Genomic DNA, 115,343 nt, shown 5'->3' on the forward strand with positions numbered 1-115,343 from the left:
ACCGTGAAACGACTCCACGCCGATGATAGTGCGGATTGCCCGTGTGAAAGTAGGTAATCGTCAGGCTCCCATGCAGAAAACAGAAACCCCACCCAGAAAGGTGGGGTTTCTGTCGTTTACGGCCATGAATTCGCGAGCAGAAGGCAGTCGCATATACCGCCTACCGCTCCAAAACCGCCCCGATCGACGCTGCTACTCCCTGCCAATCCGCAGCGCATCCGCATAACCCGTCAGTTCCAGATAGGCTCGTCCCACATCCGCGCCATCGCGGCTCACGTGCACCGCGCCTTCCCAGTACACCGCGCCCGTCGATTGACGGGAATCCAGTTCCTGGTCGTCCATGAGCGGATCGAGCCGCCATGTCAGCGGTCCCGTTTTAACCGACATCGAGACAGGATACGACGTGTTCGTCCGCGGCGAACGCCACGCGCGAATCGGTGTGAATTCGACTTCATCGGCGCTGAATTGCGTGACCTGACCATCGGATTTGCGCAGCGCCGCGTGCGCCCACATGGCCTGTCCATCGCGACTACGCACCTTGAACGCCATCAAAGCCGAGCCGTCGGCGAGATTCGCACCCAGCCAATCCCATCCGACGGCATTTGCGTCGAGCAAGGTACTCGACCATTCGTGATCGAGCCACGCCATGCCTGTCACCGCAATGTCGCCGCGCGACGAACCGCCGGCGGCGACCGGCCGCACGACACTACCGCTCACGCGTAATTGAGGCTCGCTGTAGTAATAACTCGCCTGCTCGGGCCGCGGACCTTTGCGCGAATAGCCGCGCTCGCCCTGAACCAACGGCGCTTGAGAGGGCGTCAGCACGAGATGCAATGAGAAGCCGTTCGCGTCGGCAGTGACGTTGTAGCGACCGTTATCGGCGCGGACGATTTTCCAGGTGTCGAGTTTGACGTCCGTATTAGCCGGCTTCGCATAGGCGAGCCCGAAACCTTCGCGCGCGATGCGCTGATCGTGCGCAAGATGGCCAAGAGCCGGATCGCTCAATGCAGCATGCGCGATGATCAACTGCGACGGCGCAAAGGCACTCGGATCGTCGCTGTCGTGTCCGGTCGCCGAGCGGAAAAAGGTGATCTGAAACCCGAGCGGATGATTATCGGGCGTGGTCAGCCAACCCGTCGCGTACCACCACTCGGTGCGAAACGCCGGGTGCGCGCCGCTGTCCTGCGGCAACGCGATCGCATGGTCCGGCGTGACCGCGGCAAACTCGGGCGCGGCAGCGAAAGCGTTCGATGCAGTCAGCGCAACGACGCACAACAGCCCGAGCATTCGCTGTCGATTCATCCCCTGCGCGCACGCGCCCGATCCATCGCAAGAGCGCGAGAGAGCGCGTGGCATGGCGCGCATCGCGTGGCGTATCCGCCTCAGCGGCAAAACCACCATCACCAATCCTCCTTCACCGCACGCACCGCATTCACCGACACCGCGCCGCGTCCCGCGATCACCGCCGTCGAACACGAGGACACCAGCATGACCAGCGCGACGGTCGCCAGCACCGTCCACGGCACATGCAGCGACATGGTCCAATGAAACGACTGCGGATTGACCACGAACACCAGAATCAGACTGATCGCAAAACCCAGTGTGAAACCCATGGCGATACCGCAAGCGGTGAGCATGCCGCCTTCGAGCGCGAGAATGCCCAGTACCTGCGACCGGGTCACGCCGACGTGCCGCAGCATGCCGAACTCACGCGCCCGCGCGAGCGTCTGCGCGGAGAAGGTCGCTGCCACGCCGAACAGGCCGATCACGATCGCGACCGCCTCGAGAAGATACGTGACCGCGAAACTTCGATCGAAGATGACGAGCGTACGCGCGCGGATTTCTCCCGGTTGCGCAAGCTCCAGTGACGCGCCGAAGGGCAGAGCGCGCAGCCCTGCAATCACGTGCTCAACCGCCTCCCTGGGTTGCACGGCGACCGCGACGTCGGTCGCGCTCGTGTCGCCGGTCAGGCGGCGATAGTCCGCGAGCCGTATCTGAATCGCGCCGGTTTGCCGTACGTAGTCGCGCCATACGCCTGCCACCACGAACACCTGTGCCGTTTTGCCAAGCGGCAATCGCACCCGTTGTCCCAGCTTGTAGCCATACAGGTCGACCATGGCTTCGGATACCCAGATCGGCGTTTCATCCGCGTGCCAATCCGCGGGATGCAGCACCGCGCCCTTCATCTGCAGATTCGCGCCGGGATCGGCCGCGTCGATTTCGCGGGCAAGCATCACGACGTCCGGCCGTGCCGGGTCGAGCGTGAGATGCGCGGTACGGGAAAACGCGGCGGTCCGGATGCCGGGCACGGCGGCCACCAGCGCCTGCTCATCCGGCCGCAACCCGCCCGTGTCGCCGTTCGGCGCGACCCGCACGTACAGATCCGCGGATAGCAGATGGATCAGCCAGTCTTCGACGGAAATGCGGAAGCTCGCCACCATGATCGCCATCGCGACGATCAACGCAAAGCTCGACAACACGCCGCCCATGGCAATCGACGCATGGCCAGGCGCATTCGCGAGACGCGCCAGCGCCAGCGTACCGGCGGCCCCCGCGCGACCTCGTTTGCCGAACGCACGGCTAACGGCGCCGAACACCAGCGCGGTGACGCGTGGCATCAATGCAATGCCGCCGACCAGCAACAACGCGACCGCCAGATAGCCGCCGACCGGCGTATCGAACCACGGCGGCATCTGCGTGAGCACGGCGGCGGCCAACAGACACAGCAACGCGGGCCACGGCGTGGCGAGTCTCGCCAACGCGCCTTCTTCGGCGCCGGCCTTGAGCGCTGCGGCGGGTCGCGCGCGGGCCGCCTCCAATGCCGGCGCGAGGCTACCCAAGACCGACACGGCCATGCCGAGCGCCAGAAACACGGCGGTCGCCAACGGTTCGAAACCGACTTGAGGCTGCACGCCGGGAAAATAGCCGCCGCCCAGATCGCTGCCGAAAAACCGCAGCGCGCCGCTCGCCAATGCATAGCCGAGCGCGAGTCCGGACAGCGCGCCGAGCAGGCCGAGCAGTGCGCCCTCAATCAGGATCTGACGCAGCAGTTGAGCGCGCGTCAGACCCAGCACACGCAACATGGCGAACTGCGCGCGCCGTCGCACGACGCTCAATGCCTGGGTCGAAAACACCAGAAACGCGCCGGTGAACAACGCGACCAGCGCAAGCACATTCATATTGATCCGGTAAGCGCGCGACAGACGATCCGTGCGGCTTTCGGCATCGCGTGTTTCCGCGATCACCCAACGGCGGCCGAGCTGCGTCTGCAGCTCCTCTTTGAAGCGTTCGCGATTCACGCCACGCTCGAGTTGCACGTCGACGCGCGACAGCTTGCCGAGCTTGCCGAATTTCCACTGCGCCGCGGCGATGTCCATCACGGCGAGCCGCTGGCCCGGCCGTGTCCTGACCAGGCCACCCGCGACGCGAAAACGCACGATCGCCGTGCCGCTTTGCAGCGCGAGCAGATCGCCGGTTTTCACGTTGAGCCATTGTTGTGCGGCCGCGGAGAGGAATACTGTATCGGATGCGAGCGTATCGAACGGATGCGCGGTCGACGGCACGCCGATCAGATCCGGCGCGATCCGGCCGGCCTTGAAGACGTCGATGCCGAGTAGCGGCAGGGCGGCGTTCTGGCCCGGCACGGTGACGTCGAGCGCCAGCACGGGACTGGCGAGCGCCACGCCGGGTTGGTCGGCGAGTTGCGGATAGATGGACTCGTCGAACCAGGCTTGCGCGCCGCGCACCTGCAAATCGGCCTCGCCGGAAAGGCTGCGGGCCGCCGCGGAGAATTCGTTGAACGCCGCGCTGTTGATCAACTGCACCGCGTAACCCAGCGCCACGCCGAGCGCGATCGTTGCAATTGCAACCAGCGCGCGGCCACGACGACTGCGCCATTCCGCGCCTAACAACCAGCGCGCGAGCACGCGATGTCCTTGCATTCGCAACGATTGGTTCGAGTTAGCGGACATGGCTCAGGAGCGCGCCGGGACGCGAGCCTGGCCCGAGCTGCCACGCGCCGGCGCATCGCCCAACGCATGCAAGCCACCCTCGCTGAGAATCAGAATACGATCGGCCACCGCCGCCGCGGCCTCCGAGTGCGTGACCATGATGGTGGCCGCGCCGGTCGCCTTGCTTTGCGCGCGAAACAGACCGAGCACGTCGTGCGCGGTATCGGGGTCGAGGTTGCCGGTGGGTTCGTCGGCGAGAATCAGTTTCGGCCGATGCACGAGCGCGCGCGCAATAGCCACGCGCTGCAGTTCGCCGCCGGAGAGTTGCCTCGGAAAATCGTCGCCACGTCCGTCCAATCCGACTGCCGCGAGCATGTCGAGCGCGCCATCCGCGGGTAATTCGTTGAGTAACAACGGCAGCGCGACGTTCTGCGCCAGCGTCAGGTGCGGCAGCACGTGAAATGCCTGAAACACGAAGCCGAGTTTTTGCCGGCGCAGGCGGGTCGCCGCGTTGTCGTCGAGATGCGCAATAGGGCTGCCGTCGATGATCACGTCGCCGCTATCCGCGCTGTCGAGGCCGGCAATCAGATTGAGCAGCGTCGATTTGCCGACGCCCGAGTCGCCCATGATCGCGACGAATTCACCGCGCCTCAGGATGAAGTCGAGTCGCGCCAGTACGACTCGACCGGCGCCATAGGTTTTGCTGAGGCCGCGGCATTCGAGTGCGGGCACGACGTCTTCATCAGGCATGCGGTTTCCGAAAGTGAGGCCGACGATCGATCAGGCGCGCGCATGACGCGCACCGATGGCGGATGTGGCTGAACGCCGCCGCCGAACCGCCGAAGTATATTCGGCTTCTGTAAGCCGCGCAGTCCGCCGCCGCGATTGTCGAGGCTACGCCGAAGAAGCAAGGGTCAGCAGCGAGTGACGCCGTTTTCGAGCGCGTATCGACGTTTCTCTAGAGTGCGGGATCAAAAAATATTTCGACTTCAACCCGCGCGAAATTTTTGCCAGCCATCCGAAAATGACCTCGGGAAGACCCTGGGACACGGTGGCGGTTATTCCGGCGCATGCACCAAGCCGAGGCAGCCCCGCAAGAGTCTTCAACTAACGTTTAATTGCAGTCATTTGCCGGCAAAAATTGCGACCCGCACAACGCCAAACCGCCATTGTGCGTCTGCACATTTCTATCCATTTCGCAAGGCCATACGTGGCAATGGCGCATTGACTATGGCGTTACTGCATTGTTGCGCTGCAAAAGTATTCTTATCTTGGTAATCTCCCACCCTTGATCATTCGGCTGCGGGTAAACGTGAGGCGGGCACCCCCGTTTCCACGTCGATTTCAGCGAAATTCAGCCTACATATCCATTTCAATGCTTTCGTTCGTGAAGGCATTGACGCGGCGTTTTGTTTTCAAGTTTTCGACAGAGTTTTCGACAGAGCACATGCCATTGCCTCTTCTTAGCCTACTCATCTGGATCCCTATTGTCGCTGGCCTGGTGGTCTTGCGCGCGGGATCCGACGCGGCACGTAGCCGCACCCGCTGGATCGCGCTGGTTGGCGCGGTGGCGGGTTTCCTGCCGGTGATTCCGCTGGTCGCGAATTTCCGCAATGACGTGACGTCGATGCAGTTCGTCGAGAACGTTCAGTGGTCGCCGACCTTCGACATCGCGTGGCATGTGGGTGTCGACGGCATTTCGCTGTGGCTCGTCGCGCTGACGGCACTGACGACCATCATTATCGTGGTCGCTTCGTGGGAGTCGATCACCGAGCGCACCGCGCAGTACTTCGGCGCGTTCCTGATGCTGTCGGGTTTCATGCAGGGCGTGTTCACGTCGCTCGACGGCATGCTGTTCTTCATCTCGTTCGAAGCGACGCTGATTCCGCTGTACCTGCTGATCGGCACGTGGGGCCAGGCGAACCGCCGCTACGCCGCGATCAAGTTCTTCTTCGTGTCGTTCCTCGGCTCGCTGCTGATGCTGATGTCGATGCTCTATCTATATAGCCAGACGCACAGCTTCGACCTCGCCCTGTGGCGCGAGACGCATCTCGGCACGTGGCCGCAGGTGCTGATTTTCCTCGGCTTCCTCGCGGCATTCGGCGTGAAGGTGCCGATGTGGCCGCTGCATACGTGGCTGCCGGACGTTCACCTGGATGGCCCAACCGGCGCCGCCGTGATGATCGGCATGCTGAAGCTGGGCGGCTACGGTCTGCTGCGTTTCGCGCTGCCGATCGCACCGCAGGCCAGCCACTTCTTCGCGCCGATGATGATCACGCTCTCGCTGATCGCGGTGATCTATTCGAGCCTGCTGGCGCTCGTGCAAACCGACATGCGCCGCCTGCTCGCGTATTCGACCATCTCGCACATGGGCCTCGTGACGCTCGGCCTGTTCGTCTTCAACCGTATCGGCCAGGCCGGCGCGATCGTGCAGATGCTGTCGTACGGCGTGGTGTCCGGCGCGATGCTGCTGTGTACGGGCATGTTGTACGACCGCACCAGGACCGCCTCGATCGCCGAATACGGCGGTGTCGCGAACACCATGCCGCGCTTCGCCGCGTTCGTGATGCTGTTCTCGATGGCCAACATCGGTCTGCCGGGCACGTCGGGTTTCGTCGGCGAGTTCATGGTACTGATGGGCGCGATCCGCTTCAATTTCTGGATCGGCGCGATGGCCGCTTCCACGCTGGTCCTGAGCGCGGCGTACACGCTGTGGATGTACAAGCGCGTGATCTTCGGCGCGATCGCCAATGCGCGCGTCGCCAAACTCAAGGATCTGGGCAACCGCGAATTCATGTTGCTCGGCGCGATGGCGCTGCTGGTGCTGGTGATCGGCCTCAATCCGAAGCCCTTCACCGACGCGATCGATCCGTCGGTCGGCACGCTGCTGGCTCAATCGGAACGTTCGGTGCATCCGTCGGACTCCGCGCCTGATGGTGGCGAGCATCTGCAGGCAGCGGCGCCCGCGCCGGCTGCCGCAACGACCCGCACGCCGGGTTGAGGGGAATGAAGCATTTCGCTGCTGCAGCATCCGGAGCATGGGGCTGCAGTGTCGATCTGCTTTTTTCAGTCTGGCACAAGTCTCTTCGCATGCCTCTGACGCAGCGCAACCCTTCGGGTCGCCCTGCGTTTTATTGCTTGTTTGAAGGGACTTTCGTGCTGTGACGGTTGTTTGAAGCTCGGCAAGAGAGCACGGCAAGTACTGATCCTCGCGCAGGCCTGCGGCAACGTGTCGCACAGTGCTGCGACGCAATAGATCGTTGCTAAATCGAGGCTTTATTAGCGCTTGACGTGCCCCTACTATGCGAGCGCTTACTAATGGAGAGCGGTCGAATGACGTTCGTTGAAGTCGTAAAAAAGAGGCAATGGATATGAAAGGAAAGACTCTGCGGGGGTCGATCGGTTTCCTGTCCACGAGCCTCGTGTTGTTGCTCTCGGGTTGCAGCAACCTCGATATTTTGAATCCGAAGGGGAGTGTGGGTCTGGCGGAACGCGAGCTGATCGCAACCTCCACCTGGGCCATGCTGATCGTCGTCATTCCGGTGATTGCGCTGACGTTGCTGTTCGCTTGGCGTTATCGCGCGTCGAACAGGAGCGCGGACTATCAACCGGGCTGGACCCATTCGACCGGTATTGAAATCGCCATCTGGACGATTCCCACGCTGATCATTCTGTTCCTCGCCGTCCTGACGTGGAAGACCACGCACGAACTCGATCCGTACAAGCCGCTCGAGTCGCAGGTCAAGCCGATCAACGTCGAAGTCGTCGCACTCGACTGGAAGTGGCTGTTCATCTATCCGGACCTCGGCATCGCGTCCGTGAACCAGTTGGCGATTCCGGTCGGCACGCCGGTGAACTTCGTGATCACGTCCGACACGGTGATGAACTCGTTCTTCATTCCGCAACTCGGCGGCCAGATCTACGCCATGGCCGGCATGCAAACGCGTCTGCATCTGATTGCGGACGAAGCCGGCAATTTCGCGGGCCAGTCGGCCAACTTCAGCGGCAAGGGCTTCTCGGACATGAAGTTCCGTACGCTCGCTTCGTCGCCGGAAGAGTTCAACGCGTGGGTCGCGAAGGTACGCGCTTCGTCGGACAACCTCAGCATGGACCGCTACCACACGGTATCGGCGCCGAGCGAGAAGGACCCGGTGCGCTACTTCTCGTCGGTCGATCCGAAGCTCTTTCACAACATCATTGCCCGATACAACAACGGTAACGTCATCGACAACATGAATGACGCTAACTGTGCGCCAAAGGGTAAGGGGTAACGCATGTTCGGCAAACTCTCACTAGACTCGATTCCGTACCACGAGCCCATCATCATGGTCACGGCCGTGATGATCGCGCTTGGCGGTGCGACGGTGCTGGGTCTGATCACCTATTTCGGCAAGTGGCGCTACCTGTGGACCGAGTGGCTTACGTCGGTCGACCACAAGAAGCTCGGCGTGATGTACATCGTCGTTGCGCTGATCATGCTGTTCCGCGGCTTCGCGGACGCGATCATGATGCGTCTGCAGCAAGCCCTCGCTTATGCGAACCCGGGCTACCTGCCGCCGCATCACTACGACCAGGTGTTCACGGCGCACGGCGTCATCATGATTTTCTTCATGGCGATGGCGTTCATGATCGGCCTGATGAACATCATCGTGCCGCTGCAGATCGGCGCGCGCGACGTGGCGTTCCCGTTCATCAACTCGCTGAGCTTCTGGATGACGGCAGTCAGCGCGATCCTGATCAACATCTCGCTGGTGATCGGTGAATTCGCGCAAACGGGCTGGCTGGCTTATCCGCCGCTCTCCGAGTTGCAGTTCAGTCCGGGTGTCGGGGTCGACTATTACCTGTGGAGCTTGCAGCTCTCCGGTATCGGTACCTTGCTGACCGGCGTGAACTTCTTCGCCACGATCGTGAAGATGCGCGCCCCGGGCATGACCTTCATGAAGATGCCGGTGTTCACGTGGACCGCGCTCTGCACCAACGTGCTGATCATGGCGTCGTTCCCGATCCTGACCGTGACGCTCGCGCTACTAGGTCTGGACCGCTACCTCGGCATGCACTTCTTCACGAACGACGGCGGCGGCAACGCCATGATGTACCTGAACCTGATCTGGGCATGGGGTCACCCCGAGGTGTACATCCTGATCCTGCCGGCGTTCGGTATTTTCTCGGAAGTCGTGGCGACCTTCGCCAAGAAGCCGCTGTTCGGCTACAAAACGATGGTGTGGGCGACCTGCGCGATCATGGTGCTGTCGTTCCTCGTGTGGCTGCATCACTTCTTCACGATGGGTTCGGGCGCCGACGTCAACGCGTTCTTCGGTATTGCCACGATGGTCATTGCAATCCCGACCGGCGTGAAGGTGTTCAACTGGCTGTTCACGATCTACAAGGGCCGTCTGGAATTCACGCCGCCGATCCTGTGGACCATCGGCTTCATGATCACGTTCACCATCGGCGGCATGACCGGCGTGATGATGGCGATCCCGGGCGCGGACTTCGTGCTGCACAACAGCCTGTTCCTGATTGCTCACTTCCACAACGTGATTATCGGTGGCGTGTTGTTCGGCTATCTGGCCGGCTTCAACTACTGGTTCCCGAAGGCCTTCGGCTTCAAGCTGAATGCAAAGCTGGGCAAGGCTTCGTTCTGGTTCTGGCAGATCGGTTTCTGGGTGGCGTTCACGCCGCTGTACGTGCTCGGCTTCATGGGCATGACGCGTCGTATCAATCACTACGACAACCCGCTGTGGCACCCGTGGCTGATCCTGGCCGCGGCTGGTGCTGCCTTGATCGCTGTCGGTATCGCTTTGCAGGTGCTGCAGATCGTCGTCAGTATTCGCGACCGCAATCTGCCGCAGAACCGCGACCTCACGGGCGATCCGTGGGACGGCCATACGCTGGAATGGGCCATGAGCTCGCCGCCGCCGTCGTATAACTTCGCCATCATTCCGACCGTGCGCAAGCTGGACGCGTTCGCCGACATGAAAGCGGACAAGAGTGCGCAAGCCAAGCCGGTGTACCGCGACATTCACATGCCGTCGAACACGTCGGCGGGTCTGATCGCGGCCATGTTCTCGCTGGTGCTCGGCTTTGCCGGTGTCTGGCACATCTGGTGGCTGGCTATCATCGGTCTGGTCGGCTCGATCGGCACCGTGATCGTCTATAGCTTCCAGAAGAACGAAGGCTATTACATCCCGGCGGCGGAAGTCGCGGCGATCGAAGAGAAGCAGCGCTCGGGCGCAGGCGCCCGGCTGGCGATGGAGGTGGATTAATGTCGAGCAATACACTTAACGCGGGCGCAGCCGCGGGCGCGCAGCACCACGACGCGGATCACGTGCCGTCGCATTCGGTGTTCGGTTTCTGGCTGTACCTGATGACCGACTGCATCATCTTCGCGGCGCTGTTCGCCGTGTTCGCGGTGATGGGCCATCAGTTCGCCGGCGGCCCGACGGCCAAGGACCTGTTCGAGATTCCGGGCGTCGCGCTCGAAACCACCATGCTGCTGCTGAGCAGTATCACGTATGGTTTCGCGATGCTGGGCGCGTACAAGAACCGCAAGGGCGTATTGCTCTTCTGGCTCGGCGTGACGTTCCTGCTCGGCCTGTCGTTCCTGGTGCTGGAATTGCGCGAGTTCTCGCACCTCATCGCCGAAGGCGCGGGTCCGAGCCGTAGCGCGTTCCTGTCGTCGTTCTTCACGCTGGTCGGCACGCACGGTCTGCACGTCACGTTCGGCCTGATCTGGATGGTGGTGCTCGCCATTCAGGTGATGCGTCACCGCGACCTGACCGAACGCGACATGATTCGCCTGACGTGCCTGAGCCTTTTCTGGCACTTTCTGGACGTCGTGTGGATCGGCGTCTTCACCTTTGTCTACCTTGCGAGCGTGATCTAAATGGACCATAGCCATAACGCACACTCGGGTGAAGGTCACGGCAGCCTCGGCAGCTATACGATCGGTTTCATTCTCTCCGTCGTTCTGACTGTCGCGGCCTTCGGCCTCGTCATGACGGGCACGTTGAGCGGTGAGAATGCACTGCTCGCGATCGCGGGTCTCGCGTTCGTGCAGATCGTCGTTCACCTGGTGTTCTTCCTGCATTTGAATTCGTCGTCGGCGCAGCGTTGGAACGTGATGGCGTTCGCCTTCACGGTGCTGACCGCGGTGATCGTGATCGGCGGCACGTTGTGGGTCATGCATAACGTCAGCATGCACATGATGTCCCGCTAAACGGAAAACGCAGCTTGTTGTTGAAAAGCCCCGCAAGGCGAAAGTCTTGCGGGGCTTTTTTTGCTGCGATGCGTAGCGCGGCTACTTCCAGTTCTATTGCGTGCGATGCCAGAGACACTGCCGGACGCGCCATGCCGCATGACGTATTCCGTTGCGCGTCCAACGAATCGCCTTGAGCAGCGGCCGCATGCGGTTGCCGCGCACTTTGTCGAGCGGGCGGGCCGCTTGCGGCGCGAGTTGGTCCACCACGGCCTCCGGCGTGGTGAAGAGGCGCGTGCGCCAGTCCCAGTAGAGTGGATAGCGCAGCAGCGCGCCCGCGCACAGCATGTCGAGCGTCAACGTGCGGTGCCGCCACGGCAGCGGTGCAAGGGCGTCGTGAGTCAGGCCCCAGCCAGCGTAGAACGGTAGCCCGTAGGTGAAGACCGCTTTGCCGCGTAATAGCGCGTCGAAGCCGGCCAGCGACGATAGCGTATGAACCTCATGCGCCGCGTCGACGAGCGACAGCAGGTCGCTTTCCGTGTCGACGACATCCGCGAGTTGCTGCGCGTCGACGAGTCCCTGGCGATTGCCCGACAGCACGTCGGGGTGCGGTTTGTAGACCACGAAAGCATCGGGGCGCAGTCTGCGCACTTCGCGCAGCAACGCATCGGCCGTGCCGATTGCGCGCGTGCCGAGACGGATCGACGCGTCGTCCGCCACCTGGCCGGGGACCAGCACGATCTGTTTGCCCGCCGGCGCGGTCCAGGCGGGCCGCCGACGACCGAGGTTGTACTTGGTGACACCGAGTTTCACGACCTTGTCGCGCAAGGCCGCCGCACGCGCCAATTCGGCTTCGGTGAAGGCGGTTTCGTTCAGCAGTACGCTCAGATCGCTGGGCTGGCTCGCGTCGAAATAGAGGCCACGACGATCGATCACCTGGCTGCGCGGCGCGATCATGTCCGAGCCGAGGCCGGTGGAATGAAAAAACCCGTCTTCGATGCGAACCCGCTGAACCTCGGGCGCGAGGCCTGCCGCGCTGCGAGCGCCCCAGAGTACCGCGCATTCGCCGGTTCGCACCGTTTGCGGCGTTCGGGTCCAGCGCAATGCGCTGCCACTGGCGCTAATGTACGGCGTTGCGAACGGGCGCTTCCACCATTGGAAGCGGATGCCCACCACGTTCCGCAAATCGGCGAAGCGCCGTTGCACCGCATACTGCAATTCGATGCTGTCGAGCAGATCGTCGAGCGTGCCGGGCGTATGGGTGGCCGGATTCAGGTAGCGGGTGAAGCGCAGGAAGACGACTTCGAACAGGGCGGCGAGCGTGGGCCGGGCGGTGCGCAGTGGAAAGGGCAGATCGTCGGTGGTTAGCCCCCAGCCTGCGTAATAAGGCGCGCCGAACGTGTGAACCTGAACGCCCGCGAGCAGCGCCTGCATGCCTTCCGATGCGCCGATCGTATAGACGTGATCGACATGAGCCAGCGCGGCGCACAACGACTCATGTCCGGCCACACGTTGAATGCCTGGTGGCAACCTGTCCGTCGATGCCGACAGCCAGCGCCCACTGCCCTGGTCGTCCGATTGCGCGATCCAGAAATCGGCGTGCGGATGATTCGCGCGCGCGGCCTGTAGCATGCGCGCGAATGCATCCGATGAGTTGGGTGTTGCGATTGCGCCGAGACCGCGGGAGTGCGCACGCTCGTCGATGAGCATTACGCGGGTGGTGCGCCTGGCTTCAAACAGAGCGGCAGGGCAGTTGTTCTGCAAGCGCCGCGCGGTCGACGCGTGACTGCGCGCGAAACGTTGCATCAGAGGTTCGACGGCTTCCGCGGTGTTCTGCTCGTCGTCTTCAACGCCGCGGCTTAGCGCCGAATTCAATGCCGCGGCAAACGCTTCGGCGCGACCATCGCGCAGCGGTGCGACGAACCACGAAAGTAAGGGTGTGCCCGAGGGCCCGCGCGACCAGACGGGGCCGGGCCAGGTTGCGTCGATGCGTTGCTTCATCTAGCGCAGCGTCTCGAGAAAGCCGTCGACGTGTTCGAAATGCTCTGCCCACGTTGGCTCGCGAAAGTTCTCGATACGCTTCAACTGCGCATCTCGTTCGGGACTATCCGCGTGAGCATAGGACTGAATGCGGGCGAGCCAGCCGGGACCATCCAGCGGGTCGAGGTACTCGGGAATGTGGTCAGCGATTTCGTGGAATACGTCCAGATCGCTCGCAAGTACCGGTACTTTGAGTGCGAGTGCTTCGGCGAGCGGCATGCCATAGCCTTCGACAAACGACGGAAACAACAGCGCCTGAGCGTGCTGCAAATAAGCGTGCAACTGCTCGTCGGAACAATGCGCTTCTTCTATCACGACGCCTTTCAGGCTATCGCAGCGCTCCAGCATATCGACGACGTTCTCGCATTCCCAGCCACGCCGGCCGATCACGACGAGTTTCGGCGCGGCCGCGCCGAGTTGTTCGACGAGACGCCGCCATACGTGCAGGATGAACCAGTGGTTCTTGCGCGGCTCGATAGTGCCGAGCATCACGAAATAAGGCGTGGGCAGTGGACGCGCTGCAGCAGGGCGTTGCATGACGCCGGAGGCGAGGCGTGCGACCACGCAGGGCGGCTGATTGAGGCCCGCGCGTTGCGCCTCCGCCGTGAGCGAATCCAGCGTGGCTTGCGAATTCAAGATCAGCCCGTCTGCACGTTTTAATGCCGTATGCATGCGACGCCGATGAACCGCATCGACGCCAGGGCGGCAATATTCTGCGTGCGTCAACGGAATTAAATCGTGAACCATGAATACGGGGCGAATCCGACGCCGCGCCATTGCGTCGTAATAACGGTCGAATTCCATGCCGTTGTGACTGGTGTGCAGCAGAATTCCGTTAAGCCGCGTTTCTCTCAGGCGATTTAGGCAGGCGCGCGCGATAAGCGCGCGAATTGCATTTCGATTTCGCGTAGACGAGAGAAGCCATGCAAACGTTTGCTGCGAATCCCGTTCGCTCAACACTGCGGAAAAGCCGCGTTCGCTGAGAACGGCACGCGCTTTTGCGCCGTATTGTTCTATGTAAGCGAGACCGACGCGATCTACGCCCGTGGGCAAAAGCCCGTCGAATAAGCGTGTTAGAAGACGCGTGACGTCGAGAAAGAGGGTTGACACAAGAGCGTATTGCGGTTTTGTTAGCTGGCGCGCAGAATTTTTTTAGTGTTTCTGCTAAGGATTTTTCTCGACAATGCGCCATTCTACCCGAGTGCATGAGACAATCCGCGCCGAAGTTTTACTTACTAACTCTTGCCAACTGTTGCAATAAATGTCGCGTCTGTCTCGCCGTATGGTTTTTGCTGCAGTCGCCTTTGGGGCGATCTCGCTGAGTGGTTGCTCGAGTATTCCGACTTCCGGGCCCAGTACTTCACAAATCAACAATGCCGGTGTTGCCGCCAATCCGGCGGGAATCCAGATTGTCGATGTGACGGATGACGTCGCACGCAAGCTTTTTGCGGAGCGCAGTATTGGCGATTTCTCCGCTACGTTGGGTAATAGCACGACGTTTCAGCAGCAGCTTGGCGTGGGCGACACGATCGAAGTATCGATCTGGGAGGCGCCGCCCGCCACACTGTTCGGCGCGGCGCAAATCGATTCGAAGGGCGGCACGACCAATGCGCGTGTAACGGTTCTGCCCGACCAGACTATCGATGGCGACGGCAAGATCAATGTGCCTTTCGCCGGCGAATTGAAAGCGGTGGGCCGCACGCCGGCGCAATTGCAACGCGATATCACGGCGCGCTTGAAGAACATCGCGCACGATCCGCAGGTATTGGTGAAGCTCTCGCGCAATGCTACTTCGTACGTCACGGTGGTGGGCGACGTGGCGAGCAGCAACCGGATGCCGCTGAGCGCGCGTGGCGAGCGACTGCTCGACGCCTTGGCGGCCGCTGGTGGCGTCAAGCAGCCGGTCGACAAGATCACGCTTCAGGTCACGCGTGGCGATACCGTGGCGTCATTGCCGCTTGAAACGGTAATTCGCGATCCGCGCCAGAATGTGCCGCTGCATGCGGGCGACGTGGTGACGGCGTTATTTCAGCCGTTCAGTTTTACGTCGCTGGGCGCGACAGGCAAGAATCAGGAAATCAATTTCGAGGCGCAAGGCATTACGCTGGCGCAGGCCTTGGCTCGCGCGGGCGGTCTGGAAGATTCGCGCTCGGACGCGCAAGGCGTGTTTATTTTCCGGCTCGAAGACGCGAAAGCCTTACCGTGGCCGAATACGCCGGTGCGTACCACCGCGGACGGCAAAGTGCCGGTGGTTTATCGCGTGAATCTGCGTGACCCGAATTCGTTCTTCGTCGCGCAGAGCTTCATGATGGATAACAAGGATCTGCTGTATGTGTCGAATGCGCCGATCGCCGAGGTGCAGAAGTTCTTGAATGTGGTGTTCTCGGTGGCGTATCCGGTGATTACGGGGGTTCAGACGTTTAAGTAAGGCCCTTCGCAGCGGCATGCCATTGATGTTGGTCGATCTGCTCTCTTGCTTGGCGATTGATCGAGAGTCGGCAGCCGCTGGTAATTCAAGAGCAAGAGACTTGTAAATCTAAGACCATGAGAGAAATCGCAGTTGTAACGGGTATTACTGGCCAGGACGGGGCGTATCTCGCGCAGTTGTTGCTTGAAAAGGGCTACACCGTTTACGGAACATATCGCCGTACCAGTTCGGTCAATTTTTGGCGCCTTGCCGAAGTGGGTGTGGAGAAGCACCCAAACCTTCACCTCGTCGAATACGACCTTACTGATCTGGCATCCAGTATTCGCCTGTTGCAAACGACAAAAGCTGCCGAAGTGTATAACCTCGCGGCGCAAAGCTTTGTTGGGGTTTCGTTCGATCAGCCGATCACGACCGCGGAAATCACGGGTGTCGGCGCGCTTAATCTGCTCGAGGCCATCCGGATCGTGAATCCAGAAATCCGCTTCTATCAGGCAAGTACTTCGGAAATGTTCGGGAAAGTGCAGGCAATTCCGCAAGTGGAAAGCACGCCGTTCTATCCGCGCAGCCCCTACGGCGTCGCGAAACTGTACGCCCACTGGATGACGATCAATTACCGTGAGAGCTACAACATCTTCGGTAGTAGCGGTATTCTGTTCAACCATGAATCGCCTCTGCGTGGGCGGGAATTCGTCACGCGAAAAATCACGGATAGCATGGCCAAGCTTCGCCGGGGCAACCTGGATGTTCTCGAGCTTGGCAATCTTGACGCGAAACGCGACTGGGGATTCGCCAAAGAGTACGTGGAGGGAATGTGGCGAATGCTGCAGGCATCCAAGCCTGACACCTATGTGCTCGCCACGAACCGTACCGAAACCGTTCGCGATTTCGTTTCAATGGCAGCTCGGGCAGCGGGTTTCCAGTTGGCCTGGGAAGGCCGCGATGTGAACGAAGTCGGCATCGACATGGCAACCAACAAGACCATCGTTAAGATCAACCCGAAATTCCATCGGCCGGCAGAGGTTGAACTGCTTATCGGCGACGCTTCGAAGGCTCAGAAGGAGCTCGGCTGGCAGCCGAAAACGACGCTTGAGGAGTTGTGTCAGATGATGGTGGAGGCTGATATTCGCCGGAATGAGGTGGGGTTTTCGTTTTAGTCAACACATCATCCGGAATAGACTGAGCTCGGGCAACCGAACGGGTGAGGGTGGACTTGGCCGACATCGTCTATAGTTATCGAAGTCTGCTCTAGAAAAACTTTCGTGTCTTCGTAACGGGCAGTTGCATTTGCGCCTGCCTTTCGAAGACCGCTCACTCGAATTGCCTAGTCATGAAGTCAGAAATCCGCCGCATCGCCTTCACTTGCGACTTTTTTCGCGCTGATTTTGAACGTGGCCGTTTCGACAATTACCAGTACAGAAATCTTGACTGGCTCTACGCGATTCTTGGCGCAGACGAATGGGCTGAAGACTGGGGTGTCGAAATCGGCCTTGTTGTGCCGGATCTCGACGCAGCCGGGTTTCGCACGGTTGTTGGAAACGATGGGCTTTTCCATGACTATACGCGGCCGAACGGAAAAGCGTGGCCATCTGTATACGACGTCGAAGGCTCTTCCCCCTGTTTTTCCACGACGTTCGATCGATTGAGTGAATACGATCTGATCGTGGGCTTTGAACTCTCGCCTACGATCAAGCGCAACCTTGATCTGCGGGGTACTCGATATATAAGTTTGCATATTCATCCCGTACGCTTTCTTAGGGATATCTGTTTTTTTGCCGTGACCAACTGGCCACACGCCCGATCCCTGTTCGACAAGGTCGCTAATCCCTCGTCGGAAATAGGCGTGCAGGTAAGGCGTTGGCGTGCGCTTTTCGCGAGGAGGCGCGACCTGGCGTTGAACGTGCCGAGGCCGGTCCCGATTGTTGTCGGGCAGACGCACAAAGACGCCGCAGTAATCAGCAACGGGGCTTTTGCAACTTTGGCTTCGTACGGTGAACGGCTCGCAATGCTGCTGGAGCCATACTCGGAGGTGCTGTTTCTCGGGCATCCGTTCGAATCGAGAAATGCCACGGCAATCGAGTATTTACGAGTCGTTCAAGGCAAGTCGGTGATTTCGATAAAAGCCAATGGATACGGTGTAATTTTCTCGCCCGAACCAATACCTTTGGTGGTGACGTTGTCGTCATCTTTGGGCGTCGAAGCGGCGTTGGCTGGACGCGAAACGAGTTTTCTACTGGCGTCGCCGATCGAGCACTTTGTGACAGACGGTGTGGACATACGGGGCGGTGTGATGATCGGTCATGCGTTGCTTACCGATTTTTTCGCAGAAACGCTTTTCTGCGGAGAGTCGAAGGATGGCGTGTCGCTTCTCTCCAGTCAAAAGAGCGGTGATCCCTTCTTTCTTGGCGACGATTATTTACGAAAAAGCCTCGAATCATGGTCGTTTGACGGCTTGCAGCGCGTGTCCGAACTGGAGCGTGTCCGGAGAAAAATTTTTCCGGCTGCATCATTGACCTTGGAGGAGATCGATACTCTGTTCGAGGAGCACGGAGGAAAATCCCGATCGGGCCGGCTGACGAGTGTCGGAGTGACAGAACCTGGTGATGCTGTCGTCGAAGTGTTACCTCGGCCCTGCGCGGTGGGTTCAGATTTCAGTTTAAAGTTTTCGGCACCCAATGTACGACATTACTTGACCTACGGGTTTCATGATGCGGAACAGTGGGGTGTCTGGAGCAACGGACGAGAAGGTCATGTGCAGATTCCGGTCGATGTCCCCAAATCTGGAGTGTGGACCATCGAACTCGAAATGTCCGTGCTTGTCGTGGAGGAGCTATTGCAACTGGCTCCCGTGTTGCAACTTGAGGTCTACGGTGTTGAAGTCGCCATGGTTCTATTCCGTTCGTCTATCAGTCACCGGCAGCAAATACGCGTCACGGTTGATGCCATTTCTCCGCTTTGTGAAATTCGCCTGGCACTGACACATACTACCGACGACCTGGTAGGGGCTGTCGGGCATGAGCGAACCTTGGGTTTTGCTCTTTCCGAGTTGCGGTGCGCAATTACCAGTGCGACCGGGGATCGGCGTCGGAACCCTAATGACGCAGACGGCATTGCAATCTTTGGTGCCGCTGCGGGCGGCCCGATCTTCGTGCCCAAAACTTTGACGGCTTGAGGCTTTGCAAGATGACTGATTTATCAAACTGTTTGCAAGCGTTGAACTTTGCCTTCTCGGAGGTCGAGCAAGATCTCTTACGCGAAACATCAAGCCTGAAAGCGGAACTGTGGGACTTAAGGCGGGAAGTTTCTATTCTTCAATCGACGAATAGCGAGCTGGTTGAGCAGTCCCGGGTGCTGGATCAGGAGAATGCGAGACTGACGACGACTTCGAATGAACTGCGCGAGCAGGAAAGTCTATTGCGGTTTGACTTGCATCTTGCGCAGCAAAGTCATGAAGAAGCGGACCGCGTCATGCAACTGCAAATTCAAAAACTTGCGGAGATCGACCGAGCCAACGTTGACCGGATGAGGTCGATTCACGCTGATGTGGAAAAGAGGGAGCAGTTCTATCAGAGCCAGATCGACGTGGCCGCTGTGGAAAATCGCGAGTTGCATCAGAAAATTGATCGGTTGGTCGAGCAGCACGTAAGTGAGCGTGCGGGGTTCGAAAGGGAGATTCGGCGGTGGGAAGAAGACATCGCTGAGTTGGAGAGGCTGAGTAAAGAATGGAAAGCCAACGCGCAGGTGCAAGAGCAGCGTTCTAGGTCTCTAGCCCAAAAGCTGCGGGAGGAACGACGTTCACTTCTGGAACTTATCCCTGCGGTAGAAGCCGGACTTATAAAGATTTGCCGCACCCCAGACGACCAGCTCCAGGCCATTGATATCTTGCGAAGGATATTCTCGGAAGTTCTTGACCAATCGTCTTCAGGTAAGGCGACCGGCTCAGATCCAGACGATGACGTTTTATAGTGGCAGAGGCGACACGATTCTTCGCGACATGTTTTGGGTTTATTCTTGGCCGCACGATCACATGCTCCAGAAAAATAGACTTAAAATCAATGGCTTGAAAATAACAAAACCGTGGGCGATTCCGCAGCGTTCAACGGCTATAACGAGCCACGTTGACGGGGAATCGAATACCGAAATGTCTGTTCATGCGTTCTTTTCCCGTACACCGAAATTTTTCGATTGGCTCGAACGGAAAAACGTCTGGAGCGATATTTAAGACCAACTATGGGACCAACTTTGACACCTGATCCGATCCGATTAATGAGTGAGATTCGAACTGAGATTTCGGGGCGAAATGGCGGGCGATCAAATCGACGGAGGCCGACTAAGGGTGATGCGGCGTCGCCGGTAATTGTGAAAGGCTCAACGCAGGTGTCCGCGGACCCAGCAACGGAGCGCGTTCCCGCTCCAATCCGGTTGCGGTATGCCCCGAGAAAGTCATTGTTTTCTGATGCGGGGAACAATGGATTTCGCAGGACTCAAAACACCGTTCACGTACGTCAGTTGATGAACGGCAGCGACGATGAATTTATCGAACGTGCGTATCGAACCATTCTTGGGCGTCTGCCGGATCGTGACGGGTTTTCCCACTACGGCCGTCTGTTGAAAGACGGGAGGCCACGGATTGCTGTTCTCGCAGCGCTTGCGGCGTCTGCTGAAGGGAGGCAGTTCGGTTCCCGCATAAGAGGTCTTTGGCTGCGGGGTGCTTTGCATCGGCTCGGTCGCTTACGCGTTTTGCGTGGCGTAGTGCAACCGCTGACAAAACGATTCATCGAACCCGAACACGCGTACGGCATGGATGAGTTTCAGGCACTTAGCGGTGAAGCACTCGTCGACCACGCTTATCGCACCTTTCTTGGGCGACCAACGGATGACGTTGGCCGCGCGCACTATCTCGGCCAGTTGGCCTTAGGCGCGTCACGCGAAAAAATCGTTGCGGATGTTGCCCGTTCCGCTGAAGCGCGGAGTCGAAGCGTGCGGCTCATGCCCGACCGAACTGGAATCTTCAAAGGCTTGTCCCGCTTGCCTATCCTCGGTGCACTCTCCCGCCTTCTAGCGTTGCCGCGCGAGCTTGCTGATCTTAGATCGCAGCTTTTTGTGGTGCAGAGAGATGCGGACGTTCTGGTCGACCAGTTGACCTCGGATTGTCGTGCTCGAGATGAGGCTTTGACGGCTTGTTTCTCCGAACTTGAGAAACGCCACAATGAGCTCATTCAGTTTGCTTCGTCGAGGATTAGTCAGAGCACGTTTGCGACTTCATTGGCAACGCTGGAATCATCGGTTGTCGGTAAGCTTTCTGATCGAAGCGAAGAAAGTGTGCGAAGCGAGTTTGAGCTCGTCAGAAAACACGTCGAAGTTCTGTCGAACGATGTTCAGGGCGTACAGAAAGAGTATTTGGGATACCAGTCCACGCAGCGTTCTATGCTGGGCGAACTCAGTTTGCGTGTGGATGATCAGGAGAGCGACACCGTTCTTTTAAAGCAGACGGTCAAGCTGCTCACAAAGGCTCAAGACGAGATGCTGGACGGCCTGACTACCCGCAGGGAACTGCTGGAAGCAGAAATGAGAGGGAAGGTGGGCCGTGATGAATTGGCAGCGTTTGGGCAACAGTATGTCAGTTTGATACGCGACAGCGCGAGCCGGGTCGAGCTTAATATGGCGTTACGATCCATTAGCGAACTGGCAGATGAGTTGGCGTCGATCTCGAACCTCAAGACAGCGGTATCGGAGTCGGATCAGACCGTTGAGCAGTTGCGGCGGAGGCTTGATTTCCTTGGAAAATCTAACGAAGCAACCGATGGCCTGAGTCGTTCGTGGCGATCGACACGCATGTAAGCAAGATCTTACGTGGTCATAGAAATCGGTTGAATAATGGAGACCTCCTTGGGAGCCTGTTCTTCGATGGCCACGCGTTATTAATTGCTTCGAGAGCGTTGTCGTCGGATCCGACGGCGCGTCGGGCATTAGCCGACGTAGTGCATTGCCTTCAACCCATCTGCTGTCGTTTTTTTTAGCTTGCAGCACGGACTGCCACAAGACATGAAATTTCGCATATTGGTCTGCAACTTCTATCCCGCCAATTTTCCGCCGTCGAGTGGTGGCGAACAACGAATCTTCTATCTCTACAGCCATCTGTCGAACTGGTTTGACGTTACGCTTCTAACGCTGACCTATCCGGATCGCGAAACCGAGGTTATCGAGCATAGCGAGACCTTCAGAGAAATTAGAGTGCCGAAGCCGGCTGTCTCAAATCCGCTTCATTGGGAATTCGACAAAGCAGGCTTGGGTGCGGAATGCTCCGGTCTTGTGGTTGCTCTGGCCGGCGCGAATGACAGTCTCTATCGCACTGAACTTGAAAGGCTCATAAACAATGTGGACGTGGTCGTCCATGAATCGCCGTTTACCGTACCGTACGATCGAAATTGGGGACTTGACGGAAAGCCACGGATTTACGCTTCCCAGAATATTGAGTGGCGGTTGGCGCGGCAGGTATTCTCCGGCGATATGGCGGATGACGCCATTTCGTTTGTCCAGTTTCTCGAGGCGAAATTGCTCGATCGCGCCGATCTCGTTTTTGCTACGAGTGAAGAGGAGCGCGAGAGGTTTGCCACAGACTATTTCGACATCGACTCAAGAAAGATATACCTTGCGCCCAACGGGTTTGAACGGCCGTCCGCACCGCAAGTCGATACCAAGCCTACGGCGAAAGCCGGGCGACGTGCGTGCGTATTTTTGGGCAGTGGTCATCCACCTAACGTGGAGGCCGCGCATTTCATTATCAGCACGCTCGCCCCCGAGTTTCCCGAACTGGACTTCCTGATCCTTGGTTCCGTATCGAAGCGGATTACACTGGATTTGCCTTCGAACTGCAAGAGCTTGGGCTTCGTGGAAGAGTTCGAAAAAAACCGCCTGCTCGCAGAGTGCGTTGTTGCTCTAAATCCGCTTTTTTCAGGTGCGGGCACGAACTTGAAAATGCTCGACTACATGGCGGAGGGAGCAGCAATTCTCACGACACCGGTCGGAGCGCGTGGAATCGATCTGGCGGATGGACAAAACGCGATCGTGGCGTCGCCTGAAGAATTCGTCAATTCGCTCAGAGAATTATCAGCAGACAACAAACTCCGCGAAAAACTGGGTGCTGCCGCGCGTGATAAGGCGTACGCCTGTTATTCGTGGCGTACCATCGCTGGCAACGTCCGCGATGTGATCGAAAGAAAGCTTGGCAATCAGCTTGGCCGCGACAGGAGCGCCGCCGATACGAGGCTTCGGGTGCTGGTGGTCAATGACTTCGCTGTTGGAAATGCGACCGGAGGTGGGCAAGTTCGCATATCAAACCTACTGAATGCGCTCGGTGCGTGCAACGAGGTTACGTTTCTCTCGTTTGGCGATGCTGTCGAAAGCAGTCGGAGACCACATCGGAAGTTTGGCGAGATCGTGGTTGCAAAGACCGCAGAGCACACGTTGGCAGAGGCGCAATCGAGCGAGGGTGAATACATCTCAGTGGCCGATCTGGTAGCTGCTGAGCAATGTTTGTCGAACAAATCGTTGATCGAAACGTTTTCTCGTCTGGTGCGAGAAGCGGATGTCGTGGTGTTTGAGCATTGCTACATGGCGCCGTTAGCCGAGCTTGTACCTGCGGCCAAGCGCGTCGTGTATTCGTCGCATAACGTTGAAGCCGTCATTAAAACTTCAATCCTGAGTCATCGGCGAGACGGATCCTTCCGGGCAGCACAGGCCAAATGCTTTGAGGATTCGTTGCTCGCGCGCGCGGATCTCGTCGTTTGCGTATCGTCCAGCGACGCAGACTATTATCGTGAGCGGGTTGCCGGAAAGCGTTGCATCGTCGTTGAGAACGGAGTCGCGAACTGTCCGAAGACTGTCCGGATTCCTCGAACGGAAGGCGCATCGGCGATATTCGTCGGCAGTAGCCACATGCCGAATGTGGACGCTGCGAAATTCATTGTAGAAAAGCTTGCGCCAAAGCTTCCCGACGTTCGGTTCGTTATCGTTGGCTCGGTCTGCGACGCCATCGCCTACATGAACATGCCCGACAATGTTCACGCGGCCGGTGTTGTCGACGAGGCGACGAAGAGTCAACTTTTCGAAGAAGCGTCTATTGCGATCAACCCGATGTTCTCGGGTGGTGGATCGAGTCTGAAGGTTCCAGACTTCCTCGGCGCGCAACTGCCACTAATTAGCACCGAGTTCGGCGTTCGCGGGTATGCACTTGTCGACGGAACCCACTATGTCAAGTCGGACGCCGAGACGTTCGCGTCCGTCCTAGGGAATCTCCTTCGTGACGCCTCTCGTCAGCTGACGATCGGGCGAAATGGGCGTGAATACGTTAGCAATTCCCTCACGTGGGGGGCACTGGGGCGTCGATATCAAGAGGCATTGGGCGAGTTGTTTCCCGGCAGCGTAAGAAAACGTCTGCTCGTTGTTACATATCGATTCATGGAGCCAGCACCCGGCGGCGCCGAGTCGTTTCTGAATCGCGTTCTCGATGGGCTTTGGAAAAACGGCAACTATGAGATTGACGTGGCGGCGCCGGAGATCGACACCATAAGAAACCGCTGGCACTTCGCGGGCGACTATGAAGCTAATCTTCCATCGCTTCTGGACCCTCAGTACACCAGGGCTGTCCACAGATTTGCATTAGACATCGAAGAGAGAGAGGCGACGCTCGATCGTTGCCGGTCTCTGTTCTCGATGTGGGCGGAGGAGACGGTTGCGCACGCAAGGTCGTTGACCAGTGCGTTGGACGCACCGTGCCTGCTTGGAGGCTGGAACTTTGCCGAAACGGGTCCCGGTGGCCTGCAACGCTGGACGACTTCCAGATCAGAGATCCTGGTCGGCACGAACATTTCCGAAGTCGTGATCGACGGATATAGCCCTACTCCCAGAAGAGTGACTGTGTTCCACGACGGCGAGCAGATCCATTCGCAATCGGTGAAAGACGATTTCAGTTTCACGGTGCGACTGGTCGAACGCAACAAAGATTCCGTCGTCACATTGGTCTGCGATAGCTGGTTTGGGGCTGAGGATCCTCGGTTGCTGGGGGTTCTGATCAAGAACATTTTCTTGCGCAGAAATGGAGTTCAGGCCTTGATTCCTTTGACTGAAGATTTCGAAGTTGCGATGCGACGTTCGGACTCCGAGGCCTGGGTCAAAAGTCTGGTTCGCTTGACGGATCAACGCCCGCGCAGTAGCGATGAGATTTTCTTTAGCGCGCGTGGACCTCATTCGGCGACGATGGAGACGTGGCTTCATGCCCATATGGCTGAATACGATGCGGTGCTCATTCAGGGCGTGCCGTTTTCCACATCGGTGATGGCCGCTCGCGTAGCACAGGAATTGGGTGTGAAATACACGGTCCTGCCTCACTTTCACATGGAGGATCGGTACTATCACTGGCGGGACTTTTACGACATTTTCAGGGCAAGCCATACGACTGTTGCAGCTCCTCGGTGCAGCAAGGAATATTTTTTTGACGCGATAAATGCGCCAGCTACAGTCATTCCAGGCGGGGGTGTCGATCTCGCCGAATTCGAGAGCGAACATCTTGCCGATGCGTTGACTTCTTTCCGTACAATGCACGCGGGTTCGGCTCCTTTCATCCTTGTGTTGGGTAGAAAGGCGGCGGGCAAGAACTATCAGCTCGTTATGCAGGCGGTCAAGCAGCTTCGAAGCTCGGGGGTGAATCTGGAATTGCTGATGATAGGACCGGACGACGACAAATTGGCGGTGGAACCCGACGGCGTCATTTACTACGGCCCTCAGCCGCGATCGGTTGTGCTCGGTGCACTGCAGGATGCCGTTTGCGTGGTCAACATGAGCGACAGCGAAAGTTTCGGCATTGTCGTTCTGGAAGCGTGGCTGGCCCGTCGCCCCGTTGTTGTACAGCGAAACTGTCTGGCGTTCGGGGAACTGATTGACGACGGCGTCGACGGTTTTCTCGTGGAGTCCGTCGGGGATATTTGCACTGCTGTAAAAAAATATCTGCAGAGCCCCGAACTGGCGCTTCAGCACGGCGAGCTGGGACGTGCGAAGGCGTTAGACTATAGCTGGGAGTCGATCGCTGGCATGTTCGATAAAACGCTCTTTCCGTCGTCGGTATCTCTAGGCTCGTTTTAAGGCCTGCGAGTGGATGATCGGCTCCCGGTTGCACAACCTCTTTAGCTGTCTGGGGAGCTGCGCAAGGCCGCTCTCGCCGGCGGTGTGGACATGAAACACAAACGGAATAGATGAACATGGAAGTGAGCGCAGAGCATGTTGCCGATGCCCAGGTAACGCCAGACCTTGTAGTGGATCGGGTTGTAAGTTTAGGTTCAAATTGCGAGCTCACCGCGAACCTTCGGCGCTACTTTAAAGCGGATCGTACATACCCTTTTGACTGGTGGATCACGCCGCTCGACTCAATCACTCAGTTGCTCGAAACAGAGTTCGATGGGCTCTTCAATCCGGAAAATTTGCAAGTCTCCACCGACGGACAAACCGTGATCTGCAGGAAATTCAATTTGCTACATCACCATGATTTTTCGCGCGATGAGCAAGGAAAGGTCATTCCGGCGCTCGCTGAGCAACTACCGGGGTTACGGGAGAAATTCCTCAGCCTGAAAAACCGTTTCATGTCGGATTGTGCAACCGGGCGCGTTCTGTTCGTGCGTAATCGAAGTGTTTTTGACAGTAATCTGGTTGCGCAGGAGCCCGATAGCGACGAGTCTTTCCGTTCACTATTCAAGCTTCTTTGCAAGCTGTTTCCTCAAGCCGACATAACCCTGCTGGTGACCAATGTGGGGAAGAAAGGGGCGTTGGACGACGGCCGGATTCTGTTTGACGAGATGACAAACTATGGCGACGCCGACGACTACACTGTATCGCCCAAGGGCTGGGACGAGCTATTTGCCCGGCAGCGAATTCGAATTTTCGAGCCCGCTAGTCTGGGGTAGTGAGATGTCGTTCTTCCCTACAGCAGACTTCGTTTCATGCAGAAAAGGAAACGTAATCTGTTTGTTGTGGGCGCACGTTACATTTTGAAGAGAGCAGATTGAAACTGATTTTGGGTGTGGATTCGATCGTACCGCCATTGACCGGAATAGGTCGATACACGTGGGAATTGGCAGGGCACTACGAAACGCTTCGCGGCGATCTGGATTCGCTGCGATTTTTCTTTGCGGGCCGATGGATAGAACGGCGGGAAGATCTTGTTGGAGACAGAACGAGCTCCGCTTTTAAAAAACGTAGAGCGTCGCGTCTTCGAATGCCAACGCGTTGGCGAAATTGGAGTCTGACACGTGACCTACGCGGCCATCTGTTCCATTCACCCAACTATTTTTTGCCTGAACAGGTGGAGGCGGGGATCTCGACCGTCCACGATCTTTCCGTATTCAAGTACCCGGAGACACACCCTGTTGCCCGCGTGCGACACTTCGAGGAGAAATTCGCTGCGACGTTGAAGCGGAGCGTTCATCTGATCACCGACTCGGAGGCCACGCGTAAAGAGGTCATCGATTATTTCAACTGGCATCCCGACCGCATTACTGCTATTCCGTTGGGGGCACCGCCTGAATTTTATCCAAGATCTTCGGGCGAAGAATCAACTGAGCTCGCCATCCGTGGGCTGGCTTATGGCGAGTATGCGCTTTGTGTCTCTACGCTAGAGCCGCGTAAGCGTATCGACCTTCTTATTGCCGCATATCAGGCTCTACCGGCGCCACTGCGCGCCCGCTACCCCCTGATTCTGGCGGGCAGTTCAGGCTGGTTGAGCGACGCAATTCAGGAGCAGATTCGACGAGGCGAACAGGAGGGCTGGCTTAAATATCTTGGATTTGTATCCGACACGTTTTTGCCGATTCTTTATGCCGGGGCGCGCGCGTTTATATTTCCGTCCACGTACGAAGGATTCGGACTTCCGGTCCTTGAAGCCATGGCCAGTGGCGTGCCGACGCTCGTTGCAAACTGTTCTTCGCTCCCAGAAGTGGCGGCTGGAGCGGCGTGGCTTGCGGAGCCTGGGAGTCTCGATTCGCTAAGGGAGGGCATTCTTCACGTGTTGGGTGATGAAGAATGGCGCATGTCGGCCATTAAGCGGGGCCTTGACGTGGCAAGCAGGGCAACATGGGCTAAATGTGCCGAATCGACTTTGCAACTGTGCCGCCGGTTTGCATAAGTCAGTTTTGTAAATCGAGTTTGGCAAGCAGAGCTTTGAGTTGCTCGGAGCTGGTGGCCCAGGTCAACGTGTGCATCTGGCGGGTCGTTTGTGCCGTTTTATCGGCCAATTGATTCAGCCATGTCAAAAGCTGCGAAGCCAATTGCAGGCCGTTCTGCGCGATAAAGTAGGTCGCATGCTCTCCTGCGACCTCGCGAAACACGGGTAGGTCGCGGAGGAAAAGCGGCATGCCGTGTTGAGCAGCCTCGATGAGAGGCAACCCAAACCCCTCGGCTTCCGACGCAACGAGTAGTCCATCGAGGTGATGGTACAAACCTGCTATGTCGGCATCTTTGGCGCCGGCAAGCCAAAACAGACGTTTTCCGAATTCGGCGTGATTCTTTATGCGTTCGACGAGCGCGTCGACCTTCCAGCCTTGTCTTCCGGCAATAACGAGCGTCGCCCTCTCTCCCTGGTTCCATAAGGATTCAAACGCGTCAAGAGTCTGGGCATGTCCCTTGCGGGGCTCCAGCGTGCCGACCATCAGCACCGTTGGCCTTGCAGGGCCGCCAATTATCTCGCGCAGCGCGAAACTCTCGGGCAAAGGAGCCGATGTGTCAGGGGGAGTACTCGCGCCGAGATGAAACCAGTCTATTTTTGGTGACGAGTCGTTGAGAGCGAAGCGGCCCCTCATGTAGTTAGCGGTTTCTTCCGACACCGATCTGGAGATACAGAACAGAGCGTCTGCGTGAATTGCCAAGGTGGACAACCAGTGGCTAAATGACCGTCGGGCTCGAGGGGTGAACCACTCAGGGTGAGTGGCGGGAAGAAGATCGTAGACGACAAAAGCGAAACGAACACCCTTGGTACGCCACCCGAGTAAGTCCAATTGGCGACGAGGCATCGTCCGACTACAAAGATCGAGGCCTAGAAAGATATCGCCGTGTGAGACGCGGACGTAATCGTCAATCGTGGGTGCGGAGGTCGATGTCAGCGAGGATAGATATGCGTTCGCGTAGCGATACGACTGTTTCCGTGTGGCATGTACCAGACGAACTTGCAGGTTCCGTGGCGGTGCTTCGAGGAGTTGCAAAACCAGCGATCTGACTACGCGTTGTATGCCTGTCCCGGCATCGTGTGACGCAATGATCGATACGTCGATCAGTAGTTGTCGCTGCGAGTGGGTCCCGACACGGTGCCGCGAGCTAAGCTCCACTACCGCCTGTCGAGCCACCTTGCAATAGCGTGGCAGATGCCACACGGTTATATGCTGCAGGCACACAGCCTTGATCAGGTCGAATGCTCTGATTCGCCGCGCCACCTCGCTCAATTCGAATTCCCTTGGTAAAACTCGTAGGCATCCTGCACCTCGTCAAAGGTGTGCAGTTTGCCTTCAACCAGCACTGCGGCCCGGTCGCAATGTGCCTTTATGTAAGCGGCATCGTGGCTGACGATAATCAGCGAACGGTCTTTTCTTCGCTCGAAAAGTTCATGATGGCATTTCGCATGGAAGCGACTGTCGCCGACCGCAACAATTTCATCGATCAGGAAACAATCGAATTCAATCGCCATCGATATGGCGAATGCCAGTCGCGCACGCATACCGGCCGAATAGCTTTTCACCGGTTCGCGCAGATAGTATCCGAGCTCCGAAAACTCCTGAACGAAAGGCTCGGCGGCTTGTGCATCCGCACCATATACCCGGCAAATGAAACGAAGGTTGTCCATGCCGGTCAGGCTGCCCTGAAACGCACCACCAAACGCAAGTGGCCAGGATACGCTCATTCGGCGTTGAATCTTGCCTGCGGTAGGTGGCTCAGCGCCGCTGATCATGCGGATCATTGTTGATTTTCCCGCGCCATTGCGGCCAAGAATGCCGATTTTCTCACCTCGGGCAACGCGCAGGTTAACGCCGTTCAGCACCCGCCGCCGACCCTGGCGTGTGTTGTAATCCTTACAGACGTTCTGTAATTCGATCATTCCGGCTCCACTCTCATGCCCGCGTCTCGAACGAGAAATAGTCCGATGAACAGAAGGATAAGGTCACATGTCGCCATATACCCGAGGTCATAGTGTGGCTTCACGAGGGAGCCAAAATAACCGCTGCGCAACAGTTCAGTGCCATGCACCATTGGGAGAAGCAGGACAAGTTTCTGAAATGCCGGCGGAATCCAGTCCACCATGAACACGGCGCCCGAAAGCGGAAAGAGTAGGTAGGCGATGGTGTGCCATACACGTTCGATCGTTTCGCTTCTTTCGCTCAACGCCCCAACGATGAATCCGAGAGATGCGCCGAACGCGGCAAGATGAAGCCATCCGAGCATGACTTGCAAAAGATCTTGCGGGGGAGCCATCAGGCCAATAGTCACAAAAAAGATTGTCAGGAACGTGAACGACATAGTCGCCCCGGCAATTTCGAGCAATATTCTTGCAACAAACAGATCGATCACGCGCACGTTGCGGTGATAAAGCAAAGAATGGTTCGGCAGAATGGCGAGCGCGCAGCGATTGGCGCAGTTACGCCACATCAGCACCGACGAGTAGCCGGTTATGGCGAATGCAGTGACTGGCAGCGTGGATCCGTGGGTCGCCTTCATGGCAGTCCACAACGCCAGAATGCCAAGCGTAAACATCATCGGTTCAAAGAAAATCCACAGAAAGCCGACGTTATGCCGGCCATACCGCGTGAGAATCTCCCGCATCAGCAGTGCGCCCACAACGCGCATCTGAATCTGCAGCGACCGGAAGAAAGGAGTGTCGTGGTGCACCGTCTGCTACTCCGTCAATCGTGGTGTTCGCGCACACCGGCAAGCAATAGACTGAGCACCCCCCAGGCGATCATGCCCAGAGCAAAGACTTCGAATATAGCTTTCAGCCGTTTCGGCTCGATTGCCACATCCGGCGTATTCGGTTGCACGAGCCGTTCCAGATAAAGCTGCTTTCGTTGCGCGTCGGCGCGTGCGTTTTCCAGCGCCGCCATGGTCGACGCCAGCTGCTTGTCGGCAAACTGGGAGTCAAGCTGCAGGCGCGCATAAGCCGCTGCTTTATTGGACAGGGAGTTCTTGCCGCCCGTCACGCCGCCCGTTGCAGTCTCGATCTGCTTTTTAAGCGTATCGATGCTGGTCTTCAAGACCGGAATCTGCGGATTCTGCGGGGCGATCGATTGCAATTGCAGCAATTGCGTTTGCGCAGAAAACATTTGTGTCTGGAGCGTGGTGACCTGTTGCAACTGTAGTGCGGACTGCTTTTCCGGATCGAACACGGTATAGGAGTCGCGATACGTTGCCAGCGCCGCTGCGGCGTCTTTTGCCTTGCTCGCTGCCGCGTCGACCTGGTGCTGTGCAAACTCGACAGTATCGGTCGCCGCGCGTTCGTTCATCCGATTGACAAGTCGCTCACTCATTTCAAGCAGCGTCTCGTTGATCTTCGCAGCGTCTGTAGCCGTATAGCTACGAATCTGAAGCGTAGTAATCGCCGACGTCGAATCGAAATCCACCGAAACGATGTGCTTGCCGTAGTACTTCCACAACGCTTCGAAGCTGTCGTCCAGCTTGCGCGAAAAATGGCTCAGAACGTCGCCATGATTCCCGTATGCGTTGGCAATATAGTCACCGTGGTTGAGTTCTTTAAGCGCATCTCGCGATTGGATATAGTCAATCACGGGGTAGGTATCGTCTTGCGCACGCGAGAACCCGGTACCTTGCAGCAGCGCCCCCACCACGCTCGTCTGACCCTGCCGTTGCGCGCTGCGCACCACGAACCGCGACTCCGAGACGTAAATATCCGAAGCAATCAGCCCGAAATACACAATGGCAATTGCGGTCGGCGCGACGACGGTGAGCGCAAAAATGCGATTGACGCCCTTGATGCGTTCGACGAGCCCTTTCTTTTTCCCCGCAGGCTGCAGCGCCTCGTTGTTGCTAGATACTGTTTCCAACGTCTTATCCAAACTGAATTGTTCTTCCAATCCCCTTGCTACGCGAAAGCGTCGCAAAGAGAAGGGTGGGGGGGCACTCGAAAAAGATCTGCAACTCCATGCGAGCGCAAACGTTTCACGTGAGCCAGTGCAAATTCTTACGCAATGTATTTCCGCAATGGCAAACGCGCGACATGCGCGCAAAGCATTACACGAAACATCGCTGACCTATGCCTTCCCGACAGAGCAAGGGCCGCCGATTATAGCCACGCGCTATGCCCTTACGCCATCCCACCTTCTTATCCTTCCAACAAATTTCCTATTTTTTCTTACCCTTACTTATGTTTTATGCCGTAATGATGTATTCTCCGAAGCTTGCTTAAGACCGGCAAGCCACTATTCAAACGATTCCGATGTTTTTAGGGAGGCGCACGTCGGTACGGCGTTCTTTTCCTTTCGTGCTCGGGCCGCTTTTCGACGTACTTACATGCACCGCTCCTTTCTCGCCCTGCAAGGCACGGCTTCTCCATTCTTTAGCCGACTTGCGATTGCATTGCGCGAGCGCGGCCATGCGGTCCGAAGAGTTAATTTTTGCGGTGGCGATCTGGTGTACGCCGGCAATGGCGATGCTCAAAATTTCAGCGGTCAGGCGAGCGAGTTAAGCGACTGGTATTCCAATCAAGTGAAAGGCAACAGCTTTACCGACGTTTTAATGTTCGGTGACTGCCGCGACATTCACCGTCAAATGCATCCCATTGCCCAGGCCAATGGGTTGCGCGTCCACGTTTTCGAAGAAGGCTATGTCCGCCCGCATTGGCTGACACTGGAAAAGCACGGCGTCAATGGCCGTTCGCAATTGCCGCGTGACCCCGACTGGTATCTCGATCAGCGCCGCATTACGCCGCCGGGTCCGGCCGGGCAGCCAACCGGCTATAACCTCTACGAACGCGCTTTCCACGATATCCGTTATCGCGGCGCTAATGCGCTATTCGCCACGCGCTTTCCGCATTACCGCAGCCATCGTCCGAGAAACGGTTTCTTCGAGTACGCCGGGCTGGCCGCTCGCGCATTGCGTCAACGTCAGCATCATCGCGATTCCGACCGGGTCACGCGCGAATTGCTGGAAGCCGGCCGCGCGTACTACATCTTCCCGCTGCAATTGAATTCAGACGCGCAGATCGTCGTCCACTCACCGTTCGACAGCGTGCGCGAAGCCATCGCCAAAGTACTCACTTCGTTTGCGCGCCATGCGCCGGCGGACAGTTGGCTCGTGATCAAGAACCATCCGCTCGACACCGGTCTGATCGACTATCGCCGTCACGCCGAGCAACTCGCGCGTGAACTGGGCATGGCCGAGCGTCTGCGTTTCATCGACGCTGGCCATCTGCCGACGCTGCTCGATCACGCGCGCGGCGCGGTCGTGGTGAACAGTACGGTCGGTTTGTCGGCGCTACACCACCGCCGTCCTTTGATCGCATTAGGCACCGCTATCTATGGCATGCCGGGTCTCACCTGGCAGGGCTCGCTGGACGACTTCTGGCTGCACGCCGAAGCGCCTGACATGAACCTGTATCAGGCCTTTCTGGACTACGTCGTGCACCACACGCAGATCAACGGCGACTTCTACACGCGCGGCGGAATCGCGATGGCGACGGCCGGCGCAGTGCGGCGTCTCGAGGCGGCCACGCATGCGTAACGCCGCGCCACGCCATATCGTCATTACCGGCGCGAGCGCGGGGCTCGGCCGCGCGCTCGCGCACGCGTATGCGGCGCCCGGCGTGGTGCTAGGTCTGATCGGTCGCGATGCCGGACGTCTCGACGCAGTAGCGGAGGCTTGCCGCGCGCAAGGCGCGCAGGTCGACACCGGCCGCATCGACGTGCGTGAAGGCGCGGCGATGCAGGCATGGCTCGACCAGTTCGACGACTGTCATCCGATCGAGCTGCTGATCGCCAATGCCGGCGCGGCGAGCACGCTCGCGTCCGCGCAGGATTGGGAAGGGCTGGCGCGCACGGCGGCGATCGTCGACACCAATTTCTACGGCGCGATCCACGCGGCGCTGCCGGTCATTGCCCGCATGCGGCCGCGCAAAAGCGGCCAGGTCGCGCTCATCAGTTCGATCGCCGCGTTGCGCGGCATGGCGATTTCGCCCGCCTATTGCGCCAGTAAATCGGCAATCAAGGCGTATGGCGACTCGGTGCGCCCGATCCTCGCGCGCGACGGCGTGCGCATGTCGATCGTCTTGCCCGGTTTCGTGAAGACAGCCATGAGCGATGTCTTCCCCGGCGACAAGCCGTTCCTCTGGTCGGCGGAAAAAGCCGCGAAGCACATTCAGCGTAAATTGCAGAACGGTCGCGCGGAAATAGCGTTCCCGGGCCTGCTGGCGTTCGGCATGCGTCTTCTGCCACTGCTGCCCGCGGTGGTGGCAGACGCGATTCTCGGCGGCCTGTCGTACCTGCCACGCGAGGAGCGCTGATTGCAAGCGACGCTCGCGCTCAACCTCATCGCCGCCGCCGGTCTCTCGCTTCTGTCCGAAGCGATTGCCTTGCCGCGCGCGTCGTTGCGCCGTTCGCCGGTGTCGTTCGCGTTGCATCTCGCTGCTATTGCGTTGATTTATTCGTTGGTGCTGTTGGCCACGGGCCGCGTGCGCTTCTCGGCGTTCGCCGCGATTGCGCTGGTCGCGTTGCTGGCCGGTGTGAGCAATGCAAAATACGCGTCGCTGCAGGAGCCGTTCGTATTCACGGATCTGAGTCTGTTCAGCCAGTTGTTCTCGCATCCAAGGCTCTATCTGCCGTTTCTCAGCGTCGCCACGGTGGCGGCGATCGCGATCGGCGTGGCGGTGGTGATCGTTGGCTTTCTCGCGGAGACGCCGCTTGCACAACGGCCGGTCGGTGCGCTCGCGTTGCTGGGCTGCGCCGGCCTCGCCGTGGCCTATCTGTGCGCCGCGCGCTTGCCGCTCACGCTGAATCCCGCCGACGACCAGAAGCGCCATGGCTTCTTCTCGGTGTTCGTCGCGTATCTGCTGAACGGCATGCAGCCGTCCACGGCGCGTCGATTGCAGGCGGCGTTGGCCGCGGGTCCGTTCGCGAGCGGCACGCCGCAATCGGCGCCCGACGTGATCCTGATCCAGAGCGAGTCGTTCTTCGACGCGCGCCGCCTGGCACCGTCGATCGATCGCGCGATCCTGAAGCACTTCGACAGCGCGCGTCGCGAGTCGGTCCAGCATGGTGAACTGACGGTGCCCGCGTGGGGCGCCAATACCATGCGCACGGAGTTCGCGGTGTTGACCGGCGTCGATCAGCAGCAACTCGGCTACGCGCGTTTCTATCCGTACGCATTCGTGTGCCGCGCCTGCGCGTCGCTGGCTTCGTGGTTCAAGCGCGGCGGCTACAAAACACTGGTGATTCACCCGTACTACGCGGATTTCTTCGGCCGCGAGCGGGCCTTCAAACATCTGCAGATCGACCGTTTTATCGACATCGAAGCGTTCGCCGATGCGCCGCGCGCCGGTCCGTACGTGTCGGACACGGCGGTCGCCGCATCGATCGTCGCCGCGCTCGACGAGCCGCGCAACCAACCCGCCTTCATCTTTTCGATGACGATGGAAAACCACGGCCCGCTGCATCTGGAACGGGTCGAAGCCGGCGAGGGCGCAGCCTTCCACGCCTTGGGCGACGACCCGCGCTGGCGCGACCTGACCGCTTATCTGCGCCATCTCGCCAACGCCGACGCGATGCTCGGCCACCTGATCGCCGCATTACGCGCGCGGCGGCGCGAAACGGTGCTGTGTTTTTACGGCGATCACGTGCCGGCGTTGCCGCACGTGTTCGTCGATCTCGGGTACGAACCGTCCCGCAGCGATTACTTCATCTGGCGCAATTACGGCGACGCGCCCGCTATCCGGAAAGATTTGTGCGCCGAGCAGCTCGGGCTAGCCCTCGTTCGATCGCTCGAACCGGTCAGGCCGCGTGGCAAGCCGGCGCACACGCTGTACCCAACAACTGAACAATGACGAAACAGATTGCAATTGTGGGGATGGCTTGCCGTTTCCCCGGCCGGGTAGAGAGCCCGGAAGACTTCTGGGCGCTGCTGCGCGACGAAAAAGACGCGGTCACCGAGGTGCCGGCCGAACGCTTCGGCACGGCGTTCTATCAGCATCCGTCGAAGCGCGAAGCGGGTAAGAGCTATACGTTCTCGGCCGGCGTGCTCGACGACGTCGCCGGTTTCGACGCCGCGTTCTTCGGCATTTCGCCGCGCGAGGCGCAGCAGATGGACCCGCAGCAGCGGCTGCTGCTCGAACTCGCGTGGGAGACCTTCGAGGACGCGGGCGTGCGTCCGCGCGACATGGAAGGGAGCCACTGCGCGGTTTATATCGGCGTGGCGAGTCCGGACTACGGCAATCGTTTCGTCGACGACCTGAACGCGGTCGATCCGTATTCGGCAACCGGCAACACGCTCAGCATCGCGTCGAACCGGCTGTCGTATCTGTTCGATCTGCGCGGGCCGAGCGTTTCCGTGGATACGGCCTGCTCGTCGTCGCTGGTCGCCTTGCACCAGGCATGTCAGGCACTGCAATCCGGCGACGCCGAGATGGCGCTCGCCGGCGGCGTGAATCTGCTGTTGCATCCGTTCGGTTTCGTGACGTTCTCGAAGGCCTCGATGCTGTCGCCGCGCGGTCGTTGCCGCGCGTTCGACGCAAGCGGCGATGGCTACGTGCGTTCGGAAGGCGGCGCGCTGGTGATGCTCAAAACGCTCGAGCGCGCGTTGGCCGACGGCGACACTATCCACGCGGTGATCGCCGGTTCGGGCGTCAACTCGGACGGCTATTCGCAAGGCGGCATCAGCGTGCCGGGCGCGGCCACCCAGGCGGCGCTGCTGCGCACCGTGTACGACCGCGCGGGCGTCGATCCGCGTTCGCTCGCGTATGTCGAGGCGCACGGCACGGGCACGGCGGTCGGCGATCCGATCGAAGCGCGCGCGCTGATGGAGGTGGCGTCGGCGGGGCGCGAGGTTGACCGGCCGTTGTTGATCGGCTCGGTGAAGACCAACGTGGGCCACCTGGAAACCGCGTCGGGCATGGCCGGCCTGATCAAGGCGATTCTGTGCCTGAAGCATCGCGCGGTGCCGAAGACGCTGCATTTCGACACCCCCAATCCGGCGATCGATTTCGTCGGCGGCCGCCTGCGCGTGGTGGATCGCCTGACGCCGCTCGATAGCGACGGGCAGCCGCTCACGATCGGCGTCAACTCGTTCGGCTTCGGCGGGACGAATGCGCACGTCGTGCTGCAAGAAGCGCCGGGTGCTGTCGCCGCGGCGCAAGCGGCCGGCGGCAAGCATCACGAACCCGACAACGCCAACGACGCTGTTAGCGACACCGCGCCGCTGCCGCTTATCCTCTCGACCCGTTCAGCCGCCGCGCTACCGGCACTGGCCGCGCGCTATCTGGCCGCGCTCGGCAAGGGCACGCCATGGAACACGCTCGCGTCGAACGCGGCGCATCGCCGGCAATGGTTGAAGTACCGCGCGGTCATCGCGCCGGCAACTTTGGACGAAGCGCGCGCGGCACTCGACGCGCTGATCGCGCCGACACCGGATCACACGGCCACGGCGCTCGTACAAGGCGACACACCCAGCGACGACACACGCCTCGCGCTGGTGTTCTCCGGCAACGGTTCGCAGTGGGCCGGCATGGGCAAGCAGTTGCTCGAGCAGGAACCCGCATTCGGCGCCGCGCTCGCCGAACTCGACGCGATGTGGTGCGCCGACGGTAGCCCGTCGCTGGTCGACGCGTTGCGCGAAGGCGTGAGCGCCACGCTGCTCGAAGCCACCGAACACGCGCAGCCGTTGCTGTTCGCGCTACAGGTCGGCGTGGTGCGCGTGATCGAAGCGCGCGGCGTCGGCTTCGACGTGTGCCTCGGCCACAGCGTCGGCGAAGTCGCCGCCGCGTGGGCCTCGGGCGCACTGACGCTGGCGCAGGCCGTCCACGTCATCAAGATTCGTAGTCGCGCTCAGGCCGCGACGCGCGGCACCGGCCGCATGGCCGCGGCCGGTCTCGGCGAAACCGCCATGCGCACGCTGCTCGCGCAACTCGGTGTGGATGCCGAGGTGGAAGTGGCGGGCGTGAACAGCCCGCAAGCGGTGACGCTAGCGGGTCCGCTCGACGCCTTGCAACGGGTCGAAGCGGCAGTGAAGGAAAGCGGCCGCTTTTTCCAGATGCTGGATCTCGACTACGCATTCCACAGCCGCCAGATGAATCCGATCGAGCCGGGCGTGCTGCAGGGCCTCGCCGATCTGAAACCGGGCGCGGCGACGCGCGGTTTCGTGTCGACCGTCACGGGCGCCGAACTCGCGGGCACCGAACTCGACGCGCATTACTGGTGGCGCAATATCCGCGAGCCGGTGCGTTTCGGCGACGCTATTGCGCAGGTGGCGCAAACCGGCGTGCGGCTGTTCCTCGAAGTCGGCCCGCACTCGATTCTGCGCACCTATGTGACGCAAACGCTGGACGACGTCCGCGTCAGCGGCCGCTCGCTGCCCACGCTCAAGCGCCATCACGACAGCGCGCGGATGCTGCAGCAGGCCCTCCACGCGGCGATCGCGAACGGCGCGCGCGTCGACCTGCAGCGCTTCGCACCGGCGGGCACGCACGCGCCACTGCCGTCGTATCCGTGGCAGCACGAACGCTACTGGCTCGGCCCGACCGCCGAAGCCTACAACCTGGTCAATCGGCGCCGCGAACATCCGCTGCTGGGCTACCGTCTGCACGAACACGCGCTTGCGTGGGAAAACCAGCTCGATCCGGCCGGTTTGCCGATGCTCGCCGATCACGTGGTCGATGGCGGCGTGGCGTTCCCGGGAGCGGGTTACGTCGAGATGGCGCTGGCCGCCGCGCGCGTGCATTTCGGCACCGCGAGCTGCGCGGTGGAGAACCTCGAAATCCGTCTGCCGGTGGTGTTCCAGCCTCAGCATTCGAAGCTGTTCCGCTTCACCGTCGACGTTCGCACCGCGAGCTTCACGATCGAAACGCGCGACCGCATGTCCGACGAAGCGTGGTCGCTCAACGTCACGGGGCGTCTGCTCGCGAGCGGTTGCGCGCTGGGCGACGAAGCGGCGGCGAGCCGCCTGCCGGCCGCCACGCTGACCGGCCTGTTCGCGCAGCCGGCCATGTCCGGCGCCACGCTGTACGACAACACCATGGCGATCGGCCTGACGTACGGCCCGGCCTTCCAGTGGGTGCGCTCGGTGCACGTCGACGCTGACGCCGACATCGCGCTCGCGGAAGTAGACGTACCTGCCGTGCTTGCGCAAGCGCCGGCCGACCTCGGTGCCTATGCGTTGCATCCGGCCTTGATGGATAGCGGTTTTCATCCGCTGTTCGCGCTGCTCGCGGCGGGAGATCGAAGCGGCCTCGACCATGCCGCGTATGTGCCGGTGCAACTCGGCCGCATCGACTATCTGCGCGGCGAGGCGATCCGCTACGTGCTCGCGCGGATCGAGCGGCGCAGCCCGCACTCGGTGGTGGCATCGTTCGAATTCGCCGACGCGCAAGGTGCGATCGTCGCGCGGCTGGGGGCCTGCCGGTTCCGCCGCGTCGATCTGAAGGGCCGCCGTCAGCAGGCGCCCGCGCGTTATACCTATATCGTCGAGGCCAAACCGCTCGCCGCCGATATCGACGCGCACACGCTGCCCGAACCGGCCGCGTTGCTGGCCGATGCCGCCGCCGCGCTCGCCGCCCGCGAAGATCAGCCGCGCCGCCATGCGCATCTGACCGAAATGCTGCCGCTGCTCGACGTGCTGGCCGGCGCTTACGCGCTGCAGGCGCTCGACGCGCTGCAGGTGTTCGAGCACGCGGCGCTGCCCGATTGCGCGCATCCCGCGTTGCTCGCGCGGCTCGCGCAGATCGCCGTGGAAGACGGTCTCGCAACGCGCGACGGCGCCCGTCTCGTGCGCGACGACGCGGCCTGCGCGAACCTGCCCGGCATCGACGAACTGTGGCGCGAGCTGATCGCGCAATCGCCCGCGCACGTGGCCGAGCTGACGCTGCTCGCGCATTGCGGCGCGGCGCTGCCGGCCGTGTTGCGCGGCGAGGTGAGCGGCGCGCGGATTCTGCCGCCGTCGCGCAGCAGTCTGGTCGAACATTTTTTCGAAGCCTCGCCGACGTGGGCTCACGTCAACGCGCTGGCCGGCGAGTGTCTGCATCGGGCGATCGAAGGCTGGAACGAGCCGCGCCGTCTGCGCGTGCTCGAGCTGGATTCGCCGTCGAGCGACGTGTTGCAGCCGCTGGCGATTCACGTGCCGGTGTCGCGCTGCGATTACACGATCGCGGGCACGCACGAACAATTGAGCGGCTTCGACGCGAGCGGGCATCCGTCGGTGCATATCGCCACCATCGAGTTCGGCGAGACGCCACGTCTGTCCGGCATCGAGTCGGGCGAGCGCTACGATCTGGTCGTCGCGAGCCACGTGCTGGCGGCGCAGGCCGAGCCGCGCGCGCTGCTCGCCGCGCTGCGCGGCTGGCTCGCGCCGGGTGCGCTGGTGGTCGTCACGGAGCCGCGCAACAGCCGCTTCGCCGACATCGTGTTCGATCTCGATGCGGAGGCCGCGCATGCGAACGCGCGCCGCGCGGCATGGTTGTCGCCGCAAGCGCTGACGAAGCAGCTCGAAGCGGCCGGCTTCGAACAGGTCACGCGACACAGTGAACAACATCTGGATCTGGAAGGCGCGCCTACGCTGATCGTGGCGCGCGAACCGCAAGCGGTCTCGCGCGTCGCCGGGGTCAACCCGGCGGCACAGGCGCAGCCCGTACATTGGTCCCTGCTATACGCAGCGGATAGCGTGGATAGTGCCGGCAACGACACGCTAGCCGCCACGTTACAAGCCGCCGGCCATTCGACCTCGACGACGACGCTGCTCACCTTGCGTCACGACATGAGCAGACTGGCCGCCCCGGCCGGCCACGTTCATCACGTGGTGTTCATCGCACCGGATCACAGCCTGTCCGCGAACGCGGACGGCGCCGACGTGATGCTCGCGCAGCAACACACCACGCTCGCGCTGGCCCAGCTCGTGCGCGATCTCACGGCAGTGGCCGGCATCATGCAGCCGCAACTGTGGATCGTCACGCGTGGCGGCGCGCCGCTTGCGGCGCCGTTCGCGCAGGCCGCCACGCTGCGTCCCGAGCAGGCGGCGATGTGGGGTCTGGGCCGCGTGCTGGCCAACGAACATCCGGAGTTGGCGTCGCGTCTGATCGATGTTTGCGCCGGCTGCCGCGACGCGGGCGCGCTACTGGCGCGCGAGCTGCTGGCCTCCGACGGTGAAGAAGAAGTGCTGCTGACGCCGCATGGCCGTTACGTGCCGCGCATGTTGCCGGCCGCGAGCGCCGCGTTGCGCGACAAGGACGCCGCGCCGCTGCGCGCGCAGAACCAGGCCGCGGTGCTGGGTTTCGCGTCGCCGGGTTCGTTGCGCAACCTCGAATGGTTCGGCTTGCCGCCGCGCGAACTCGCGCCAGACGAAGTCGAAATCGAGCCGGTCGCCACCGGCCTGAACTTCCGCGACGTGATGTACGCGATGGGCCTGCTGTCCGACGAAGCGGTCGAAAACGGCTTCGCCGGCGCGACCATCGGTATGGAATTGTCCGGCCGTGTCGCGCGCGTGGGGCGCGACGTCGCGCGGTTCGCGCCGGGCGACGCGGTGCTGGGTTTCGCACCAGCGTCGTTCGCGAGCCATGTGTGGACCAAGGCCGAGGCGATCGCGCACAAACCGGCGCGTCTCACGTTCGAAGAAGCGGCCACCGTGCCGACCACCTTCTTCACCGCGTACTACGCGCTGTGCGAGTTGGCGCGTCTGCGTCGCGGCGAGCGCGTGCTGGTGCACGGCGCGGCGGGTGGCGTGGGCATCGCGGCGATCCAGCTGGCGCGCCATCTCGGCGCGGAAGTGTTCGCCACGGCGGGCAGCCGCGAGAAGCGCGAATTCGTGCGCCTGCTCGGCGCGGATCACGTGTTCGATTCGCGCAGCCTCGCGTTCGCCGATGAGATTCGCGAACGCACGCAAGGCGCCGGCATCGACATCGTGCTGAATTCGCTGGCCGGTGAGGCGATGGTGCGCAGCATCGACACGCTGCGTCCGTTCGGCCGTTTTCTCGAACTCGGCAAGCGCGATTTCTACGAGAACAGCCGCATCGGGTTGCGTCCGTTCCGTAACAACATCAGCTATTTCGGCATCGACGCGGATCAATTGATGAGCGCGTTGCCGGGTCTGACCGCGCGTCTGTTCGACGACGTCATGCAACTGTTCGCGGATGGCGTGCTGCATCCGCTGCCGTATCGCGCGTTTCCGGCCGAGCGGGTCGAGGAAGCGTTCCGGCATATGCAGCAGGCGCGTCAGATCGGCAAGATTCTCGTGACCTATCCGGCCGGCACGCCGAGCCCGGCGCGCGCGGGCTCCGCCGCGGCGGCGCTGCGACTCGATCCGGCGGCGGCGTATCTGATCGTCGGCGGCACCGGCGGTCTGGGCTTTGCCACCGCCCGCTGGATGATGTCGCGCGGCGCGCGGCATCTGACGCTGGCCAGCCGTTCCGGCACGCTGACGCCGGAGTTCGCCGCGCAAGCCGCGCGCTGGCACGACGAAAACGGCACCCAGGTGCATGTCGCCGCGTGCGACGTTACCGACGCTGCGGCGCTCGATCTGCTGCTCGCGGAGATCGGCCAGCGCGGCACGCCGCTTAAAGGCGTGCTGCATTCGGCGATGGTGATCGACGACGGTCTCGTGCGCAATCTCGACGACGCGCGTTTCGCCGCCGTGCTCGCGCCGAAGCTGGCGGGCGCGTGGAATCTGCACCAGGCCACGCGCGACGCGGCGCTCGATTTCTTCGTGGTCTATTCGTCGGCGACGACCTTCCTCGGCAATCCGGGGCAAGCGAGCTACGTGGCGGCCAACAGTTTCCTCGAAGCGCTGGTCGTGCAACGTCGCGCGGCCGGTCTGGCAGGCACGTACATGGCCTGGGGGCCGCTCGACGACGTCGGCTTCCTGGCACGCAATGCGGAAACGCGCGAAGCGTTGCAGGCGCGCATCGGCGGTCTGTCGATCACGTCGGTGGAAGCACTGCATGCGCTCGAACGCGCGCTGCTCGACGTCGACGCGGGCGAAGCCGTGGTGCGGCTCGACTGGCAAGCGCTGTCGCTCGGCATGCCGGCGGCGCGGGCGCGCCGTTACACCGAATTGCACGCGCGCGGCAGTCACGAACCGGCACGCCAGGGCGGCGCGCGGATGCGCGATCAGATTGCCGGCCTGCCGTTCGCGGAGGCGCTGCATCTGGTGGAAGAAACCTTGCAGGCGCAGATCGCGCGCATCCTGCACATGTCGCCGGAAAAAATCGAAACCGGCCGCTCGATCCTCGACATGGGGATGGATTCGCTGATGGGTATGGAACTCGGCATGGCGGTGGAAGAGAGCTTCCAGGTGAAGCTCTCCATCATGACCATGGCCGAAGGTGCGACCGTGCATTCGCTCGCGCAGCGCATCGTCGAGTCGATCCAGACACAGGACGAGACGGCGGACAACGGCGTCGCGGCGCAGGTGGCGGCGGTCGCCGCACAACATGCGCTCGACGTCGGCGCGCATGCCCTGGCCGATGTCGCGGACGCCATGTCGGCGCAAGCCGGTGCGCTGTCCTCGCCGGCGCCGTCGTCGTCCGCGCAGTCCGACGTCACGACGGAGCTCGTCTGATCGGCGCGCCGACCGGCTGGCGGGATCGCGAAGGCACGCTCGCCCGCGAGCTGAGCTTGAGCGGTCACGGCCTGCACACCGGCCGTCGCGTGAACGTGCGAATTCTGCCGGGTAACGCCGACAGTCCGCGCGGCATCGTGTTCCGGCGCATGCGGGACGGCCGCGTGCTTGCGGAACTGCCGGTGAGTCCGTCGCTGCGGCGCGGTCAGCCGCTGTGCACCATGCTCGAAACGGGCGACGGTGTGCGGGTGCGCACCGTCGAGCATCTGCTCGCGTCGCTGCTGACCTGCGAGATCGATCGCGCGACAGTCGAGCTGGATGCCGAGGAAGTGCCCATTCTCGACGGCAGCGCGCAGCCGTGGATCGATGCGATCCGCGCGTGCGGCCGCATTGATTTGCCGCACGCCAAGCGCTTCATTCGGGTGCTGCGGCCGGTGAGGATCGCCGACGGTGCGGGCACGCGCGACGAACGCAGCATTTCGATCGAACCGTCGGCGGACTACGAAATGACGGTGCGTAACGATCTGAAGGGCTTCGGCGAACTGCGCTGGGACGGCGCGCTGACACCCGCGAGTTTCGCTGAACAGATCGCGCCGTCGCGTTCGTATGGCCGCGTCAAATGGGCGATTCCCGCGATTCTCGCGGGCTACGTGCGCGGGATGCCGATTTTGCGCGGCGCACGCCTGTCGTGTACCGCGGCGATCGTGGGCAACCGCGTGGTGGGCGGCATGCGCGTGCCCGACGAATTCGTGCGGCACCGCGTGCTCGACCTGGTGGGCGATCTGGCGATGGCCGGCGCGCCGTTGCTCGGTCGCGTGAACGCGCTGCGGCCGAGTCACGAGATGAACTACCGGCTGGTTGCCGAACTGCTTGCCACGCCGCACGCGTGGGAGTGGGCCGAATTCACGGCTTGAATGTCACCCGCGTATCGCTAGCGGATCGCCGGCAGGCTGACTGGTTACGAGGTTATCGGAACACTATGGGATTGGGCGACAACATCCGCCAGCAACTCGCCGCGAAGGCGTTGATGCGGCAACTGGAACGCGTCTCCGAGGAAGCGCAGACGCCGGGCGCGCCGTTGGCCGCGGCCGGCCCGCGCGCGGCGCAGGACGCCTCGCGCGCCGCGCTGTGCAGCTTCGAGACGATGCCCGGCTATCAGCAGGTCGAGATCTTGCGGCAGATGGGCGAAAAACTGCGGGTGCAGTCGCCGTTCTTCCGCGTGCATGACGGCATTGCGGGCGCCACCACGCAGATCGGTGGCGCCGAGTATCTGAACTACGCGAACTACAACTACCTGGGCCTGGCCGGCGATCCGCTGGTGTCGGCGCGCGCCAAGGAAGCGATCGACCGTTACGGCACCTCGGCGTCGGCGAGCCGGATGGTGGCGGGCGAACGGCCGGTGCAGCGCGAACTGGAAAGGGCGCTCGCGTCGTTCTACGAAGTCGACGATTGCGTGGTGTTCGTGAGCGGTCACGCGACCAACGTGACGGTGATCGGCTCGCTGTTCGGACCGGGCGACCTGATCGTGCACGATTCGCTCGCGCATAACAGCATCGTGCAGGGCGCGCAATTGAGCGGCGCGAAACGCCTGAGCTTCGCGCACAACGACTGGCAGGCGCTCGACGCGCTGCTGGCGCGCGTTCGCCACGACTACCGGCGGGTGCTGATCGCGATCGAAGGGCTGTACAGCATGGACGGCGATATTCCCGATCTGGCGCAGTTCGTCGCCATCAAGCGGCGCCATGCGGCGTTCCTGATGGTCGACGAAGCGCACTCGCTCGGCGTGCTGGGCGAGCGTGGCCTGGGCGTGCGCGAACAGTGCGGCGTGGCGAGCGACGATGTGGATATCTGGATGGGCACGCTCAGCAAAACGCTGGCGGGCTGCGGCGGTTTTATCGCCGGCTCGCAGGCGCTGATCGATATTCTGCGGCATCTGGCGCCGGGCTTTCTGTATAGCGTGGGTCTCGCGCCGTCGCTCGCGGCGGCGTCGCTGGCCGCGCTGGAACGTCTTGTCGCGGAACCGGAACGCGTGGCGCAATTGCGCGCGCGCGGCCGCCAGTTTCTCGACGAAGCACGCGCGGCCGGGCTCGACACCGGCAAGAGCGCGGGCTATGCGGTCGTGCCGATCATTACCGGCAGCACCTTGAAAGCCGCGCAATGGGCCAACGCGATGTTTGCCGACGGTATCAACGTGCAGCCGATTTTCTATCCGGCCGTTGAAGAAAAGGCCGCACGTCTGCGGTTTTTCATCTGCTCGACGCACGCGCCCGAGCAGATCAGCCGAACCATCGCGGCGCTCAAGCGCCTGCCACGCTAAACAGAAGCCATTCCGCCATGCACGCCGCACAAGCCATTCAAGCCGACCGTCCCGATTCCGCCACGCCGCCGCGCGCTCGCGCTGCCGCCACGCCGCAGCGCGAGCGCGCTGCCGCCACGCTGAGCTTTCGCCCCGCGCGGCCCGGCGACGCCGAGGCGTGTGCGCCGCTGATTTTCGCGTCGGGCGTGCTTGAGTTCGGCTTCTTTCTGGGCGAGCCCGCCGCGACCTGCATCGATTTTCTGGACTTCGCGTTCGGCTCGAAGCATGGCCGCTTTTCGTACCGACGTCACCGCGTGGCGGTGGACGGTAACGGCCGGGTGGTCGCGGTGCTGGCCGTGCACGACGGCCGCAGGACCTGGTTCGACGATCCGCATGTCGCGTGGATGCTGCTGCGCTTTTTCGGCGTGCACCGCACGGTGCGCATGCTGTTGCGCGGCCTCACGCTGGAGAGCGAACTGCCCGCGCCGAAGTCGTCGCAGACGCTGATCGCGCACTGCGCGACGCACGAGCAGTTGCGCGGCACGGGCCTGTTCAGCGGGCTGTTCGCCGACGCGCTGCGCGCCGGCTCGCTGGAGCGCGAGGGCGGCCGGCAGGTCGTGCTGGATGTGCTGGTCGGCAATACGCGTGCCTACGCGCTGTACCGGCGGCTCGGGTTCGTCGAGTTGCCGCGCCGTGCAGCGATGTCGCCGCGATTGCCGCGCGAACTCGAATCGGTGCGGATGCAGTTTGTCGGCAGGGGCTGAACCGGGCGGGTCGACCCGCCGGGTTCAGCGGAATCATGAATCAGTAGGCCGCAGCTCAGGCGGCGCCATGATGGATTGAGAGGTCCAACTGGCGTCAGCGCTGCGGAGACGAAGGTTTCACACCTCAATAAAAATACGTGGGAAGGGTAAGAGCATGCAGATTCATCCGGTGATTCTTTGCGGTGGAAGCGGCACCCGGCTGTGGCCGATGTCGCGTGGCGGCTATCCGAAACAATATCTGAAGCTGACCGGCGACAACACGCTGGTTCAGCAAACCGTGATGCGCCTGCGCAGCGTGGCGGACATTGCCGCGCCGATTGTGGTCACGAACAACGAGCAGCGTTTTCTCGTAGCCGAACAGTTGCGCCAGGTGGACGTGGCGGCCTCGGCGATCGTGCTCGAACCGGCCAGCCGCAACACGGCGCCGGCTATCGCGATCGCGGCCTTGCTGGCGCTGCGCGATTCGCCGGAGTCGCTGCTGCTCGTGCTGCCGTCCGATCACGTGATCGCCGGTGAAACCGCTTTCGTCAAGGCGGCATCGGCTGCGGCGCAGATCGCGAGGGACGGCTTCCTGGTCACCTTCGGCATCACGCCGACTGAACCGCATACCGGCTACGGCTATATTCGCGCGGGCGCGAGTCTGGTCGACGGGACGCAGGCTTTCGCGGTCGATTCATTCGTCGAAAAGCCGGATGCCGAGACGGCCCAACGTTTTCTCGCGCAGGGCGGTTACTACTGGAACAGCGGCATGTTCATGCTGAAGGCTTCCACCTACATGGAAGAGCTGCGCCGCTTCGAGCCGGAAATCGCATTGCAGGCCGAGCTGTCGCTGAAGGCCGCGCAGCATGACAACGACTTCGTGCGTCTGGACGAAGCGACCTTCTCCGCGAGCCCGAACATCTCGGTCGACAACGCGGTAATGGAGAAGACGAAGCGTGCCGCGGTGGTGACGGTGGCGGATCTCGGCTGGAACGATATCGGCTCGTGGACGGCGCTGGCCGACATCGCCGAGCGGGACGCGCAAGGCAATGCATTGTTCGGCGACGTGCTGACCGATGCGGTCGGCAACTCGTACATTCGTGCCGAGCACCGGCTGGTCGCGGCGATCGGACTGGACAACGTGGTGATCGTCGAGACCGCGGACGCGGTGCTGGTCGCGCATCGCGATCAGGCGCAGGACGTGAAGAAGATCGTCGCGCAGTTGAACGCGATGGGCCGCCACGAGTCCGTCACGCACCGTCGTGTGGTGCGGCCGTGGGGCTCGTATGAAGGCATCGATAGCGGCGACCGCTTCCAGGTCAAGCGCATCGTGGTGAGCCCGGGCGCGCAACTGAGTCTGCAGATGCATCATCATCGCGCGGAACACTGGATCGTCGTGAAGGGTACCGCGCTCGTGACGAACGGCGACAAGGAAATTGTCCTGACCGAGAATCAGTCGACCTACATTCCGCTCGGCGTCACGCATCGCCTGCTGAATCCGGGCAAGATTCCGCTCGAGTTGATCGAAGTGCAGTCGGGCGCATATCTCGGCGAGGACGATATCGTTCGTTTCGAAGACACCTACGGTCGCGTGCCGAAAGCCTGAAACCCGACACGAGGATTGACCGCTGCGGGTACCACGCGTTAGCATCGAATCCATGACCGCTTCTATCGTTTCTCTTCCGTCTGCTTTGCGCGCATGCTGTCGCAGCCTGCCGAGGGGAGCTTGCGTCTAGCGAGTCGATCTGTACACGTCCGTATCCCCGAGGCCACCCGTCACACGACCGGTGGCCTTTTTGTTTCTGGTCCGCTGATTTTGCCGGCGCTGTCGCCCGGCGCCGAAGGAAAACACCATGCCGCTCGCTCTCTACGACACCTGGTCGCGCACGTTGCGTCCGTTCACGCCGCTGCGGCCTGATCACGTCGGCCTGTATTGCTGCGGCCCGACCGTGTACGACCACGCGCATATCGGCAACCTGCGGACGTACGTGTTCGAGGACGTGCTGCGCCGCGCGTTGGCGCTGAACGGCTACACCGTGCGGCACGTGGTGAATATCACCGACGTTGGGCATCTGGTCTCGGACGCGGACGACGGTGAGGACAAGATGGAGAAGGGCAGCCGGCGCACCGGCGAATCGGCCTGGGCCATCGCCGAACGCTATACCGTGGCGTTCCAGCACGACTGGCGCGCGTTGAACCTGCTGGAGCCGACGCTCTGGTGCCGCGCGACCGATCATATCGCGGAGCAGATCGAGTTCATTGCCGATCTCGAACGTAACGGCTACACGTACCGCACGGCGGACGGCATCTACTTCGATACGGCGAGGCAGGACGATTACGGCTATCTGGCGCGTCTGGACATTGCGGGTCTGCAAGCCGGCAAACGGGTGGCCTTGGGCGACAAGCAGCGCGCGACCGACTTCGCGCTGTGGAAGTTCAGCCCGCCCGGCAGCACGCGGCAGATGGAGTGGCAGAGCCCGTGGGGCGTCGGTTTTCCCGGCTGGCACATCGAGTGCTCGGCGATGTCGGCGAAATATCTCGGCCCGCTGTTCGATATTCATTGCGGCGGCGAAGATCATATTGCCGTGCATCACAGCAATGAAATCGCGCAGACCCAGGCGCGCCACGGCACGCGGCTCGCCAACTTCTGGCTGCACGGGCACTTCCTGATGCTCGACGCGGGCAAGATGGCGAAGTCGGGCGGCGATTTCGTGCGCTTGCAGACCTTGATCGAACGGGGCGTCGATCCGCTCGCTTATCGCTATCTATGCCTCGGCGCGCACTACCGCAGCAGCTTGCGCTTCACCATGGAAGCGCTGGACGGCGCGCAAGCCGCGTTGGGCCGCTTGCGTAAAGCGTATCGGCAATGGCCGGAGGGTGGGGCGCCGGACGCTGAAGCCGTCGCGCGTTTCAAGGCAGAGGTCGATCAGGACCTGAACCTGCCGCGCGCGCTCGCCGTGTTGTGGGAGGTGGTGCGAAGCGATCTACCGGCCGCCACGCGGCGCGCAACCGTGGATTGCTTCGACCAGGTACTCGGGTTGCGGCTCGCGGACTGGCACGAGGACGTGGTGACGATTCCCGCCGCGATCGCGCTGCTTGCCGAACAACGCGACGCGGCGCGCGCCGCGAAAAACTGGCGCGAGGCGGATCGGTTGCGTGAGCAACTGCAAGCCGAGGGCTGGCAGGTGGAAGACAGCGCGAAGGGACAGGTGCTGCGTCCGCTCGACTAACGGCTTCACGCGTTGACAGTCGGTCGACGCGAAGGCAGACTGCATCGTCATGCAAAACATCACGTCTTTCGCGATTGCGATCCACCGTCATGCGCGAGCCCATTCGGCATCGTCATGGGGAACGGGTACGCGTTAAGACTACGCAGCAACGCAGATCACTTAGCCCCGCTGGCAAAACGGTCGGGGCTTTTTTGTTGCTGGCGCTCCCGTCACCCCATCCGTTTGCCGGCTCATCGATGGAGCAGAAATGACGAACCCCCTGGTAATCGACTGGTCGACGCTGCCGGTCCCGCAAGACGACGGCGCGGCACGGCATCTTGAAGGATTGCGGCTGCCCGATCTCGCATTGACTTCGACAAGCGGCGAGGCGGTGCATCTGAGCGAACTGGCGGGGCGCGTGGTGATCTACGCGTACCCGTGGAAGAAGCGGCCGGAAGATCCGCTGATCGACGGCTGGCTGGCGACGCCGGGCGCCCCCGGCTGCACGCCGCAATCGTGCGCGTTTCGCGACCATGCGCAAGCACTCAGCGAGGCCGGGGTGTCGTATCTGTTCGGCCTGTCGACCCAGGCTTCGGCTTATCAGCGTGAAGCCGTGGCCCGTCTGCATTTGCCCTATCCATTGCTGTCCGACGAGCATTTGCGGTTGACCCGGGCGCTACGTCTGCCGACTTTCGAAGCCGCCGGCATGACCTTGCTGAAGCGGCTCGCGATGATCGTTAATCATGGCGTGATCGAGACGGTTTTCTATCCGGTGTTTCCGCCCGACCGGAACGCGGCCGAGGTACTCGCATGGCTCGTGGCCCATCCGAACGACTCGTGAACGCCGGCCGTTCTTCGTACTCGCGCAATTCTGTGCACAATGAGCGGAAGCATGCGCGTTTGCGCATGCTTCGCCGATCCCCATCAACCGGAAAGGAGCACGCATGAGCCAGCTGAAAGCCGTCGATTACGCCGCCGCATCGCCCGAAGTGAAAGCCGTGTACGACGACATCAAGCAGACCCGTCAGGTCGAGGACGTCAACAATTTCTGGAAGTTCATCGCGCACCATCCGCCCACGCTCGCGCGCACCTGGGACAGTTTGAAAGACGTGATGGCGCCGGGCGCGCTCGATCCGCTGATCAAGGAATTGCTGTATGTCGCGGTGAGCGTGACGAATAACTGCGGCTATTGCGTGGCGAGCCATACGGCCGCCGCCCGCCGCGCCGGCATGACCGACGAAATGTTCGGCGAACTGCTGGCCGTGGTCGGCATGGCGAACGAGACCAACCGGCTGGCGGTGGGGTACCGCGTGCCGATCGATCCGGCGTTCGAGTAAACAGCGGGCTTTAAAGCCTGCCTTTAAAAAAGCTCACTACGCCCCGCGCCATCCCGCAAGCAACGCCGGCAGTTCCGTCATGTCGCGAAACACGTGCGCCGCGCCGACGCCATGCAACGCGGTCACGCTGCTATGGCCGAGTTCCCGCGGGCAATAGCCGAACACGGTGGCGCCGGCCGCGACGCCCGCGGTCGCGCCGGTGACCGTATCTTCCACCACGGCGCACCGCTTCGGGTCGACGCCCAGTCCGGCCGCCGCCGCCAGGTAAACATCGGGAAACGGCTTGTTGCGTGGCGTTTCGTGACCGCTGAAGACGCGTCCTTCGAAGCAGTCGAGCATGCCCGCCTTGACGAGTTGCAACTCCACCTTGATGCGATCCGCGCCGGATGCCACCGCGATGCGTCCGTTCAACGCCGCGTGCAGCGCACGCACCGCCGACGCGGAGCCGGGAATCGCCACCAGTTCGCGTTCGAGTGCCGCATTGCGGCGCGCGCGAAACTGCATCAGCCATTCAGTGGTAATCGCGACGCCGGTTCGCGCTTCGATCAGCGCCGCTTCGTCCCGAACCGCCTTACCGACGAAAATGCGCATGGTTTCCGCCACGCTCAGGTGCCAGCCCAGCTCGCCGAGCATCTCGCACAGCACGCGGTTGGTGATCGGTTCGGAGTCGACGAGCACACCGTCGCAGTCGAAAAGTACGGCGTCGAAAGGGAAATCGGCCATCGGGGAGCGTAGGGAGAAGAGGTTGAGGGAAGCCTGAAAGCATACCTCAAGGGTGGGCAACAGCCTTTCATTTACATAGCGTTTGCTGTCATCGAGCCAACGGCAGGCAGCGCATCAGGCAGTCGATCAGTCTACCGGTCACGCCAATTCAACTCGTTGCCAATCAGAGCGACGGATTTTCTCCGCTGCCGCGTTCAACCAGAAACGAAGCCGCTTCCGACTTCGCGTCTTAGGGAGAAATCGACATGACATCGACCAAACGGGTCCGCCTGCTGAGCACCATGATTCTCGCCACGTCGACCTGCGCCGCCGCGCTGACGGCCGCGCCGGCCTTCGCGCAAGCCGTGATCGTCGCGCCGATGGCGCCCCCGCCGCCGCGCGTCGAGGTAATGCCGGCGCCGCGCGACGGCTATGTGTGGGATCAAGGCCGCTGGCGCTGGGACCATGGCCGCTACGTGTGGGTGCGCGGCCATTGGCAGCCGGTGCGCGTCGGTTATCACTGGGTCCCGGGTCATTGGGTGCAACGCGGCCCGAACTGGCGCTGGGTCGAAGGCCATTGGGCATGAGCCGGGTGCGCCGTGGCAACGCTTGGCACGTGGGCTTCGGCGCGTCTGAATGCTTTGCAAGAATGAAACAGGCAGGTTGCCATGAAAACGCTCGTGATGATTCTGCTGGCGGCGACGCTCGCCGGCTGTGTGGTGTACCCGGCGCGGCCGGCGGTCTATCGTCCGGCAGTCGTCGTATATTGAGCGGGGCGACGTAATCGCCGGCAGGGACGGCAAGTGCACAGCGGCAAGTACACAGCGATTCGTCATCCACGCCCGGTCCGCACACCGTTGCGTGCCAACCCGGGTTGAGAAAGTGAAGCCAACGTGAGCAGCATCAGAAGGAGTGGCGGCAAGTGAACGACCTTCGTCCGACGACGCGATCCGCGCGGCCGGCGCGAACCCGGCCGCAATGGTCCGGGCCGCCGGGACCAGCGCGATCCGCGCGACGCAGCCGGTTCGCCACGGGGAGCGTCACGCCTTGAGCGAACGCGATCCGGATGCGGAACTGCTTGAACAGGTCGGCCGGCAAGATCCGGCCGCCGTGCGTTCGCTCGTCGCGCGTAAATTGCCGCGTCTGCTGGCGCTCGCCACACGCATGCTGGGCGACCGTATGGAGGCGGAAGACGTGGCTCAGGAGGTGTTCGTGCGGATCTGGAAGCAGGCGTCGCGCTGGCGCGAAGGCGAGGCGAAATTCGACACCTGGGTTCATCGCGTCGCGCTGAATCTTTGCTACGACCGTTTGCGCGGCCGGCGCGAAGATCCGTACGACGAACTTCCGGACGCAGCCGATCCCGCCGCGCTGCCCGACGCGCAACTGGAAGCGCGCGCCCAGGACGAACGGGTGCGCACCGCGCTCGCCGCGCTGCCGGCCCGGCAACGCGAGGCGCTGGTGCTCAACTACTACCAGGACATGTCGAACATCGACGCCGCCGCCCTGATGGGCATCACGGTCGATGCGCTGGAAAGCCTGCTGGCTCGCGCGCGCCGCAATCTGCGCGCTCAACTGGCCGGCAGCGGCCTTAGCAAGGACACATCATGACGCCCGAAAGATTCCATCAGATCGTCGAAGCCTATGGGGCCGATGCGCGCCGCTGGCCGCAAGCGGAGCGCGCGGCGGCGCAGGCGTGGGCCACGTTGCATCGCGCCGAAGCCGACGCGATGCTCACCGAGGCCGCCAGCCTCGATGCGTGGCTCGCCGCCGACAAGGTCGAGCCGCCGGGCGCGGCGCTGCGCGAGCGGGTGATCCGCGGCGCGCCGGTTCGCCAGCCGGCCGCGCCGCGGCGCTGGTGGTGGTCGGGCGCGGCGGTGGCCGGCGTCGGCCTGCTGGGTGGCGCGGCCGGCGCGTTCGCCGTGTCGTTCTTCGTGCTGACCGAATCGGTGCCGCCGGTGCACGAGTCTTCCTATTTAACTTCGAGCTTCGGTGGTACCACCGCCGATTGGAGCGGCGAATGAACGGCCGGTCATTGAAATTCGTGCTGGCGGCGTCGCTGGTGGTCAATGTGTTTCTGTTGGGGGCGATTGCGGGCGGCGCCTATCAGTGGCTCGCGGCCCACCGCGCGACCGCGGACGTGCCGGCGCAGCAGCGCGCGCTGCGCTTCGCCGCCGCGCCGTTGTCCGCGGAGCGGCAGAAGGCCTTTATCGACGGTCTGAAGCAGGCCCGCCGCGAGGGCCGCGACTACGCTCGCGAGGGCAAGGAAGGCCGTCGCGAAGTGTTGCGCCTGCTGGCCGCGCCGCAGTTCGATCGCGCGGCGCTGGACGCGGCGCTCGCCCGCACGCGCGCCGCCGACAGCAATCTGCGCGCGAACGTGGAAGGCAGCGTGGCGGATTTCGCGGCGACGTTGTCGCCCGAGGAGCGTGTCGAATTCGCCGACAGTCTGAAGCTGCGCGGTCAATGGCGCGAGACCGCGCCGGCGCCCAAGGCGAAGAAGCCGGCCGATCAGCAAAGCCAGGCCAACCCGCCGAACCCTGAGAACCCACAGAACCCGGCATCGCGCGGCGCGTCGGCGAATTAAAAAAGCCGTCACACGCGACGGATTTTCAGGCGCGGGCCGTTTAAACCCTATCGAACGCCGAAGAGGATGGTATGGCCAACTCACCGAACCTGAATGCCGCCGCGATTGCACTGAATCGCTTCGGTTTGGGCGCGCGGGCCGACGACACGCCGCCCGCCGACCCGAAGGGCTGGTTGCTCGCGCAACTGGAGCAGTACCAGCCGCGGCCTGCCGCGTGGGCGAGCCAGCCGAACTCGGTGGCGCTGTCCACCGAGTTGCTGCAGCAGCGCATGGAACTCAATCAGCAGAACCGTCAGAATGCGGGCGCCGAAGCGGCGCCGAATCAGCCTGCTAATCAGGCAAATGCACGGTTTGCGCCACAACCCGGCGTGCAAGCCGACGCGCGGCAGAACGCGCAAACGGCGGCGCAAACCAACGCGCAAAACCCGCCGCAAGACGCCGCGCAAGCTGCGAAGCAAGCCGAACGGAAAGCCATTCGCGGCGAAATAGTCGACTTGTATCGCTCGTCGGTGAATGCGCGGGTGGCGAGCGCGTTGACGACGCAGACGCCGTTCGTCGAGCGGCTGGTGCATTTCTGGGCCAATCACTTTGCGGTGTCCACCGAAAAGCCGGGCGTCGCCGCGCTGGCCGGTTCGTTCGAAGCCGAGGCGATTCGCCCGCACGTGCTCGGTCGTTTCGAGGACATGCTGGTCGCGGTCGAACGTCATCCGGCCATGCAGTTGTTTCTCGACCAGACGCGCTCGGTCGGGCCCGACAGTATGGCCGCGCTGCGCGCCGAGCAACGCAATCCGGAGCGCAAGCGCGGGCTCAACGAAAATCTCGCGCGCGAAATCATGGAGCTGCACACGCTCGGCGTGCGCAGCGGCTATAGCCAGGACGACGTCACCGAGTTCGCTCGCGCGTTGACCGGTTGGAGTCTCGCCGCGGGCAGCGGCAAGGGCGCTGGCGCCGGCAACGCGCGACGCTTCGGCGCGCAGCCGGAGGGGGCGCCCGGCACTTTCGTGTTCCGCGCCGCGCTGCACGAGCCGGGCTCGCGAACCATCATGGGCCGCCGCTACGACCAGCCCGGCGAGGAGCAGGCCCTCGCGATCCTGCACGACCTCGGCGCCGCACCGGCGACGGCGCAGCATATCGGCGGCAAGCTGGCGCGCCATTTCGTGGCCGACAATCCGCCGCCCGGCGTGAGCGAGCGGCTCGCCAGCGCATTCGAGCGCAGCGGGGGCGATCTGCCGACGGTGTATCGGGCGCTGATCGACAGTCATGAAGCGTGGTCGCCCACGGCCGTGAAGTTCAAGACGCCGTGGGAGTGGACCATTTCGTCGATGCGCGGGCTCGGCTGGCAGGACCTCGGCAAGCTGCAGACCGCACCCATCCTCACGCAGCTCGGTCAGCCGGTCTGGCGGCCGGGTTCGCCCGCCGGTTACGACGATATTGCCGCGAGTTGGGCCGCGCCGGATGCGCTGGTGCGCCGGGTCGAGATCGCGCAGCGTTTCGCCTCGCGCGTCGGCGACCGGCTCGATGCCCGCTCGCTCGGCCAGACCTTGACGGCCGGTTCGCTCAGCGAGCCGACCGCGACCGCGGTGGCGCGGGCCGAGAGCGCCTCGACCGCGATCGCGCTGTTGCTGGTGTCGCCGGATTTTCAACGGAGATGAATGCCATGTTGTCACGCCGCCAATTTCTGAATGTCGCCGCCGCGGGCGCGGGCGCGATGCTCGTGTCGCCGCGAATCGTATTCGCGAGTGTCGCGACCGATCGTCGTTTCGTGTTCGTGATCCAGCGCGGCGCGGCCGACGGCCTGAACATCGTCGTGCCGTACGCCGATCCCGCTTATGCGAGCCTGCGCGGCGCGCTGGCCATCGATACGTCGAGCGCGACGAAGCTCGACGGTACGTTCGCGTTGCATCCGGCGCTCGCGCAGACCGCGTCGATGTATGCGAGCCGCCAGGCGCTATTCGTGCACGCGGTGGCGTCGCCCTATCGCGACCGCTCGCATTTCGATGGCCAGAACGTGCTGGAGACCGGCGGCACCGCACCGTATCAGATGAAGGACGGCTGGCTGAACCGGCTCGTCGCGCAGTTGCCCGCCACGCGCGAAAACGCGATCGCCTTCGCGCCGACCGTGCCGATGGCGCTGCGCGGCACGGCGCAGGTGACGTCGTACGCGCCGTCCGCGTTGCCGCAAGCCCCCGACGATCTGCTCACCCGCGTCGCGCAACTGTACGACCAGGACGCGCAGTTGCGGCCATTGTGGGATTCGGCGATGGCGGCGCGCGGCCTCGCGGGCGACGCCGGCGCGCGTCAGGACCCGGCCAGCCTCGGCAAGCTCGCCGCGGGTTTTCTGTCGCGCGACGACGGCCCGCGCGTCGCGATGATCGAAACCGGCGGCTGGGACACGCACAGTGCGCAGAACCCGCGTCTCACCAATCAGCTGAAAGCGCTCGACACGATGCTCGCGTCGTTGCGCGACGGCATGGGGCCGTTGTGGAGCAAGACCACGGTGCTGGTGGCGACGGAGTTCGGACGGACCGCCGCCGCCAACGGCACGGGCGGCACGGACCACGGCACGGGGTCGGTGGCGATGGTGCTGGGCGGGTCGGTGGCGGGCGGGCGGGTCATCGCGGATTGGCCCGGTCTCGCGCCGCACGCGCTTTACGAAGCGCGCGACCTGAAACCGACCACGTCGCTGGATGCGGTGATTGCCGGCACGGCCGGCGAAAGTCTCGGGCTCGATCCGCAGCGCACGGCTAGCGCGTTGTTCGGATCGACGACGCGGCCGTTGACAGGGGTCGTGCGAGCGTAGAAGCAGTAGAAGTGTCGGTAAGCGTTGCGTATTTAAAGAACACTCAGGAGAGGAAAATGAAAATCACAGTGCTGGTTCGCGCCGTTTCGATTGCGGGTCTTTGTGCCGCCACGTTGTCTGCTTGCGTCGTGGAACCGGCCCGGCCGCCGCAACCCGCGCCGCTCGTCGAAGTCGTACCGGCCTCGCCCGCGCCGGGCTATCACTGGGTGAAGGGCCACTACCGCTGGGAAGGCAATCACTGGCAATGGGTGCCGGGACACTGGGTGGGTTGATCTCGCCGGTTCGGCGGCGTGACTGAAAAAAACCGCCGCTTCTCCAGCGGCTGCTCACGCCGCCACGCGATTGCGTCCGGCTTCCTTCGCACGATAAAGCGCCGCGTCGGCCTGCGCGAGCAGGGCTTCCGGCGCCGTCCGTTCGCTGTTCAGCGTGGTGGCGATTCCCACCGACACCGTCACCCGGCCGGCCGGCGTAAACGGCGCCGGCACGCCGCGCTGCACCACCGCCACGCGTAATCGCTCCGCCAGTTGGCTGGCCATCTGCGCGCTGCAATCCGGCAGCACCACGACGAACTCTTCCCCGCCATACCGCGCGATGAAATCGCCGCTGCGCCGCAGGCTCGCCTGCAGCACGCCGGCCACCGCCGTCAGCGTGTCGTCGCCATGGAGGTGACCCAGGGTGTCGTTGAAGCGTTTGAAGTGGTCGATGTCCACCATCATCAGCGAAAGTGGATACGCGGACGCTTGCGCGCGCGCGAGTGCTTCGGGATAGCGCTCGTCGAAGTAACGACGGTTATAGAGACCGGTCAGGCCGTCGCGCGCGGCGAATTCGCTGAGCCGCGCGTTGGCGGTGTGCAATTCGCGGTACAGGTGGCTGATTTCCCAGATCAGCACGCCGAGCACCGTGCTCGACGCCACCACCGAGGCGACGCGCGCGACGTACCAGCCGATGCTATAGCGGGAGTTCGCCGCCAGCGTCACGACGATATCGCCGAGACCGGCGAGCATCGCCACGCCGAGCCACAGATCGAGCAGGGTGCGCAAGCGGGTATAGGCGACCAGGCAGATCAGCGCCGCCGCGCTGAGGAGTGCGATGCCGATTCCCGAGGGGCTGTGCGGCAGTCTCGTATAGGTCTGTTCGCTGACCAGCGCCGGCAGCGCGTCCGCATGGCGGATCGCGACGTAGCAGAGCAGCATCGACAATAACAGCGGGCCGCCGAAGAGTACGCCGCCCATGCGTGCCACGGCCCCGGGCGCGACGAGCGGCGCCGGAAAGCGCCACCGCACCCACAGCGCGACGACCACCAGCAGCGGCGAACCGCCATGCCAGAACGCCCAGATCCAGACCGCGCTCTGCGGACTCGCACCCAGCAGGCCGGTAGCGGAAAACACGCCGGGAAACGCCAGCAACTGCACGGTGACGGTGCAGGCCGTGTACAGGTAAGCGCCTGCGAGTGCCGCCAGAAAGGCGGCCCGCGTGATCATGAATTGCGTCCACAGCAGATAGGTGGTGAGGCCTTCGGTCGCGATGACGGCCATCGTGAAGAGCGGCAGGAACGGCGCGACCGTCGTGGCGGACAGGCGCGCGACCGGCAGCACCGCCAGCACCGTGCCCAGAATCAATCCGGAAACCGCGAACGCAGCAAGACGGTGGCGGCGGTTGACCGCCAGGCTCATGATGCTGCTTTTCATGCGACGAATAGAGTGGGGTGAAAGGACTGCGAAAGGATCGGCGCGCTCAGGCCGGAGCGTCGTTTTTCATGCAAGCGCGCATTTTATCGGCTGATCGCGAGTTGGTCATGAAGAAATATCCGCTGTGACCTCGGCGCTGGTATGAAGATTGACGCGGAACTGCAGTGGTTTTATGCGAAATCGAAGCGAATGGCGTGTCCGCGCAGAAGCTAGGATCGCTAAGTTTTCTTCGGTCGTCGGCGATTCGATCCGCCGATCGACTTTCCCTCAACGCCGTCCGCCCGCTAGCCGGCGTGCGTCCGGCAACCCACGCAGACGCAGCATCGCGACGCAGCCGAGCGCCGGGCCGATTGCGAGCATGCCGAAGGCGCCGCGCCAGCCGGCCAGCGCGACCACGTCCGGCACCAGGTGGATGCTGACCAGCGTCAGCAGAAATCCCGCGCAGGTCTGCGCGGTCAGCAGCGTGCCGATCGACGCCGGTTCCGCCAGCTCCGCGATGCTCGCCGAGAACTGCGCCGAATCGGCGATCACCGACACGCCCCAGCACAGCGCGACCGTCGCGATCAACCAGACCGGCGCGCCGGGCAGCCAGCCCATCAGCGCGGCGCAGGCGCCGCTGATGGCCATGGCGCCGACCGTCAGCGTGGTGCGGCCGAGGCGGTCCGCCAGCACGCCGCCGAGCCATGCGCCGAGCGCGCCGGCGGCGACCGCGCCGAAGGTCAGCCATTCGGCGGCGACGCGCGGCTGCGCCAGGCCGGCCGCCGCGAAGCTCATCTGTAGAAAGACCGCGAGCCACGCCCACATCGCGTAGAGCTCCCACATGTGGCCGAGATAGCCCAGATTCGCGAGGCGCAGCGCCGGGTTGCGCCATGCGGCGGCGAGCGCTGTCCAGTCGATGCGCACCGCGCGCGCCATGCCGGGCCCGACGCCGCATAGCAGGATCGCGACGCCGGCCAGCAACGCGCAGCCCGCCGAGATGCCGTAGATCGCGCGCCAGTTCGAGCCGCCGAGCGCCGCCAGCAGATGCGGGCTAGCCGAGCCGAAGGTGAGGGCGCCGACCAGCAGACCGATCAGCAGGCCGAGATCGCCCTTGGCCCAGGTGGCCGCGAGCCGCATGCCGACCGGATAGACACCCGCCATGCAGATGCCGGTGATGAAGCGCAGCAGGATGGCGGGCGGACCGGCCGGCGCCATGAACGCGAGCGACGCCGTGACCGCGCCCGCCGTCAGCGCGCTGGCCATGAAGAGGCGACGCGGATCGAAGCGGTCGGCGAGCGACAGCAGCGCGCTCGTCACCGTGCCCACAACGAAACCCGCCTGCACCGCGCTGGTCAGCAAGGTGGCTTGCAAGGCGGAGAGTCCCTGCGCCTGTTTGACGATCGCCACGACCGCCGACGACGAAAACCACACGCTCATCGCGCCGACCTGGCAGAGCAGCAGGATGACCAGCGAACGCGTTTTTCCCGCCATCGCGGCGAGCGGCGGGGCTGGGTTTGCCTGGGCGTTTTTCATGCGAATGACGGGCCGGGTGGCGTGATCTTGATCAGGGTGTCGGGGCGGTTTCGCGCTGCTTGGTTCATGCCGCCGATTCAGCATTTCAGCATTCAGCGGTATGCGCCGCATGAACGGAGCGCGCGCCGACCCGATGGTAGCGGCGGCCGTAGTAGATCAGCGCATCGCCCGCCCCTTGCGTCCGCACGCCCTTCACCGCGCAAAAGAATACGGTGTGCGTACCGATCTCCGTCACCGATTCGACCTCGCAGTCCAGCGACGCGAGCGCGCCATCCAGCGCCGGCGCGCCGGTCGTCAGCGGGTGCCATTTTGCGGCGGCGAAGCGTGCCTCGACCGGCAGCGCGCTGCTGGCGAAATGCGCCGCAAGCGCCTGCTGTTCGGCGCTCAGCACGTTGACGCACAGCTTGCCGTTGGCGCGAAACGCCGCGTTATTGCGGCTGCTGCGATTGATGCAGACCAGTAGCGTGGGCGGCTCGTCCGTCACGCCGCACACCGCCGACGCGGTACAGCCGGCGCGACCGGCGGCGCCGTCGCTGGTGACGATATTGACGGCGGCGCCGAGGCCGGCCATCGCATCGCGGAAGCTGAGCTTGTCAAGCATGAGCGTCTCCATCGGCGGGCGGTTGCCCGGCCGCGCAGGCCGGCGAGCGAAAGCGTGCGCCGGTGTGCGTGGCGGCCAAACGCGCGTGACCGAACAGCTTCTCACGCAACGTGCCGTCGCGATACGCGCGCTTATACGCCCCTCGCTCCTGCAATACCGGCACGACCAGTTCGATGAAATCCTCGAAGCATTCCGGCGCGACCGTGCGCGACAGGTTGAAGCCATCCACGCCGGTTTGCTCGGTCCACGCGGTCAGTTCATCCGCGATCCGTTCGGCCGAGCCGACCAGCGGCGCCTGGCGGCTGCCTAATACCATCTGTTCGAGCAGTTTGCGTTTGGTCCATTGCGGCCCGGCGGCGCGCGTCATCGCCTCGACGTTCGAGACGATCGCCTGGCTCTTGCCGGTTTCGATCGGTTCGTCGAGGTCGTAGCGCGCGAAGTCGATGCCGAGCGACGCCGCCGCATGCACGAGTGCCGCTTCGGAACTGACGTAACGCTGATACTCCGCGTACTTGTCCTGCGCGTCGCGGTCCGTGCGGCCCGTGATGATGGTCTGGCCGAGCAGCACTTTGATATGGTCCGCGCGACGACCGGCGGCCACGGCATGCGCGCGAATGTCGTCGACGATCGCCTTGACCGCGGGCTTCGCCTGACCGTTGACGAACACGCATTCCGCGTGCGCCGCGGCAAACTGCTTGCCGCGCGTGGAGGAGCCCGCCTGATACAGCACTGGCGTGCGCTGCGGCGACGGTTCGCTCAGATGCATCGCGTCCACCCGATACTGCTTGCCGTGATGATGGATCACATGCACTTTCGAGGCGTCCGCATAAATGCGTTGCTCCCGGTCGCGCAGCACCGCGTCGTCTTCCCAACTGCATTCCCACAGTTTGTAGACCAGTTCCATATATTCGTCAGCGAGGTCATAGCGGTCGTCGTGCGCCATCTGGCCGGTGAGGCCGATCGCGCGCGACGCGCTGTCCAGATAGCCGGTGACGATGTTCCAGCCGACCCGGCCGCGTGTCAGATGATCGAGCGTCGACATGCGGCGCGCGAACAGATACGGCTGTTCGACCGAGAGATTCGAGGTGACGCCGAACGACAGATGCTGCGTGACCGCCGCCATGGCCGGAATCAGCAGCGTCGGATCGTTGACCGGCACCTGCACCGCGCCGCGAATCGCGGCGTCGGGATTGCCGCCGTAGACGTCGTAGACGCCCGCCACGTCCGCGAAGAAGATGCCGTCGAACAGACCGGCTTCCAGCGTGCGGGCATAGTCGGTCCAGTACTGCAGGTCGCGGTAGCGGCTGGACTGATCGCGCGGATGCGTCCACAGGCCTTGCTGGATGTGACCGACGCAGTTCATGTCGAATGCGTTGAGTACGATTTCCTTCGGCATGGCGTTTTCCGTTCAGGGGAATCGGGGTGTTGGCGGTAGCGGCGTTTCGTTTAATATAGTGGACGAAAAATCACTATGCAAGACAATGATTCCGGGCTTTAATTGTGGCCACTGCGCGATCCCAACGTGTGGCCGATGCGGCGCTTCAAGCCCACGCGCCGATGCTGCAAACCACGTCGATATAATTTGCCGATGCTCACTTTGACGAACTCTGCGCTGCCATGTCCGAATCCGTTGCTGTCGATCTGACCCAGGCGATCTCGTCGCGCGTGAAGACCGAGCGCGAGGCGCGTCACTGGTCGTTGAGCGAACTGGCGGAACGCTCCGGTGTCTCGAAGGCGATGATCAGCAAGATCGAGCGCGGCGAGGCGAGTCCCACCGCGACGGTGCTCGGGCGTCTGTCGGGCGCTTTCGGGTTGACCTTGTCGACCTTGCTGGTGCTCGCCGAGCAGACCGGCGAGCGACTCGCGCGGCGCGCGCAGCAGGCGGTCTGGCAAGACCCGGAGACGGGCTATATCCGGCGGCGCATTTCGCCACCCACCGGCGGCGTGCTCGAATTACTGGAGATCGAATTGCCCGTGGGCGTGAAAGTCCCGTATCCGTCCGATGCGTTCGTGTTTCAGCATCAGCAGATCTGGGTCACGCAAGGCGTGTTGACGTTTCGGGAAGGCCGGCAGCTTTACCAGCTCGAAGCGGGGGATTGTCTGCAACTCGGCGCGCCGGCCGACTGCGAGTTCTTCAATGCGGGCGACGAGGCGTGCCGCTACCTCGTCGGCCTGGTTCGACGTTAAGTACGTCGCTGAGTACTTCGAAGCGCGCCCGGGCGTTTAACCGCCGCCACCGCCTTGCGTGCCGATGGTGATCTTGTTGTTCACCGACTTCACGCCGGCCACACCCTTCGCGACTTCTTCCGCTTGCGGAATTTGCGCGCCGTCAGGCACCGAGCCAGTCAACGTTACCGCACCGCCACGAGCCCGGACAAACACGTTCGACACGTCGAAGCCTTGGGCTTTCGCCAATGCCTTGCGCACTTGCAGGCCCAGCGCGCGGTCCGTCTTCTTCACGGATTTCGCACTCGGTGCTGCCATGGCCATGTCGCCGGACGCCATCGCATCGCTCGCCTGGGCGTAGGCGCTGGACGCCGTCGCCACACACAATGCAATGCCGAGCGCCTTCAAAAGATTGACTGTTTTCACGTTTTCTCCATCCTCGAAAAGTTGATGTCGCTTCGTTGCATGCAAAAAACCACGCGCTTGCGAGCACTTTTCCGCCCACGAGGAGCACCCTGTCTTGTAGAAGAGTGAGGCTGCGGCGCTCCCGGCGCGCTTAAACAATACTCCAGCCGACGCGCTCATGCTGGAAAAACTGGCTTCGATTTAGCGTGTCTCGATGCGTGCGCGTCGATGCTTTCGACGCGCCAGGGTGGCCGTCCGGAGCGCGCAATGTTTCGGACTATAATTCCGCGACCCGGATCGCCGCCGATCCTCGGGCGCGGTGTGTCCTTCAAATAAGCCGTTTCGCGGGAGCGCGTTTCGTTTTGAGCAAAACCCATCACAGCCCGGCCGATCGTCCCGCCGACAGTCCCAATGCCGCCGATCCGGCGCACGCATCGAAGGCTTCCTCCGGCGCTCCTGCGCTGCTCGCGAGCCGCACCGCGCACGAAGCGCATAAAGACGACCGGCACTTCGTCACGGCACTCGCGCGCGGACTCGAAGTCCTCGCGTGTTTTCGTTCGGGCGACAAGTCGCTGAGCAATCAGGAGCTGGCGCTGCGTTGCCGGCTGCCGAAATCCACGGTCTCGCGCCTGACCCATACGCTCACGTTGCTCGGGTATCTGATTCATCTGAAAGAGAGCGGCAAATACCGGCTCGGTACGGCCTCGCTGGCATTGGGCAGCGCGATGCTGGCGCGCCTCGACGTGCGCAAGATCGCGAGGCCGGTCATGCAGGAACTGGCCGACATCTCCGGCGCGACAGTGTCGTTGGGCACGCGCGACCGGCTCTCGATGATCTACGTGGAGAACTGCCGCGGCTCGGTTGCACTCACGTTGACACTCGAAGTCGGCTCGCGCATTCCGGTGGCGACCTCCGCGATTGGGCGTGCATGGCTTGCGGCGATTCCCGAGCATGATCGTCTCAGCTTCATGGAACAGGTGCGCGAACTCGATCATGTTGCCTGGCCCAAAACCCGCCGCGGCATCGAGAAGGCGCTCGACGATTACAGCGCGCTCGGCGTGACGACTTCGTTCGGCGACTGGCAGAAAGACGTGAACGGCATTGCGCGCGCATTCCAGCCCGGCGGCGAGCTGCCCATCATGGCGATCAACGTGGGCGGCCCGTCGTTCAAACTCTCGCAAGCGTTTCTGCTCGAAGAAGTGCGGCCGCGCCTGATCGACGTGGTGACGCAACTGGAAACCTCGCTGTCGCATTGAGCGGCAGGGCTGCGAACGAACCCACTCCATCAAAACCACCGCGGCGCCATGCCAAGCGTGGTGTCGTCCAGAGCGCGCAGCGTGGTGAGCATCAGCGAGACACGCGGCAATTCCCACCGGAAGAACCATTGGCACGCATGCAGCTTGCCGCGATAGAAGTCCATGTCGGCCGTGTTGCTCACCTTCGGTAGCGCGGCGCTCGCAACCACTGCCTGCCGCAACCACATCCACGCCATCACGATATGACCGAATGCTTCGAGAAAAGCATTCGCATTGGCGAGCGCGCGTTCGCTTTCGTGGGCGAGCGTGGGCAATAACGCCGCCACCGTTTCCGTCAATTCGCGCCAGGCGTGGCTCAACGCGTCCGCATGCGCTTGCAGCGGCGCATGAGCCTGCGCGGCCTCCACGGTGCGTTGAATCTCGCGTTCCAGTTGCCTGAGCGCGGCGCCCTGTTTCATCACCACTTTGCGGCCCAGCAGATCGATGGCCTGAATGCCGTGGGTGCCTTCGTGAATCAGGTTCAGACGGTTGTCGCGATAGAACTGCTCGACCGGATATTCACGCGTATATCCGTAGCCGCCGTGAATCTGGATCGCGAGGCTGTTCGCTTCGAGACACCATTGAGACGGCCAGGATTTCACCACCGGCGTCAGCAGATCGAGCAGCAGGCCCGCTTCGGCGCGCGCGGCGTCGCTCTCGCCGGTGTTCTGTTCGTCGACCAGACGCGCCGCGTACAGGCACAACGCATAGCCGCCCTCCACATAGGCTTTTTGCGCCAGCAGCATGCGGCGCACGTCCGCATGTTCGATCAGCGGCAGTTGCGGATCGAGCGGGTTCTTGTTGTCCGGGCGGCGTCCTTGCGGCCGTTCGCGCGCGTAGTCGAGCGACGCCAGATAGCCGCGGTAGCCGAGCATCACCGCGCCAAGACCGACGCCGATACGCGCCTCGTTCATCATGTGGAACATGCAGGCGAGACCCTGATGCGGTTCGCCCACCAGTTCGCCGATGCACTCGCCATGCTCACCGAACGACAGCATGGTCGAGGTCGTGCCGCGCCATCCCATCTTGTGAATCAACCCTGCCAGCGCGACGTCGTTGCGCGCGCCGCGGCTGCCGTCTTCATTGACGTGGTACTTCGGCACCGTGAAGAGCGAAATGCCCTTGACGCCCGGCGGCCCGCCGGGAATCCGCGCGAGCACGAGGTGCACGATGTTCTCGCTCAACTCGTGGTCGCCGCCTGAAATGAAGATCTTGTTGCCGCGAATCGAATAAGTGCCGTCCGCGTTGAGCGTGGCACTGGTGACGAGATCGGACAGGCTCGAACCGGCTTGCGGTTCGGTGAGCGCCATGGTGCCGAATGCGCGGCCTTCGAATAACGCCTGCAAGTACTTGCGCTTTTGCGCCGCGCTGCCGAAACGCTCGATGACGTTCGCATTCGCCGTGGTCAGCATTGCGTAAGACGAGGTGGCAATGTTGGCGCTCTTGAAGAGCGACAGACAGGCAAATGAAATCACCGACGGCAATTGCATGCCGCCCCATTCGTAGTCTTTGCCCGCAGCGAGAAAACCGGTGGCGCGCAATGCGTCCAGCGCCTCTTTCACTTCGGCCGGCAGGGTGACCCGCTCACCGTCGAATTGCGGTTCGTGTTCGTCGGACAACCGGTTGTGCGTGGCGAACTTTTCGGCGGCGACCGCGTGCGCGGTATCGAGCGCGGCGTTGAAGGTTTCGCGACTGTGGTCCGCGTGCCGCGCGCGGCGTGTGAGCGTCTCGGCCTCGAGCACCTCGAACAACTGGAACTCCAGATCTCGCGAGTTGATGATCAGCGCATCTTGCATGAGAGAAGACCTGTTCGGAGATAAGCCGCTATGCAGAACAGCTAGACATGGTGGGCGAAAAACACGTCGCCATGTCGTTGCACAGCGCGATGGAAAAGCGCGGTATTCGGGTAAGTCCCGATCATCCGCCGATCAACGATCGCATGCCAGTCTATAGTAAAAGTGAATGGGCGTGCTTTTATTTACAGGCCGAATTTCGGCACGTATGATGGTCGAAAAACTGGAATACCAATCTGCATTGCAGAACAAATGGAGGAGCATAGGATGTCTGTGAAAGACCTGTTTCAACTGGACGGCAAGGTTGCGTTGATCACCGGCGGCTCACGCGGACTCGGCTTGCAAATGGCCGAAGCGCTCGGCGAAATGGGCTGCCGTGTGGCCATCACCGCGCGCAAGGCGGATGAGTTGGTGCAAGCGCAAACCCATCTGCAGAGCCGCGGTATCGAGGTGCAAACGGTCGTCAACGATCTGCAGCGTTTCGAGGGTATTCCGGGGCTGGTCGATGAAGTACTGGGCGTGCATGGCCGCATCGATATTCTGGTGAACAACGCGGGCGCGACGTGGGGCGCACCCGCCGAAGATTATCCCGACGAAGCGTGGCACAAGGTGATGAACCTGAACGTCAACGCGCCGTTTTTTCTCGCGCGTGAAGTGGGTAAGCGCAGCATGATTCCGCGGCGCGCGGGCAAGGTCGTCAACATTGCTTCGGTGGCCGGCCTGAAGGGTTCGCCGCCCGGCATGAATACGATTGCGTACAACACGTCGAAGGCCGCGGCCATCAATTTCACGCGGGCGCTCGCGGCCGAATGGGGCAAGTACAACATCAACGTCAACGCAATCTGCCCGGGGTTTTTCCCGTCGAAGATGTCGGCGGGATTGCTCGATCAACTCGAGGACACCATCGTCTCGCGCACGCCGTTGCAGCGCCTGGGCGGCGACGACGATCTCAAGGGGCCGATTGTGTTTCTCGCGAGCGAAGCGTCGCGTCATATCACCGGCCAGTATTTCGCGGTGGATGGTGGGTCGATCATCGTGTAAGCGGCGGGTTCGATGCGCAACGTGGTCAATCTTGCATGGGACCGGCGTCAGCGCCTGACGCGTTGAATCCGGTCGACAGGAGACGTCATGAATCAACTTCATCATCCGCATTGGCCGCCGCAAGTGCCGTTGCATCTGACGCTGCCGGAAACCAATCTGTTCTATAACGCCGAGGTCTCGGCGGCGCGCTTTCCCGACAAGCCGTTCATCGTTTTCTACGACACACCCATCACGTTCGCCGAATTCAAGGACGAGGCCGAACGGGTCGCGGGTTTTCTGCAGCATGAGTGCCACGTCGAGGCCGGCGACCGGGTGTTGCTGTATATGCAGAACAGTCCGCAATGGATCGTCGCGTATTACGGTATTCTGCGGGCGAATGCCGTCGTGGTGCCGGTCAACCCGATGAACCTGAGCGCCGAGCTGGCGCATTATGTCGAAGATAGCGGGGCGACCACGATCATCGTGCCGCAGTGTCTGTTCCCGAATGTCGAGCCACTGATCGGCAACGGGCCGGGGCAGGGGATCGAGCACGCCATCGTCGCTACTTATAGCGATTATCTGAAGCGGCCTTCGCCGATTGCCGTGCCGGAATTCGTCGCGGCGCCGCGCAAGACATTCGCTATTCCCGCTGTCACGCCGTGGCAGGACGTACTCGATCGGCGCCTTGCGCCCGGACCGCTCACGAGCCGCGCCGACGACCTGTGCGTGATGCCGTACACGTCCGGCACGACCGGTAAACCGAAAGGCTGCATGCACACGCATCGCAGCGTGATGAGTACCTTGCTGGGCGGCTGCGTGTGGTTTGCGGCGCCTTCGGATGGGGTTTATCTCTCCGTGTTGCCGCTGTTTCACGTCACCGGCATGCAGGGCGGCATGAACGCCGCCGTTTATTCCGGCGCGACCATCGTGCTGATGCCGCGCTGGGATCGCGAAACCGCCGCGCAATGCATGCAACGCTATCGCGTGACCGCGTGGCAGTCGATCTCCACGATGATGGTGGACTTTCTGTCGAACCCGAAACTCGGCGACTACGACCTGTCGAGCCTGAGCGGCGCGCGCGGCGGCGGCGCGGCCATGCCCGACGCGATCGCCAGGAAGCTCAAGGCGCTGACCGGGCTCGATTACGTCGAAGGCTACGGCATGACCGAAACGATTGCGGGCACGCACATCAATCCGCCGCATCGTCCGAAAGCGCAGTGCCTCGGCATTCCCGTGTTCGACGTGGATTCACGCGTGATCGATCCGGCCTCGTTGCAGGAATTGCCGCAAGGCGAGACCGGCGAGATCGTGGTGAACGCGCCGCAAGTGATGCAAGGCTATTGGCGCAATCCGAAGGCGACGGAAGAAGCGTTCGTCGAACTCGACGGTAAGCGCTTTCTACGCACCGGCGACCTGGGTCATATCGACGAAGACGGTTACTTCTTCATGACCGACCGTCTGAAGCGGATGATCAACGCGTCCGGCTACAAGGTGTGGCCGGCCGAAGTGGAGGCGTTGATGTACCGGCATCCGGCGATTCACGAGGTCTGCGTGATCGGCGTGAAAGACGAGAAGCGCGGTGAGACGGTGAAGGCGCTGGTAGTTCCCGACGAAGCGCATGCCGGCACGATCACCGGGCAGGAGATTATCGACTGGGCGCATGAGCAGATGGCGCCCTACAAGGCGCCGCGTATCGTCGAGTTCGTGACGTCGTTGCCGAAATCCGGCAGCGGCAAGATTCTGTGGCGCAAGTTGCAGGAGGAAGACGCGGCGCGCACGGCGGCGCGTGGCGGCAGCGGCAATGGGAACGGTAACGGCAATTGAGTCGCACCGCAATGACCTGACTCGTCGACATAGCCGAACCCATACGCGCGAGCCAGCGTGGCTTGAATCAGTGCATATGCAGTCAATCGGATGGTTCTGCCTTGCAGAGCTATCACCGGACGTATGTAAAAGCTGTTCACGGCGACTTGCGCGCCCCGAGCGTCTCGACCAGCATGTCGACGAACGCCTTGACGCGCGCCGTCATCTGCAACTGCTGCGGGTACACCGCGTAGATATCCGCGCCGGGCGTGCGGTAGTCGGGCAGCACGTGAACGAGCCGGCCGTCGGCGAGATAGTCGGCGATATCCCACTCCGCGCGCATCAGAATGCCCTGGCCGTCGAGTGCCCACTTCACGGCGATTTCGCCGTCGTTGGTGGTGAGGTTGCCGCGCACGCGCACCGTTTCGGTTTTCTCCGTGGCGCCGCGTCCGCTGGTGAGCCGCCACAGACCGTAGCCGTCGTCGCCCTGACGGATACCGATGCAGTTGTGCTGCGCCAATTCGGCCGGGCTGCGCGGCGCGCGCCGCTCCGCCAGATACGCGGGCGATGCGCACAGCAGGCGGCGATTGCGCGCCACCTTGCGGGCGATCACGCGCGCGTCGGGCGGTTCGCCGAAACGCACGCACACGTCGAACGCGTCTTCGCTGATGGGCGGCGGGTCGACCGAGAGTTGCAGTTGCACGTCCACTTGCGGAAAGCGCCGCACGAAACGGGAGATCAGCGGCGCCACATGGCTGCGGCCGAAACCGAGCGTCGCATTGACGCGCAGCAACCCTTTCGGCGCCGTCTGCGAGCCGCCGAGCAACTGCGCGAGATCGTCCATTTCGCTGAGGATGCGGCGCGCGCGGGTCAGGTACAGCTCGCCTTCGGGCGTGAGGCTCATGCGCCGCGTGGTGCGGTTCACCAGCGCGACGCCCGCGCGCGTTTCCATCTGCGCCAGATGCTTGCTGACGGCCGCCGTACTCAGGCCGAGTTCGCGCGCCGCCGCGGTCAGGCTGCCGCTGGCGGCCAGCGTGGAAAAGAAGGCGAGGTCGTCCGGTTGTATCGAGGCGGTCATGCGCAGCGGCCCATTATTAACCTGAAGTTAAGGATGCTTTGAGTCTAGCAGCGTTTGCAGGGACCGTCGGCGATCTACGATGCGACTCAACCCCTCACAACATACGGAGACGCCCATGAAAACCTATCGCATCGCAACCATTCCCGGCGACGGCATCGGCAAGGAAGTCGTACCCGCTGGGCAACGCGTGCTCGAGGCGATCGCCGCGCGCAGCGACACGTTCGGCTTCGCGTTCGAGAATTTCGACTGGGGCGGCGACTACTACCGCGAGCATGGCGTGATGATGCCGGCCGACGGACTCGACGCATTGCGCGACAAGGACGCGATCCTGTTCGGTTCGGCGGGCGATCCGCACATTCCCGATCACATCACGCTGTGGGGTCTGCGCCTGAAAATCTGCCAGGGCTTCGATCAATACGCGAACGTGCGTCCGACGCGCATTCTGCCCGGCATCGACGCGCCGTTGAAACGCTGCGCGCCGGCCGATCTCGACTGGGTGATCGTCCGCGAGAATTCGGAAGGGGAATACGCGGGCGTCGGCGGCCGCGCGCATCAGGGGCATCCGATCGAAGTCGCGACCGATGTCTCGATGATGACGCGCGCCGGTGTCGAGCGGATTCTGCGCTTCGCGTTCCGGCTCGCGCAGTCGCGTCCGCGCAAGCTGCTGACGGTGATCACCAAGAGCAATGCGCAGCGCCACGCCATGGTCATGTGGGACGAGATCGCGTTGCAGATCTCGCAGGAGTTTCCCGACGTGCGCTGGGACAAGGAACTGGTCGACGCGGCCACCGCGCGCATGGTCAACCGTCCCGCCACGCTCGACACGATCGTCGCGACCAATCTGCACGCGGACATTCTGAGCGATCTCGCCGCCGCGCTGGCCGGCAGCCTCGGCATTGCGCCGACCGCCAATCTCGACCCCGAGCGGCGTTATCCGTCGATGTTCGAGCCGATCCATGGGTCCGCCTTCGACATCATGGGCAAAGGGCTCGCCAATCCGGTCGGCACGTTCTGGTCGGCGGTGATGATGCTCGAGCACCTCGGCGAAGACGCCGCCGCACGGCAATTGATGGCCGCGATCGAGCGCATCACGGCGGACCCGTCGCTGCATACCGGCGACCTGGGCGGCAGCGCGACCACGGCGCAGGTGACGGATGCGGTGTGTGCATTGCTGGCTGCCGAAGGGGCCGGTGGCGCGACGGCCGCGGACGTCAAAGCCGCCTGAGACACCGGCAACATGCGCAGCACCCGAAGCACCTGAAACACCGTGCGCCCCGAGCGCGCAAGACGAGAACATAACGCCCGGGCGCAACCCGTCACGGGCGATCTCGCTGCACCCTGCAGAGATAGAGCGGAGACAAGACATGAACACCGAATTGCAAGCCCGTGTGGTTCGCAAGCTCACCTGGCGCATCTTGCCGTTCGTGATGCTGCTGTACTTCGTGAGCTTTCTCGACCGCGTGAACGTCGGCTTTGCGGCGATCACGATGAACCACGACCTCGGCCTCACGCCGACCATGTTCGGCCTCGGCGGCGGCATCTTCTTTCTCGGCTACTTTCTGTGCGAAGTGCCGTCGAACCTGATTCTGAACAAGGTCGGCGCGCGGCTGTGGATTGCCCGTGTGATGGTGACGTGGGGGCTGGTGTCGGCGGCATCGGCGTTCGTGAGCGGCCCGACCTCGTTCTATACGCTGCGCTTTCTGCTCGGCGTCGCCGAAGCCGGCTTCTTTCCCGGCATCATCCTCTATCTGAGCCAGTGGTTTCCGGCTCGCCAGCGCGCGGTGGCCGCGGCCGCGTTCATGGCTGCCGCGCCGTTGTCCACGGCGATCGGTTCGCCGATTTCCGGCGCGATCATGCAGATGCCCGCGTTGCTGGGCCTGAGGGACTGGCAGTGGCTGTTCATCATCGAGGCGATTCCCGCGGTCGTGCTCGGCTTCGTGGTGCTGAAAGCGCTCACCGATTCGCCCGACAAAGCCAACTGGCTCGCCGACGACGAAAAAGCCTGGCTCATCGCCACGCTGCGCGATGAGCGCATGGGTCGCGAATCGCAGGCCGGGCACGCGGCGGGTGCGCTCGCGGCATTGCGCGATGGCCGCGTGTGGATCATGGCGATGATTTATTTCGGCACGTCGGCCGGGTTGTACACGCTCGGGTTGTGGGCGCCGTTGATCATCCGCCAGTTCGGGTTCAGCGCGTTGGGTACGGGGGCGTTGAACGCGATCCCGAGTGTGCTGGCGGTGCTCGGCATGGTCTGGTGGGCGCGGCATTCCGACCGGCGTGGCGAGCGCACGTGGCACGTGGTGATTCCGTGCGTGGCGGCGGCTATCGGGCTGGCGTGGGCCGGCGTCGCGGATACGGCGGTGGCGGTCGTGCTGGCGCTGGTCCTCGTGAACGTCGGGATCAGCGCGGCGAAGGCGCCGCTGTGGGCGATGCCGAGCACGTTTCTGTCCGGTGCGGGCGCGGCCGCCGGCATTGCGATGATCAACTCGATCGGGAATCTGGGCGGGTTTGTCGGGCCGTTCGCGATCGGCTGGTTGAAAAGCGTGACGGGGGGTTATGCGGCGGGCTTGTATGGGGTGGCGGCGAGTCTCGCGGTGTCGGCGCTGCTTGCGTTGATGGTGGGCCGGCGCGGGTATCGGGCGGCGCACGCGCCGCAGTGATCTCGCGGCGAGCCTAACTTTTGGCGGACGCGCTCCGCGTGCGCCACGAGTGATCGTATCCGGCTGCGCGAGCCACGCGCGGCCCGACGACTCGCGATTCACGGCTTGCCGGCCGCGCGCGAGTCGTCGGTATCCGGAGAATAAGCAGCCTCTCCTTAAGTCCGCCTTAACCGGACGACCGCGCTTCGATGTGCGTGCTGCATTGCCGCAACCCACACGGCGCAGACTCCAAACGCGTTTTTTTCGCGCGAGTCGCCGCGACTTGCTCTGCCGCGACACGCCGCGTCAACCTGCCAGTCTCCCCTCAAACCCTTACCCAGAAGGGCTCCGGCCATCCGCCGCCGACTCCCATGCGACACAGGTGTCGCATTTCCACATGTGCCTGTCGCAAATAGTCGGCAACGCGTACTTTTTTCTGGCAACTATGTATGCACGGCGCGGACGGACGTCCGCCACTGCAGCAATAGGAGAGGAGAGCATTCAATGAATTCCCCCAAGGTCGTGGTCGAAGGGCTGTGCAAGGTGTTCGGCACCAACCCGAAACAGGCACTCAACATGCTGGCCGGCGGCGCGACGAAAGAGGACGTGTTCGCGCAGACCGGTCAGATCGTCGGTGTGCATAACGTCTCGTTCGAGGTCAAGGAAGGCGAGATTTTCGTGCTGATGGGCCTGTCCGGCTCCGGCAAGTCGACGCTGATCCGCCTGATCAACCGGCTCGTCGAACCGAGCGCCGGCAAGGTGCTGATCGACGGGCGCGACGTGGCCGCCGTGCCGCGCGCCGAATTGACGGCGTTGCGTCGCAAGGACATGAGCATGGTGTTCCAGTCCTTCGCGCTGATGCCGCAGCGCACCGTGCTGTCCAATGCGGCGTTCGGGCTCGAAGTGGCGGGCGTGAGCCGCAAGGAGCGCGAACGGCGCGCCATGACCGTGCTGGAACAGGTCGGCCTCGCGCCGTTCGCGGAGAAGTTGCCCGCGCAACTGTCCGGCGGCATGCAGCAGCGCGTGGGTCTTGCGCGCGCACTGGCGGTCAACCCGTCGCTGATGATCATGGACGAAGCGTTCTCCGCGCTCGATCCGCTCAAACGCAAGGAAATGCAGAACGTGCTGCTCGATCTGCAGCGCGAGCAGCAGCGCACGATCCTGTTCGTGTCGCACGATCTGGAGGAGGCGATGCGTATCGGTACGCGCATCGCCATCATGGAAGGCGGCAAGGTCGTGCAGGTCGGCACGCCGCAGCAGATCATCACCAACCCCGCCGACGACTACGTGCGGGCATTCTTCGAAGGCATCGACACCAGCCGCTATCTGACGGCCGGCGACCTGATGCAGACCGACGCGGTGCCGCTGATGCAGCACTCGCAGCCGCTCGACGCGTCGAGCGTGGCGGCCACGCTGAACGGCAGCGCCGACTACGCGTTCGTGCTCGACGGCGAGCGCAGGTTCCGCGGCTTCGTATGCCGCGATGCGATGGGCAGCGCGTCGCCGCAACTCAATCACATCGAATGCATCCGCCGGACCACACCGCTCGACGACGTGGTCGAACGCGTGGTGGCGAGCCGCGCGCCGCTACCGGTCGTCGAAGCGGACGGCTCCTACTGCGGTTCGGTCAACAAGACGAACGTGCTGAATGTTCTCACGCGTCATCGAGGTTCCCATGTCTGAAGTCATTCCACTTGGCGCCTGGGTCGATCACGGCGTTCACTACCTGCTCGACCACGACGCCAAAACGTTCGATTCCATCGGCAAGGTGATCGAGAGCTTTGCCGCGCTGGTCGAACACGGCCTGCAGGCCGTGCCGATGTGGGCGCTGATGGCGTTTTTCGTGGGCATCGGATTGTGGCGCGTGGGCTGGCGTTTCGCGACCTTCACGCTGCTCGCGCTGCTGCTGATCTACAGCACCGGCTTCTGGGATCAGATGGTGATCACGCTCGGGCTGACGTTGTCGTCCACCTTGATCAGCCTGCTGCTCGGCATACCACTCGGCATCTGGACGGCGAAGAGCCGCACGGTCGAGACGATTGTGCGCCCGGTGCTCGATCTGATGCAGACCATGCCGGCCTTCGTCTACCTGATTCCGGCCGCGATGCTGTTCGGCCTGGGTCGCGTGCCGGGCATCATCTCCACCGTGATCTTCGCGATGCCGCCGGCGGTGCGTCTCACATCGCTCGGCATCAAGCACGTGAACCGCGAAATCGTCGAGGCAGGGCAGGCGTTCGGCTGCACGCCGTGGCAACTGCTCTACAAGGTGCAGTTTCCGAACGCGCTGCCGTCCATCATGACGGGCGTGAACCAGACCATCATGATGGCGCTTTCGATGGTGATCATCGCGTCGATGGTGGGCGCGGGCGGTCTCGGCAACGACGTGCTGGCGAGTATTCAACGGCTCGACATCGGGCTCGGTTTCGAAAGCGGGCTCTCCGTGGTGATGCTCGCGATCATTCTGGACCGTATCACCGAAAGCTTCGGCCGGGCGCCGGGCATGGCGCGCGCGCCGCTGCTGGCGGGCTTGCGCGGTCTGATGAAAGTGCGCCGCGAGCCGGCGGCGCAACACGGCTGAGCCGCCTATGAAGCGCGACGCGATCACACCGGTTGAGGCCCCCGCCGATTCGCCGTTGTCCGGGCTCGCGCACGTCGGCTTTCTGACGCTGCCGAACTTTTCGATGATCGCGTTCACCAGCGCGGTAGAGGTGCTGCGCATGGCCAATTACGTGGGCCGCGCGGAGCACTACCGCTGGTCGGTGATCACGCCGGACGGCGAGCCGGCGCGCGCCAGCAACGGCATTACCGTGAAGCCCACCACGACGCTGGCCGAAGCCGGCCTGCCGGATGTGCTGTTCGTGTGCGCCGGCTGGCACGTGCGCGATTACGTCGACGACACGGTGATCGCGTTGCTGCGCGACGTGGCCGCCAAGGGCATTCCGCTCGGCGGCATCTGCACGGGACCGTATGCGCTGCTGGCGGCGGGACTGCTCGACGGCTATCGCGCGACCGTGCATTGGGAAGACATGTCGCCACTGAACAAGAGCTACCCGCACGTGCGTTTCGCCGACGAACTGTTCGTGATCGACCGCGACCGGATGACCTGCACCGGCGGCACCGCGCCGCTCGATCTGATGCTGAACCTCGTCGGCATGCGGCTGGGCCACGCGGTGGCGGCGCAAGTGTCCGAGCAGTTCATCGTCGAGCGGATTCGCGGCTCCACCGACTATCAGCACATTCCCGTCGACGCGCGGGTCGGCTTTTCGCGGGCGGAATTGATCGAAGTGGTGCGGCTGATGGAAGCGAACATCGAAGAGCCGCTCTCGCTCGACGAACTCGCGCGGCTCGTGCATCTGTCGCAACGGCATTTGCAGCGGATGTTCAAGATGTTCCTGAGCGTGTCGCCCACGCATTACTACCTGACGCTGCGCCTGCGTCGCGCGCGCGAACTGCTGCGCAATACGGATGCGTCGATCGGACGTGTCACTGCGGTGTGCGGGTTTCATTCGCCGTGCCATTTCAGCAAGGCGTATCGCGCGCAGTTCGGGCATGCGCCGAGTGTCGAGCGGCGACTTTCGGCGTGAAGCGTCGGCGTAAATAGGCGGCGTAAGGCGCCGACTTAGACAAAGTCTCACTGACAGAATCCGTTTAATAAAACCAGTCGAGCATCAACTACTCTGAGGGAATGCCATGAAACGTTTGTGGGCTGCGTCGTTGTGCGCGCTGTCTGTGTCGTCTGTGTTCGCTGCGGATCCCGCGACCTGTCGTGACGTGCGATTCGCCGATGTAGGCTGGACCGATATCGCGGCCACCACGGGGTTGGCGTCGACGGTGCTGGAAGGGCTCGGCTACAAGCCGACCAAGACGATCGCCTCGGTGCCGATCACGTTCGCCGGCGTGAAGAGCAAACAGATCGACGTGTTCCTCGGTTACTGGTCGCCGACCATGGACCCGATGATCGATCCGTTCAGGAAGGCCGGCCAGCTCACCGTCCTGCCCGCGCCGAACCTGACCGGCGCGAAATACACGCTGGCGGTGCCGGATTACGCATACCAGGCCGGTATCAAAAACTTCAGCGACATCGCGAAGAATTACGACAAGCTCGACGGCAAGATCTACGGAATCGAGCCGGGCAACGACGGCAATGCGTTGATCAAGAAGATGATCGACAGCAACCAGTACGGGCTCGGCAAATTCAAGCTGGTCGAATCGAGCGAGGCGGGCATGCTGGTCGAGGTCAACCGCGCGATTCGGGAGAAGAAGCCGATCGTGTTCCTCGGCTGGGAACCGCATCCGATGAACGTGCAGATGAAGATCGATTATCTGTCCGGCGGCGACGAGGTGTTCGGCCCGAACTATGGCGAAGCGCGCGTGTTGACGGTGGTGCCGAACGACTATTCGGCGCGTTGTCCGAACGTGGCGAAGCTGGTGTCGAATCTGCACTTCACGACCGACATCGAGAACCACGTGATGCTGCCGATCATGAACAAGACCGACCCGAACAAAGCCGCGAAGGACTGGCTGAAGGCGAACCCGGCGGTGCTGGACAGGTGGCTCGCGGGGGTGAAGACGTTCGATGGCAAGGACGGCTTGCCGGCGGTGAAGGCGTATGTAGCGGGACAGTGACTTTGAATTGAACGGCTTTCGCGCTGCATGGGCGGCGCGAAAGCCGTTCGTGCTTCAAATGGCCTGGGCGCGGCCCGGGAACGTTTCGTCGTAACCGGCGCCGTCGTCGACGGCTTCCGCCGTGCCGCGTTGCTCGCGATACATCATTGGCGGCAAGCCGAATTGCTTGCGGAATTCGCGGCCCAGATGCGATGCGTCGGAGAAGCCGCAACTCGATGCGATATCGGCGACGGTTTTGTCCGAGCTTGTCAGCAGCCAGGCAGCGGTGCGCAAACGGACCTGCTTCGCGTAGGCCTGCGGCGCTTTGCCGGTTTGCGCCTTGAAGAGACGTTCGAGTTGACGCGGCGAGAGATCGAGCTTGCCGGCCAGTTCATCGAGCGACAGCGAGCGGCCCACGTGCTGTTCCATCAGCAGAATCGCGCGTTTCACTTTCGGATGTGCGGCGGGTGCGAGGCCGGGCGGATGCGGTTGTGGCGCGTTGCCTTTCTGCATGTCGTCGACCAGCAGGATGCGCAGCGCTTTCTGAACCGTGGCGGTTTCGAAGTGACGCAACAGGATCGCGGCGGCGACGTCGATCGAGGCGCGTCCACCGGAACACGTAATACGTCTGCGGTCGATGACGAACAGCCGATCGGCAACCAGCGCTTCTTCATTGACCGACGGAAAGCGTTCGATGAAATCCCAGTAGTGAAACCAGCTTACGCAGATGCGGTGACCCTCGAGTACGCCGGCTCGCATTAGCGAGAACACGCCGGTGCACATGCCGACCAGGGTGGCATCGGTCGCGGCGGCGCGGCGGATGAACGCGAGAGTTGCGTCGTTTGCCGCTGGGCCTGAATGCAGCAAACCGCCTACCACGACGACGTAGTCGAAGGGCTCGGCGTTGTCGAAAGTCTCCCACGGGGTGATCTGGATGCCGCAGCTTGCTCGCACGGGCGCGAGGGTTTCGCCTATCACGCTCCACGAGCAGCGAACCGGTTTGCTGAAGTCGCCTTCGTCGGCGGACAGGCGCAGAAGATCGACGAAGCCGGAGAATGCCGTCAGCGTGAAGTTGGGGAGCAGGATGATGCCGAAGCGGATGCGTTGTTTGGGCGTGGCGTCGGCGGAAGAAAGTGGGTGCATGCCTGCGGTTTGGGGGTTGCTTTGTTGGGGCAAGCATAGCATCTGGTTTTTTGTCTGTCCGGGCTACGGTGCCCGCTTTCTCGCCAAAAATAGCGATAGGGCGACGAGTAGTGTCGACGCGGCAACAAGCGCCAGAGCCACCGGCCTGCTCCATCCCGTCACGTAGCCGATTAACGCCGGCCCAAGGAGAATCGCGGCGAGCACTTGAATTAATTTTTCGCGCATGCCCAGCACGATTGACGGCTTGCGGGAAAGCCAGAATGCAGCGCCGCTCGTGTGCGACTCGATCCACGCTTGCGACGCCTGCGCGCGTATTAGCGCTAGCGCGCCGAAACGTAGCGAGATGAGTGTAAAGACGACCGGAAAGGACGAGTCGCCCAGACCTATCAGTAATGGCTTGCCGAGGGGCCACCAAAGCAGGCTTAGTGGCGTAAGCACGGCCAATGCGCCGTACGCCCACTTGCGTCGTCGCGAGCCCTGTACAAAGATCAGCGCATGCATCCAAACCGCGAGCAGCAGCGTTGCCGCGCTGATCCGCGACAATAGCCGGCAATGAATCAGCCCAACGACGATCCCTGCTTCGAGGGCGGCGGCGATCAACCAGGCTGATAACGCAATTTTGATTCGGGTAGGCGAAGGCGGCATTGTTCTATCGGGCGGTGACGTTTTTGCAATAGTCCATTCCGCTCACCATATCGCTCCATCCCTGCTTGACGCTCAGGTAACGACAATAGCTTTCTCTATATGCATCTTCGCTAACCGGAGTCAGGCTGCCGGGCACGGGTGTCGAGTCGATGGCCAGGGACCCGGTCCTACCTTTGTCGCTCAAGCAGACGAACAAACCTTTTTGCGTGAGAATTTCGTCGTAGGTAGCCAGAGAGTAGCCGGTATATGTCGGCATACTCGCCCAATAGAGTGATGAACTGGCGGTCGAGATTGGATCGGAGATGGGTAACACTCTTTCGATGACGTTTGCCAGCCAGAATCGCAGCGCGGGAAGGTAAGGTTTAATTGCTGCCTGCACATCTGCAGCGAGCGCTACTGCCGCCACCGTTAGTGCAACGCCTTCACCGATTTCCGCCCAGACGAGAAGTTGAAGCGTTATCAGCCCGGATGCGGAGACCAGGGTCAGCACGTCGCCGGGCTGAACCCGTTTCTTTGGATCGGACCAGTCAGCCGCGATCTTTGCCATGGCCGTTGTAGCCACCAGACCGTTGGAAATGATTCTGACCGGCTGGAGCATCGGAGCGATATTCGTGACGACCGCCACGACACCCACAGTGTTTTGCACAATCGAAAGCGGATCTGAACCGCTATGAACTGCGTCGATCAGCGTCTGATACGTGTTCATATTATTTGACCCGGCTTCCAGCACTTGAACCGCAAATTCGGACTTTGCCATTTTTATTGAGCTCTCGATTCGTTGTCCCACGGCGCGATACTGTCCACGACCGCACTGACCGCCGGCGCGGCTCGCGCCGCCGATGAGATCGCGCCCAAGGATGAAAATGTTGCGGCCTGAAGGAACAGTCGTCGACTAGTCATTGTCTTGCTGTGCCTCCTATGTCGATCGCATGATTAAAAGGTTCGGATCGCGCGATAAACCGTAAGGCACAGTGCAATCGAGGAAGAATCGGACGACTCCCAAATTGCACTTCGACTGCGGCCGCGTTCAGCGAGAGAGCGATGTGCGTCGGCGAGCACGCCAGGCATGCAGAAAGACAGAAGGAGAAAGTAGTGTCGATGGGAGGTCGCGCGACAGGCCGCAACGGTGCCGACCAGTGCCGACCAGTGTGACGAGCGCGTAGCGCAAGGGGGGATAACGCCCCCTGACGACCCCATCCCACGCCAATGGCGTTTTTATTCTATCGACCAAAACCAGTGTGAGTTGCAATACACCCACCCCAAACCCGACCGCATAAAGCGCACAACAAGGCCCGCAAATGAACGTCAGCGTCTTCGATCTGTTCAAGGTTGGCATCGGCCCATCGAGTTCCCATACCGTGGGCCCGATGATCGCCGCCTGTCGCTTCGCCTCGCACGTCGAAGATGCGAACCTGCTGACCTTCGTGCGTAGCGTCAGGATCGAACTATTCGGCTCGCTGGGCGCAACCGGCAAAGGCCACGGCACGGACAAAGCCATCCTGCTCGGACTGGAAGGCAATCTCCCCGATCTGATCGACCCGGACCTGATCGAACCGCGCCTGCAGACGATCCGCGAAACGAAACACCTCGCGCTGCTCGGCAAACACACCGTCAGATTCGACGAACGCGACCACCTTGGCTTCTTCCGCAAGCTCATGCCAGGCGCGCCGGGGTCCGGCATCGTGCATCCGAACGGTATGCGCTTCCAGGCCTTCGACGAAAACGGCCAACTGCTGGTGGAGAAAGAGTATTACTCGATCGGCGGCGGCTTCGTGGTGAATCGCGAAGGCGATCGCGTCAATGGCCTGCGTGCCGGGGCCGAAGTCCCGCATCCATTTCGGACCGGCGACGACCTGATGCGCGTGTGCCGCGAAACCGGGCTGTCGATCGCCCAGGTCACGCTGCGCAACGAATGCGCGTCGCGCCCCGAACAGGAAGTACGCGAAGGCCTGCTGGCGATCTGGCGCACCATGTCCGCCTGTGTCGAACGCGGCTGCAAGGTGCGCGGCGAGTTGCCCGGTCCGATGCACGTGAAACGCCGCGCCGCCGACCTGTGTGCGCAATTGCGCTCACGTTCGGAAGAATCGTTGCGCGATCCACTTTCCATGCTCGACTGGGTCAATCTGTACGCCATGGCCGTCAACGAGGAAAACGCGGCCGGCGGCCGGGTCGTCACGGCGCCGACCAACGGCGCGGCCGGCGTGATCCCCGCAGTGCTGCACTACTACGTGAAGTTCATGCACGCGTCGACTGATGCCGGCATCGTCGATTTCCTGCTGACGGCCGCCGCGATCGGCATCATCTACAAGGAAACCGCTTCGATTTCCGGCGCCGAAGTGGGCTGCCAGGGCGAGGTGGGCGTGGCCTGTTCGATGGCCGCCGCCGCGCTCGCCGCCGTGATGGGCGGCACGCCCACGCAAGTCGAAAACGCCGCCGAAATCGGCATGGAACACAACCTGGGCATGACCTGCGATCCGGTCGGCGGCCTCGTGCAGATTCCGTGCATCGAGCGTAACGCGATGGGGGCGATCAAGGCGCTCAACGCGGCGCGGATGGCGATGAAAGGCGACGGCCAGCACTACGTGTCGCTCGACAACGTGATCAAGACCATGCGCGAAACCGGCGCGGATATGAAGACCAAATACAAGGAGACGTCGCGCGGCGGCCTGGCCGTGAACGTCATCGAATGTTGAAGAATGCATTGAAAGACAGCACCCACAAGGATCAACGATGAGCCGCTATTCGATATTCAGCCTGTTGCGCAACGGGATGTCGTATCACGAGAACTGGGAGCGTCAGTGGAAGAGCCCCGAGCCCAAACGCGAATACGACGTGGTGATCGTCGGCGGCGGCGGCCATGGTCTCGCGACCGCCTATTACCTGGCGAAGGAACACGGTGTGCGCAATATCGCCGTGCTGGAGAAAGGCTGGATCGGCGGCGGCAACACGGCGCGCAATACGACGATCGTGCGTTCCAACTACCTGTGGGACGAATCCGCCGCGCTCTACGAAAAAGCGATGAAACTGTGGGAAGGGCTCTCGCAGGACCTGAACTACAACGTGATGTTCAGTCAGCGCGGCGTGATGAATCTCGCGCATACGTTGCAGGACGTGCGCGACACGGAGCGCCGTGTCAATGCCAACCGCCTGAACGGCGTGGATGCCGAATTCCTCACGCCGGCGCAGATCAAGGAGATCGAGCCGACCATCAATCTGAACAGCCGCTATCCGGTGCTCGGTGCGTCGATCCAGCGTCGCGGCGGAGTGGCGCGTCACGACGCGGTCGCGTGGGGCTTCGCGCGCGGCGCGGATCAGGCGGGTGTGGATATCGTGCAGAACTGTCAGGTGACAGGCATTCGTCGCGACGGCAGCCAGGTCACGGGCGTGGACACCACCAAGGGGTTCATCAAGGCGAAGAAAGTCGCGGTGGTGGCGGCGGGCAACACGTCGACACTCGCGGATATGGCCGGCATCCGCCTGCCGCTGGAAAGCCATCCGCTGCAGGCGTTGGTGTCCGAGCCGATCAAGCCGGTGGTCAACACGGTGGTGATGTCGAATGCGGTGCACGCGTATATCAGCCAGTCCGACAAGGGCGATCTCGTGATCGGCGCGGGCGTCGATCAATACACGGGGTTCGGCCAACGCGGCAGTTTCCAGATCATCGAAGGCACGCTCGAAGCGATCGTCGAAATGTTCCCGGTGTTCTCGCGGGTGCGCATGAATCGTCAGTGGGGCGGCATCGTGGACGTGTCGCCGGACGCATGCCCGATCATCAGCAAGACCGACGTGAAAGGCCTGTATTTCAATTGCGGCTGGGGCACCGGCGGCTTCAAGGCGACGCCGGGTTCGGGCTGGGCGTATGCGCACACCATCGCGCGCGACGAGCCGCATCCGTTGAACGCGCCGTTCTCGCTGGAACGTTTTTACACCGGCCATCTGATCGACGAGCACGGCGCCGCCGCCGTCGCCCATTAACCGACATTGGAGAGAATCAGATGCTACTGATCGACTGCCCATGGTGCGGGCCGCGCGCCGAAACCGAATTTTCCTGCGGCGGCGAGGCGGATATCGCCCGTCCGCTCGACACCGACAAACTCACCGATAAAGAATGGGGCGACTACCTGTTCATGCGCAAGAATCCGCGCGGTGTGCATCGCGAGCAATGGATGCACGCGCAAGGATGCCGCCGCTGGTTCATGGCGCAACGCGACACGGTGAGCTACGAGATCCAGGGCTACGACACGTTCGAGCGGCCGCTGCTTGCAATGGACGGCAACGAAGGCCAGGCACAAGAGGGTAAGACGCAATGAGCCAGACAGACCGACTCCCCAATGGCGGGCGCATCAATCGCGCCATGCCGCTGACCTTCACGTTCAACGGCCGCCAGTATCAGGGCTATCAGGGCGACACGCTGGCCTCGGCGTTGCTCGCGAACGGCGTGCACTTCGTGGCGCGTAGCTGGAAATACCATCGGCCGCGCGGCATCGTGACGGCGGGAGTGGAAGAGCCGAACGCGGTCGTGCAACTGGAAACCGGCGCCTACACGGTGCCGAACGCACGCGCGACCGAAGTCGAGTTGTATCAGGGACTCGTCGCCAGCAGCGTCAACGCGAAGCCGAGCATCGAGAAAGATCGCATGGCGGTGAATCAGAAGTTCGCGCGCTTCATTCCGGCGGGCTTCTACTACAAAACCTTCATGTGGCCCCGCAAGTTCTGGCCGAAGTACGAAGAAGTGATTCGCGACGCGGCCGGTCTCGGCAAGGCGCCCGAACACAACGACGCGGACCGCTACGACAAGTGCTTTGCGCATTGCGACGTGCTGGTGGTGGGCGGCGGCCCGACCGGACTCGCGGCGGCGCATGCGGCGGCGTTGTCCGGCGCGCGCGTGACGCTGATCGACGATCAGCCGGAGCTCGGCGGCTCGCTGCTGTCGTGCCGCGCGGAGATCGACGGCAAGCCCGCGCTGCAGTGGGTGCACAAGATCGAAGACGAGTTGCGTCAGATGCCCGAGGTGAAGATCCTGTGCCGCAGCACCGCATTCGGCTATCAGGACCACAACCTCGTCACGGTGACGCAGCGGCTCACCGACCATTTGCCGGTGACGCAACGCAAAGGCACGCGCGAACTGATGTGGAAAATCCGCGCGAAGCGCGTGATTCTCGCGACCGGCGCGCACGAACGGCCGATCGTGTTCGGCAATAACGATCTGCCGGGCGTGATGCTGGCGTCGGCGGTGTCGACCTATCTGCATCGTTACGCGGTGCTGCCGGGCCGTAACGCGGTCGTGTTCACGAATAACGACGACGGCTACCAATGCGCGCTCGACCTGAAAGCGGCCGGTGCCCAGGTCACGGTGATCGATCCGCGCGCGAGCGAATCGAAGGGCACGTTGCCGGCGCTGGCACGGCGCTACGGCGTGAAAGTATTGAACGGCGTCGCGATCACGGCGGCGCACGGCAAACTGCGGGTAGCGTCGGTGGAACTGGCGTCGTACGCGAAGGGCCAGCTGGGCGCCAGGCAGGGCGATTTGCCGTGCGATCTGCTGGCCATGTCGGGCGGCTGGAGCCCCGTGCTGCACCTGTTCGCGCAATCGGGCGGCAAGGCGCACTGGCATGACGACAAGGCCTGTTTCGTGCCGGGCAAGGCCATGCAGCCGGAGACCAGCGTCGGCGCCTGCGCGGGCGACTTCACGCTAGGCCAGAGCATCCGCTTTGCGATGGACGCCGGCATCGAGGCGGCACGCGCGGCCGGCTTCATCGTGACGCGGCCCAATCCGGTGCAGGTGGCCGAAATCACCGAGGCGAAAATGGAGCCGCTGTGGCTGGTCGGCGGTCGTGAGCTGGCCACGCGCGGACCGAAGCAGTTCATCGATTTCCAGAACGACGTGTCGGCCGCGGATATTTTCCTCGCCGCCCGCGAAGGCTTCGAATCGGTCGAACATGTGAAGCGTTATACGGCGATGGGTTTCGGTACCGACCAGGGCAAGCTCGGCAATATCAACGGTATGGCGATTCTCGCGCAGGCACTCGGCAAGACGATTCCCGAGACCGGCACGACCACCTTCCGTCCGAACTACACGCCGGTCACGTTCGGCACCTTCGCCGGCCGCGAGCTGGGCGAGTTTCTCGACCCGGTGCGCAAAACCGCGGTGCACGAATGGCACGTGGAAAACGGCGCGGCTTTCGAAGATGTCGGCAACTGGAAGCGGCCGTGGTATTTCCCGAAGGGGGGGGAGGACCTGCACGCCGCGGTGGCGCGCGAATCGCTCGCGGTGCGTACGAGCGTCGGGATTCTGGACGCGTCGACGCTCGGCAAGATCGACATCCAAGGTCCCGATTCGGCGAAACTGCTGAACTGGGTCTACACCAATCCGTGGAGCAAGCTGGAAGTCGGCAAGTGCCGTTACGGCCTGATGCTCGACGAAAACGGCATGATTTTCGACGACGGCGTGACGGTGCGCCTCGCCGACCAGCACTACATGATGACGACCACGACCGGCGGCGCCGCGCGTGTGCTGACGTGGCTCGAACGCTGGCTGCAGACGGAATGGCCGGACCTGCGCGTGCGGCTCGCGTCGGTCACGGATCACTGGGCCACCTTCGCCGTGGTGGGGCCGAACAGCCGCAAGGTGCTGCAGAAAGTGTGCGAGGACATCGACTTCGCGAACGCGGCGTTCCCGTTCATGAGCTATCGCGAAGGCACGGTAGCGGGCGCGGCGTCGCGGGTCATGCGCATCAGTTTCTCGGGCGAACTCGCCTATGAGGTGAACGTGCCGGCGAACGTCGGCCGTGCGGTCTGGGAAGCGCTGATGGCGGCGGGCGCCGAGTACGACATCACACCGTACGGTACGGAAACCATGCACGTCTTGCGCGCGGAGAAGGGCTACATCATCGTCGGTCAGGATACGGACGGCTCGATGACGCCGTACGACGTCGGTATGGGCGGGCTGGTCGCGAAGTCGAAAGACTTTCTCGGCAAGCGCTCGCTGACGCGTTCCGACACCGCGAAGGCCGGCCGCAAGCAACTGGTCGGGCTGCTGGCGGAGGATTCGTCGTTCGTGATTCCGGAGGGCTCGCAGATCGTTGCCGGGCCGTTCCAGGGCGACACCGCGCCGATGCTCGGTCACGTTACGTCGAGCTATTACAGCCCGATCCTGAAACGCTCGATTGCAATGGCGGTCGTCAAGGGCGGCCTCGACAAGATCGGCGAAACGCTCACGATTCCGCTCGCGAGCGGCAAACAGATGGCAGCGAAGATCACCAGTTCGGTGTTCTACGACAGCGAAGGAGCACGTCAACATGTGGAATGAAACGCGGGGAACGGGCTCGGTCGTGGATCGTGCGGTCGGCAAACAGAGCAGCGTGTGGCAGGAATCGCCACTGGTCGGCACGGACGCCTTGCTGAAAAAACATCTGGCGACGGCCGGCGCCGCGTTCAGACTGAGCGAGCGGCCGTTTCTGGAGCTGGTGAACGTACGCGGCGATACGCGCGACGCGGCCTTCATGCACGCAATGGAAACCGTGCTGGGCTGCCGGCCGCCGGAAAAGGCCAACACGATCGCGCGCGGCCATGGCTACGACCTGCTGTGGCTCGGCCCAGACGAATGGCTGGTGCGCTCGGCCACCGCGCACGATGCGACTCGCAGCGCGCCCTTGCAGGCGAAACTCGGTGCCGCGTTCGCGGGCGTGTTTGCCGCGGTCGTGGATATCGGCAGCGGCTATACGGTGCTTGAAATTAGCGGCACGCGCACGCGTGAGGTGCTGGCGCGCGGCTGTCCGCTCGACCTGCATCCCAAGCTGTTCGGCGAAGGGCAGTGCGCGCAGAGCCATTACTTCAAGGCGTCGATGACGCTCGTGCCTACCGGCGCGAATAGTTTCGACCTGGTGGTACGCCGCAGCTTTGCGGACTACTTCGTGAAGATGATGCTCGACGCGGCCGAGCCGCTGATGTCGTAACGCGCGCGGCGCGCGGGCGCGAACGTGAATGGACCGGCATGAACATGAACGAACGCGCAGGGATGAACTCAGGTGAGCGTGCGGCCATGAAGCCAGCGGACGGTTCGCCATGACGTCGACGCGCCTCGTCACCGCGCGCCTCACCGAGCGCGCGTGTCATGAAGGCGATGCGCATGCCGCGCTCGCGCTGCTCGATCAGAGCATCGTGCTGCGGCACCGCCGCATCGCGCTGATCCGCTATCTGCTGGCACAGCAACTCGGCGCGCCGCTGGAGGCGCGTCATCATCAATACGTCGAACGGATCGCCGCGCGGCTGAGCGCGGAGGCGCTCTCGCGCATCGCAGGCGCGGCGCGTGCACGGCTGCGCTTGTGATGCTGCCTCGATGCCGCCGTGATGCTGCCTTGATGCGGCCGACCACGATCTGAATCCGAACGACGCTCCCGGCAGTTCCACGAACGGCGCCCCCGTTCCACTCCGATGACGGTTTCTTTCTATGTGGCCGATTTATGTCGGCGTCTACTGAAAAGACACTGATCGGAGTACTCACGCGGCTGCCGCCGCATCAACGAGGGGATGCCATGTCCATCGCTATCCAGTCGCGCGCGAGCGCGGCCGCCCGGCTCGAACGACTGCCGTTTTCCGGTTATCACCGGACCATCTTCATCATCATTGCCGTCGCGTTCTTCTTCGATTCGGTCGATCTCGGCACGATGACCTTCGTACTCGGCTCGATCAAATCGGAGTTTCATCTGTCGACCGCGACGGCGGGTCTGGTGGCGAGCGCGAGTTTCTTCGGCATGGTAATCGGCGCGGCGGTGGCGGGCTTGCTGGCCGATCGTTTCGGCCGCCGTCCGATATTTCAGTGGAGCATGGTGCTGTGGGGCGTGGCGTCGTATCTCTGTTCGACGGCGCAGAGTGTCGACGCGCTGATTTTTTATCGCGTGCTGCTCGGCTTCGGCATGGGGATGGAGTTTCCGATCGCGCAGACCTTGCTGTCGGAATTCGTGCCGGCGCGATCGCGCGGACGGCTGATCGCGCTGATGGATGGATTCTGGCCGCTCGGTTTCATCACGGCGGGCGTGGTGTCGTATTTCGTCTTGCCGACGCTGGGCTGGCGCACGGAGTTTGCGTTGCTCGCGATTCCGGCGGTATTCGTGCTGATCGTGCGACGCGTGGTGCCGGAGTCGCCGCGCTGGCTCGAGCATCGCGGACGCGTCGAGGAAGCGGATCGCGTGCTCGCCGACGTCGAGGCGAAGGTGATGAAGGCGGCGGGGTTGCGTGACTTGCCCGCACCGGCGATGCTCGCCGAGCCGGCGGCGGAGCGGGGCATGGGGGCGTTCCGGGAGATCTGGAGCGGCATTTACCGGCGTCGCACGGTGATGGTCTGGACTTTGTGGTTTTTTGCGCTGCTCGGGTTCTATGGCTTGACCTCCTGGCTGGGCGCGTTGATGCAGCAGGCGGGTTTCGCCGTGACTAAATCGGTGCTTTATACGGTGCTGATTTCGCTTGGCGGGATTCCGGGGTTTATTTGCGCCGCGTGGCTCGTGGAGCGGTGGGGGCGTAAGCCGACCTGCATCTCCTCGCTGTTGGGCAGTGCGGTGATGGCTTATCTATACGGGCAGGCCGCGCTGCATGCGCAGACGCCGGCATTGCTGATTGGCGCCGGTCTCGCAATGCAGTTCTTTCTGTTTGCGATGTGGGCGGTGCTCTATACCTACACGCCGGAGCTTTACGGGACCGGCGCGAGAGCGACGGGGTCGGGATTTGCATCGGCGATTGGGCGGGTCGGGTCGTTGATCGGCCCCTATGTGGTCGGCGTTGTGCTGCCGGTTTTCGGGCAAGGCGGGGTGTTCTCGCTGGGCGCGGCGTGTTTCGTGGTGGCGGGCGCGGCGGTGTGGGTGCTCGGGGTCGAGACGCGCGGCGTGGTGCTGGAGGCGTTGGTGGAAGCCGCTGACACGAGCGACACGCGCGGTGTGTTGGGTGTGGTGCGGGAGTGAGGCGGCGCGGCGCGCATTAGGCAAAGAGGCCAGGCCGCCCGTGAGCCTTTCTGCTTTTTTGAAATGCGTGCCGTTTGTCGCGGCGGCGATGGCGCGGAATTAATAATACGCCCGTTCATATTTCTGAATGTTACAAAGCGCAAACGTTTAACTCAAACAGGCCAGGCGGCAAAGTTTCCTGCAACTCACTGATTAAGCAACGCTCCGAATCAAACCTCAATCAGCCCCTCGCGAAACCGTCTGCAATCCGGGAAATCCCTTCCCGCAATCTCCTGAATAATCGATTGCACGCTTATTAACAACCCGTTACGATCCGATCCCATACGCATCTCACAATTCCCTGCAAGAGCATCGAGCGCATGACAGCAATGCCGGATTTGATCGCACCGATCGCGCAATCCGCGGTTTCCCTGCGCGCGTCGACGCCCGCCGATCGGGAGTTTCTGAAAAGGGTTTTCGTCAGCACGCGCTTTGCCGAATTTGCCGCCGCCGGTTGGACGGCGGAACAGATCGAGGCGCTGCTCGCGCAGCAGTTCGATATGCAGGACGTCTATTACCGGCGCCATTATCCGGCCGGCCGCTTCGACGTCGTGATGGCCGGCGCTACGCCCGCGGGCCGTCTGTATCACAACTGGCACCGCGAGCGCGGCGTCAACGTGATCGACATTGCCTTGCTGCCGGCGTTTCGCGGCGCGGGTATCGGCACGCGCCTGATGCATGCGGTGGTCGACAGGGCGGCGCAGGCCGGTGTGCCGATTTCGTTGTATGTCGAAACGAACAATCCGGTGCAATCGCTTTATCGGCGGTTGGGTTTCGCGAAAAGCGGAGAAAATGGCATTTACGAATCGATGCGACGTGAAATCATACCGTTCGATTTTCCCGGCGAGTCTTTGCCGGGCTTGCAGTCCAGTTTCGAATAAATGTGTCAAAAATGCGGTGCGCATATAAAGCGCTTCGTATAACAACAATATTTTAAAGCCAGGTTTGACGCGTGCCGTTAACCCTTGCATCGAGCCACATCGAAACAAGCAACGGTGTTTCAAAACCGTCCGTTGAATGCGCTGTGCATCGCCCTAAAAAGCGGCCGGGCATTATCGGACGAACGGCGCGCGACCAATTCACTGGCGGGGGGCGGGTTGTCTGCAATTCCTACACATGCCGAGCTGACTGAGTCGCTCGGCGGTCTCTTCACGCTGACGTCGCCAGAGGGCACGGCGGTTCAGGCGCGGTTGATCGACGCGCCCGTCGGCGTTCCGATGGACGACGACTACGTCTGCTACCACGCGTTCTTCGAACTGCCGCTGGGCGTACAGCTTCCCCAGGATAACTACCGCGTCGACGCACCGGACGGCCGCGCGTGGGTGTTGCTCGCCACGCCGGTACGCCCGCAGAAAAACGGCGCCGCGACGCTGTGCATCGTGATCCACACCTTGAAACCGGCGGCCCAACAGCCGGTCGAGTCCTCGCAATGACGCCGGCCGTCGTGCTCGCGATCCGGCGTTTTACCCGTCCTCTCTTCAGGAGAAGTTCATGAGCGATCCGTATCTCGGCGAAATTCGTATGGTCGGCTTCAACTTTGCACCGGTCGGCTGGGCGCTGTGCCAGGGGCAGATCATGTCGATCGCCCAGAATAATGCGCTGTTCGCGCTGCTCGGCACGACCTTCGGCGGCACCGGCACGACCACCTTCGGTTTGCCGGATTTCCGCAGCCGCTCGCCGGTCGGCACGGGCCAGGGCCCGGGTCTGTCGTCGATCGAATGGGGTGAAGTCAGCGGTAACGAAAGCACCACGCTCCTGCAAACGCAGATGCCGATCCACACGCACGTCGCCACCGCCAGCGGCGGCGGCACCGGCAACGTTCAGATCAGCGTGCCGGCCACCACCACGACGACCAATACCACGGCCACACCCGGGCCCACCACGGTGCTCGCCCCCGGCTCGTCGGGCGGCCATGCGGCCACGATCTACAGCACGGCGGCGGCGAACACGACGCTCCTGCCGTTCAGCGCACCGGTGACGACGACGCCGCCGACCATCGTGAACCAGCTCGCCGGCGGCAGTCAGCCGGTCGGCCTGCGCAATCCGTTCCTCGGCACGACGTTTATCATCGCGCTGCAGGGTATTTACCCGACGCGTCCGTAACACGCAGGGTTTGGCCGCCGCAGTGCGGCGGTCATCGAGAGTGCTGGATAGTTATCGGGCGTCGCAAGCGGCGCCTCGCGGAGCGTGTGTCATGAAAATCGTCAAGCAACTTCTGAAGCGTCTGAGCGACACCGGCGACACGACCGGTGCGCGTGCGCCGGTTGCGCCGGCGCCGCTGATCATGGCACTCGAACCGCGCGTCGTGTACGACGCATCGGTCGCGGCAGTCGCATCGCATCCGCATGGCGCCGAAGCCGATTCGCACGCGAGCGCGACCAGTTCGCTGTCGGCCACGCCGAAGCCGGTCGCCGAACACGACGTCAAACCGGATCACGCGGCGAAGTCCGACGCGAACAAAGACAGCACGGCGCCGAAAGCGACGGAGTCCGGCGCGGCAAGCGGCGGCGGAGCATCGCATCAGGTGGTGTTCATCGACCCGAGCGTGGCGAACTACCAGGCGTTGATCGCCGGGTTGCCGGCCGGCACGCAATACGTGGTGCTGAATGCGAACACCGACGGCTTCGCGCAGATCGCGGCGTATCTGCAAACCCACAAGGGCGTCGAATCGATCCACCTGATTTCGCACGGCGCGGACGGCGAGATCCAGGCGGGTTCGACCTGGCTGAACGCCGGCGACCTGTCGGCCTACAGCGCCGAGTTGGCGCAGATCGGCGCGGAAATGAGGCCGGGCGGCGATTTCCTGATCTACGGTTGCGACGTCGCGCAGAATGCGGACGGCAAGGCGCTGGTGCAGAACGTCGCGGCGCTCACGCATCTGAACGTGGCCGCCTCGACGGACCCGACCGGCCTGGCCGCGCTCGGCGGCAACTGGACGCTCGAATACACGGTCGGCGACGTGCACACGCCGGTGATCGAATCGGCGGCGGCGCAGGCGCAGTACAACGCGCTGCTCGGCGTGACAACGGAAAACTACGACAATCACGTGTCGCCGGCCTTCAGCACCACCGGCACGAGCTTCACGATCGACGGCGTCACCTACACGACCGATCAAGCGGTCGAGACCGACGTCTACACGCAGACGACCGATCCGTTCGGCCCGCCTCCGCTGTCCACCAGCTCGACCGACGGCGTGCTGATGGTCAACTTCAACGGCACGCAAATGTCGTCGTTGACCATCACGCTCGCGAGCGGCCAGCATTTCGCGCTACAAAGCTTCGACATCGACGCATTCACCGACGGCTCGATCTACATCATTCCAAACGGCGATACGTCGAAGGAAGTGCTGCTGGTGTCGGGCGGGCTGTACTCGGCCACCAAGAATCTCGCCAGCAATCCGGACTTCCAGAACCTCACGTCGGTCACCATCAAGGACGTCGGCGACGACGGCTTTCTCACGCCGACGCTGAACAACTTCACCTACACCGTGCTGGGTACGTCCGCCACGACCAGCGTCGGCAGCGCCGCGTTCACGGCGGGCGACAACGTCGCGTCGACGCCGGTCGCGGTGGATAACGGCATCACGTTGTCCGACCCGCAATCCGCCACCGCGCAGACCGCCACGGTGTCGATCACCGGCAACCTGCATGTGGGTGAAGACGTACTGTCGTTCAATAACACCAACACGTCGCTCTACGGCAACATCACGGCAACCTACAACGCCGGCACCGGCGTCCTGTCGATGAGTTCGTCGGGCGGCACGGCGACCATCGCGCAATGGCAGAGCGCATTGCAGGCAGTGACCTACACCGATACCGCGATCACGCCGAACACGGCCACCCGCACGGTCACCTTCAACGTCAACGACGGCGTGAGCGCCGGCGTCAGCGCGTCCCGCACCGTCACCGTCGCCGATACCGACCAGACGCCGACGCTCACCAGCACCAGTTCCGGCGCGACCTATCTGGCCGGCTCCGCTTCCACGTCGGTGTTCAGCGGCGTCACGATCGGCGATCGCGACAACACGACGATGGCGTCCGCGACCGTGTCGATCAGCGGCAATTTCCAGAGCGGCGACGTGCTGTCGTTCACCAACGACGGCTCGACGATGGGCAACATCACCGGCATCTACAACGCGGGCACCGGTACGATGTCGTTGACCTCGTCCGGCGGCACCGCGACGCTCGCGCAGTGGGACAACGCGATCGACGCGATCCGTTTCTCCGACGCGTCGAACGCGCCGACGGGTGCGCGCACCGTCTCGTTCACGGTGAACGACGGCTCGAAGAACAGCGCGGCGCTGAGCAACACGGTGACCGTCACCTCCGGCCCGACCATCACGCTCGACAGCGGCTCGGCCGCTTTCGTGGCGGGCGACAACACGGCGTCCACGCCGGTCGCGGTCGACTCCGGGTTGACCGTCAGCGACGGCAGCAGCCCGACGCTGCAAAGCGTGACCGTGTCGATCACCGGCAACTTCCATAGCGGCGAAGACATGCTGGGGTACGTCAACAACCCGGCGACGATGGGCAACATCAGCGGCTCGTACAACACGGGCACCGGCATCCTGACGCTGACCTCGGCGGGCGGCACGGCGTCGCTCCTGCAATGGCAGTCGGCCTTGCGCTCGATCACCTACTCCGACACGGCGGTCACGCCAAGCCCCGCGACCCGTACGATCAGCTATGTCGCCAACGACGGCTCGAACACCAGCGCCGCGGTCTCGCGCACGGTGACGGTCACCGATACGGATCAGACGCCGACGCTCAGCACGTCCAGCAGCGGCGTTTCGTATGTTGCGGGCACGGCCGCCACGCCGGTATTCAGCGGCGTGAGCATCGCCGATCGCGATAACACGACCATGTCGCAGGCAACCGTCTCGATCGGCAGCGGCTTCGTGACGGGGCAGGACGCGCTGTCGTTCGTCAACGACGGCTCGACGATGGGCAACATTACCGCCTCGTACAACACGACCACCGGCGTGATGATGCTGAGTTCGGCGGGCAGCACGGCAACGCTCGCGCAATGGGACAACGCGCTCAACGCCGTGCGGTTCTCCGACGCGGTCAGCGGCTCGCCGGGTGCGCGCACCATCTCGCTGTCCGTTAGCGACGGCACGAAGAACAGCCTCGCCGTCACCAACATGGTGACCGTCACCGCCGTGCCGGTCGTTACGACCGACAGCGGCTCGGCCGCTTTCGTCGCGGCCGACAACGGCCCGTCCACGCCGGTCACGATCGATGCGGGTTTGACCGTGTCCGACGCCGGCAGCTCGACGTTGCAGAGCGCGACCGTCTCGATCACCGGCAATTACCATAGCGACCAGGACGTGCTGAGTTTCGTCAACAACGGCACGATGGGCGACATCACGGCCTCGTACAACGCCTCGACCGGCGTGATGACGCTGACCTCGGCAAGCGGCACGGCGACGCTCGCGCAGTGGCAGTCGGCCTTGCAGGCGATCACGTACACCGACACGGCGGTCACGCCGAACACGGCGACCCGCACGATCAGCTTCACCGTCAACGACGGCGCGCAGAGCAGCGCGATCGCGACGCGCAGCGTGACCGTCACGGATACCGACCAGACGCCGATCCTGACCACGACGGGCGGCTCGACCGCCTTCACCGCGGGCGACAACACGACGTCGACGCCGGTCGCGATCGACGGCGGCATCACGGTATCGGACCTCGACAACACGACGCTCGCTTCCGCCACCGTGTCGATCACCGGCAATCTGCACAGCGGCGAGGACGTGCTGGGGTTCAACAACATCAACCCGGCCCTGTTCGGCAACATCAGCGCGTCGTACAACGCGCTTACCGGCGTGCTGACCATGAGTTCGGCCGGCGGGACCGCGACCGTCGCGCAGTGGCAGAACGCGCTGGACGCCGTGACCTACACGAACAGCGCGATCACGCCGAACACCGCGAGCCGCACCGTCAGCTTCTCGGTGAACGACGGCACCCAGGACAGCGCGACGGTCACCAAGGTCGTGACCGTCGCCGACGTCGACCAGACGCCGGTCGTGACGACCAGCGGCGGCAGCGCGTCGTTCACGGCAGGCGACAATGCGCCTGCCGCGCCGGTGGCGGTGGACAGCGGCATCACCGTATCGGACCGCGACAACACCACGCTGGCGTCGGCCACCGTGTCGATCGGCACGGGTTTTCACGCGGGCGAAGACGTCCTGTCATTCATCAACAACGGTGTGACGATGGGCAACATCGGCGCCAGCTACAACGCCGCGACCGGCGTGTTGACGCTGACTTCGACCGGCGCCTCGGCGACGCTCGCGCAATGGCAGGCGGCGCTGCGCTCGGTCACCTACACCGACACGGCGGTGACGCCGGACACGGCCACCCGCACGATCGGCTTCGCGATCAACGACGGCACGAAGACCAGCACGCTGGCCTCGCGCAACGTCACCGTCGCCGATATCGATCAGACGCCGATTCTGACCACCAGCGGTGGATCGTCGGCGTTCGTCGCGGGCGACAATACTGCCTCGACGCCGGTGACGGTGGATGCCGGCGTCACGCTGTCCGATCTCGACAACAGCACGCTGGCGAGCGGAACCGTTGCGATCACCGGCAACTTCCACGCGGGCGAGGACGTGCTGTCGTTCACCAACGACGGCGCGACGATGGGCAACATCACGGCCACGTACGACGCCGCAACCGGCGTGCTGACGCTGAGTTCGACCGGCGCCTCGGCGACACTCGCACAATGGCAGGCGGCGCTGCGCTCGGTCACCTACACCGACACGGCGATCACGCCGAACAACGCGAACCGGACGCTGTCGTTCTTCATCAGCGACGGCACCAAAACCAGCGCGACCAGCACGAAAACCGTCACCGTGACCGATACGGACCAGACGCCGCTGGCCTCGGCGAGCGGCACCACGATCGACTACGTGGCGGGCACCGGCGCGCAAGCCGTGTTCAGCGGCGTGGCCATCAGCGATCTCGACAACACCACGCTCGCGTCGGGCGTGGTTTCGATCACGTCGGGATTCCGGTCTGGCGACATGCTTTCGTACGTGAACACCAGTTCGCCGCAGTTCGGCAACATCACGGGGTCGTATAACGCCGCGACGGGCGTGTTGACGCTGACGTCCTCGGGCGCGACGGCGACCGACGCGCAATGGCAGAACGCGTTCGCCGCGGTGACGTTCGCGAATAGCCCGACGTCGCCGCTCGGCAATCGCACGGTGTCGTTCACGGTCAACGACGGCGTGAAGAACAGCGCGGCGGTGTCCAATACCGTCGACGTCCTCAGTTCGTCGCCGAATGTGACGCTGACCGGGGGCAGCACGGCATTCACGGCGGGCGACAACGTGGTGTCGACGCCGGTCGTGGTGGACGGCGGCCTTGCCGTCACGGACCCCGAAGCCGGTACGCTGGCCTCGGCGACCGTGTCGATCGGCGCGGGGTTTCACGTGGGCGAAGACGTGCTGTCGTTCACGAACGACGGTGTGACGATGGGCAACATCGTCGCCTCGTACGACGCCTCGACCGGCGTGCTGACGCTGACTTCGACCGGTCAGACGGCGACGCTCGCGCAATGGCAGGCGGCGCTGCGCGCGGTGTCTTACACCGATACGGCGGTCACGCCCGACACGACGTCACGCACAGTCAGCTTCCAGATCGACGACGGTATCCAGTCCAGCACGGTGGCCAGCAAAACCGTCACCGTGGCGGATGTCGACCAGACGCCGGTCCTGAGCACATCGAGCGGCAGCACGGCGTTCACGGCGGGCGATAACAGGATCTCGACGCCGGTTACGGTGGACGGTGGCGTGACCGTGTCGGACCTCGACAATCCGACGCTGGCGTCGGCGACGGTGTCGGTGACAGGCGGCTTCCACGTTGGCGAAGACGTGCTGTCGTTCGTGAACGGTAACGCGGCGAGCTTCGGCAACATCAGCGGTTCGTATAACGCGACGACTGGTGTGTTGACGCTGACGTCCTCGGGCGCCACCGCCACGCTCGCGCAGTGGCAGGCCGCGCTGCAATCGGTGACCTACACCGACACGGCGGTAACGCCGGACACCACCACGCGCACGATCAGCTTTACCGTCAACGACGGCACGAAAGACAGCGCCGTGGGCTCGAAACAGGTCACCGTGGCGGACGTCGACCAGACACCGGTCCTGACCACATCGAGCGGCAGCACGTCGTTCGTCTCGGGCGACAACGCGGTCTCGACGCCGGTCGTGGTGGACGGGGGCCTGACGGTATCGGATCTCGACAACGGCACGCTCGCCTCGGCGACGGTGTCCGTCACCGGCGGCTTCCATGCCGGCCAGGACGTGCTGTCATTCAGGAATGACGGTGCGACGATGGGCAACATCACCGTCACCAGCTACGACGCGACGACCGGTGTGTTGACACTAAGCTCGTCCGGCGCGACCGCGACGCTCGCCCAATGGCAGGCCGCGCTACGCTCCGTGACCTATACCGACACGGCCGCCGTGCCCGATGCCGCTACGCGCACGATCAGCTTCACCGTCAACGACAGCGCGAAGGACAGCGCCGCCGGCACGAAGGCGATCACGATTACCGCAACGGATCAGACGCCGGTGGTTTCGATCGGCAACGATGGCTCGCCGACCTTCGCGAGCGGACCGAACGCGAACCCGGTCACGATCGCGCCGCAGATCAACGTGACGGACGCCGACAGCGGCGCCACGCTCGCCTCGGCGGCCATCTCGATCACCGGCGGCTTCCAGTCGGATCGCGACGTGCTCGCGTTCCACCCGAGCGGGGCGACCGGCAGCATCACCGCGACCTACGATGCGGCGACCGGCGTGCTGACGCTGAACGCGGCCGGCCCGGGCACGACGCTCGCGCAATGGCAAGCCGCGCTCGCCAGCGTCACGTATGCGGACCGCGCAAGCGAAACCAGCGCGAGCAGCCGCACGATCAGCTTCTCGGTCAACGACGGCCACAAGACCAGCGAGGCTTCCACGCGCACGGTGAAGATCGCCGCCGCGCCGCAGGTGGTGTCGTCGCCACCGCCCACGACGCAGTCGGGCCAACCGGCGCCGGCCACGCCGACCACGCTGCCGCCCAAGGGCAACGGCGTGAGCGCGGCAGGTCCGTCGAGCGCGCCCCCTTCGACCCCAAGCGCATTTGACGCACCGGCGCCCGACACGGTCATCACGTTCCCGCGCAACCTGACCGACAGCATCTCGAACCCGCTGATCGTGCTCGATGCGTTCGCCGAACCGCCTGAGGTCGGCTCGATCCCGGCCACCCACACGGCCACCTTCACCGCCGACGAAATCGGCACGAGCAGCTACGCGAACAGCGGCAGCGTCGGCGGATCGAACCGTCACGGTTCGCTGAGCGACACCTCGGTCGGTCCGATCGAAACGGCGCCCGTGCCGACCAGCGCGCCGCTCTCGCTCGATCTGCCCTCGCTCGCCATGCATCTGAACGTCGCGCCGGATCAAGCGTTCGTCGTCTCGCTGCCGGTCATGCTCGGTTCGAGCGAGGGCTTGCCGGTCGGCGCCGACGCGCATGTGGAACTGCGCCTCGCCGACGGCCGTCCGTTGCCGGCCTGGCTGCACTACGACCCGGTGCGCGGCACGCTGAGCGGCAAGGTGCCCGCGAATCAGCGCAGTGTGCAGATCGCGATCATCGCGCACGACGCGCAAGGTCATCAGACGCGCCGCGACGTGGCGATCGAATTCGGCGGTGCGAGCCGCTCCACGCATTCCGGCCAGGGGGGACACGACGCACCGCACGGTGCGGCCCGTGCGCCCGCTGCCACGCCGAATGCCACGCCGGCCACCCCCCCGCATGCGGCGCTGCCGTTCAGTAGCCCGCCGCTTGCCAAACCCTCGCTCGCCGAACAGTTCGTGCGCGCGCATGCGACGCTGCACGTGGCCCGTCCGGCCACCGCCGCCGCACCCGAGACCGCCGCGCGAGGTAACGCATGAGCGTCCGCCGTTTTCCGAATCCCATCATCTTTAGAAAGAGAGCCGCCGAATTGAACTCCTCGTCCGTAGCGGTGCGCGCACCGCGTCCCGCCTTGCTGGTGCTGTCGCTCGCCGTGATCTGGCTGTCGGGCTGCGCGGTCAAACCCTCGCCGTTTACCGATGCCGAACGCACCCAGACCGCGCAAGCCGACCGCACGTCGATGTTCGCGCAGCAACAGGCCGTGAGCGGCCCGATCACGCTCGACGAAGCCATGGCGCGCGCGATCCGCTACAACCTGGATCATCGGCTGAAGATGATGGAAGAGGCGCTCGCGCAGAAGCAGCTCGATCTGTCGAATTTCGATCTGCTGCCCAAGCTCACCGCGCAGGCCGGTTATACGACGCGCAATCACGAGCTCGCGTCGTCCTCGACGAACGTGTTCACCAACGAGCAATCGCTCGCGCCGTCTTATTCGACCGATAAGAACGACCGCACTGCGGACCTGTCGTTCTCGTGGAATCTGCTGGACTTCGGCGTCAGCTACTACGAGGCGAAAGAGCAGGCCGACCACGTGCTGGTGCTCGAACAGCGCCGCCGCAAGGTCGTGCAGCTGATGATGCAGCAGGTGCGCGAAGCGTACTGGCAAGCCACCGGCGCGCAACGTCTGCGCGATCGCATCGGACCGTTGCTCGATCAGGCGCGTTCCGCGCTGAACGATTCGCGTCAGGCGCAGCGTGAAAACCTGCGTGCGCCGCTCGATACGCTGAACTATCAGCACGCGCTGCTCGATCTGATGCGTCAGCTGGAAGAGATCCGCGACCAGCTCGAGGAGGCGAAGCCGCGTCTGGCCGCGCTGATGAATCTCGAACCGGGCAAGGACTACACGCTCGCGCCGCCGGAAGGCTTCGCGGTGCCGACCTTCGACATGCCGATGGACCGCATGGAAGAGACCGCGCTGGAGCGCCGCCCGGAACTGGTCGAGGCGAGCTACAACGAACGGATCAGCGTCAACGAAACCCATAAGGCGATGGCGAAGATGCTGCCCGGCATCGAATTCAGCCTCGGCACGCATTACGACAGCAACAGCTTCCTCGTCTATAACGCGTGGCGCGCGGCGGGCATCAGCGTGAGCTGGAATTTGCTGAACCTGATCAACGTGAAGAACATCAAGGGCATGGCCGACGCGCAGCTCGAAGTGGCGAAGACGCAGCGTCTCGCGCTGAGCATGGCGGTGCTCACGCAGGTGCACGTGGCCACCAGCGAGCTGAGCGCGAAACGCCGTCAGTTCGACCTGCTCAAGCAGATGAACGACGTCGACCAGCAGATTCTCGAACACACGCATAACGCGACGCAGGCGAACGCGCAGGGCAAGCTCGAGGAAATCCGCGCGGCGACCGGCGCGATGATGTCCGAGCTGCGTCTCTATCAGAGCTACGGCGAACTCGAAAATGCGTACGGGCAACTGCTCGCCACGCTCGGGCTCGATCCGGTGCCGGACACGGTCAAGGGTCACGATCTGGCTTCGTTGCAGCAGTCGATCAATCAGGAGCAGCAGCGCTGGGTCGCGCTCGGCCACGGCATCACGACCGGCGCCGCGCCGGTGGGGGCGGCGGGCGGGGTGGCCGTCGATCCGGCCAGCGCGCCCGTCAAGGCGCCGGCCGCCAGCACGCCGGCCGCCGCGCAACCTGGCGCGCCGGTCGCTGTGCAAACCAGCGCGCAGGCCACGGTCCAGGCAGCCGGTCCCGCAACAGGTGGAGTCAAGACGCAATGAAGTTTTCGCAGTGTGCGGCGTGGTGCGCAGTCGCAGTAATGTTGTCCGCACAACCGGTCTGGAGCGCGCAGCCTGGCGCCCAGCCGGACGTAAAACCCGTCGCGAAGGCCGCCGTCAAACCGGTTTCCGTGCAGGCCCCGGCGCTTGCGCCGCAAGCGGCGTCGGCGCAAAGCGATGCGTCCGGCGACGCGGGCAAGATCCGCATCCAGTTGGTGTCGCGCGATCAGGTGGATCTGTCGAGCGAAATCGCCGCCAAGATCGCGACGCTGCCGTTGCGTGACGGCGACGCGTTCCGCACCGGTCAGACGCTGGTGTCGCTCGACTGCTCGCTGTACACGGCGCAATTGCGCAAGGCCCAGGCCGAAGCCGGCGCCGCCAGCGATCTGCTGAACGTGGATCAGCGGCTCGCACAACTGCATTCGGTCGGCGAACTCGAAGTGCAGCAGGCGGCCGCCAAGCTGAAGGCGAGCAACGCCGAGGTCGCGTACATGCAGGCGACCGTGCGCAAATGCGTGATCACCGCGCCGTTCGACGGCCGCGTCTCGAAGCGTTCGGCCGCGCCGCAGCAGTTCGCGGAACCGGGCAAACCGCTGCTGACGATCGTCGACACCAGCCGCCTCGAACTCAAAATGATCGTGCCGTCGAAGTGGCTGGTCTGGCTGAAGCCCGGCCATGCGCTCAGCGTGCAGGTCGACGAGGTCGGCAAGACCTATCCGGCGCAGGTCGCCCGCATCGGCGCGCGCGTCGATCCCGTAACGCAGACCGTCGACGTGACGGCGGCCCTGACCGGCAGCGTGCCCGAATTGCTGCCGGGCATGAGCGGCTGGGCCACCTTCGCCAGCCGATGACCGCCATGCATCCGGCGCCCGGTGGGCCGTCGCCCGGGAATCACGCGAACAACGTGCGCATCGACCCGCAGCAGCTGGCGATGCTGTGGCAACTCGCGGCTCGCGCGCGCGACGCGCAGACCGAAGCGACGCTCGGCTTCACCGTGGTCAACGAAACGCTGTCGTTGCTGCCGTACCGGCAGGCCGCCTGGTGGCGCGGCACTGCGCCCGGCACGGTGGCGGCGGTGTCCGGCTTGCCGGAAAGCGATCCGAATGCGCCTTACGTGCAGTGGCTTGGCGCGCTGTGCCGGGTGCTGGCGCGTGCGCCTGAAAGCGCTGCGCCGCACGCGGGCGATGCAACCGTGGCGCCGCCCATCGAGCGCGCGCGCGCCTTCACCGCGGCCGATCTCGCCGTGGACCCTGCGGCCGCGCATGTCGTGCAGGACTGGCAGGCGTGGTGGCCCGAGCATGGTCTGTGGCTGCCGCTGGCCGATCGCAGCGGGCGTGCGCTCGGCGGCGTGGTATTCGCACGCGACGCCGCGTGGACCGCGGTGGATTGCGCCTTGCTCGGCGAACTCGCGCAGGTCTGGGCGCATGCCTTCGCGGCGTTCGGCCCACGGCCTTCGTGGTTCGAACGGGCGCGCGTGATTCTGAAGCCTGGGAGGCAGCAGCGTCGCGTACTGATTGCATTGGTGGTTGCGTGCCTGATTCCCGTGCGGCTGACGGTGCTCGCACCGGCCGAAGTCACACCGAAAGATCCGTTCGTGGTGCGCGCGCCGCTCGACGGCGTGATCGACCGTTTGTACGTGCAACCGAACCAGCCGGTCGCGGCCGGCACGCCGCTGCTCGGGCTCGACGCCACGACGTTGCAATCGCGCTATGCGCTGGCGCGCAAGGACTTCGATACCGCGCAGGAAGAGTACCGGCAGACCGCGCAACTCGCCGTCACCGACGACCGCAACCGTCTCGACATGGCCGAGCGCAAGGGCAAGCTCGACCAGAGCGCCGTGCAACTCGACTTCACCGCGCAGCAACTCGCGCGCGTGCGGGTCAGCGCCGCGCGTCCGGGCGTGGCAGTGTTCGCCGATCCGAACGAATGGACCGGCAAGGCGGTCGCCGTCGGCGAAAAGATCCTGTTGCTGGCCGATCCGGCGCATGTCGAACTGAGTGCTTATCTGCCGGTCGCCGACAACGTCGACGTGAAAGCCGGCGCGACGATCACGCTGTATCCGAAGAGCTCGCCGCTCGCCACTTACGAAGCGCGGATCGACTCGGTCGCGTATCGTGCCGAGCCGACGCCCGACGGCGTGCTCGCGTACCGCATCCGCGCCACCTTTAGCGACGCCACGGCGCGTCCGCCGCTCGGCGCGATGGGCACCGCGCGGATTCATGGCAACTGGGTGCCGTTGTTCTACTACGTGCTGCGGCGCCCGTTGACGCTCGCGCGTCAGTGGCTGGGTTGGTAACGCGATGTGCTCCGCCCGTTTGAGTATGAGTGGGACCGCCAAGCGTGGGGCCGCACGATGAGCCGCCTGCCGCAACTTCGCCAAGAGCTGACGCTTAGCGCCGGCGCGCCCACGCCGGAGGGCGCGCCGACCTGGATGCTGCACGACCCCGCCGCGAACCGTTTTTTCCAGCTTGGCTGGCCGGCCTTCGAGCTGCTGTCGCGCTGGCCGCTCGACGACGCCAACGCGATCGTCGCCAGTGTGAATCGCGACACGACGCTGACCGTCACGATCGACGACATGGAAGCGCTCGTGCGCATGCTGCAGCAGCAGAACCTGCTGGTCGCGCGCACCGCGAGCGACGCCGACCGGCTGGCCGCCCGCGCCGAAGCGGGGCGGCTCGGCCAGGCGATGTGGCTGCTCAAGCACTACCTGATGATCCGGATTCCGCTGTGGCATCCCATGGCGTTTCTGCGGCGCACCGCGCGCTACGCGTCGTTCGCGTTTCGTCCGGTGTTCTGGATGATGATCGCCGCTTGCGCGGTGCTCGGTCTGTTCCTCGTGTCACGCCGCTGGGACGAATTCCTGCATACGTTCCACTCGTATGCGGATCTGCAAGGCCTCGTCGCGATCGGCATCGCGATCGGCATCGCGAAGGTGCTGCACGAATTCGCGCATGCGTTTACCGCGCAGCGTTACGGCTGCCGCGTGCCGACCATGGGCGTGGCCTTTCTCGTGATGCTGCCGGTGTTGTACACGGATACCACCGAAGCCTGGAAAGTGCCGAGCCGCGCGAGCCGTCTGCGGATCGGCGCGGCCGGCATGCTGAGCGAACTCGCGCTCGCCGCCGTGGCGACGCTCGCCTGGAGTCTGCTGCCCGACGGCCCGCTGCGTGCCGGCGCGTTTCTGCTCGCCACCACCACGTGGATCGGCACGCTGGCGATCAACGCGAGTCCGTTCATGCGCTTCGACGGCTATTTTTTGCTGTCCGACTGGCTCGATACGCCGAACCTGCACGACCGCGCGTTCGCGCTCGGCCGCTGGTGGCTGCGCGAATGGCTGTTCGGTCTCGGCGAGCCGCAGCCGGAGCCGTGCTCGCCGTCGCGGCGGCGGTTTCTCGTCGGCTTTGCGTTTGCAACGTGGTTTTACCGGCTCGCGGTGTTTTTCTCGATCGCGCTGGTCGTGTATCACGCGTTTTTCAAGGTGTTGGGGCTGATGCTGTTTTGCATCGAGTTCGGCTGGTTCATCGTGCGGCCGATGTGGCGCGAAACGCTCGCGTGCTGGCAGCGTCGCGCGCAATTGCGCTGGTGCCGGCAGACCCGGCGCAGTGCGTTGCTCGGCGCGTTGCTGATCGGCTTTCTGGTGGTGCCGTGGCACGCGGGCGTGAGTGCGCCGGCGGTGTTCGGGCCGCAACACGCGCAGGGCCTGTACACGGTGGCGGCGGGTTACGTGGCGGCGACGCCGCCGCCCGCCCGGGACGGTCAGACGGTGCAAGCCGGCGAGGTACTCGCGACCATCGTGTCGCCCGACCTCGCGTACCGGCTCAAAGCCGCGCAGGCCGAAGAGGCCTTGCTGCGCTGGCAGGTCGAACAGCAGGCCTTCGACGACCGCCTGCGCGAGCAGGGCGTTGCATTGACGCGGCGCTGGGATGCGGCGCGCCAGACGATCGCGGGATTGCAGGCGGAGATCGGGCAGTTGACGATCCGCGCGCCGTTTGCCGGCACGCTCGACGTACCCGGCGACGCGGTCGCGGCCGGCACCTGGCTGCCGCGCGGCGAACGGCTCTACGACGTGATCGGGCCGGGCGGCATCAAGGGCGATGCCTTCGTCGGCGAAAACGACGTGGGCCGCGTGCGGGCCGGCGAGCCGGCGGTGTTCGTCGCGACGCTCGCGGAAATGCGGCCGGTGCATTGCCGCGTGCAGGCCGTCGACAAGGTGAACATCGGCGTGCTCGACGAGCCTTCCGTCGCGAGTCAGTATGGCGGTCCGATTCCCGCCGAGCAGGACGCGAAGACGCACCAGCTGGTGCCGCTGCAGGCGACCTGGCAAGTGCGGATCGACGACTGCGACAGCGGCAGGACGCTGCCGCGGGAGTTGACCGGCAGCGCGTCGCTGGATGGCGGGCGGGAGAGTTATGCGGGCAAGTGGCTGCGTTCGCTCGTCGCGGTCATGCAGCGGGAAGGCGGCTTTTAGGCGAGCCCCCGCCGCGCGGCGACCGCTCAGTTCGGCGCGGCCACGTTGAACGGCTTGCCCGGTATCCACGCCCACGTGGCCAGCACTTTTGCACCTGCCGGGCCGGCCTTCGTGACGTGGATGACGTTGGCCGGCATCCGGTAACTCTCGCCGGCATGCACGACCCGGTCGGACCGGCCGTCCACCTGAACGGTCACTTCCCCTTCCAGCACATAGGCGAGCTCCGGGCCGGTTGCCTTGTGCCGCGGTTTAGCCGCGTTCGGCGGGAATTCGGCGACACCCATGCCCATCTCTCGTAGAGTGCCTGCCAGGGGGACGCGTTGCAGCACGACGGTGTCTTTGGCGGGCGGCGGCGCGGCGGGGGTATTGGCTGGGTTGACGGCCTTTGCTTCGGCCGTGTTGGCGGCATTGGCGGCATTGGCCAATTGCAACGGCGCGCTCAGCGTCATTGCCGCCGTCACGATCGACGCCAAACAAAACACGCGGCTCATGGCGATTCTCCTTTTCATCAACGCGCGCCGGCAGCGCCGAGCGCCGTCAGAATCCGATGCGCGACGGTGACACGATCCTCGATCGGTACGTTCTTGTTCGCCAGCATCACGATCCCGAGCTGCTTGCCAGGAATAAACGCGACGTACGTGCCGAAGCCGTTCGTCGAACCGGTCTTGTTGATCCACACATCCTGCTGCGGCGCGAGCGGCGGCTCGATGGCGGTGACGGGTGTCGCTTTCATCGTCATCGTTGCGGAGTTGCCTTCGAGCAGGGTCTTCAGCGTCACCGGATACGCGTACTGTTCCCAGATCAGGTCCTGAGTCATCACGCCCGCCGTGAAGTAACCGGTATGCGTCGCCGTGATCGCGCGTTGCCACGCTGGGTCGATCCGCACGAGGTTCATGTTTGCTTGCAGGAAGCGCGTCAGGTCGGTGGCCGTCGTCTTGACGCCGTACGCCTCGGCGGATAACACGCCGGGCGCGACGCGGATCGGCGCGCCGTCCTTTTTGTAGCCTTGCGCGTAGTCCGGCATGCGGGCCTGCGGTACATCGATATAGCTGTGCTTCAGGCCGAGCGCGGGGAACAGGCGCTGCTGCATCAACGGCGTGAACGCGTCGCCCATGCTTTTGGCCGCGATCAGTCCGAGCGTGCCGATGCCGGGATTCGAATACGTTCGGCAAGTGCCCGGCGTACAGCCCGGTTTCCATGCCTTGAGGTAGCGCAGAAACTGCGCGTCGTTCTGGATCTCGTCGGGCACTTGCAACGGCAGCACGCCGGGCGTATGCGTGCCCAGATTGACGAGGCTCACGTTGCCGAACGGACTGCCTTGCAGCGACGGCAGATATTGGCTCGTCCTGTCGGACAGCGACAGCTTGCCGCTGACCTGCGCATAAGACGCCAGCGTCGCCGTGAAGGTCTTGCTGACGGAGCCGATCTCGAACAGCGTGTCTTGCGTGACCGGCTTGCCGGTTTCCGTCGACGCCACGCCGTAATTGAACACGTAAGGCTGACCCGCGACGATCACGCCGACCGCCATGCCGCGTACGCCGTCTTTGGTCATGAGCGGTTGAATCGCGGCGTCGACGGTGTGCTGGATCGTGGCGCGCGAGGTGTCGGCGGCGGCGTACGTTGTCGTGGCGATCGCGCACAGGGCGGTGAATAAGAGCGGTGCGATCGTCGTGATGGGAGTGAGAGGGCGGAGCTTCATTTGCGTCGTTTCCTTGAATATCGGCCAGGCCGCACTATCCGACTTTTACGGTTGGCTGACAATCGACGATATGTTGCGCGAGGGTAAAGAAAATCTTGTGGGCGAAGCGGCCACGTCGATTTCGGATCGGCTCGATCCGGTTCCAGATAACACGCCTTTACCTCTCTATCTGAACAGGTGTTTTCCCCGAGGGAATTACTAAGCTGCCTGTGTGCCATTTCTGGCTATTCAGCATGCCGGACGGGTAGAACGACCCGTTATTGAAAATGGCTAAAAATCGATTCTCACTCAGGAGAAAACCTTGAAAGCCAACTTTATAAGAGGCATAGCGGCCGGTCTCGTGTGTGCCGTGATCGCGGCATGCGGCGGAGGTACTTCGGATCCGGCAGGTATCAGTCAAAAGAAAATGTCCAATGTCGCGGCTGCGGCAAAGGGATTCATTTTCAGCCCGTACAAAGATCTCACGATCAACATGAACTGGAACACGAATGTGATTTCCACCAACGTGACGGGGTCCTTGCAACCCATCCTGAACGTGATGCCGGGCAAACTCAATACGCTGACCTGGGCATTCGCCACCGGCGAATGCGGCAGCGAAAACTGGGCCGGCCTGACGCCTTCGCAGGTGGCGGGGTCGAACGTTCAGGCGGCGGTTAATGCGGGCAAAAGCTATATCGTTTCCACCGGCGGCGCGGCAGGCTCGTTCACCTGTGGCTCGGATGCCGGCTTCAGCAAGTTTATCCAGACCTATTATTCAGCCAATATGCTGGGTGTCGATTTCGACATTGAAGCGGGCCAAAGTCAGGGCGATATCAACAACCTGATCCAGCGTGTGATCGTTGCGCAAAGAACCTATCCCAACCTGCGTTTCAGCTTCACGATCGCGACATTGGGCGGTAATTCGCCGCAAAGTCTGGGCGATACGGGCGTCATGGTCATGAACGCCATTCAGGCCGCCGGTCTGACGAATTACACGATCAACCTGATGACGATGGACTACGGCAGCGCCATTGCGGGCAATTGCGTGGTGGGCAGTAGCGGTTCGTGCGACATGGGGCAATCGGCGGTTCAGGCGGCGATCAATCTGCACGGCTATTACGGCGTGCCGTATAGCCAGATAGAACTGACGCCGATGATCGGCGGCAACGATACGCAAGACGAGGTCTTTACCACGGCCGACGTCGCCACCGTATCCGCATTCGCCACACAGAACGGCCTGGCCGGCGTGCATTTCTGGTCGTTCGATCGCGACAACGACTGCGCGCCCGGCTACGCGTCGCCCACCTGCAATAGTTATGGCCAGGCGGGCACGTTGGGCTTTACCAATCAGTTCATCGCCCAGTTAGGCCTTTGAGCGACGCGAGCGCGGCGATTGCGGCGAGGGCGGCGGCGCTCACACCGCCGCCGTGGCCTCGCGTTTTCTCGAGGGCGCGCCGTTCGCGACGAAGTAGGGCGTCTCGACGCGCGCCAACGCCTGCCGCCCGCGAATCCGGTCGGCGATTTTCTCCGCGAGCATGATGGTCGGGGCGTTCAGATTGCCCGTCGTGATGAGCGGCATGATCGACGCGTCGACCACACGCAGCGCCTCCATGCCGTGGACGCGACCCTCGTTGTCCACCACCGCCATGTCGTCATAGCCCATCTTGCACGAGCATGACGGATGAAACGCCGTCTCCGCGCGCATGCGCACGAAGGCGTCGAGCTGTTCGTCGGTGCTCAGTTCGGCGCCGGGGTTCAGCTCGCGGCCGCGATAACGCTCGAGCGCCGGTTGCCGCATGATTTCGCGCGTGATCCGGATGCCGTCGCGGAACTCGCGCCAGTCGAGCGGATCGGCCATGTAGTTGAACAGGATGCTCGGATGCGCGTTCGGATCGCGCGAAGCGAGCTTCACGCGGCCGCGGCTCGGCGAACGCATTGAGCCGACATGGGCCTGAAAGCCGTGCATCCTGATCGCATTCGAGCCGTTGTAATTGATCGCGACCGGCAGGAAGTGATACTGGATGTTCGGCCACAAATCGTCGTCGCGCGTGCGGATAAAGCCGCCTGCTTCGAACTGGTTGCTCGCGCCGATACCCGTGCCGTTCAGCATCCATTCGAGGCCGATGCCGGGCTGGTTCCACCATTGCAACGCGGGGTAAAGCGATACGGGCTCCTTGCACTCGTACTGGATGTACATCTCCAGATGGTCCTGCAGGTTTTCGCCGACGCCGGGCAGATCGTGCACGAGCGGCACGTCGAGTTCGCGCAGCCATGTGGATCGGCCCACGCCGGAGCGCTGCAACAGTTGCGGGGAGGCAATCGCGCCGCTGCACACCAGCACTTCGCGGCGCGCCTGCGCGTTCACCGCCTTGCCGTGATGCAGATAGGTCACGCCGACCGCCCGCTTGCCGGAGAACAGCACGCGATCGGTCACCGCATGCGTGACGATGGTCAGATTCGGCCGCGTCTTTGCGCGATCCAGATAGCCGCGTGCCGTGCTCGAACGCCGGCCGTTGGCGGTGACCGTGCGGTCCATCGGGCCGAAGCCTTCCTGCTGGTAGCCGTTCAGATCGTTGGTGCGGGCAAAGCCGGCCTGGACGCCGGCTTCGACCATCGCGGCGAATAGCGGATTGTTGCCGGGCTTGCTGGTGGTGACATGCACCGGCCCGTCGCCGCCGTGGTACGCATTCGCGCCGGCGTCGCGCGTTTCGGCCTTGCGGAAATACGGCAGGCAATCCAGATAGGTCCAGTTTTCCAGACCCGGGCGGGTGGCCCAGCCGTCGTAATCGAGCGCATTGCCGCGGATGTAGCACATGCCGTTGATCAGCGACGAGCCGCCGAGCCCCTTGCCGCGGCCGCATTCCATGCGGCGGTTGTTCATATGCGGCTCGGGGTCCGTTTCGTACGCCCAGTTGTAGCGGCGGCCTTGCAGCGGATAAGCGAGCGCAGCCGGCATTTGCGTGCGGAAATCGAAGCGGTAGTCGGGACCGCCCGCTTCGAGCAGCAGCACGCTCACGTCCGCGTCTTCAGTGAGGCGCGACGCGAGCACGTTGCCCGCCGAACCCGCACCGACGACGATGTAGTCGTATTCGTTCGAAGCCATCGCGTTTCTCCTCGTCAGAACACCGGTTGATAGGGGCCGAGTTCGACCTGCACGGACTTGAGGCGCGTGTAGTGTTCGAGCGTGGTCATGCCGTTTTCGCGGCCGACGCCCGACTGCTTATAGCCGCCCACCGGCATTTCGGCGGGCGACTCGCCCCACGTATTGATCCAGCAGATGCCCGCTTCGAGCCGATGAATCACGCGATGCGCGCGCGCCAGGTTCTCGGTCACGACGCCCGCGGCGAGTCCGTACGCGGTGTGGTTCGCGCGCTCGACGGCCTCGTCTTCGTCGTTGAAAACGAGCAGACTCATGACGGGCCCGAAGATCTCCTCACGCACGATACGCATCTCGTCGCGGCAGTCGGCGAACACGGTGGGCTCGACGTACTGGCCATGCCCGAAATGACCCTTGGTGAGTCGCCGGCCGCCCGCGATCAGCCGCGCGCCTTCCTGCACGCCGCTTTCTATATAGCCCAGCACCTTCTGCAATTGCGCGGCGCTGACCAGCGGGCCGAAGTTGGTGTGCGGATCGTCAGGCGCGCCCACCCGAATGCGTTTGACCCGCGCCAGCACGAGCGTTTCGAAGCGCTCCATCACGCTGCGTTGCACGAACACGCGCGTGCCGTTGGTGCAGACCTGGCCGGCGCTGAAGAAGTTGGCGCTCATCGCGATGTCGGCGGCGCGTTCGAGGTTGGCGTCGTCGAACACGAGCAAGGGCGACTTGCCGCCGAGTTCCATCGTCACCTCTTTCAGCGACGAAGCGCCGGCGAGGGACATCACTTTCTTGCCGGTCTCCACGCCGCCGGTAAACGAAATCTTCTCGATGTCCGGATGCGCGGCGAGCATGGCGCCCACCCGGCCGTCGCCCTGCACGACGTTGAAGACGCCGGCCGGTAGGCCAGCTTCGGTGTAGATCTCGGCGAGTTTCAACGCCGACAGCGGGGTGATTTCGCTCGGCTTGAAAATCATCGCATTGCCGGCCGCGAGGGCGGGCGCCGACTTCCAGCACGCAATCTGGATCGGGTAATTCCACGCGCCGATGCCCGCGCAGACGCCCAACGGCTCGCGCCGTGTATAAACGAACGACGACGGCCGCAGCGGGATCTGCTGCCCCTCGATCGCGGTGGCGAGCCCTGCGTAGTACTCGATCACGTCAGCGCCGGTGACGATGTCCACGGCTTGCGTTTCCGCGATCGGCTTGCCGGTGTCGCGTGTTTCGAGCGCGGCGAGTTCGTCGTTGCGCTCGCGCAATAGCTCGACCGCGCGGCGCAGAATCCGCGAGCGTTGCATGGCCGTAAGCGCGGCCCATTCGATTTGGCCCTCGCGCGCGGATCGCACCGCACGGTCGACGTCCGCAGCCGACGCCTGTTGCACCGTGGCGAGCGTTTCGCCGGTCGCGGGATCGAGCGTGTCGAAGGTTTCTCCGCCGGTCGCGTCGACGTAGTCGCCGCCGATATAGAGACGTTGGGTTGCGAATACCGCCATGACTTGCTCCTTGCTGAAGAGTGGACTGGTCTAGGCGCTTGCCGCCAGCACCAGATCGATATATTCATTGGCCACGCGCAGCGCCGCTCGGGTGTCGAACGGTTCGCCCGACAACGCGCCGCGCAGCCACAAGCCGTCGATCAGCGCCGCGAGGCCGCTGGCCGCGCGGCGTGCCGCCGGACGCGGCAGCGCTTTCGAAAAATCCGCGCACAGGTTCGAGTTCAGCCGCCGCGTGTTGACATACTGCAAGCGCCGCAATGCCGGCTTGTGCATGCTTTCGGACCAGAACGCGAGCCAGGTTTTCATCACCGGCCCGCTGGTTTGCTCCGCGTCGAAATTGGCGGCAACCACCGCGCGCAGTTTCGAGCGCGGGTCGGCCCTCGCAGCCCGGCGGCGGCGCGACGTGGCTTGCCACAGATCGCGCAATACGTGCCGCATGGTGGCTTCGAGCAGCCCGTCCTTGTCGCCGAAATAGTGACTGACGATGCCGGTGGAAATGCTCGCGCGCTGCGCCACGGAAGCGAGCGTGGCGCCCGCGAGACCGGTCTGGTCGATCGTGAGCAGGGTGGCGTCGATCAACTGCGCGCGACGGATTTCGCGCATTCCGAGTTTGGGCATGGCGCTGACGGTCATGGTGCAAAAGGCGGGCAAGCGGCGCGGGCGTGTCGTTCGCCGACCCGTTGGATGGGCCATGTTAGTTTTTTTATATTGAACGGTCAATCAATAAAAACCGGTGTGACTGAACGCGGGGGCGGCTTGCGGCGGCCGTGTCGGTTCCGGCCAAACTCGTGTCGCGTTGGAACCCAGTGCTTTGCTCCGCGGGCGCTACGCTCGTTGAACGGCGTGCCGCGCGAGAGTCGGTCACGCCGTTCACAAGACATGGAGACAGACAATGAGCAGCAATCGCGGCGTCGTGTATCTCGGGCAGGGCAAGGTGGAAGTGCAGTCGATCGACTTTCCGAAGATGGTCGATCCACGCGGCCGGTCGATCGGCCACGGCGTGATCCTGAAGGTGGTGAGTACGAATATTTGCGGCTCGGATCAGCACATGGTGCGCGGCCGCACGACCGCCGAAGTGGGTCTCGTGCTCGGTCATGAAATCACCGGCGAGGTGGTCGAAGTGGGCCGCGACGTCGAGACGCTGAAGATCGGCGATCTGGTGTCGGTGCCGTTCAACGTGGCTTGCGGACGCTGTCCGACCTGCAAGGCGCAGCATACCGGCGTGTGCCTGAACGTGAATCCGTCGCGCGCGGGCGGCGCGTATGGCTACGTGGACATGGGCGGGTGGATCGGCGGCCAGGCCGAATACGTGCTGGTGCCGTACGCGGATTTCAACCTGCTGAAATTCCCCGACTACGCCCAGGCGATGTCGAAAATCCGTGACCTCACGTGTCTGTCCGACATTCTGCCGACCGGCTATCACGGTGCGGTGATGGCGGGCGTGAAGCCGGGCGCGACCGTTTATATCGCGGGAGCGGGGCCGGTGGGCATGGCGGCAGCGGCTTCCGCGCGACTGTTGGGCGCGGCCTGCACGATTGTCGGCGATATGAACGAGGCGCGGCTCGCGCATGCTCGCAAGATGGGTTTCCAGACCGTCGATCTGTCGAAGGACGCCACGCTGGCGGAGCAGATCGAGCAGATTCTCGGCAAGCCGGAAGTGGATTGCGCGGTGGACTGCGTGGGCTTCGAGGCGCACGGTCACGGCAGTAGCGGTTCGCACGAGGAAGCGCCGGCTACCGTGCTCAATTCGCTGATGGAGATCACGCGGGCGGCGGGTGCGATCGGCATTCCCGGTCTTTACGTGACCGACGATCCGGGCGCGGTCGACGCCGCCGCTCGCAAAGGCGCACTGAGCATCCGCTTCGGACTGGGTTGGGCGAAGTCGCACTCGTTCCATACCGGCCAGACGCCGGTGATGAAGTACAACCACAATCTGATGCAGGCGATCTTGTGGGACCGTTTGCCGATTGCGGATATCGTCAACGTGACGGTGGTGTCGCTGGACGATGCGCCGGAAGGGTATCGGCAGTTCGACGGCGGCGCGCCACGCAAGTTCGTGATCGATCCGCATGGGTTGTTGAAGGCGGCTTGATGCGAACCCGGGGCCGGGTAGCGCGAACCTGAGAGGGCTGAACCACAAAAAAACAAACGCGTTGAACGGTATCCCGCTCAACGCGTTTTTTTGTGTTCTTCGCTTTTGTCGGCGAAGCCGGCTAATCCAACCTCAAGCCGCCATCACCGGCAGCGCCGCCAGCGAAGGCGCCTGCTTGCGCCGCTCGCGTGTCGGCGCCGTGCCGAACGCGTCGCGATAGCTCTTCGAGAAGTGGCACGCCGACTGGAACCCGCACGCCATCGTGATGTGCATGATCGACATATCGGTCTGCAGCAGCAATTCGCGGGCGCGCCGCAAGCGCAGCGTCAGATAGTAATGGGTCGGCGTCATCCCCAGATGTTCGCGGAATAGCCGCTGCAATTGCCGTTGCGACATGCCGGCGAGCCGCGCGAGTTCTTCGCGCGACAACGGCTCTTCGATGTTGTTCTCCATTAGCGAGATCACTTCGAACAGCGACTTGTTGGCCGAACCAAGCCGCGCCACCAGCGGCATTTTCTGTTGCGCACTGGTGTCGCGCACATGTTCGACGATGAACTGCTCGGCGATTTGCGTGACGCGTGCCGTGCCGACGCGTGGTGCGATCAGGTTCAGCATCATGTCGAGCGGCGCGACGCCGCCGGTACACGTCACCCGATCGCGGTCGATCACGAATAGCTCTTTCAGAAAGCGCGTATCGGGAAACTCCTCCTTGAGCGCCGACATGTTCTCCCAATGAATCGCGCACGCGTAACCAGCCAGCAGACCGGCGCGCGCCAGCGCGTAGGTGCCCGTGCACAGGCTGCCGAGCACGCTGCCCATGCGGGCGAAACGGCGCAATGCGGAGAGGTGGTCCGGGGTCGTGGCGCGTTGCACGTCGATGCCGCCGACCACGAACACGATATCCGGTTGCCCGACGCAGTCGACCGGCCCGGTGTCGACCGAGAGACCGTTGCTCGCCGCGACCGGACCGCCGTCGGGACTCACGATCGACCAGCGGTATAGCGTTTGCCCCGTCAGATAGTTCGCCATGCGCAGCACTTCGATGGCGTTGGTGAACGCGATCATCGTGAAGTTGGGGAGCGGCATGAATGCGAAGTGCGACAACGACGCCGTGCGATCGGTGGACATGGGAGGAATGATTCCTTCGAATCTGTAATGTCGCGTCGCCGTGGGGAGCGGCGACTGCTGCAATTTTGAGGACTAGCGCAACTACCGTGCCATCAGGCTAAACCCTCGGTTGGCTGTCGAATGGTCTGGAACGCTCGACGATCGGCACCAGAACGGAGCCCGACGACACGGTTGGCGCACCCGAAGCGCGCACGACGTTCAGGTGCAGTGCAGCATGGGCGGGTCGCGGGCGTCGTGC

General features: G+C 63.2%; 84 protein-coding genes. 58 read left to right on the forward strand and 26 right to left on the reverse strand.

Features of this window, described 5'->3' with window-relative positions; genetic code table 11:
• Positions 1 to 192: 192 nt before the first annotated feature.
• The 3 genes from BX591_RS24395 to BX591_RS24405 all read right to left on the reverse strand — a co-directional run bounded on the left by BX591_RS24395 (position 193) and on the right by BX591_RS24405 (position 4,700).
• Entirely contained in the window at positions 193 to 1,302 is a 1,110-nt protein-coding gene (locus tag BX591_RS24395; protein WP_111933873.1) for a lipocalin-like domain-containing protein, read from the reverse strand.
• Positions 1,303 to 1,400: 98 nt separating this feature from the next.
• Entirely contained in the window at positions 1,401 to 3,941 is a 2,541-nt protein-coding gene (locus tag BX591_RS24400) for an FtsX-like permease family protein (protein ID WP_420849411.1), read from the reverse strand.
• Positions 3,942 to 3,974: 33 nt separating this feature from the next.
• On the reverse strand, positions 3,975 to 4,700 hold the full coding sequence (locus BX591_RS24405; protein ID WP_111933875.1) for an ABC transporter ATP-binding protein: 726 nt from the start codon (positions 4,698 to 4,700) through the stop codon (positions 3,975 to 3,977).
• A 697-nt stretch (positions 4,701 to 5,397) separates the two neighbouring features.
• Between BX591_RS24405 and BX591_RS24410 the strand changes: the two genes are divergently transcribed.
• From BX591_RS24410 to cyoD, 5 genes are all read left to right on the forward strand, one after another.
• Entirely contained in the window at positions 5,398 to 6,951 is a 1,554-nt protein-coding gene (locus tag BX591_RS24410) for a complex I subunit 4 family protein (protein WP_111933986.1), read from the forward strand.
• Between the two features lie 370 nt (positions 6,952 to 7,321).
• Complete coding sequence (gene cyoA, locus BX591_RS24415; RefSeq protein ID WP_111933987.1) at positions 7,322 to 8,221, forward strand: ubiquinol oxidase subunit II; 900 nt, start codon at positions 7,322 to 7,324, stop codon at positions 8,219 to 8,221.
• A gap of 3 nt (positions 8,222 to 8,224) precedes the next feature.
• On the forward strand, positions 8,225 to 10,216 hold the full coding sequence (gene cyoB / locus BX591_RS24420) for a cytochrome o ubiquinol oxidase subunit I (protein WP_111933876.1): 1,992 nt from the start codon (positions 8,225 to 8,227) through the stop codon (positions 10,214 to 10,216).
• On the forward strand, positions 10,216 to 10,836 hold the full coding sequence (gene cyoC, locus BX591_RS24425) for a cytochrome o ubiquinol oxidase subunit III (protein WP_111933877.1): 621 nt from the start codon (positions 10,216 to 10,218) through the stop codon (positions 10,834 to 10,836). Before cyoB ends, cyoC begins: the two co-directional genes overlap by 1 nt.
• Positions 10,837 to 11,169, forward strand: a complete 333-nt coding sequence (gene cyoD / locus BX591_RS24430; protein ID WP_035556882.1) for a cytochrome o ubiquinol oxidase subunit IV — start codon at positions 10,837 to 10,839, stop codon at positions 11,167 to 11,169.
• Between the two features lie 93 nt (positions 11,170 to 11,262).
• On the opposite strand, the gene BX591_RS24435 is transcribed toward cyoD, so the two are convergent.
• Together BX591_RS24435 and BX591_RS24440 are read right to left on the reverse strand one after the other, a co-directional pair.
• On the reverse strand, positions 11,263 to 13,149 hold the full coding sequence (locus BX591_RS24435) for a capsular polysaccharide export protein, LipB/KpsS family (protein WP_111933878.1): 1,887 nt from the start codon (positions 13,147 to 13,149) through the stop codon (positions 11,263 to 11,265).
• Positions 13,150 to 14,298: a glycosyltransferase family 4 protein gene (locus BX591_RS24440; protein WP_111933879.1), complete on the reverse strand. Its 1,149-nt coding sequence runs from the start codon at positions 14,296 to 14,298 to the stop codon at positions 13,150 to 13,152. It abuts the gene before it with no gap.
• 151 nt (positions 14,299 to 14,449) lie between these two features.
• Here BX591_RS24440 and BX591_RS24445 point away from each other — a divergent pair, with 151 nt between their 5' ends.
• The 8 genes from BX591_RS24445 (at position 14,450) to BX591_RS24480 (ending at position 27,785) form a co-directional block, all read left to right on the forward strand.
• Positions 14,450 to 15,616, forward strand: coding sequence for a polysaccharide biosynthesis/export family protein (locus tag BX591_RS24445; protein ID WP_111933880.1), 1,167 nt, complete (start codon positions 14,450 to 14,452; stop codon positions 15,614 to 15,616).
• Positions 15,617 to 15,732: 116 nt separating this feature from the next.
• Positions 15,733 to 16,770: a GDP-mannose 4,6-dehydratase gene (gmd, locus tag BX591_RS24450; protein WP_111933988.1), complete on the forward strand. Its 1,038-nt coding sequence runs from the start codon at positions 15,733 to 15,735 to the stop codon at positions 16,768 to 16,770.
• A 173-nt stretch (positions 16,771 to 16,943) separates the two neighbouring features.
• Entirely contained in the window at positions 16,944 to 18,785 is a 1,842-nt protein-coding gene (locus tag BX591_RS24455; RefSeq protein ID WP_111933881.1) for a hypothetical protein, read from the forward strand.
• 11 nt (positions 18,786 to 18,796) lie between these two features.
• Positions 18,797 to 19,579: a hypothetical protein gene (locus BX591_RS24460; RefSeq protein ID WP_111933882.1), complete on the forward strand. Its 783-nt coding sequence runs from the start codon at positions 18,797 to 18,799 to the stop codon at positions 19,577 to 19,579.
• Positions 19,580 to 20,125: 546 nt separating this feature from the next.
• Entirely contained in the window at positions 20,126 to 21,454 is a 1,329-nt protein-coding gene (locus tag BX591_RS24465) for a DUF4214 domain-containing protein (protein ID WP_167444603.1), read from the forward strand.
• A 204-nt stretch (positions 21,455 to 21,658) separates the two neighbouring features.
• The gene (locus BX591_RS24470; protein ID WP_111933884.1) at positions 21,659 to 25,753 is read left to right on the forward strand and encodes a glycosyltransferase family 4 protein; all 4,095 of its coding nucleotides are present in this window, start codon (positions 21,659 to 21,661) and stop codon (positions 25,751 to 25,753) included.
• A 116-nt stretch (positions 25,754 to 25,869) separates the two neighbouring features.
• Positions 25,870 to 26,568: a DUF1796 family putative cysteine peptidase gene (locus BX591_RS24475; RefSeq protein WP_167444604.1), complete on the forward strand. Its 699-nt coding sequence runs from the start codon at positions 25,870 to 25,872 to the stop codon at positions 26,566 to 26,568.
• 98 nt (positions 26,569 to 26,666) lie between these two features.
• Complete coding sequence (locus BX591_RS24480; RefSeq protein WP_111933886.1) at positions 26,667 to 27,785, forward strand: glycosyltransferase family 4 protein; 1,119 nt, start codon at positions 26,667 to 26,669, stop codon at positions 27,783 to 27,785.
• 1 nt (position 27,786) lies between these two features.
• On the opposite strand, the gene BX591_RS37000 is transcribed toward BX591_RS24480, so the two are convergent.
• The 4 genes from BX591_RS37000 to BX591_RS24500 all read right to left on the reverse strand — a co-directional run bounded on the left by BX591_RS37000 (position 27,787) and on the right by BX591_RS24500 (position 31,701).
• Positions 27,787 to 28,668 carry a glycosyltransferase family 4 protein gene (locus tag BX591_RS37000; RefSeq protein ID WP_476739456.1) on the reverse strand — a complete coding sequence of 294 codons (882 nt, stop codon included), beginning with the start codon at positions 28,666 to 28,668 and terminating at the stop codon, positions 27,787 to 27,789.
• A gap of 422 nt (positions 28,669 to 29,090) precedes the next feature.
• On the reverse strand, positions 29,091 to 29,744 hold the full coding sequence (locus BX591_RS24490; RefSeq protein WP_111933888.1) for an ABC transporter ATP-binding protein: 654 nt from the start codon (positions 29,742 to 29,744) through the stop codon (positions 29,091 to 29,093).
• On the reverse strand, positions 29,741 to 30,490 hold the full coding sequence (locus BX591_RS24495) for an ABC transporter permease (protein ID WP_176343119.1): 750 nt from the start codon (positions 30,488 to 30,490) through the stop codon (positions 29,741 to 29,743). The genes BX591_RS24490 and BX591_RS24495 overlap by 4 nt, the downstream gene beginning before the upstream one ends.
• 56 nt (positions 30,491 to 30,546) lie before the next feature.
• A complete protein-coding gene (locus BX591_RS24500; RefSeq protein WP_111933989.1) occupies positions 30,547 to 31,701 on the reverse strand; it encodes a KpsE/RkpR family capsule polysaccharide export protein in 1,155 nt (384 codons plus the stop codon).
• A gap of 466 nt (positions 31,702 to 32,167) precedes the next feature.
• On the opposite strand from BX591_RS24500, the gene BX591_RS24505 reads away from it, so the two are divergent.
• The 11 genes from BX591_RS24505 (at position 32,168) to BX591_RS24555 (ending at position 50,987) form a co-directional block, all read left to right on the forward strand.
• Positions 32,168 to 33,376, forward strand: coding sequence for a capsule biosynthesis protein (locus BX591_RS24505; protein WP_111933890.1), 1,209 nt, complete (start codon positions 32,168 to 32,170; stop codon positions 33,374 to 33,376).
• Positions 33,369 to 34,154 (forward strand): SDR family NAD(P)-dependent oxidoreductase, encoded by a 786-nt coding sequence (locus BX591_RS24510; protein WP_111933891.1) that lies wholly within the window; start codon positions 33,369 to 33,371, stop codon positions 34,152 to 34,154. Before BX591_RS24505 ends, BX591_RS24510 begins: the two co-directional genes overlap by 8 nt.
• Positions 34,155 to 35,690 (forward strand): LTA synthase family protein, encoded by a 1,536-nt coding sequence (locus BX591_RS24515; RefSeq protein WP_111933892.1) that lies wholly within the window; start codon positions 34,155 to 34,157, stop codon positions 35,688 to 35,690. It abuts the gene before it with no gap.
• A complete protein-coding gene (locus BX591_RS24520; protein ID WP_111933893.1) occupies positions 35,687 to 43,402 on the forward strand; it encodes a type I polyketide synthase in 7,716 nt (2,571 codons plus the stop codon). The genes BX591_RS24515 and BX591_RS24520 overlap by 4 nt, the downstream gene beginning before the upstream one ends.
• Positions 43,402 to 44,316 (forward strand): UDP-3-O-acyl N-acetylglycosamine deacetylase, encoded by a 915-nt coding sequence (locus tag BX591_RS24525; RefSeq protein WP_111933990.1) that lies wholly within the window; start codon positions 43,402 to 43,404, stop codon positions 44,314 to 44,316. The genes BX591_RS24520 and BX591_RS24525 overlap by 1 nt, the downstream gene beginning before the upstream one ends.
• Before the next feature lie 65 nt (positions 44,317 to 44,381).
• Complete coding sequence (locus BX591_RS24530) at positions 44,382 to 45,719, forward strand: aminotransferase class I/II-fold pyridoxal phosphate-dependent enzyme (protein WP_111933894.1); 1,338 nt, start codon at positions 44,382 to 44,384, stop codon at positions 45,717 to 45,719.
• 17 nt (positions 45,720 to 45,736) lie between these two features.
• On the forward strand, positions 45,737 to 46,462 hold the full coding sequence (locus BX591_RS24535; protein WP_111933895.1) for a GNAT family N-acetyltransferase: 726 nt from the start codon (positions 45,737 to 45,739) through the stop codon (positions 46,460 to 46,462).
• Between the two features lie 154 nt (positions 46,463 to 46,616).
• Positions 46,617 to 48,047: a mannose-1-phosphate guanylyltransferase/mannose-6-phosphate isomerase gene (locus BX591_RS24540; RefSeq protein WP_111933896.1), complete on the forward strand. Its 1,431-nt coding sequence runs from the start codon at positions 46,617 to 46,619 to the stop codon at positions 48,045 to 48,047.
• A 247-nt stretch (positions 48,048 to 48,294) separates the two neighbouring features.
• Positions 48,295 to 49,671, forward strand: a complete 1,377-nt coding sequence (gene cysS, locus BX591_RS24545) for a cysteine--tRNA ligase (RefSeq protein WP_111933897.1) — start codon at positions 48,295 to 48,297, stop codon at positions 49,669 to 49,671.
• A gap of 247 nt (positions 49,672 to 49,918) precedes the next feature.
• Positions 49,919 to 50,491 (forward strand): peroxiredoxin, encoded by a 573-nt coding sequence (locus tag BX591_RS24550; protein WP_111933898.1) that lies wholly within the window; start codon positions 49,919 to 49,921, stop codon positions 50,489 to 50,491.
• 103 nt (positions 50,492 to 50,594) lie between these two features.
• The gene (locus tag BX591_RS24555) at positions 50,595 to 50,987 is read left to right on the forward strand and encodes a carboxymuconolactone decarboxylase family protein (RefSeq protein WP_035556923.1); all 393 of its coding nucleotides are present in this window, start codon (positions 50,595 to 50,597) and stop codon (positions 50,985 to 50,987) included.
• A gap of 36 nt (positions 50,988 to 51,023) precedes the next feature.
• On the opposite strand, the gene BX591_RS24560 is transcribed toward BX591_RS24555, so the two are convergent.
• Positions 51,024 to 51,710, reverse strand: a complete 687-nt coding sequence (locus tag BX591_RS24560; RefSeq protein WP_111933899.1) for an HAD family hydrolase — start codon at positions 51,708 to 51,710, stop codon at positions 51,024 to 51,026.
• Between the two features lie 245 nt (positions 51,711 to 51,955).
• Between BX591_RS24560 and BX591_RS24565 the strand changes: the two genes are divergently transcribed.
• From BX591_RS24565 to BX591_RS24595, 7 genes are all read left to right on the forward strand, one after another.
• On the forward strand, positions 51,956 to 52,276 hold the full coding sequence (locus BX591_RS24565; protein ID WP_111933900.1) for a YXWGXW repeat-containing protein: 321 nt from the start codon (positions 51,956 to 51,958) through the stop codon (positions 52,274 to 52,276).
• A gap of 391 nt (positions 52,277 to 52,667) precedes the next feature.
• Entirely contained in the window at positions 52,668 to 53,297 is a 630-nt protein-coding gene (locus BX591_RS24570) for an RNA polymerase sigma factor (protein WP_244147105.1), read from the forward strand.
• Positions 53,294 to 53,710: a hypothetical protein gene (locus BX591_RS24575; protein ID WP_111933901.1), complete on the forward strand. Its 417-nt coding sequence runs from the start codon at positions 53,294 to 53,296 to the stop codon at positions 53,708 to 53,710. The genes BX591_RS24570 and BX591_RS24575 overlap by 4 nt, the downstream gene beginning before the upstream one ends.
• A complete protein-coding gene (locus BX591_RS24580; RefSeq protein WP_111933902.1) occupies positions 53,707 to 54,270 on the forward strand; it encodes a periplasmic heavy metal sensor in 564 nt (187 codons plus the stop codon). Before BX591_RS24575 ends, BX591_RS24580 begins: the two co-directional genes overlap by 4 nt.
• A 71-nt stretch (positions 54,271 to 54,341) precedes the next feature.
• On the forward strand, positions 54,342 to 55,922 hold the full coding sequence (locus tag BX591_RS24585) for a DUF1800 domain-containing protein (protein ID WP_111933903.1): 1,581 nt from the start codon (positions 54,342 to 54,344) through the stop codon (positions 55,920 to 55,922).
• Positions 55,923 to 55,927: 5 nt separating this feature from the next.
• Positions 55,928 to 57,070, forward strand: a complete 1,143-nt coding sequence (locus BX591_RS24590) for a DUF1501 domain-containing protein (protein WP_111933993.1) — start codon at positions 55,928 to 55,930, stop codon at positions 57,068 to 57,070.
• A 68-nt stretch (positions 57,071 to 57,138) separates the two neighbouring features.
• On the forward strand, positions 57,139 to 57,342 hold the full coding sequence (locus tag BX591_RS24595; protein ID WP_167444608.1) for a YXWGXW repeat-containing protein: 204 nt from the start codon (positions 57,139 to 57,141) through the stop codon (positions 57,340 to 57,342).
• Between the two features lie 54 nt (positions 57,343 to 57,396).
• Here BX591_RS24595 and BX591_RS24600 read toward each other — a convergent pair whose 3' ends face one another.
• The 4 genes from BX591_RS24600 to BX591_RS24615 all read right to left on the reverse strand — a co-directional run bounded on the left by BX591_RS24600 (position 57,397) and on the right by BX591_RS24615 (position 62,267).
• Entirely contained in the window at positions 57,397 to 58,758 is a 1,362-nt protein-coding gene (locus tag BX591_RS24600) for a sensor domain-containing diguanylate cyclase (RefSeq protein WP_111933905.1), read from the reverse strand.
• Between the two features lie 267 nt (positions 58,759 to 59,025).
• On the reverse strand, positions 59,026 to 60,270 hold the full coding sequence (locus tag BX591_RS24605; RefSeq protein ID WP_208459642.1) for an MFS transporter: 1,245 nt from the start codon (positions 60,268 to 60,270) through the stop codon (positions 59,026 to 59,028).
• Positions 60,271 to 60,355: 85 nt separating this feature from the next.
• Positions 60,356 to 60,871 carry a flavin reductase gene (locus tag BX591_RS24610; RefSeq protein ID WP_111933907.1) on the reverse strand — a complete coding sequence of 172 codons (516 nt, stop codon included), beginning with the start codon at positions 60,869 to 60,871 and terminating at the stop codon, positions 60,356 to 60,358.
• Positions 60,864 to 62,267, reverse strand: a complete 1,404-nt coding sequence (locus tag BX591_RS24615; protein ID WP_111933908.1) for an LLM class flavin-dependent oxidoreductase — start codon at positions 62,265 to 62,267, stop codon at positions 60,864 to 60,866. Before BX591_RS24615 ends, BX591_RS24610 begins: the two co-directional genes overlap by 8 nt.
• Before the next feature lie 221 nt (positions 62,268 to 62,488).
• Here BX591_RS24615 and BX591_RS24620 point away from each other — a divergent pair, with 221 nt between their 5' ends.
• Positions 62,489 to 63,058: a helix-turn-helix domain-containing protein gene (locus BX591_RS24620; protein ID WP_111933909.1), complete on the forward strand. Its 570-nt coding sequence runs from the start codon at positions 62,489 to 62,491 to the stop codon at positions 63,056 to 63,058.
• Between the two features lie 36 nt (positions 63,059 to 63,094).
• Here the strand turns inward: BX591_RS24620 and BX591_RS24625 are convergent, their stop codons facing one another.
• A complete protein-coding gene (locus BX591_RS24625) occupies positions 63,095 to 63,463 on the reverse strand; it encodes a BON domain-containing protein (RefSeq protein ID WP_111933910.1) in 369 nt (122 codons plus the stop codon).
• A 440-nt stretch (positions 63,464 to 63,903) separates the two neighbouring features.
• Here BX591_RS24625 and BX591_RS24630 point away from each other — a divergent pair, with 440 nt between their 5' ends.
• Positions 63,904 to 64,698 (forward strand): IclR family transcriptional regulator, encoded by a 795-nt coding sequence (locus tag BX591_RS24630; protein WP_111933995.1) that lies wholly within the window; start codon positions 63,904 to 63,906, stop codon positions 64,696 to 64,698.
• A 29-nt stretch (positions 64,699 to 64,727) separates the two neighbouring features.
• On the opposite strand, the gene BX591_RS24635 is transcribed toward BX591_RS24630, so the two are convergent.
• Positions 64,728 to 66,533 (reverse strand): acyl-CoA dehydrogenase, encoded by a 1,806-nt coding sequence (locus BX591_RS24635; protein WP_111933911.1) that lies wholly within the window; start codon positions 66,531 to 66,533, stop codon positions 64,728 to 64,730.
• 264 nt (positions 66,534 to 66,797) lie between these two features.
• Here BX591_RS24635 and BX591_RS24640 point away from each other — a divergent pair, with 264 nt between their 5' ends.
• Together BX591_RS24640 and BX591_RS24645 are read left to right on the forward strand one after the other, a co-directional pair.
• Positions 66,798 to 67,571: an SDR family oxidoreductase gene (locus BX591_RS24640; protein ID WP_111933912.1), complete on the forward strand. Its 774-nt coding sequence runs from the start codon at positions 66,798 to 66,800 to the stop codon at positions 67,569 to 67,571.
• An 87-nt stretch (positions 67,572 to 67,658) separates the two neighbouring features.
• Positions 67,659 to 69,374, forward strand: coding sequence for a long-chain fatty acid--CoA ligase (locus BX591_RS24645; RefSeq protein ID WP_111933913.1), 1,716 nt, complete (start codon positions 67,659 to 67,661; stop codon positions 69,372 to 69,374).
• 136 nt (positions 69,375 to 69,510) lie between these two features.
• On the opposite strand, the gene BX591_RS24650 is transcribed toward BX591_RS24645, so the two are convergent.
• Entirely contained in the window at positions 69,511 to 70,431 is a 921-nt protein-coding gene (locus BX591_RS24650) for a LysR substrate-binding domain-containing protein (RefSeq protein WP_111933914.1), read from the reverse strand.
• 115 nt (positions 70,432 to 70,546) lie between these two features.
• Here BX591_RS24650 and BX591_RS24655 point away from each other — a divergent pair, with 115 nt between their 5' ends.
• The 6 genes from BX591_RS24655 (at position 70,547) to BX591_RS24680 (ending at position 77,696) form a co-directional block, all read left to right on the forward strand.
• Positions 70,547 to 71,656 (forward strand): tartrate dehydrogenase, encoded by a 1,110-nt coding sequence (locus tag BX591_RS24655; RefSeq protein WP_111933915.1) that lies wholly within the window; start codon positions 70,547 to 70,549, stop codon positions 71,654 to 71,656.
• 139 nt (positions 71,657 to 71,795) lie between these two features.
• Complete coding sequence (locus tag BX591_RS24660) at positions 71,796 to 73,091, forward strand: MFS transporter (protein WP_111933916.1); 1,296 nt, start codon at positions 71,796 to 71,798, stop codon at positions 73,089 to 73,091.
• Positions 73,092 to 73,574: 483 nt separating this feature from the next.
• A complete protein-coding gene (locus tag BX591_RS24665; RefSeq protein ID WP_111933917.1) occupies positions 73,575 to 74,753 on the forward strand; it encodes a quaternary amine ABC transporter ATP-binding protein in 1,179 nt (392 codons plus the stop codon).
• Positions 74,746 to 75,648, forward strand: a complete 903-nt coding sequence (choW, locus tag BX591_RS24670) for a choline ABC transporter permease subunit (protein WP_111933918.1) — start codon at positions 74,746 to 74,748, stop codon at positions 75,646 to 75,648. Before BX591_RS24665 ends, choW begins: the two co-directional genes overlap by 8 nt.
• A gap of 7 nt (positions 75,649 to 75,655) precedes the next feature.
• Positions 75,656 to 76,654, forward strand: a complete 999-nt coding sequence (locus tag BX591_RS24675; protein WP_111933919.1) for a GlxA family transcriptional regulator — start codon at positions 75,656 to 75,658, stop codon at positions 76,652 to 76,654.
• Positions 76,655 to 76,760: 106 nt separating this feature from the next.
• The gene (locus BX591_RS24680; RefSeq protein ID WP_111933920.1) at positions 76,761 to 77,696 is read left to right on the forward strand and encodes a choline ABC transporter substrate-binding protein; all 936 of its coding nucleotides are present in this window, start codon (positions 76,761 to 76,763) and stop codon (positions 77,694 to 77,696) included.
• A 54-nt stretch (positions 77,697 to 77,750) separates the two neighbouring features.
• On the opposite strand, the gene BX591_RS24685 is transcribed toward BX591_RS24680, so the two are convergent.
• The 3 genes from BX591_RS24685 to BX591_RS24695 form a co-directional block, all read right to left on the reverse strand.
• Positions 77,751 to 78,818, reverse strand: a complete 1,068-nt coding sequence (locus BX591_RS24685) for a GlxA family transcriptional regulator (protein WP_111933921.1) — start codon at positions 78,816 to 78,818, stop codon at positions 77,751 to 77,753.
• A 63-nt stretch (positions 78,819 to 78,881) separates the two neighbouring features.
• Positions 78,882 to 79,463 (reverse strand): hypothetical protein, encoded by a 582-nt coding sequence (locus BX591_RS24690; RefSeq protein WP_111933922.1) that lies wholly within the window; start codon positions 79,461 to 79,463, stop codon positions 78,882 to 78,884.
• A 4-nt stretch (positions 79,464 to 79,467) separates the two neighbouring features.
• The gene (locus tag BX591_RS24695) at positions 79,468 to 80,220 is read right to left on the reverse strand and encodes a hypothetical protein (protein WP_111933923.1); all 753 of its coding nucleotides are present in this window, start codon (positions 80,218 to 80,220) and stop codon (positions 79,468 to 79,470) included.
• Positions 80,221 to 80,761: 541 nt separating this feature from the next.
• Between BX591_RS24695 and BX591_RS24700 the strand changes: the two genes are divergently transcribed.
• From BX591_RS24700 to BX591_RS24770, 15 genes are all read left to right on the forward strand, one after another.
• Positions 80,762 to 82,156: an L-serine ammonia-lyase gene (locus BX591_RS24700; RefSeq protein WP_111933924.1), complete on the forward strand. Its 1,395-nt coding sequence runs from the start codon at positions 80,762 to 80,764 to the stop codon at positions 82,154 to 82,156.
• 37 nt (positions 82,157 to 82,193) lie between these two features.
• Positions 82,194 to 83,438 (forward strand): sarcosine oxidase subunit beta family protein, encoded by a 1,245-nt coding sequence (locus BX591_RS24705; protein WP_111933925.1) that lies wholly within the window; start codon positions 82,194 to 82,196, stop codon positions 83,436 to 83,438.
• A 20-nt stretch (positions 83,439 to 83,458) separates the two neighbouring features.
• Entirely contained in the window at positions 83,459 to 83,773 is a 315-nt protein-coding gene (locus tag BX591_RS24710; protein WP_111933927.1) for a sarcosine oxidase subunit delta, read from the forward strand.
• The gene (locus BX591_RS24715; protein WP_111933929.1) at positions 83,770 to 86,772 is read left to right on the forward strand and encodes a sarcosine oxidase subunit alpha family protein; all 3,003 of its coding nucleotides are present in this window, start codon (positions 83,770 to 83,772) and stop codon (positions 86,770 to 86,772) included. The genes BX591_RS24710 and BX591_RS24715 overlap by 4 nt, the downstream gene beginning before the upstream one ends.
• Entirely contained in the window at positions 86,762 to 87,418 is a 657-nt protein-coding gene (locus tag BX591_RS24720; protein ID WP_111933931.1) for a sarcosine oxidase subunit gamma, read from the forward strand. The genes BX591_RS24715 and BX591_RS24720 overlap by 11 nt, the downstream gene beginning before the upstream one ends.
• A gap of 109 nt (positions 87,419 to 87,527) precedes the next feature.
• Positions 87,528 to 87,791, forward strand: coding sequence for a hypothetical protein (locus BX591_RS24725; RefSeq protein ID WP_111933933.1), 264 nt, complete (start codon positions 87,528 to 87,530; stop codon positions 87,789 to 87,791).
• A 206-nt stretch (positions 87,792 to 87,997) separates the two neighbouring features.
• Entirely contained in the window at positions 87,998 to 89,416 is a 1,419-nt protein-coding gene (locus tag BX591_RS24730) for an MFS transporter (RefSeq protein ID WP_111933935.1), read from the forward strand.
• 359 nt (positions 89,417 to 89,775) lie between these two features.
• Positions 89,776 to 90,336 carry a GNAT family N-acetyltransferase gene (locus BX591_RS24735; RefSeq protein WP_111933937.1) on the forward strand — a complete coding sequence of 187 codons (561 nt, stop codon included), beginning with the start codon at positions 89,776 to 89,778 and terminating at the stop codon, positions 90,334 to 90,336.
• 132 nt (positions 90,337 to 90,468) lie between these two features.
• The gene (locus tag BX591_RS24740; RefSeq protein ID WP_244147102.1) at positions 90,469 to 90,888 is read left to right on the forward strand and encodes a hypothetical protein; all 420 of its coding nucleotides are present in this window, start codon (positions 90,469 to 90,471) and stop codon (positions 90,886 to 90,888) included.
• A 58-nt stretch (positions 90,889 to 90,946) separates the two neighbouring features.
• The gene (locus BX591_RS24745; protein WP_111933938.1) at positions 90,947 to 91,558 is read left to right on the forward strand and encodes a phage tail protein; all 612 of its coding nucleotides are present in this window, start codon (positions 90,947 to 90,949) and stop codon (positions 91,556 to 91,558) included.
• A gap of 91 nt (positions 91,559 to 91,649) precedes the next feature.
• On the forward strand, positions 91,650 to 99,404 hold the full coding sequence (locus BX591_RS24750) for a DUF4347 domain-containing protein (RefSeq protein ID WP_111933939.1): 7,755 nt from the start codon (positions 91,650 to 91,652) through the stop codon (positions 99,402 to 99,404).
• Positions 99,401 to 101,155, forward strand: coding sequence for a TolC family protein (locus tag BX591_RS24755; protein ID WP_244147103.1), 1,755 nt, complete (start codon positions 99,401 to 99,403; stop codon positions 101,153 to 101,155). Before BX591_RS24750 ends, BX591_RS24755 begins: the two co-directional genes overlap by 4 nt.
• A gap of 38 nt (positions 101,156 to 101,193) precedes the next feature.
• A complete protein-coding gene (locus BX591_RS24760; RefSeq protein ID WP_111933941.1) occupies positions 101,194 to 102,003 on the forward strand; it encodes an efflux RND transporter periplasmic adaptor subunit in 810 nt (269 codons plus the stop codon).
• Entirely contained in the window at positions 102,000 to 103,448 is a 1,449-nt protein-coding gene (locus BX591_RS24765) for an efflux RND transporter periplasmic adaptor subunit (RefSeq protein ID WP_420849412.1), read from the forward strand. Before BX591_RS24760 ends, BX591_RS24765 begins: the two co-directional genes overlap by 4 nt.
• 57 nt (positions 103,449 to 103,505) lie before the next feature.
• A complete protein-coding gene (locus BX591_RS24770; protein WP_111933942.1) occupies positions 103,506 to 105,620 on the forward strand; it encodes a site-2 protease family protein in 2,115 nt (704 codons plus the stop codon).
• Between the two features lie 26 nt (positions 105,621 to 105,646).
• On the opposite strand, the gene BX591_RS24775 is transcribed toward BX591_RS24770, so the two are convergent.
• Together BX591_RS24775 and ampC are read right to left on the reverse strand one after the other, a co-directional pair.
• The gene (locus BX591_RS24775) at positions 105,647 to 106,111 is read right to left on the reverse strand and encodes a cupin domain-containing protein (RefSeq protein ID WP_111933944.1); all 465 of its coding nucleotides are present in this window, start codon (positions 106,109 to 106,111) and stop codon (positions 105,647 to 105,649) included.
• A gap of 17 nt (positions 106,112 to 106,128) precedes the next feature.
• Positions 106,129 to 107,319, reverse strand: a complete 1,191-nt coding sequence (gene ampC, locus BX591_RS24780) for a class C beta-lactamase (RefSeq protein ID WP_111933945.1) — start codon at positions 107,317 to 107,319, stop codon at positions 106,129 to 106,131.
• A 406-nt stretch (positions 107,320 to 107,725) separates the two neighbouring features.
• Here ampC and BX591_RS24785 point away from each other — a divergent pair, with 406 nt between their 5' ends.
• Entirely contained in the window at positions 107,726 to 108,673 is a 948-nt protein-coding gene (locus BX591_RS24785) for a glycoside hydrolase family 18 protein (protein WP_244218698.1), read from the forward strand.
• Positions 108,674 to 108,712: 39 nt separating this feature from the next.
• Here the strand turns inward: BX591_RS24785 and betA are convergent, their stop codons facing one another.
• Genes betA through betI form a run of 3 tightly spaced genes read right to left on the reverse strand, consistent with a single transcriptional unit; the run spans position 108,713 to position 112,503 of the window.
• Complete coding sequence (betA, locus tag BX591_RS24790) at positions 108,713 to 110,401, reverse strand: choline dehydrogenase (protein WP_111933949.1); 1,689 nt, start codon at positions 110,399 to 110,401, stop codon at positions 108,713 to 108,715.
• A 14-nt stretch (positions 110,402 to 110,415) separates the two neighbouring features.
• The gene (gene betB / locus BX591_RS24795; RefSeq protein WP_111933951.1) at positions 110,416 to 111,885 is read right to left on the reverse strand and encodes a betaine-aldehyde dehydrogenase; all 1,470 of its coding nucleotides are present in this window, start codon (positions 111,883 to 111,885) and stop codon (positions 110,416 to 110,418) included.
• A gap of 30 nt (positions 111,886 to 111,915) precedes the next feature.
• Positions 111,916 to 112,503 carry a transcriptional regulator BetI gene (betI, locus tag BX591_RS24800; RefSeq protein ID WP_111934001.1) on the reverse strand — a complete coding sequence of 196 codons (588 nt, stop codon included), beginning with the start codon at positions 112,501 to 112,503 and terminating at the stop codon, positions 111,916 to 111,918.
• Positions 112,504 to 112,777: 274 nt separating this feature from the next.
• On the opposite strand from betI, the gene fdhA reads away from it, so the two are divergent.
• A complete protein-coding gene (fdhA, locus tag BX591_RS24805; protein WP_111933952.1) occupies positions 112,778 to 113,977 on the forward strand; it encodes a formaldehyde dehydrogenase, glutathione-independent in 1,200 nt (399 codons plus the stop codon).
• A 132-nt stretch (positions 113,978 to 114,109) separates the two neighbouring features.
• On the opposite strand, the gene BX591_RS24810 is transcribed toward fdhA, so the two are convergent.
• Positions 114,110 to 115,105, reverse strand: coding sequence for a GlxA family transcriptional regulator (locus BX591_RS24810; protein ID WP_111933954.1), 996 nt, complete (start codon positions 115,103 to 115,105; stop codon positions 114,110 to 114,112).
• Positions 115,106 to 115,343: the final 238 nt, after the last annotated feature.

Origin of the sequence: Paraburkholderia bryophila (assembly GCF_003269035.1) — a bacterium.
GTDB lineage: Bacteria > Pseudomonadota > Gammaproteobacteria > Burkholderiales > Burkholderiaceae > Paraburkholderia > Paraburkholderia bryophila.

Bases quoted from the DNA above. Each gene is read 5' to 3' on its own strand.
- BX591_RS24490 (WP_111933888.1), bottom strand. From the start codon at position 29,744: ATGATCGAATTACAGAACGTCTGTAAGGATTACAACACACGCCAGGGT.
- BX591_RS24665 (WP_111933917.1), top strand. From the start codon at position 73,575: ATGAATTCCCCCAAGGTCGTGGTCGAAGGGCTGTGCAAGGTGTTCGGC.
- BX591_RS24725 (WP_111933933.1), top strand. From the start codon at position 87,528: ATGACGTCGACGCGCCTCGTCACCGCGCGCCTCACCGAGCGCGCGTGT.
- BX591_RS24645 (WP_111933913.1), top strand. From the start codon at position 67,659: ATGAATCAACTTCATCATCCGCATTGGCCGCCGCAAGTGCCGTTGCAT.
- BX591_RS24640 (WP_111933912.1), top strand. From the start codon at position 66,798: ATGTCTGTGAAAGACCTGTTTCAACTGGACGGCAAGGTTGCGTTGATC.
- BX591_RS24495 (WP_176343119.1), bottom strand. From the start codon at position 30,490: ATGCGCGTTGTGGGCGCACTGCTGATGCGGGAGATTCTCACGCGGTAT.
- BX591_RS24605 (WP_208459642.1), bottom strand. From the start codon at position 60,270: ATGAAAAACGCCCAGGCAAACCCAGCCCCGCCGCTCGCCGCGATGGCG.
- BX591_RS24455 (WP_111933881.1), top strand. From the start codon at position 16,944: ATGAAGTCAGAAATCCGCCGCATCGCCTTCACTTGCGACTTTTTTCGC.
- BX591_RS24705 (WP_111933925.1), top strand. From the start codon at position 82,194: ATGAGCCGCTATTCGATATTCAGCCTGTTGCGCAACGGGATGTCGTAT.
- BX591_RS24580 (WP_111933902.1), top strand. From the start codon at position 53,707: ATGAACGGCCGGTCATTGAAATTCGTGCTGGCGGCGTCGCTGGTGGTC.
- BX591_RS24470 (WP_111933884.1), top strand. From the start codon at position 21,659: ATGAAATTTCGCATATTGGTCTGCAACTTCTATCCCGCCAATTTTCCG.
- BX591_RS24760 (WP_111933941.1), top strand. From the start codon at position 101,194: ATGTTGTCCGCACAACCGGTCTGGAGCGCGCAGCCTGGCGCCCAGCCG.
- BX591_RS24700 (WP_111933924.1), top strand. From the start codon at position 80,762: ATGAACGTCAGCGTCTTCGATCTGTTCAAGGTTGGCATCGGCCCATCG.
- BX591_RS24680 (WP_111933920.1), top strand. From the start codon at position 76,761: ATGAAACGTTTGTGGGCTGCGTCGTTGTGCGCGCTGTCTGTGTCGTCT.
- BX591_RS24620 (WP_111933909.1), top strand. From the start codon at position 62,489: ATGTCCGAATCCGTTGCTGTCGATCTGACCCAGGCGATCTCGTCGCGC.
- betI (WP_111934001.1), bottom strand. From the start codon at position 112,503: ATGCCCAAACTCGGAATGCGCGAAATCCGTCGCGCGCAGTTGATCGAC.
- BX591_RS24395 (WP_111933873.1), bottom strand. From the start codon at position 1,302: ATGAATCGACAGCGAATGCTCGGGCTGTTGTGCGTCGTTGCGCTGACT.
- BX591_RS24575 (WP_111933901.1), top strand. From the start codon at position 53,294: ATGACGCCCGAAAGATTCCATCAGATCGTCGAAGCCTATGGGGCCGAT.
- BX591_RS24685 (WP_111933921.1), bottom strand. From the start codon at position 78,818: ATGCACCCACTTTCTTCCGCCGACGCCACGCCCAAACAACGCATCCGC.
- cyoA (WP_111933987.1), top strand. From the start codon at position 7,322: ATGAAAGGAAAGACTCTGCGGGGGTCGATCGGTTTCCTGTCCACGAGC.
- BX591_RS24565 (WP_111933900.1), top strand. From the start codon at position 51,956: ATGACATCGACCAAACGGGTCCGCCTGCTGAGCACCATGATTCTCGCC.
- BX591_RS24785 (WP_244218698.1), top strand. From the start codon at position 107,726: ATGTCCAATGTCGCGGCTGCGGCAAAGGGATTCATTTTCAGCCCGTAC.
- BX591_RS24540 (WP_111933896.1), top strand. From the start codon at position 46,617: ATGCAGATTCATCCGGTGATTCTTTGCGGTGGAAGCGGCACCCGGCTG.
- BX591_RS24710 (WP_111933927.1), top strand. From the start codon at position 83,459: ATGCTACTGATCGACTGCCCATGGTGCGGGCCGCGCGCCGAAACCGAA.
- BX591_RS37000 (WP_476739456.1), bottom strand. From the start codon at position 28,668: ATGCCTCGTCGCCAATTGGACTTACTCGGGTGGCGTACCAAGGGTGTT.
- cyoC (WP_111933877.1), top strand. From the start codon at position 10,216: ATGTCGAGCAATACACTTAACGCGGGCGCAGCCGCGGGCGCGCAGCAC.
- BX591_RS24770 (WP_111933942.1), top strand. From the start codon at position 103,506: ATGAGCCGCCTGCCGCAACTTCGCCAAGAGCTGACGCTTAGCGCCGGC.
- BX591_RS24715 (WP_111933929.1), top strand. From the start codon at position 83,770: ATGAGCCAGACAGACCGACTCCCCAATGGCGGGCGCATCAATCGCGCC.
- BX591_RS24535 (WP_111933895.1), top strand. From the start codon at position 45,737: ATGCACGCCGCACAAGCCATTCAAGCCGACCGTCCCGATTCCGCCACG.
- BX591_RS24775 (WP_111933944.1), bottom strand. From the start codon at position 106,111: ATGAGCCGCGTGTTTTGTTTGGCGTCGATCGTGACGGCGGCAATGACG.
- BX591_RS24560 (WP_111933899.1), bottom strand. From the start codon at position 51,710: ATGGCCGATTTCCCTTTCGACGCCGTACTTTTCGACTGCGACGGTGTG.
- BX591_RS24510 (WP_111933891.1), top strand. From the start codon at position 33,369: ATGCGTAACGCCGCGCCACGCCATATCGTCATTACCGGCGCGAGCGCG.
- ampC (WP_111933945.1), bottom strand. From the start codon at position 107,319: ATGAAGCTCCGCCCTCTCACTCCCATCACGACGATCGCACCGCTCTTA.
- BX591_RS24600 (WP_111933905.1), bottom strand. From the start codon at position 58,758: ATGAAAAGCAGCATCATGAGCCTGGCGGTCAACCGCCGCCACCGTCTT.
- BX591_RS24550 (WP_111933898.1), top strand. From the start codon at position 49,919: ATGACGAACCCCCTGGTAATCGACTGGTCGACGCTGCCGGTCCCGCAA.
- BX591_RS24555 (WP_035556923.1), top strand. From the start codon at position 50,595: ATGAGCCAGCTGAAAGCCGTCGATTACGCCGCCGCATCGCCCGAAGTG.
- BX591_RS24405 (WP_111933875.1), bottom strand. From the start codon at position 4,700: ATGCCTGATGAAGACGTCGTGCCCGCACTCGAATGCCGCGGCCTCAGC.
- BX591_RS24660 (WP_111933916.1), top strand. From the start codon at position 71,796: ATGAACACCGAATTGCAAGCCCGTGTGGTTCGCAAGCTCACCTGGCGC.
- BX591_RS24655 (WP_111933915.1), top strand. From the start codon at position 70,547: ATGAAAACCTATCGCATCGCAACCATTCCCGGCGACGGCATCGGCAAG.
- gmd (WP_111933988.1), top strand. From the start codon at position 15,733: ATGAGAGAAATCGCAGTTGTAACGGGTATTACTGGCCAGGACGGGGCG.
- BX591_RS24590 (WP_111933993.1), top strand. From the start codon at position 55,928: ATGTTGTCACGCCGCCAATTTCTGAATGTCGCCGCCGCGGGCGCGGGC.
- BX591_RS24505 (WP_111933890.1), top strand. From the start codon at position 32,168: ATGCACCGCTCCTTTCTCGCCCTGCAAGGCACGGCTTCTCCATTCTTT.
- BX591_RS24735 (WP_111933937.1), top strand. From the start codon at position 89,776: ATGACAGCAATGCCGGATTTGATCGCACCGATCGCGCAATCCGCGGTT.
- BX591_RS24635 (WP_111933911.1), bottom strand. From the start codon at position 66,533: ATGCAAGATGCGCTGATCATCAACTCGCGAGATCTGGAGTTCCAGTTG.
- cyoB (WP_111933876.1), top strand. From the start codon at position 8,225: ATGTTCGGCAAACTCTCACTAGACTCGATTCCGTACCACGAGCCCATC.
- BX591_RS24720 (WP_111933931.1), top strand. From the start codon at position 86,762: ATGTGGAATGAAACGCGGGGAACGGGCTCGGTCGTGGATCGTGCGGTC.
- BX591_RS24435 (WP_111933878.1), bottom strand. From the start codon at position 13,149: ATGAAGCAACGCATCGACGCAACCTGGCCCGGCCCCGTCTGGTCGCGC.
- BX591_RS24675 (WP_111933919.1), top strand. From the start codon at position 75,656: ATGAAGCGCGACGCGATCACACCGGTTGAGGCCCCCGCCGATTCGCCG.
- BX591_RS24465 (WP_167444603.1), top strand. From the start codon at position 20,126: ATGAACGGCAGCGACGATGAATTTATCGAACGTGCGTATCGAACCATT.
- BX591_RS24750 (WP_111933939.1), top strand. From the start codon at position 91,650: ATGAAAATCGTCAAGCAACTTCTGAAGCGTCTGAGCGACACCGGCGAC.
- BX591_RS24810 (WP_111933954.1), bottom strand. From the start codon at position 115,105: ATGTCCACCGATCGCACGGCGTCGTTGTCGCACTTCGCATTCATGCCG.
- BX591_RS24650 (WP_111933914.1), bottom strand. From the start codon at position 70,431: ATGACCGCCTCGATACAACCGGACGACCTCGCCTTCTTTTCCACGCTG.
- BX591_RS24690 (WP_111933922.1), bottom strand. From the start codon at position 79,463: ATGCCGCCTTCGCCTACCCGAATCAAAATTGCGTTATCAGCCTGGTTG.
- BX591_RS24410 (WP_111933986.1), top strand. From the start codon at position 5,398: ATGCCATTGCCTCTTCTTAGCCTACTCATCTGGATCCCTATTGTCGCT.
- BX591_RS24520 (WP_111933893.1), top strand. From the start codon at position 35,687: ATGACGAAACAGATTGCAATTGTGGGGATGGCTTGCCGTTTCCCCGGC.
- BX591_RS24730 (WP_111933935.1), top strand. From the start codon at position 87,998: ATGTCCATCGCTATCCAGTCGCGCGCGAGCGCGGCCGCCCGGCTCGAA.
- BX591_RS24745 (WP_111933938.1), top strand. From the start codon at position 90,947: ATGAGCGATCCGTATCTCGGCGAAATTCGTATGGTCGGCTTCAACTTT.
- cyoD (WP_035556882.1), top strand. From the start codon at position 10,837: ATGGACCATAGCCATAACGCACACTCGGGTGAAGGTCACGGCAGCCTC.
- BX591_RS24695 (WP_111933923.1), bottom strand. From the start codon at position 80,220: ATGGCAAAGTCCGAATTTGCGGTTCAAGTGCTGGAAGCCGGGTCAAAT.
- BX591_RS24530 (WP_111933894.1), top strand. From the start codon at position 44,382: ATGGGATTGGGCGACAACATCCGCCAGCAACTCGCCGCGAAGGCGTTG.
- BX591_RS24460 (WP_111933882.1), top strand. From the start codon at position 18,797: ATGACTGATTTATCAAACTGTTTGCAAGCGTTGAACTTTGCCTTCTCG.
- BX591_RS24765 (WP_420849412.1), top strand. From the start codon at position 102,000: ATGACCGCCATGCATCCGGCGCCCGGTGGGCCGTCGCCCGGGAATCAC.
- BX591_RS24755 (WP_244147103.1), top strand. From the start codon at position 99,401: ATGAGCGTCCGCCGTTTTCCGAATCCCATCATCTTTAGAAAGAGAGCC.
- BX591_RS24400 (WP_420849411.1), bottom strand. From the start codon at position 3,941: ATGCAAGGACATCGCGTGCTCGCGCGCTGGTTGTTAGGCGCGGAATGG.
- cysS (WP_111933897.1), top strand. From the start codon at position 48,295: ATGCCGCTCGCTCTCTACGACACCTGGTCGCGCACGTTGCGTCCGTTC.
- BX591_RS24610 (WP_111933907.1), bottom strand. From the start codon at position 60,871: ATGCTTGACAAGCTCAGCTTCCGCGATGCGATGGCCGGCCTCGGCGCC.
- betB (WP_111933951.1), bottom strand. From the start codon at position 111,885: ATGGCGGTATTCGCAACCCAACGTCTCTATATCGGCGGCGACTACGTC.
- BX591_RS24585 (WP_111933903.1), top strand. From the start codon at position 54,342: ATGGCCAACTCACCGAACCTGAATGCCGCCGCGATTGCACTGAATCGC.
- fdhA (WP_111933952.1), top strand. From the start codon at position 112,778: ATGAGCAGCAATCGCGGCGTCGTGTATCTCGGGCAGGGCAAGGTGGAA.
- BX591_RS24445 (WP_111933880.1), top strand. From the start codon at position 14,450: ATGTCGCGTCTGTCTCGCCGTATGGTTTTTGCTGCAGTCGCCTTTGGG.
- choW (WP_111933918.1), top strand. From the start codon at position 74,746: ATGTCTGAAGTCATTCCACTTGGCGCCTGGGTCGATCACGGCGTTCAC.
- BX591_RS24570 (WP_244147105.1), top strand. From the start codon at position 52,668: ATGGTCCGGGCCGCCGGGACCAGCGCGATCCGCGCGACGCAGCCGGTT.
- BX591_RS24475 (WP_167444604.1), top strand. From the start codon at position 25,870: ATGGAAGTGAGCGCAGAGCATGTTGCCGATGCCCAGGTAACGCCAGAC.
- betA (WP_111933949.1), bottom strand. From the start codon at position 110,401: ATGGCTTCGAACGAATACGACTACATCGTCGTCGGTGCGGGTTCGGCG.
- BX591_RS24615 (WP_111933908.1), bottom strand. From the start codon at position 62,267: ATGCCGAAGGAAATCGTACTCAACGCATTCGACATGAACTGCGTCGGT.